The organism is Amycolatopsis sp. WAC 04169, from assembly GCF_003947535.1.
Lineage (GTDB): Bacteria > Actinomycetota > Actinomycetes > Mycobacteriales > Pseudonocardiaceae > Amycolatopsis > Amycolatopsis keratiniphila.
Genome location: NZ_QHJI01000005.1, coordinates 510,883 through 624,638, shown reverse-complemented (window position 1 = coordinate 624,638; position 113,756 = coordinate 510,883). Strand labels below are relative to the sequence as shown.

The following is a 113,756-nucleotide window of genomic DNA, read 5'->3' as shown; positions in this document are numbered from 1 at the left end:
GGACCGGATCGTCCCGAGCCCGCTGGACCCGCGCGTCGCGCCCGAGGTGGCCGCCGCGGTCGCGAAGGCCGCGGAGGCCGACGGCGTGGTGTGACGGTCCCTTTCACGCGCTCTCGAGTGCTAGGAACGGTCCTTTCCTTGCAAATTTCGCAAGGAAAGGACCGTTCCTGGCATCTGGGGGTTGACACGCTCAGCCGGTCGGAACGGCCAGATCGGCGCCGGGGACGAGGACGGAACCGGTCAGCTTCGAATCCGGCGAGATGAGCGTGCAGAAGACGGTGCGCACACCCTGCTTCCAGGGCTCGCGCTCAGGCTTCAAGTAGCCCAGGTCGGTGTAGACACCTTCCGCGTCGAGCCGCGGACTGTCCACGTTCTTGGCCATGATCCGCTGACAGTGCTCCAAGGCCTCCGATTTCAGTTCTCCGCTGTCGGGCCAGGGGCCGTCCGTCGCGGTGAAGGCTCCGATCACCTCGGTGCTGTGCGGGCTCCCGCACGCGGCGAGTTCGACGCTCGTGGCGGAGCCCACGGGCTGTCGCAAGCAATCGCCCGGCTTCAGGGTGCAGATGTTGGCGTGCCCGGCCGGCGGGGTCGCGCAACTCGCGCTCGACGGGCTCGCGGTGTAGTTGTCCGGATTCCCCATGGTGTTCCCGAGCAGCGCGACCCAGCCGATGGTCCAGATTCCCGCCGCCGCGAGGCCGCCGATCGCCAGGCCCCGGCCCTGCTGCTTCCCCGGACCGGTCTGGGTGAGGGCGATGATGCCCAGGATGACCGCGGGGAGCAGCGGCAGCGCCAGGCAACCGGCCAAGCCCAGTACGAGCGTGGCGATCGCGAGGCCGCTGGTCTTGGGGCGTTGCGGCGGGTACCCGGGTGGGTGGACAAACCCGTACGGCTGGTTCATGGGACCGAATTTAGGAACGGCCCATGAAGTTCCGATGACACGCTCAGCCGAGCAGCTCCGCCAGCCGATGACGCGGCAGGTCGATCAGCCGCGCGTCCGTCAGCTCCGGCGGAACGTCCAGCGAGACGTTCGCCAGCCGCGCGTGCGCCCTGGTCAGCAGTTCTTCCTGGTGCTCGACGGCGTCCGCGACGACGATGGCGTGCCGGTTGTCCGGGGTGCTCCGCAGCAGCCGCAGCCGGTACTTCGCCCCGACCAGCCGGTTGAGCGCGCCCTGCGCCTCGGCGTTCGTCAGATCGGGATGCGAGTTCGGCACCAGCAGCGCCAGCCGTCGCGCGTTGGTGCCCAGCAGGGTCCGCAGCAGCCACGGGCCGGGGTCGGCCGAGAGGTCCATCGCGACCGCGTCGCCTTCCGGCCCGGAGACGGACCAGTCGACCGGCCGCGACTCCAGTGCCAGCCCGCCTTCGGTGGCGATCTCGTGCAGCTTGTCCAGCAGCGACGGCTTGGCCGCGCCGGCGGACTCCACCGACTGCGGGCCGTGCGTGTAGATCGCGGCCTTCCCCTTGCCACCACGGTTCTTCTTCGACTTCGCGGTCGGCTGGCAGACGTAGAGGTCCGCCGCGCTCCCGATCGCCTGCGCGCCGAAGTACCGGTTGAAGTCCGGAAGGATCGCTTCGAAGGTCAGCCCGAGCGTCGCGAGTGCCCGCTGCACCTGCGCCCCCAGCGCGGGGTGGCGCGGGCTGTAGCCGTAGGCGAGCAGCAGCCGCCCGTCCGAGGGTTCGGCGAGCGCCTGCACCCCGCGTGCCGCGAAGAGGCCCATTCCCTCGGGGGTGTAAGGCGGATCACTGAACACGAGGTCCATCCGCCCGGTCACCGACGGCGGCAGGCCGACCCGCAGATCCGTGTGCAGCGTGCGGATGGAGCGCTCGCTGAGTTCGTCGATGTAGGAGAGCACGCGGTCGTCGAGATCGACGACGGTGAGGTCCGCGTCCGGCCGCAACGCGCGCACGGCCAGTGAAGTGAGGTCGTGGTCGCCCAGGAACAACAGCTTCGCCGTGCCGAGGTCGTAGCGCTCGTCCAGCCACAGCGCCCGGTTCAGCACCGTCTCCGGCGTCGCCTGCACGTGATCGAGCGCGGCCAGCGGCGCGGGCACGTTCTCGACGTAGCTGGTGATGGTCTTCAGCAGGCCGGGATCGGATTTCCGGTCCGGCGCCCCGAAGCGCGCGTACTTCTCCCGGGTGGCGGGGGCCAGCCGGAAGCGGGACTCGTTCCGCTCCAAGTCGTCACCGAGCGCGTTCAGGACGTCTTCGACGCTCCGGCGTGGCGCGGTGCTGACGCGGACCAGTTCGCCGAGGTCACGCCAATCCGTCCGGAGCAGGGAAATCACCTGATGGAGCGGTCGCACGTGGACACCGTGCGCCGCGAGGACGTCATCGACGGAGGAACTCACAGGCAGCAGCCTAGTGACCCGCCTCCTGGGACACCGTGCCAACAGGCAGGATCTGGGCTACGGTTTTTCGACCAGACATGGGGAGAGACACGTGACTATCGAGTTCCGTGGCGTGACCAAGCGGTATCCGGACGGGACGGTCGCGGTCGACGACCTGAACCTCACCGTGGAGGACGGCACGATCACCGTCTTCGTCGGGCCCTCCGGCTGCGGCAAGACCACGTCGCTGCGGATGATCAACCGGATGGTCGAGCCGACTTCGGGCACGGTGCTGCTCGACGGCAAGGACGTCAGCGACGGCGACCCGGCACTCCTGCGCCGCGGCATCGGTTACGTCATCCAGCACGCCGGCCTCTTTCCACACAGGACGGTCCTGGACAACGTCGCCACCGTGCCGCTGCTGTCCGGCTGGGACAAGGGCAAGGCACGCAAGCGCGCGGCCGAACTGCTCGAGACCGTCGGCCTGCCCGCGGAACTCGGCAAGCGGTACCCCGCCCAGCTTTCCGGCGGCCAGCAGCAGCGTGTCGGCGTCGCGCGGGCGCTCGCGGCGGATTCGCCGGTGCTGCTGATGGACGAGCCGTTCTCCGCCGTCGACCCGATCGTCCGCGAGGAACTGCAGGACGAACTGCTGCGCCTGCAATCGCAGCTGGGCAAGACGATCGTGTTCGTCACCCACGACATCGACGAGGCCGTGCGGCTCGGCGACAAGATCGCGGTGCTCCGCGTCGGCGGGGTGCTCGCGCAGTACGGAACGCCGTCGGAGGTGCTGCGGCATCCCGTCGACGATTTCGTCGCGTCGTTCGTGGGCAAGGATCGTGGCTACCGCGGGCTTTCCTTCCTTTCGGCGGAAGGGATCGTCGTCGAAGAGGTCAAGCGGGTCGAGGTCGGCAAGCCCGCCCCCGGCCCGTCCGACGACTGGCAGGTCGCGGTCAACGCCGAAGGACAGCCGCGCGGCTGGCTGCGCCCGAGGTCCACTGTGGACGGAGAACTCGCGGAGACCGATCTCGTCGCCGGTGGTTCGCTGTACCTTCAGGGGTCGCCGATCCGGGGCGCGCTCGACGCGGCGCTTTCGTCGCCCGCGAGCCTCGGTGTGGTGGTGGACGCCGACCAGAAGGTCCTCGGCGTGGTCAGAGCCCAGCAGGTCCTCGAAGTGATCGAAGCGCCGTCGCCGAGTTCCTGATGGGCGACTTCTTCGCGGAGCTCGGCCGCTACCTGGGCAGCGCCAACAACAGGTCGCAGTTCTTCGGCGACCTGCTCGACCACATCTATCTCTCACTGGTCCCGCTGGTGCTGGGCCTGGTGATCGCGGTATTGGCGGGCTGGCTCGGCCACCGGTTCCGGTCCGTGTGCTCCGTACTGCTCGTCCTGTCGAATCTGCTGTACACGATCCCGTCGCTCGCCTTGTTCGTGGTGATCCCGGGCATCATCGGCTCGAAGATCCTCGACAGCGTCAACGTCATCGTGGCGCTCACCGTCTACACCGCCGCCCTCCTGGTGCGCCCGGTGCTGGACGCGCTCGACGCCGTCCCGCCGCATGTCGTCGCCGCGGCCACGGCGATCGGCTACAAACCCGCGCGCCGGTTCCTCACCGTGGAGCTGCCGCTTTCGGTGCCGGTGCTCGCGGCGGGTGTCCGGGTGGCCTCGGTCAGCAACATCAGCCTGGTAAGTGTCGGCGCGCTGATCGGCACCGGCGGGCTCGGCGTGCTGTTCACCGACGGCTTCCAGCGCGAGTACTTCTCGCCGATCGTCGTGGGGATCGTCGCGACCCTGCTGCTGGCGCTGGTCGTCGACCTGCTGCTGGTCCTCCTGCGTAATGTCCTCACACCCTGGGATCGGGTGGCGACCACGGCGGGGGCGAAATGATCGGCGACGTGCTGAACTGGTTCGGCGACCCGGCCCACTGGCAGGGTCCGGACGGCGTGCCGGCCCGGCTGCTGCAGCATCTCGGCTACACCGCGCTGGCGCTGGTCTTCGCGCTGATCATCGCGATCCCGCTCGGCCTCTACGTCGGGCACACCGGTCGCGGCGCGGTGCTGCTGGTGAGCGGCGGCAACGCGATCCGCGCGCTGCCGACGCTGGGCCTGGTGACCTTCCTGTTCCTGCTCTTCACCGAGAGCGAGCTCTCGACGATCATCGGCCTCGTGGTGCTCGCCGTCCCGCCGATCCTCGCCGGGACGTACGCGGGCCTGCAGGCGACCGATCACGGCGTCGTCGACGCGGCGCAGGGCATCGGAATGACCGGCTGGCAACGGTTGTGGAAGGTCGAGGTGCCGATCTCGCTGCCGCTGGTGCTCGGCGGTGTGCGGAACTCGGTGCTGCAACTGGTGGCGACCGCCGCTGTTGCCGCGTACGTCGGGCTCGGCGGTCTCGGCCGGTTCCTGCTCGACGGACTGGCCATTTTGGACTATCCGCAGGTGGTCGCGGGCGCGCTGCTGACGACGTTGCTCGCCGTGGTGCTGGACCTCGCGCTGGCGGGTGTCCAGCGAATGCTGGTGCCCAAGGGAGTTCGGCTGGCACAGGCCGCGAGCGGGAAGAAGGCGCGGGTATGAGGCGCAGGATGGCGGCACTGTTCGCCGGGATCGCTTTGCTGACGGCGAGCTGTGGCAACCCGCTCGCCGGCGGCGCTGAGGGCGGTGCGACCGGGGACATCATCATCGGCGCGTCCGATGTCGGGGAAAGCCTTCTGCTGGCCCAGATCTACGCGGGCGCGCTGCGCAACGCGGGCGCGGAGAACGTGACCGTGCGGCCGCCGGTCGGCAGCCGCGAGGTCGTCGTCAAGGCACTGCAGGACAAATCGCTTTCGGTGGTGCCGGACTACAGCGGGAACCTGTTGCGGTACTTCGACAAGGACACGCAGGCGACCACGCCGCAGGACGTCTACGCGCAGCTGAAGCAGAAGCTGCCGCCGGGATTCGAAGTCCTCGAACAGGCGCCCGCGGAGGACAAGGACCTGCTGGTGGTGCGCAAGGAGCTCGCCGATTCCGGGATCCGGACCTTCTCCGATCTCGGCAAGCGGTGCGGGGAATTCGTCTTCGGCGGTCCCGGCCAGTGGAGCAGCCGCTGGAAGGACAAGATCAAGTCGCTCTACGGCTGCGAGTTCGCCGAGATCCGCACCACCGACACCGGCGGCCCGGTCACGGTCGCGGCGCTGAAATCCGGCGACATCCAGGTCGCCGACCTGTTCAGCACGTCGTCGTCGATCGCCGCCAACGGGTTCGTGCCGTTGGTGGACGACAAGAACATGTTCCCCGCGCAGAACATCGTGCCGCTCGCGGCGAAGGGGACGTTGTCGCCGAAGGAGGTCGACGCGCTGAACCGGGTTTCGGCGGTGCTCACGACCGACCAGTTGACCGAACTGAACGTCCAGTTCAGCGAAGAGAAGCGCAACCCGCTCGATGTCGCCGAGGAGTTCCTGCGCCGGAACAACCTCCTCGCGCCGTCCTGACCCGCTCTATGCATTTCGTCCTCTGAATGCGGTAGTTGCACGCGCAAGGACCGCATTCAGAGGACGAAATGCGGGAGGGGCTAGAGGCGGTCGAAGGCGGCCGAGTAGCGGAACTCGCCCTGGAGTTCCGGCGTGTACGCGCGAAGGGTGCGGACCTGGAAGTGCGGAGCCCATTCCGCGACCGGCGGCGTGATCCCGTGCTGTGCGGCGAGCACGAAACCGAAGCGGGAGTAGTAGTTCGGGTCGCCCAGCAGGACCACCGCGCCGTAGCCGAGCGCGTCCGCCGCGCCGAGCACGGCGTGCACGAGCGCGGAGCCGACGCCGGAGGCGTGGTACTCGGGCAGGACGCCGAGCGGGCCGAGACCGACCGTCGACTTCTCGTCGTCGCCGAGCTTCGCCGGGCTGCAGCAGACGTGCCCGACGACCTTCCCGTCGCGTTCGGCCACGATGGACAGTGCGCCGATCAGGTCGCCGTCCTCCCGTAGCTCGTCGACGAGTTTCGCCTCGACCACCGGGACACTGAGTTTCGCGAACGCGGCCAGATGCACGGCGTGGATCGCCTCGCGATCGGCCGGGATTTCCTGTCGGAGCAGCATGCGCCCGAGTGTGCTCCATCCGAAGGTAGGATGGAAATCGTTTTCCGCCCGCCGACGTCACGACTTTAGTAGGCGGCCATCCGTGTGTACTTCCACGTGCGTGAAACGCGGGGAGGGCGGGAAAACGACCACCAGATGTGCGGATCCCCAATTCTTCGTGGGCCGTACGGGCGCAAAACGCGACTAAAGGCGGGGGCTGAACGGTGCCCGAGCTGCGCCGACGACATGCCCATTACTACCGGGATGTCCGTAATGCAAGGTCTTCCTTGGGGTGAAAACGCGACTTAGTCTCAGCCTGCGCTCCTAAGTGGAACGCGGTTCACCTCTGATTCACCCCAACGATCCGGCGGGCCTCTTCATGTCCGTGGGTCGACCCTGCCTGGGAGGAATATCTTGAACAATTCCCTGGGAACCTTGAAGAGACGACTGCCCGCCTTCGGTGTGGCCGCGGCCGTCGCCGTGCTGACGGCGCTGGGCGGCACCACCGTCGCGTCGGCGGCCGAGGGTTCGATCGTCAACGCGGGTAGCGACAAGGCGATCAAGGACAGCTACATCGTCGTGCTGAAGGACGGCTCGTCGGTCGAAGCCACCGCGAAGAGCGTGACCCAGCGCCACGGCGGCACGGTCGAGAAGACCTTCGCGTCTTCGGTCCGTGGCTTCTCCGGTGCGCTGACCGAAAAGCAGGCGAAGCGCGTCGCCGCCGACCCCGCCGTCGCCTACGTGGAGCAGAACCAGACCGTCTCGATCTCGGCGGACCAGCTGAACCCGCCGTCATGGGGTCTGGACCGGGTGGACCAGCAGAGCCTTCCGCTGGACCAGAAGTACAGCTACAGCACCACGGCGTCCAACGTCACCGCGTACGTCGTCGACACCGGCATCCTCACCACGCACCCGGACTTCGGCGGGCGCGCGACCCACGGCCGTGACACCGTCGACAACGACAACGACGCCACGGACTGCCAGGGCCACGGCACCCACGTCGCCGGCACCATCGGCGGTACCGCGCACGGTCTGGCCAAGGGCGTCAAGCTCGTCGCCGTCCGCGTGCTGAACTGCTCCGGTTCCGGTACGACCGCCGGCGTCATCGCCGGTGTCGACTGGGTGACCGCCAACGCCGTCAAGCCCGCCGTCGCGAACATGAGCCTCGGTGGCGGCGCCTCGACGACCCTCGACCAGGCCGTCCAGCGGTCGATCGCGGCAGGCATCACCTACGGTGTCGCGGCCGGTAACGACACCGGTGCCAACGCCTGCAACACCTCGCCCGCCCGTACGCCGGAAGCCATCACCGTCGGCTCGACGACGAACACCGACGCGCGGTCGAGCTTCTCCAACATCGGCACCTGCCTCGACATCTTCGCGCCGGGCAGCGGCATCACGTCGACGTGGCTGAACAACGGCACCAACACCATCAGCGGCACCTCGATGGCGACCCCGCACGTCGTGGGCGCGGCGGCCCTGTACGCCTCCGCCAACCCGTCGGCCACGCCGAAGCAGGTCCGTGACGCGCTGGTCGCCAACGGCACCAAGGACAAGGTGACCAACCCGGGCACCGGTTCGCCGAACGTGCTGCTCTACACCGGTACCGGCGGTGGCCCCGGCCCCGAGCCGACCCCGTGCGGCACGCAGACCAACAGCGGCGTCGTCGCCATCCCCGACGCCGGTGCCGCGGTGACCAGCACCATCACGGTCGCCAACTGCGCCCGCAACGCCTCGGCCACCACCAAGGTCGCGGTGAACATCACGCACACCTACGTCGGTGACCTGGTCATCGACCTGGTCGCGCCGGACGGCAGCTCGTACCGCCTGAAGAACTCGAGCAACGACTCGTCCGACAACATCAACACCACCTACACCGCCAACGTCTCGTCCGAGGCCGCGAACGGTGCCTGGAAGCTGAAGGTCCAGGACGTCTACCGGGTCGACACCGGCTCGCTCAACAGCTGGTCGCTGACCGTCTGATCCACCCCTGGAGTACGTGAAGGCCCCCTTCCTCCTGCTGGGAAGGGGGCCTTCCCGTATCCGGAGAGTGATTCGGCGCCCAGTTGCGCCGTTCGTCCACTAAGGACCTTCGCGAGGCTTTACCCTCTCCGCATGCAGCCCGGACCGCCCTATCAGCAGGGACCTCAGCAGCCGTATCCGCCGCAGGGATATCCGGGGTATCCGCCGCCCGGATACGGGCCGCCGCCCAAGAAATCGAACACCGGGCTCATCGTCGGGCTCATCCTCGGCGCGGTCGTGCTGCTCGGCGGTGGCGGGGTCGCGGCCTTCCTGCTGCTGTCCGACTCCGGCTCGTCGTCGACCGCTTCACCGACCTCGTCCAAGAAGAGCGGCCCGCCGGACAAGTACACCTCGATGCCCGCCTGCGAGAAGATCGGGACCAAGGTGCGGAATCTGCCGCCGCTCGAAACCCCGAAGGGCGAGGAGCCGGCGAGCACGTCGAACGACGAGATCACCTACACCCGTTCGTCCTGCTCCTGGCGGGAACCGAACGCGCCGTCGGCGACCGTCTCGATGTACCTGTCGAAGTCGAAGGAGCCGGGTTCGGGCGCGGGGGAGGCCTGGGCCAAGGCCGGGGTCGAGAACGCCGTGACCGATGGCGGGGTGCTCATCCCCAGCATGGCGAAGTCCACCAAAGCCGTGCACACCAAACTCGATTCACCGAGCCAGTGCCAGATCAAGTTCTACCAGGGCAACGTCGAGGGCGAGATCATCGTGACCGGCCCCGACCCGTCCGGGACGGTCAACCAGACCGTGTGCAAGGAGAACGCCCTGAAGATGGCCAGGGCGACCTCCGAGGCGATCGGCTAGCTTCCCGAACTACATGAAGGCCCCCTTCACTGCGTCTAGCGCAGTGAAGGGGGCCTTCACGTACTACTCAGGCGATCAGTCGAACGCCCGCGCGATCAGCGCCTTCTGCTCGACCTCGTGCACCTTGGACGAACCGGCCGACGGGGCGGCCATCGGACGACGCGACACGACGTCCAGGCTGGAGAACACCTCCGGGAGCTTCCGCGGCAGGTTCAGGCCGAAGAACGGCCACGCACCCTGGTTCTCCGGCTCCTCCTGGACCCAGACCGCGGGAGCGCCGTTGTAGCGCTCCAGCGCCGCCAGCAGCTTCTTCTTGGGCAGCGGGTAGTACTGCTCGACACGCACGATCGCGACGTCGTTCGCCTCGCGCTTCGTGCGCTCGGCCACCAGCTCCCAGTACAGCTTGCCCGAGGTCAGCAGGACCTTGCGGACCTTCGACGGGTCGACGACGGCGTCGTCGATGACCGACATGAACTTCGTCTGGCCGGTGAAGTCCTCGACCTGCGAAGTCGCGGCCTTGTTGCGCAGCATCGACTTGGGGGTGAAGACCACCAGCGGCCGGTTGACCCCGTCGAGGGCGTGGCGGCGGAGCAGGTGGAAGTAGTTCGCCGGGGTCGACGGGACCGCGACAGTCATCGAGCCTTCGGCGCACAGCGAGAGGAAACGCTCGATGCGGCCGGAGGTGTGGTCCGGGCCCTGGCCTTCGTGGCCGTGCGGCAGCAGCAGCACGACGTCGGAGAGCTGGCCCCACTTGGCCTCGCCGGAGGAGATGTACTCGTCGATGACGGTCTGCGCGCCGTTGACGAAGTCACCGAACTGCGCTTCCCACATGACCAGCGCTTCGGAGTTGGCCACGGAGTAGCCGTACTCGAAGCCGACCGCCGCGTACTCGGACAGCGCCGAGTCGTAGATCATTACGCGGCCCTGGTTCTCGGCGAGGCTGGCCAGCGGGGAGTACTCCTGGCCGGTCTTGCGGTCGATCAGCACCGAGTGGCGCTGGGTGAAGGTGCCGCGGCGGGAGTCCTGGCCGGACAGCCGCACGAGACGGCCTTCCATGGCCAGCGAACCGAAGGCGAGCAGCTCACCGAACGCCCAGTCGATGCCGCCTTCGCGGGACATCTTGTGGCGGCGCTCCATGACCGGCTTGACCCGCGGGTGCGGGGTGAAGCCCTCGGGCACGTTGAGGAACGCGTCGCCGATGTGCTCGATGACCTCGGTGGTGGTCGCCGTGGGCACCTTGGCCGGGACCTGCTGCTCCTCCTCGACCGAGGGGCTGGCCTTGGCCGGGTGCTTCTCCAGCTCGCGGACCTCGTTGAACACGTGCTCCAGCTGGCTGGAGAAGTCGCGCAACGCGGCTTCGGCCTCTTCGACGGAGATGTCGCCGCGGCCGATCAGCGATTCGGTGTAGGTCTTCCGGACCGAACGCTTCGTGTCGATGATGTCGTACATCGCCGGCTGCGTCATCGAGGGGTCGTCGCCCTCGTTGTGGCCGCGGCGGCGGTAGCAGATCAGGTCGATCACGACGTCCTTGTGGAACGCCTGGCGGTAGTCGACGGCCAGCTTGGCCACCCAGTGCGCGGCCTCGGGGTCGTCACCGTTCACGTGGAAGATCGGCGAGCCGATCATCTTCGCGACGTCGGTGGCGTACTGGCTCGACCGCGAGTGCTCGGGCGCGGTGGTGAAGCCGACCTGGTTGTTGACGATGACGTGCACGGTGCCGCCGGTGCGGTAGCCGCGCAGCAGCGCCAGGTTCAGGGTCTCGGCCACGACACCCTGGCCCGCGAAGGCCGCGTCGCCGTGCATCAGGACGGGGAGGACGGTGAAGCCCTCGCCACCCTTGTCGAGGATGTCCTGCTTCGCGCGGACGATGCCTTCGAGGACCGGGTCGACGGTCTCCAGGTGCGACGGGTTCGCGGTCAGCGACACCTTGGTCTCGCCGTCGCCGAACATGCGGAAGTACTTGCCCTCGGCGCCGAGGTGGTACTTCACGTCACCGGAACCGTGCGCCTGGCCCGGGTCGAGGTTGCCCTCGAACTCCTGGAAGATCTGCGCGATCGGCTTGCCGACGATGTTCGCGAGCACGTTCAGGCGGCCGCGGTGCGGCATGCCGATGACGACCTCGTCGAGCTCGTGCTCGGCGGCCTTGTCGAGGATGGTGTCGAGCAGCGGGATCGCCGTCTCGCCGCCTTCGAGCGAGAACCGCTTCTGGCCGACGTACTTGGTCTGCAGGAAGGTCTCGAACGCCTCGGCGGCGTTGAGCTTCGAGAGCACGTACTTCTGGACCGCGGGGTCCGGCTTCTCGTGCGGGATCTCGACGCGGTCCTGGATCCAGCGGCGCTCCTCGGGGTCGAGGATGTGCGTGTACTCGATGCCGACGGTGCGGCAGTAGGAGTTGCGCAGCACGCCGAGGATGTCGCGCAGCTTCATCCGCTCCTGGCCGGCGAAGCCGCCGACCGGGAACTCGCGGTCCAGGTCCCACAGGGTCAGGCCGTGGGAGAGGACGTCGAGGTCGGCGTGGCTGCGCTGCCGGTAGTTCAGCGGGTCGGTGTCGGCCATCAGGTGACCGCGCATGCGGAAGGCGTCGATCAGCTCGATGACGCGCGCGGTCTTGTCGACCGGGCCGTCCGGGATGTCGGCGACCCAGCGGATCGGCTCGTACGGCAGGCGCAGGCTGGTGAAGACGTCGTCGTAGAAGCCGTCCTCGCCGAGCAGCAGCTCGTGGATGCGCTTGAGGAACTCGCCCGACTCCGCGCCCTGGATGATGCGGTGGTCGTAGGTCGAGGTCAGCGTCATGATCTTCGAGACGCCGAGGTCGACCAGCGCCTTCTCGCTGGTGCCCTCGAAGTGCGCCGGGTACTGCATGGCGCCGACGCCGATGATCGCGCCCTGGCCCGCCTGCAGACGCGGCACCGAGTGGTTGGTGCCGATACCGCCGGGGTTGGTCAGCGAGATCGTGGTGCCGGAGAAGTCGTCGGCGGTCAGCTTGCCGTTGCGGGCCTTCTTGACGATCTCCTCGTAGGCCTGCCAGAACTGCATGAAGGTCATGTTCTCGGTGGCCTTGATGGAGGCCACGACGAGCGTGCGGGCGCCTTCCTTGCCCTTCATGTCGATCGCGAGACCGAAGTTCACGTGCTCCGGCGTGATCGCGAACGGCTTCCCGTCGATCAGCTGGTAGTGCCGGTTCATGTTCGGGAAGTTCTTCAGCGCCCGGACCATCGCGTAACCGATGAGGTGCGTGAAGGAGATCTTGCCGCCGCGCGTGCGCTTGAGGTGGTTGTTGATGACGATGCGGTTGTCGGCCATCAGCTTCGCCGGGACGGCGCGCACACTCGTGGCCGTCGGCACGGACAGCGAGGCGTCCATGTTCTTCGCGATCGCCGCCGCGGCCCCGCGGAGCTGCTTCGACTCCGCCTCGGCGTCCTTCTCGGCCGGCTTGGCGGGAGCCTTCTCCGCTGCCTTGGGGGCGGCCGCCTTCGGGGCGGGCTTCGCCTCGGTCTTCGGGGCGGCCTTCGCCGGGGCGGCCTGCTTCACGGTGGGCTCGGGCTTCGGGGCCGGCTTCGTGGCCTGGCCGTTGGAGGCCGCGCTGTCCTTGGCGGGAGCCGCGGGGGCCGGACGTGCCTCGTCAGCCTTGGCCTGCGCGTCCTGCGTTGGCTTGAAGTCCGCGAAGAAGTCGTGCCAGGCGGCATCGACTGAGCTGGGGTCGGCAAGGAACTGGTCGTACATTTCCTCGACGACCCACTCGTTGGGGCCGAATTGTGACGCAGGGCTGCTGCTGGACACGGCTTGGACTCGCCTCTATCCGTCTCGAGATCTTGAACACCGCTGATGCGCCTACCAGGCTAACCCCCTCGGTCGCAGCCGTGTGATGGAACTGGCCTGTGTGAGGCGTGGCGCACTAGGTGATGGGTCACTGTCTCGATCAAGAGACCGAAAATAGGCCACTCGCCGCCCCCGTCGGCCGCCACTCGGGGGAGCAAGGGACCTTTGCTACCACTTTCACTGTCCGTGCAGGTCAGGTCACTGTCCCGTCGGAAAAGGTTGGCTGGGTCGTCGTGCCCGGACAGCCTGGAGTTCACGTCGGCGCGGTTCGCTGGGTGAAGGATGCGGCCGGTGTCGTGCCGGCCGCCGGTCCCCGCGAGGTGGTGGCGGCCCATGTGGCTGGACGAGTGCCCGTCGTTCTGGGACGAGGGGCGCGTGCGCCCGCTGGTCACCGAGTCCGGCAAGGTCGTGCTGATGTGCGACTCGTGCTCGGCGGTCTGGCCGACGCTCGCCGACTTCGAGGAGATGGAGCACGTCGAGCCCGACGAGCCGGACTGGACGGTGGCGTCCGGGGTGCACGTCCGGCCGGGAACCGTCCGCTGGGCTTCGGCCCAGGACCTCGAGGTCGCCGGGATGGGCGGCCTCAAGTGGCGCGCCTAAGCGGGGTACGGACGCTCCGCGGGTAGCAGCGCTTCGGCGTCTTCGATGCGGTTCGCCGCGACGAGGGCACCGACTTCGCGCATGACCGGGGTGACGTCGGTGACCGCCGTGATCCATTTGTCGACATAGTGATCGACGGCCTCGCCGCTCAGCCCCATCTGGAGCGAACGGTGCTTCAGCGGGCCGAGCCGGATGCTGCGTTCCGGATCCCACTGGATGCGGACCGGGCTGGTCTTGACCTCGTGCTGCCACGTCTTCCGGTCGGGATGGACGCCGGGGTCGTAGTGGCTGAGCGCCGCGTGGTCGAGCGCCCAGGCGAAACCCTCGCGAGTGATGTCGAGGGCGAGTACGCGCTCCTGGCCGGGCTTCGCGGCCCAACCGCAGCGGTACGCCATCCAGAGGAAGGACGGCTTGATCCAGGTCATCCGTTCGCGTTTGAACGGCGGCACGAAGGTGCCCGCCTTCAGCGCGGCGTCGGCGATGGCCGGGGCGTACGCCTGATAGACGCGGATCGTGGTTTCGGTGTACAGGGCGCGGATCTGCCGCGCCGGGATCTCTTCTTTCATTTCCCGTTCAGGGTGACAGGTGCCGTGGGCGTGCGCGACCGAAATTCCCTTGCCCGCCGGTTCATGCTGGCTTCATGGCATTGCTGCGCAAGGGATCGCGACGAATCGTCGTCGATGACACCGCTTACCGGTGGATCGTCCGGCGGAAGCCCACCTACGCACAGGACGGCGGGTATTTCCTTTCGTACGGGGTGGAATTGGAGGACGCGCGGGGTGCGGTGCTGGTGGTCCGGACGGATCACGCGCACCCGTTGAACTACATGGGGGTGCCGTCGAAGGCCGTGCTGCCTTCGGATGTCGAACAGGCGATCCGGCTGGCGCTGGCGCGCGGGTGGGAGCCGGAGGCTCCGGGGACGCAGTTCCAGCTCGATCTCGCGGCTGGGTGAGGGCGCGACCGACGTGTCGTGAGTGGCGTTTCGACGTGATTGGAGGCGCGACTCGCGTGATTGGAGGCGCGACTCGCGTGATTGGAGGCGCGACACGGGGTCAGCCCAGGGACCAAAGGTGGGCGTAGTGGCCGCCCGCCGCGACGAGTTCCGCGTGCGTGCCCTGCTCGATGATCCGCCCGTGGTCCAGCACCACGATCCGGTCCGCCTTGGCGGCGGTGGCGAGGCGGTGCGCGACCACGAAGGTCGTGCGGCGGCGCGCGAGCTGTTCGGTCGCGCGCAGGACGGCGGCTTCGGTGGACGGGTCGAGGGCGGCGGTCGCCTCGTCGAGCAGGAGGACGTCCGGGTCCACGAGTTCGGCGCGGGCGAGGGCGACGAGTTGCCGTTGCCCGGCCGAAAGCGACCGTCCGCGTTCACCGACGGGCTGGTGGAAACCGGCCGGGAGGGCGGCGACACCGTCGAGCGCGCCGACGGACCGGACCGCTTCCTCGACCTCGGCGTCCGTCGCGGAAGGCCTGCCGTAGCGCACATTGTCCGCGACGGTTCCCGAGAACAGATGCGCTTCCTGCGGTACCACGCCCATTCGCGTGCGCAGGGCGGCCAGGTCGTACTCGCGGATGTCCGTCCCGTCGATCCGGACCACGCCGCCTGTCGCGTCGTAGAAGCGCGCGACGAGCTTCACCGCGGTCGACTTGCCGGCGCCCGTCGCGCCGACCAGTGCGACGGTCTCGCCGGGCGCCACCTCCAGTGAGAGCTGCGAAAGGGCGGGCTCGTCCGTTGCGGTGTAAGCGAAATCCACGTCCTTGAAGGAGACCTCGCCGCGCAGGCGTTCCGGCATGGCGACCGGGTGTTCCGCCTGCGGAACGGAAGTCGGCGTGCGCAGCAGATCGCCGATCCGCGTCAGGCCGACCCGTGCCTGCTGGTAGCCGTCGAACACCGAGGACAGCTGCTGGATCGGCGAGAAGAACTGGCCGAGGTACAACAGGAACGCCACCAGCACACCGGCCGACAGCGTGCCGGCCGCCACCCGGTTCGCGCCGACGATCAGCACGACTACCTCGGCCAGCCCGGAAAGCATTGCCGCGAAAGGGAAGTACGTCGCGACGTAGCGTTGGGCGCGCAGCCGCGAACGCCGGTACTCGTCGCTGCGGGAAGCGAACTTCTCCGCCGTCCGCTCCTCGCGCGTGTACGCCTGCGCGACCCGCAGCCCGCTCACGTTCTCCTGCATGTCCGCGTTGACGACACTGACCCGTTCCCGGGCTTCGGTGTACGCCTTGGACGACGCGCGCCGGAAGATCACCGTCGCCACGACGAGGATCGGCAGCACCGCGAGCGCGTACGCCGCGAGCCCGATGTCGGTGATCATCAACGCGGCCGCGATCCCGACCAGTGTCAGCGCGCTCACCACCGCCTGCGCGACACCGGTCTGCAGGAACGTCGAGAGCGCGTCGACGTCGGTGGTCATCCGGGTCATGATCTTCCCGGACAGTTCGCGTTCGTAGAAGTCGAGCCCGAGCCGTTGCAGATGGGCGTAACTGCGCACGCGCAGCGAGTACAGCACCGTCTCGCCGACCCTCGCCGTCATCTTCGTCTGGAGGTACACCACCAGCCAGTCGGTGAGGATCACCAGCGCGCCGATCCCGGCGGCCAGCCAGATCACCGCCTCCACGCCGGCGCGCACACCGTTGTCGATGCCGTGCTGATACAGCGCGGGCATCGCGATGGTGGCCAGCGCGTCGGCCGCGACCAGGCCGATCACCACGGCGAGCGGGCCGCGGACCGGTTTCAGCAGGCGGCCGAGGCGGAACTTCGGTTCGGGCGCGGTGACATCCGTGCCCGGCAGGCGCGGGACGTCCGTGGCGGGCGGCAGTTTCCGGACGCCCTCGATGAGTTCCTCGCTCGGCGGCAGGTCGACGTCCCATTCGCCGCCCGAGCCCTTCCGTTCGCCCGACAGCTCGTCGGCCTTGTCCTGCTCCGGCCACAGGGCGGGGGTGATCCCGGCGGGACCGCAGTCGAGCCCCTCGCAGCGATGCGGCTCCTCGACGCCGTCACCCGGGCCCGCGACGAGTTCGCGGAACAACGGGCAGCGCGCGAGCAGCTCATCCTCGGTGCCGACGTCGACGACGCGGCCCTTGTCGAGCACGGCGATACGGTCGGCGAGGGCGAGAGTGGAGCGGCGGTGCGCGATCAGCAGGGTCGTCCGGCTCGCGGTGACCGAGCGCAGCGTGTCGTGGATCGCCGCCTCGGTGACCGTGTCGATGGCGGAGGTCGCGTCGTCGAGGACCAGCACGCGCGGATCGGTCATCAGCGCCCTGGCGAGGCCGAGCCGCTGCCGCTGACCGCCCGACAACGTGAGACCGCGCTCGCCGACGAGCGTGTCGTAGCCGTCGGGGAGGCGCTGGATGAACTCGTCCGCCTCCGCCGCCCGCGCGGCCGCGCGGATCTCTTCGTCGCTCGCGTCCGGCCTGCCGTAGGCGATGTTGTCGCGTACCGACGAGGAGAAGAGGAACGCCTCTTCGAACACGACGCCGATCGCGCCGCGCAGATCGTGCTGCCGGACGTCGCGGACGTCGAGGTCGCCGACCTGGACCGAGCCGCTGTGCACGTCGTAGAACCGGGGCAGCAGTAAGGAGATCGTCGACTTGCCCGAACCGGCCGTGCCGACCAGCGCGAGTGTTTCGCCCGGGCGCGCCTCCAGGGTGAGCCCGTCGAGCACGGGATCCGACCGCGTGTAGCCGAAGGAGACGTCCTCCAGCCGGACACCGAGCGGGCCGTCGGGCAGGGGCCGCGCGTCCGGGCTGTCGACGACGTCGGGCTGCGCGTCGATGAGTTCGTTGACCCGTTCCGCGCCCGCCCTGGTCAGCTGCGCCTGGACGACCAGGCTGGAGATCATCCGCGCCGGGCCGATCAGGATGGACAGATAGGTCGCGAAGGCCAGGAAGGTGCCGAGGCTGACTTCGCCCTTCAGCGCGAGGATGCCGCCGACCGCCAGCACCGCGACCTGGCCCGCGGCGGGGAGCGCCGCCGTCGTGGCCGTCGGCAAGGACGAGAGCCTCGCCGCACGCATGCGCTCGGCGAAGAGCTTTCTCGCCGTCTTCTCCAGCTTCGCGACTTCGCGCGCTTCCTGGCCGAAGCCCTTCACGACGCGTACGCCGGTGACGGTCTCCTCGACCTGCTGCGCGACGTCGGCCGCACGCTGCTGTGCCGCCCACGTCGCCGGGAAGAGCCGCTTCCGGCTGACCGCCATGATGATCGCGATGGCCGGGGCGACCACCATCGCGATCAGGGTCAGCGTCGGCGACATCCACAGCATCGCGCCCAGCGACAGCAGCGCGAAGATCACCGAGCCCGCCGAGAGCGGCACCTGCATCAGGACCGATGTGACCAGCTGAAGATCCGAGATCGCGCGCGAGGCGACCTGGCCGGTGCGCAATGCGTCCTGTTTGCCGCCGTCGAGCCGCGAGACCGCGCCGAACACCTGGCGGCGCAGGTCGTGCTGGACGTCGAGGGCCAGCCGCCCGCCGACGTACCGGCGGGCGAAGGCGTTGCCGAACGTCAGCACCTGCAGCAGCGCCATCACGGCGGCGAGCAGGCCGAGCCGGGAGGTGTCGCCCGCGACGGCGTCGTCCAGCGCCTCGCGGATCAGCAGCGGGCCGGCGGCCTGGAGCCCGACGCCGATGATCGCCGCGCCCAGCGAGAGCACGACGAGCCAAGGATGTTTCCAGCACGAAGCGGCCAGGCGGCGGATCCAGCCTCCGGTGGGCACCGGGGCCGTCTCACGTGCCGGACTGGCTTGACGGGGACGAGGTGGAGCAGTGGTCACCCCGCAAGCCTATGCGTCCGCACCGACAGGACCGGCCGGTTCGCGCAGGGCCGAACGCCATGAAAGGTCCTTTCCTTGCAAAATTTGCAAGGAAAGGACCTTTTATGGCGCTTGGGTGGGGCAGGTGTGACCTACGTGATGTCCTTCTTCTGGTTCACGGCCCAGCCGGCGAGGAAGAAGATCATCGTCCAGCCGAAGAAGATGAGCGCCGACGCCCACCACGAGAACGCGCCGGGCGCACCGGCCGCGTACTGCAGCGCCCACGCCGTCTCGTCCTGCAGGCCGGGCACCTTCACACCGGCGGCGCCGAACGCCTCCGCGCCGATGGCGCCCACGATGCCGTTCACCGTGCCGTTCGGCAGGACGCCGCCCAGCCAGGTGATGTCCGCGGCGCCGAACATGACGAACACCAGTACGTTCTCGACCACCAGCATCCAGATGGTCAGCGTGATGATGCTGCCGACCACGCTGCGCCAGACCGCGCCGACGCCGATACCGAACAGGGTCGCCAGGATCGTCGCGAGGACACCCGCGCCCAGCACGCCGAGCCACTGACCGGCGGTCGGCAGGCGCTGGCTGTCGACCGTGATCACGGTGCCGAGGCTCGCCGCGGCCACGATGATGACGCCGTAGATCGCGCCCCAGACGATGTAGGTGATCATCTTCGCGCTCAACGCCGAAACCCGGTTCGGGGCGGTGAGGAACGTCGTCGTGATCGTCTTCTTCGTGTACTCGCCGGCGAGGGCGAAGACACCGAAGATGATCGGAATCATCGTGCCGATGTTGATGCCGTGCCCGAGGGCGAGCAGGCCGACGGGCAGCTCACCGGTCGAGATGCCGAGCGCCTCGGTCAGCTCACGGGTGTCCGAGCGGCCCAGGAAATCGCTGAAGTCGTTGGTGACCATGCCCCAGAACAGGGCGAACGCGAAAGCGAAGACCACCGCGGGGATCATCAGCGCCCACCACGCCTTGAGCGTGAGCGTCTTGCGGAACTCCGCCTTGATCAGGTTGCCCATCAGCCCTGGCCTCCCCAGCCCTCGTTCTGGCCCTGCTGCTGCGCCTGCTGAGGCGGCGCCTGCTGGTACTGCGGTTGCTGCGGCGGCTGACCCTGCTGCTGGAACTGCTGCGGCGGCGCGAAACCGGGCGGCGGCGTGTTCTGCGGCGCATAGCCGGGCGGCGGCCCCTGATACCCGGGCGGCGGGCCCTGATAACCCGGAGGCGGACCCTGGTAACCCGGCGGCGGGCCCTGCTGGAACCCGGGCGGCGGCGCGGCGTACTGGCCCTGCGTCAGCTGGAAGAACATGCGCTCCAGATCCGCCGTCTCCTCCTGCATGCCGTAGACCGCGATGCTCGCCTTCGCGGAGACGTCACCGATCTGCTGCACCGTCGCGCCGGAGACCGCGACCCGGCCGTCCGGCATCGGCGCGACCTGCGTGATCCCGGCCTCCTGCAACGCGGAGACGAGACCGCTCGCGTCGGCGGACTGCACCAGCACCCGCGACTGGTTGCTCTTGCGCAACTGGTCCAGTGAGCCGTTGTAGCGCGTCATGCCCTGGCTGATGATCACGACCTGGTCGATCGTCTGCTCCACCTCGTTCAGGAGGTGGCTCGAGACCAGCACCGTGCGCCCCTCACGCGCGTACGCGCGCAGGAAGTTCCGAAGCCACAGGATGCCCTCGGGGTCGAGCCCGTTCGTCGGCTCGTCCAGCACCAGCACCTGCGGATTCCCAAGCAACGCCGTCGCCAGCGCCAGCCGCTGCCGCATACCGAGCGAGAACCCGCCCGCCTTGCGGTCCGCCGCCGACGAAAGACCCACCAGCCCCAGGACCTCGTCCACCCGCTGATCCGGCATCCCGATCGCCGCCGAGTACACGCGCAGGTGATTCCGCGCCGTGCGTCCCGGGTGGAACCCCTCGTTCTCCAGCACCGAACCGACGACCCGCGCCGGATTCCCCAGCTGGTCGTGCGGGCGCCCGTTGATGGTCGCCGTGCCGTTCGTGGGCGTCACCAGCCCGAGCAGCATCCTCAGCGTCGTGGTCTTCCCGGCCCCGTTGGGCCCCAGGAAGCCGGTCACCGAACCGGGCTCCACCGTGAAGCTCAGATTCTGGACCGCGTTGACCGCACCGAACTGCTTGCTCAGGTTCTGCACCGCGATGCGGCCACTGCCGTCGTGCATACCGTCCCCTTTTGTTGACGAAGGCCGATCACGCGACATCCTGCCTCACGGGGTGAGTCCGCACCCGAGGAAGGGGTCAATCCACCGAAAGCGACCTTCGTCACGTTCGACCGGGTGGCGGATCCGCCCTCCAGGGCACCCGCCGCTGCGCCGAATGGCCGCTGACTACCGGATATACGACGCAGAGCGCGGAAAATCACCGACCGCGCCAGAGGTCTGTGAAGAAATAATTCGGAAGACATGGCGGCCCCATGCAGCGCGACGGCGACTTATTACCTACGATGTAGGAGGCGGCCCGCTCCCAGTGACCCCCAGGCTGGTCGAGCGGGCCGCCCTCAGCCCCTTTGCCCCACTTCGGTCGACGCTGGCGCGTCTTCCCGAAGGTGGGGCTTCGTCGTATCACCCGGGGGGCCGAGCCCCCCGGACCCCCACGGTGCGGTCGGCGCCGGTTCGCGAGGGGGGCCGACGGCGCAGAGCGCCGTGGCCGGAAAGGCGCAAAAAGGAGCGAGGGACCTTTGCACTGGGGTGGCAAAGGTCCCTCGCGTGGGAGTGTGGCGTGGGGGTCAGGCCAGGACGGCGGCCAGCTCCGTGGCGGGCAGGTCGTGCGCGGCCGCGACCGGGGCGTTGGTCAGCGCGCCCGCGTGCGTGTTGAGGCCCTTCGCCAGCGAAGCGTCGGCCTGCAGCGCCTTCTGCCAGCCGTGGTCCGCCAGCTGCACGGCGTACGGCAGCGTCACGTTGGTCAGGCCGTAGGTCGAGGTGCGGGGCACCGCGCCCGGCATGTTCGCGACGCAGTAGAACACCGACTCGTGGACCTTGTAGGTCGGCTCGTCGTGCGTGGTCGGCCGCGAGTCGGCGAAGCAGCCGCCCTGGTCGATCGCGATGTCCACCAGCACGCTGCCGGGACGCATCCGCGAAACGAGGTCGTTCGAGACCAGCTTCGGGGCCTTCGCGCCGGGCACGAGCACCGCGCCGATGACCATGTCGGCCTCCAGCACGGACTGCTCGACCGACAGCGCGTTCGAGGTCACCGTGCGGATGCGGCCGCCGAAGTCGTTGTCGATCTGGCGGAGGCGGTCGACGTTGGTGTCGAGGATCTCGACGTCCGAGCCGAGGCCGAGCGCGACCCGCGCCGCGTTGAGGCCGGCGACACCGCCGCCGATCACGACCACGCGCGCCGGGTGGACGCCGGGGATGCCACCGGGCAGCACACCGCGGCCACCGCTCGGCTTCATCAGGGAGAAAGCGCCCACCTGCGGCGCCAGCCGTCCGGCGACCTCGGACATCGGCGCGAGCAGCGGCAGCGCGCGGTTCGGGGTCTGCACCGTCTCGTAGGCGATCGCGGTGGTGCCGGCGGCCAGCAGCGCGTCGGTCAGCGGCCGGTCCGCGGCGATGTGCAGGTAGGTGAACAGCACCTGGTCGGCGCGCAGCCGCGGGTACTCCTCGGCGATCGGCTCCTTGACCTTGAGCACGAGTTCGCCCTCGGACCAGGTCTCCTCGGCGGTGGCGAGGATCTTCGCGCCCGCGGCGACGTACTCGTCGTCGGAGATGGACGAGCCGACGCCGGCGCCGGTCTCGACGAAGACGTCGTGGCCGCGCCCGGTCAGTTCGTGCACGCCCGCCGGGGTGAGCGCCACCCGGTATTCATGCTTCTTGATCTCACGGGGGACGGCGATACGCACGGAAAGCCTCCTGGCGACGGTTCTGCGAACAAAGGTGCTGCCACTCACGGTGAGCCACCCGGACGGCGGTGTCATCGTCCGCCGGTGACAGTGTTGAGAACCGATCATGGTTTTCCCGGCACAATCGCTTGACCTCCAGTCAACTGGAGCTTGCACCTTGGGTCACATGAGAGCCGTGTGGTTGAAAGAGTTCGGCGGGCCCGAAGTGCTCGTCGCGGGCGATGCCCCGGATCCGGTGCCCGCAGCGGGCCAGGTCCTGATCGAGGTGGCGTTCGCCAACATCACGTTCGTCGAGACGCAGTTCCGGGCGGGCGGGGGCGGGCCGTTCCGCGCCGAGCCGCCGATGATCCCCGGCAACGGTGTCGGTGGCGTGATCAGCGCGGTCGGTGAAGGGGCCGACCTCGGCCTGGTCGGCAAGCGCGTCGTGACCTCGACCGGCGGTTCCGGGGGCTACGCGGAACGGGTCGCGGTCGACGCCGGCGCCGTCTTCGAAGTGCCGGACGGCCTGGCCCTCGACGCCGCCGTGGCGATCCTGGCGGACGGCCGCACGGCGACCGCGCTCGTGACCGCCGCGCGGATCCGGCCGGGGGAGCGCGTGCTGGTCGAGGCGGCGGCTGGAGGGGTCGGCGGGCTGGCCGTCCAGCTCGCGAAGGCCGCGGGTGCCGAGGTCGTCGGCGCGGCGGGTGGTGCGGCGAAGGTCGAGCACGTCCGGGAGCACGGCGCCGATCTGGCTGTCGACTACCGGGAGCCCGGCTGGGCGGAGAAGGCGGGAGAGGTCGATGTCGTGTTCGACGGTGTCGGCGGCGAAATCGGGACGACGTCGTTCGGCTTGCTGAGGCAGGGCGGGCGGATGCTGATCTACGGCCTGTCGAGTGGTTCGTGGACGGAGGTGTCCGAAGAGGACGCCGCCGCGCGCGGGGTCACGGTGATCCGCGGCCTCGGCGGACCGGAGCAGATGCGGGCGTTCACCGAGTCCGCGCTCGCCGAGGCGGCCGCCGGACGGCTGGAACCCGTGATCGGCCAACGGTTCCCGCTCGAGCGGGCGGCGGACGCGCACGCGGTCATGCAGTCGCGGGGCGCGCTCGGCAAGACGTTGCTCGAAATCTGATGTCCGAGCCGGTCTCCCGGTCCCGGCGAGAGCAAATGGGATGCGCGTTTTCGTTCTTACCTGCACGATGATCCCGAGGTGAAAGGAACGGTCCGCACGGCCGCGTTCGCTGGGGGTGGGCGCGGTCGTGCAACCTGCGGATCGGTAAATGCAGCACGATCGAGTCAAGATGTTGATCTTACTGGCCGGTAAGCTGCCATTCTGTTCCGCATGACAAAACAGGACTGGCGGCGGGAGCGGCGTGTCCGCACCGTCGACACCGAAGGCAATCCGGCCGATGTCATCGTCGGCCTTGTCGAAACCCCCGGGCACGGATACGAAGCCGCGCTTCGGGTCGACGGTGGCCCCGGTGTTCTTTTGCCGCTTTACCCCGGTGCCGATCTGCTCGCCGCGGTACGGCAGACCATTGAGGACGGATATCGCGCCAGCGCGCACTGAACCGTCGAATGTCATGAAAGGGTCTTTCAAGACGTTTTCCGTCCTGAAAGACCCTTTCCTGACGTCCGGGCGCGGAATGTCGCGCTACAAAGTATTCGGCATCGAGCAGTTTGTAGTGGAATCAACTCCACCGCAGGGAAACGAGTTGCGTGATCAGCGCCAGCCGGACGTCGGGATCGTCGAGATCCAGCGGGACGAGGTCGAGCAGCCGTCGCATCCGGTACCGGAGGGTGTTGGGATGGATCCGGAGTTCCTTCGCGGCCGCGCGCGGGTCTCCCGGATGCCGCAGCCACTGGTAGAGCGTGTCGACGTAGCCGCTCTCGTGGGCTTCGTCGTGCGCGCGCAGCAGGCCGAGCGGTCCGAGCTCGGCGACCTTCGAGGTGCTCGCCGCCGTCGCGCCGCGGTGCAGCGAAAGGGCTGTCCACGCCTCGTCGAAGACCACGACACGGCCAGGGACGAGCTTCGCGCGAAGCAGGCCCAGCGCCTCGTCGGCCTGGAGCCGTGAAGTCGCGAGCTCGCCGATTTCGCAGGCCGAGCCGGCGGCCGCCCTCGGCGTCCCGCCCTTCCGCGACGACGGCAGGGCTTCGAGGGCCGCCCGGAGTTCGCCCCAGCCGTCGCCCTCCGGCACGACGGCATAGAGGACGCCGCCGAGTTCGGTGGCCACCGGCCGCCTGCCGACACCCTGCGAGATCCGTTCGAGCAGCGCGAGCCGCAAGCCCTCGTCGTCACGGCCGTCACCGCCGGAGACCTCGATGACGACCACGCGGTGCGGCTCCTCGGACAGGTCGAGTTCCGCGATCGCCTTGCGCGGGCTGGCCTTCCCTTCGAGGAGCGCGCGCAGGAGCTCGGCCGAGACCCGGCGTTGCGAATCGGTGTGCGCGCGGCGGCGCAGCAGGTGGAGTGCGACGACGGGGGCCGCGTCGGCGAACGCGGCCGCGCGTTCGTCGGAGACCGGGCCCGCGACGACCGCCCACATCGACCCCAGCAGTTCGCCGCCCATCCGGATCGGCACGATGAGCCGCGGCAGGGTGCCGTCGCGTTGCGCGGGCACGAAGATCGTCTGCCGCCCGCGGGAAAGCTCGCGGAACACCCCTCGCGACCGGAACCGCGCGAGCACGTCGTCCGGGATGCGGCGGCCCATGATCGTGGACACGCGCGCCGAGTCGGTCAGGTCCTGCCGGGCCGAGTAGGCGAGCACCCGCGAGTTGGTGTCCTCGATGGTCACGGGCGCGTCGACCACCGAGGCGACCGCGTCGGCGAGCCGGAACAGGTCACCGGAACCGGGGCCGCCACCGTCCTCCAGCGCGTCCGACTCGTCGGCCAGCGCGTCGAGGACCGTCCTGAGCAGCCAGACGAGCTGGGCCCACGACGTCGCGGACCGCACCTCGATCAACGCGATGTCCGCCGATTTCGCCGCCCGTTTCACCGAGGGCTTCGCCGCGAGCGGGGGTTTCAGCAGGACGGCGGCGGCGCCTTTGGCCGCGCTGAGCTTGACGAGTTCGGCGGCTTCCGGTGTTTCGGTGATCGCGACGCCGAGGACGAGGTCACCCGCGGCGAGGGTGTGGCCGGGTTCGGCGATGACGACGTCACCGACCGCGGGGGACTCCTCGGGGACCTGGAGGGCGTGCAGCAGCGTCGGCCCCACCCGGTCGACGACAGTGCGCACCGAAACCATGGGGCGATTGTCCAGCAGGCGGGACCGCCGCACACGTCAGACCTCGCGGGGCGTCCTCGCGTCGATGTCCTCGGGCGTGAACCGTTCGCGTTTCGTGGTCAATGCCCACCGGTGGCCGTCGGGGTCGGCGATCCGGCCGTAGCGCTCGCCGAAGAACATCTCCTCGACCGGCGCCTCCACCCGGGCGCCCGCGAACACCGCGCGCCGTACGAGGTCGTCGGGGTCCTCGGTCTCCAGTACCAAGAGCATCGGCGTGCCGCCCAGCGTCGACGGAGCGAGCGCGTCGAGCTGCGGGATCTCCTGGCTCACCAGCAGCCGCGCGTCGCCGACGGCGATCTCCACGAACAGCACGACGCCGTTCGGCAGGACGTTGCGGAACAATTCCACGGCGCCGAACGCCTTGCCGTAGAAGGAAAGCGACGCGTCGACATCCTTGACGAACAGATGCGGCGCCAAGCCGAGCGTCCGGCTCACGCCGACTCCGCGCGCTTCAGCAGCCCGGCCTGGTCGGCGACCGCGACGAGCCTGCTCAGGAACTCGGCTTCGCGGGCGGCGACTTCGCGGCCGGCGCGGGTCAGCCGGTAGTAACGACGGCGAGAGTCGTGCGGCTGGTCCTCGCTCGCGTCCGGGGCCTCCTCGACCAGGCCGTCGGCGACGAGCCGGGCGAGGGTCCGGTACAGGGTGCCCGGCCCGAGTTGTGCGGTGCCGCCGCTCACCTCGTCGACGAAACCCATGATCGCGTAGCCGTGCGCGCGCCCCTTCGCGAGCGCCAGCAGGGTCTGGAACGCCGCGGGGGTGAGCTGCGGGTTGCCGTCGGCCATTCGCGAAGCATACACTCCGATCTCGTTATATCCATGATGGATACAAAGGAGCGGGGACGTGGCGATTCGAGGTGTGCACAAGATCGTGGTCGGCGTGCGGGATCAGGAACGGGCGAAGCGGTTCTGGTCCGAGGTCGTCGGATTCGAGATCACCACCGATGTGCCGTACGACGACGAAGGGAACCGGTGGGTCGAGGTCACTTCAGCCGATGGGGTGACATCGCTCGTCCTGAGCACCGCGCCGGAGGACCTCAAGCGCTTCGAGGTGCGGGACGAACTCCCGACGGGCAATTTCTTCTTCTACGCCGACGACATCGAAAAGACGTATGAGGAGCTTTCGGCGAAAGGCGTCGAGTTCCCGGCCAGGCCGGAGAAGCAGCCGTGGGGCTGGTGGGCGATGTTCACCGATTCGGAGGGCAACAGGTTCGCTCTCCAGGAAAGGAATCCCACCTCCTGAGAGCAGTTGGGTGCCCCGTCCGGCGGAGCTAGCTTCGGTGCCAACAGCCGAAACCCTTGAGCCGCTAGGAGAATCGCGATGAGCGCGGACGGATGGTCGTTCGAGACCAAGCAGATCCACGCGGGTGCGGCGCCGGACACCGCCACCGGCGCGCGGGCGACCCCGATCTACCAGACCACCTCGTACGTGTTCCGCGACAGCCAGCACGGCGCCGATCTCTTCAGCCTCGCCGAGCCCGGCAACATCTACACCCGGATCAACAATCCCACGCAGGACGTGCTGGAGCAGCGGCTCGCCGCGCTCGAAGGCGGCGTCGCGGCGCTGGCGTTCGCCTCCGGGACCGCGGCCACGACGGCGGCCATCCTCAACCTCGCGAACTCGGGTGACCATTTCGTCTCCAGCCCGGCGCTTTACGGCGGCACCTACAACCTCTTCCACTACACGCTGCCGAAACTCGGCATCGAGGTCTCGTTCGTCGAGGACCAGGACGACATCGAGCAGTGGAAGGCGGCCGTCCGGCCCAACACCAAACTGTTCTTCGCCGAGACGCTGGCCAACCCGGGCAGCAACGTGCTCGACATCCGCAAGGTCGCCGACGCCGCGCACGAGTCGGGTGTCCCGCTGGTCGTGGACAACACCGTGCCGACGCCGTATCTCGTCCGGCCGATCGAGCACGGCGCCGACATCGTGGTCCACTCGGCGACCAAGTACCTCGGCGGGCACGGCACCACGGTCGCCGGGGTGCTGGTCGACGGCGGCACGTTCGACTTCGGCAAGGACCCGGCGCGTTTCCCCGGGTTCAACGAAGCCGACCCGAGCTACCACGGCCTCAAGTACTGGGAGGCGCTCGGCCCGGGCGCGTACGCGGCCAAGGCCCGCGTCCAGATCCTGCGCGACACCGGAGCCGCGATCGCGCCGCTGAACAGTTTCCTGATCCTGCAAGGGATCGAGACACTTTCGCTGCGTCTGGAGCGGCACGTGTCCAACGCGCAGGCACTGGCCGAATGGCTGGAGCAGCGCGACGAGGTCGAGAAGGTGTACTACGCCGGGCTGCCGTCGAGCCCGTATCACGAGGCCGCGAAGAAGTACCTGCCGAAGGGCGCCGGCGCGGTGCTTTCGTTCGACCTGCGCGGCGGTGTCGAAGCCGGACGGGCCTTTGTGGACGGTACGGAACTGCACAGCCAGCTGGTCAACATCGGCGACGTGCGCAGCCTGATCGTGCACCCGGCCTCGACGACGCACAGCCAGCTCACGCCGGAGGAGCAGCTGTCGAGCGGTGTCACGCCGGGCCTCGTGCGGCTCGCCGTCGGCCTGGAAGGGATCGAGGACCTCAAGGCCGACCTCGAAGCCGGATTCCGGGCGGCCAAGGCCGCTCTGTGACCGGTGCTTGGCGAGAGGGAGAGCCGCCTGGACGCCGCCGCTTCGTCGACGGCGTCCAGGCGCTCGAAACCGGCGGGACCTTGCCGTTCACGCTCGCCTATGAGACCTGGGGAACGCTGAATCCCAGTGCCTCCAACGCGATCCTCGTCGAGCACGCCCTGACCGGCGACAGCCACGCCGTCGGCCCCGCGGAGGAAGGTCACGTCAGCCCCGGCTGGTGGGACGGCCTGATCGGGCCGGGCAAGGCGATCGACACGGACGCGTTCTTCGTCGTGGTCCCGAACGTGCTCGGCGGCTGCCAGGGCTCGACCGGTCCGTCCTCCGCGCATCCGGACGGAAAGCCTTGGGGCAGCAGGTTTCCCGCTGTGACGGTCCGGGACCAGGTGGGCGCGGAGGTGGTCCTCGCCGACGCGCTCGGCATCGGCCGGTGGGCCGCGGTGATCGGCGGCTCCATGGGCGGGATGCGCGCGCTGGAATGGGCGGTGAGCGAGCCGGAGCGGGTCGCGGCGCTGCTCGTCCTCGCGTCGACCGCGCAGGCGTCGGCCGACCAGATCGCCTGGGCCGCACCGCAACTGCACGCCATCCGGTCGGATCCGGGCTGGCACAGCGGAGACTACTACGACCTTCCCGGCGGCGGCCCGGACGCCGGACTCGGCATCGCGCGCCGCATCGCGCACGCGACGTACCGCAGCGAAGCCGAACTGGCGCAACGCTTCGGCCACCGCCATCAGGACGGTGAAGACCCGCTGCGCGGCGGGCGGTTCGCCGTCGAGTCCTATTTGGACCATCACGCCGGGAAGCTGTCGCGCCGGTTCGACGCGGGCAGCTACGTGGTGCTCACCGAATCGATGAACACCCACGACGTCGGCCGCGGACGGGGCGGTGTCGCGAACGCGCTCGGCCGGATCACCGCGCGGACGGTCGCGGCCGGGGTGGACAGCGACCGGCTCTACCCGCTGTACCAGTCGCGGGCCATCGCGGACGGGGTCGCCGGGGCGGAATTCGCCGTCATCGCTTCGCCTTACGGGCACGACTCGTTCCTGATCGAGACCGAGCAGATCGGGCGGCTGGTGAAGCTGCTGCTGGGTTAGCCGCCTCGCGTGATCAGACGGACGACACACGTGACCAGACGGACGACTCTCGTGATCAGGCGGACGACACGTGCGACGTCCGGCTGATCACGCGTGTCGTCCATCCAGACACGGGTGTCGTCCATTCGGTCACGCGAGCTGTCCACGCGCGCGAGCGGCTAGTCCGCGACGGCGTCCGAGATCCAGGGCGCCACCGGCAGATCCCGGTCCAGGCATTCCGCCGACAGCCGGATCGTCCACCGCAGCGCCTGCAGCACAAGACTGTCGACCTCGTCCGGCGCGGCGTTGGCGAGCGCGATCTCGACCTGTTCCTGCGCGGCCTCGCTGTTGCCGTGCACCTCGGCCAGCAGGGTGCGGACGGCCGTCCGCACGGGCGGGTCCGCCTGGTCGATGGAGACCTCTTCACCGTCCTCGTCGAACACCTGCACCTTGACCGGCGCACTTCCTCCATCGCCCAGCGTCGACACCATGGCGCTGCATTCACCGAACAGCATCATCACGAGCTCTTTGGTCTCGTCGGAGCGGGCCTGCGGCTCGGCGGCGGTCGGCATGAGCTCGTCGAGCGCCTCGGCGTCCTCCCCGAGGCTGATCGCCACGAGCGCACGCTGCGCCTTTTCGACGAGCCTCCGCTCGTACTCGCTCCTGTCCGGCTCCACGTGCCTATCAAACACCAGAGGACGGAAAAGTGGGGATAGGCCGAAACCCGGTCGTGGTCACTTGGCGGAGTGCAGTGCACCCAGCGCGAGACGGCAGAGCATCTCGGCCAGTTCGCTGTCACCGAGATGGCGGTTGTACGGCGTCGAGTTGATCAACCCGAAGACCGCGTGCGCCGCCGAGCGCGCCTGCCGTTCGCCGATCCCGGGGACGGCGTCGCTGATCGCGCGCACCCAGACCTCGACGTACTGGCGCTGGAGGGCGCGGACCTGCTTGCGGTCACTGTCGGTGAGATTGGCGAGGTTGCGTTCCTGCACGGTGATCAGCGCGGGATGCGTGAGCGCGAAATCGACGTGAAAATCCACCAGTGCTTCGAGAACCTCGCCCGGCTCGTCCCGCTGGCTCGCCCTGGCCGTCCCGCCGTCGAGGAGGTAGCGGCTGATCGAGTTCAGCATCTCGCCGAGAATGGCGTCCTTGCTGCGGAAATGCCGGTACAGCGCCGGGCCGGAGATGCCGACGGCCGCGCCGATGTCGTCGATGCCGACGCCGTGGAAACCGTGGTGGGCGAAGAGCTCGGCGGCGGCGGCCATGATCTGTTCGCGCCTGTTCGCCTTCTCGCCGTTCACGAGTGGGGTGGGGTTCGCCGGCATCTGGCCATATTAAGGCCGCGTGTTAGCGAGCGCTAACACGCGGCCGTACTTCCAGCCTGAGCCAAGTGGGCTACCTGGGGAAATGACCCTTTTGTGTGGGGTTACCACCTGGTAATGCTGTCTCTCGTCAACTTGTCACGAAGGAGTGACCATGGCCGTCCCTGCTCGGATCAAAGCTCTTTCCTTCACTCGTTTAGGTGCGGCCCTGGGGGTCGCTGTCCTTGCCACCCTCGGTCTCGCGGGCACCGCCCAAGCGGCGACCAACTACGTGGCGCTCGGCGACTCGTACTCGTCCGGCGTCGGTGCCGGCAGTTACGGGAACTCGGGCGACTGCATGCGCAGTGCCAACGCCTATCCCCAGCTGTGGGCCAACGCCCACGCCGGGACCACCTTCAAGTTCGTCGCGTGCTCGGGGGCGCGCACCGGCGACGTCCTCAACCAGATCGCGAACGTCACCTCCAGCACCACGCTGGTGACGGTCTCGGTCGGCGGCAACGACGCCGGTTTCGCCGACGTCATGACCACCTGCACCACTGGCAGCGACCAGACCTGCATCAACCGGGTCAACACCGCGAAGACCTACGTGAACAACACGCTTCCCGGGCTGCTGAACAACGTCTACAGCAAGATCAAGGCGAAGGCGCCCAGCGCGAAGCTGGTCGTCCTCGGGTACCCGCGCTTCTACACGGTGCCGGGTTCGTGCTCGGTCGGGCTGAGCGACACGAAGCGCACCGCGATCAACTCGGGTTCCGACGCGCTGGCGTCGGTGCTCTCGGCCCGCGCCGCGGCCAACGGCGCGAAGTTCGTCGACGTGCGGCCCGCGTTCACCGGGCACAACATCTGCTCGTCGGCCGACGACTACCTGCACAGCCTCACCTGGCCGATCGTGAACTCGTACCACCCGACGGCCGCCGGCCAGCGGGGCGGCTACTACAACCCGCTGGTCTCCGCGATCGGCTGACCGTTTCGCGCGTGAAGGCCCCCTTCCCTCGGCTCAGTCGAGGGAAGGGGGCCTTCACGCGCTTAGGGGAGGTGGACAGAGTGGGTTAGTGGACGTTAACCTGACGGCACGAGTTAACGACGGCTAACTTGGCGACGAGGAGCCATGGACACACCCGTACTGAGCACTTCGGCCGATCCGGGCAGCGACGAGTACGCCCGCAGCGTCACCTCCCATGCCGAGCTGGTCGAAGACCTGCGCAAGCTGCTCGCCGCCGCCCGGCTCGGGGGCCCGGAGAAATCCCGCACCCGCCACGTCGAGCGGGGCAAACTCCTGCCACGCGACCGGGTCGACACCCTCCTCGACCCGGGTTCGCCGTTCCTGGAGCTGTCCCCGCTGGCCGCCACCGGACTGTACGACGACGAGGCGCCTTCGGCCGGGATCATCACCGGGATCGGGCGGGTCTCGGGCCGCGAATGCGTGATCGTCGCCAACGACGCGACGGTCAAGGGCGGCACGTACTACCCGATGACGGTCAAGAAGCACCTGCGCGCGCAAGAGGTCGCGCTGCACAACAACCTGCCGTGCATCTACCTGGTGGACTCCGGCGGCGCGTTCCTGCCGAGGCAGGACGAGGTCTTCCCGGATCGTGAGCACTTCGGCCGGATCTTCTACAACCAGGCCACGATGTCCGCGCGGGGCATCCCGCAGATCGCCGCGGTGCTCGGCTCCTGCACCGCGGGCGGCGCGTACGTCCCGGCGATGAGCGACGAAGCGGTCATCGTGCGGAACCAGGGCACCATCTTCCTCGGCGGCCCGCCGCTGGTGAAGGCCGCGACGGGCGAGGTCGTCACGGCCGAGGAACTCGGCGGCGGCGACGTCCACTCGCGCCAGTCCGGCGTCACCGACCACCTGGCCGAAGACGACGCCGACGCCTTGCGCATCGTTCGCTCGATCGTGTCGACCTTGGGCCCGCGTACGCCGCGCCCGTGGGACGTCCTGCCGACGGAGGCCCCGGTCGCCGACCCGAACGAGCTGTACGGCGTCGTCTCGACCGACCCGCGCGTGCCCTACGACGTCCGCGAGGTCATCGCGCGGATCGTCGACGGCAGCCGGTTCGGCGAGTTCAAGAAGGAGTACGGCTCGACGCTGGTCACCGGGTTCGCCCGGATCCACGGCCACCCCGTCGGCATCATCGCGAACAACGGCGTGCTGTTCGCCGAGTCCGCGATGAAGGGCGCGCATTTCATCGAGCTGTGCGACAAACGCTCGATCCCGCTGCTGTTCCTGCAGAACATCACCGGATTCATGGTCGGCCGCGCCTACGAGGCGGGCGGCATCGCCAAGCACGGCGCGAAGATGGTCACCGCGGTGGCCTGCGCGCGGGTGCCGAAGCTGACCGTCGTCATCGGCGGCTCGTTCGGCGCGGGCAACTATTCGATGTGCGGCCGCGCGTACTCGCCGCGGTTCCTGTGGATGTGGCCGAACGCGCGGATCTCGGTGATGGGCGGCGAGCAGGCGGCGTCGGTGCTGTCCACGGTCCGCCGCGACGCCATCGAGGCACGCGGCGGCGAATGGTCCGCTGAGGACGAAGAGGCCTTCAAGGAGCCGATCCGCGACCAGTACGAGGCGCAGGGGAGCCCGTACTACTCGACGGCGCGGCTGTGGGACGACGGCGTGATCGACCCGGCGGACACCCGCACGGTGCTCGGCCTCGCGCTGTCGGCGACGGCCAACGCGCCCTTGTCCGATGTCAACTACGGCGTCTTCAGGATGTGAGCATGTTCGACACGGTTCTGGTCGCCAACCGCGGGGAGATCGCGGTCCGCGTGATCCGCTCGCTGCAGGGGCTCGGCATCCGTTCGGTCGCGGTGTACAGCGACGCGGACGCGGACGCCCGGCACGTCCGGGAGGCGCACACGGCTGTCCGCATCGGCCCGGCCGAAGCGGCGAAGAGCTATCTGTCCATTCCCGCGATCGTCCAGGCGGCGCTCGACACGGGCGCGCAGGCGGTCCATCCCGGTTACGGCTTCCTCGCGGAGAACGCGGAATTCGCCCGCGCCTGCGCCGAAGCCGGCCTGGTCTTCATCGGCCCGCCGGTCGAGGCCATCGACGCCATGGGCGACAAGATCCGCGCCAAGGCGACGGTGTCCAAGGCCGGGGTCCCTGTCGTACCCGGGGCGTCCGATGTGGACATTCCCGAATGCGGTTTCGCCGCCGCCGCGGAGAAGGTCGGCTTTCCGCTGCTGCTCAAACCGTCCGCCGGTGGCGGCGGCAAGGGAATGCGGCTGGTCACCGAACTGTCCGAATTGGACGCGGCCGTGGAATCCGCGCGCCGCGAGGCCAAGGGTTCCTTCGGCGACGACACGCTGCTCATGGAGCGGTTCGTCACCACGCCGCGCCATATCGAGATCCAGGTGCTCGCCGACAAGCACGGCAACGTGATCCACCTCGGTGAGCGCGAGTGCAGCCTGCAGCGGCGGCACCAGAAGATCATCGAAGAGGCGCCGTCGGTGCTCCTCGACGAAGCCACGCGCGCGAAGATGGGCGCGTCCGCCGTCGAGGCCGCGCGTTCGGTCGGGTACGTCGGCGCGGGGACGGTCGAGTTCATCGTGTCGGCCACCGCGCCCGACGAGTTCTTCTTCATGGAGATGAACACCCGGCTGCAGGTCGAGCATCCGGTGACCGAGCTGGTGACCGGGCTCGATCTCGTCGAGTGGCAGGTCAAGATCGCCGCCGGTGACGTGCTCACCGTGGCGCAGGACGACGTCCGGCTGGACGGACACGCCGTCGAAGCCCGTGTCTACGCCGAAGATCCCGCTCGCGGTTTCATCCCGACGGGTGGCACCGTGCTCGCGGTCCACGAGCCGTCCGGCGAGGGCGTGCGCGTCGACTCGTGGATGAGCGAGGGCGCGGTCATCGGCTCGAACTACGACCCGATGCTGGCCAAGGTCATCGCCTGGGGACCGGACCGGGCGGCCGCGTTGCACCGGCTCGATCTGGCGCTCGCGGACACCGCGCTGCTCGGCCTCGGCACCAACGTCGCCTTCCTGCGCGCGCTGCTCGCCGACGGCGACGTCCGTGACGGCAAGCTCGACACCGGTCTCGTCGACCGGCGACTGTCCACTTTGGTCTCCGAGGAGGTGCCGCCGGAGTTCTTCGTGGCGGCGGCGCTCGACCGGCTGCTTTCCCTGCAACCCCAAGGAGACGTCGTCGATCCGTGGGACGTCCCGGACGGCTGGCGGCTCGGCGGTTCGGGCGGGATCGACTTCGCGTTGAAGTCGGGAAGTTCCGAAGCCGTCGTGCGGGTTCAGGGCACGCCCGCGAACGCGCTCGTCAGTGTCGACGGCGCCGAGCCGGTGAAGGTGTCCGCGCGACGCCTCGGCGATCTGCTGGAAGTGCGGCATCCCACCGGTTTCCACCGCTACCGGCACGCGGCCGGGACCGGCCGGACGGTGTGGCTCGCGCGCGACGGGCACAGCTTCGCGATCGGCGAGCGTGAACGGCTGCGTTCGGCCGCCGGTGCCGCGGGCGGCGCCGGACCGGTCACCAGCCCGATGCCGGGGACCGTGCTCGTGGTCAAGGCCGCGGCCGGTGACGTGGTGACCGCCGGGACCCCGCTCGTGGTCGTCGAGGCGATGAAGATGGAGCACACGATCACCGCGCCGATCGACGGCGTGGTCAGCGAACTCCCCGTCCGGGCAGGCCAACAGGTCGCGCTGGACGAGACGGTAGCCGTCGTGACACCCCAAAAGGATGAGCAATGATCGACTTTCGGCTGGATGACGAGTACGAGGCGCTGCGCAAGACGGTCGAGGAATTCGCGCGCTCCGAGGTCGCCCCGGTCATCGGCGACCTCTACGAGCGGGAGGAATTCCCGTACGAGATCGTCGCGAAGATGGCCGACATGGGCCTGTTCGGGCTGCCGTTCCCCGAGGAGTACGGCGGCATGGGCGGCGACTACTTCGCGCTCTGCCTGACCCTGGAGGAGTTGGCGCGCGTCGATTCCTCGGTCGCGATCACCGTCGAGGCGGGCGTTTCCCTGGGAGCCATGCCGATCTACCGGTTCGGCACCGAGGAGCAGAAGGAGAAGTGGCTCCCGGAGCTGTGCGCCGGCACCGCGCTCGGCGCCTTCGGGCTCACCGAACCCGGAGGCGGCTCGGACGCCGGCGCCACCCGCACGCGCGCGAAACTCGACGGCGACACCTGGGTGATCAACGGCAGCAAGTCGTTCATCACCAACTCCGGCACCGACATCACGAAACTGGTCACGGTCACCGCCGTCACCGACGTGAAGGAGAACGGGCGCAAGGAGATCTCGGCGATCATCGTCCCGTCCGGCACCCCGGGCTTCGCCGTCGCGCCGAAGTACTCCAAGGTCGGCTGGAACTGCTCGGACACGCACGAGCTTTCGTTCGACGACGTCCGTGTCCCAGCCGAGAACCTGGTCGGCGAGCGCGGCCGCGGGTACGCACAGTTCCTGTCCATTTTGGACGAAGGCCGGGTCGCGATCGCCGCGCTGAGCGTCGGGCTCGCGCAGGGCTGTGTCGACGAATGCCTGCGGTACGTCAAGGAACGCGAGGCGTTCGGGCACAAGATCGGCGAATACCAGGCGATCCAGTTCAAGATCGCCGACATGGAGGTGCGCACGCACACCGCGCGGCTGGCGTACTACGCGGCGGCGTCGAAGATGCTGCGCGGTGAGCCGTTCAAGAAGGAGGCCTCGATCGCGAAGCTCGTCGCGTCGAACGCAGCCATGGACAACTCGCGCGACGCGACGCAGATCTTCGGCGGGTACGGCTTCATGAACGAGTTCCCGGTGAGCCGCTTCTACCGCGACGCGAAGATCCTGGAGATCGGCGAGGGGACCTCGGAGGTGCAGCGCATGCTGATCGCGCGGCACCTCGGCGTGGCCTGACACCCTTGACCATGCCGATAACTATACCGGTATAGTTATCGGCATGGTCGAGTTGAAATCCGCCGCCGAGCTGGACGCCATGCGCGAATCCGGCCGTGTCGTGGCGCAGACGTTGCAAGCGGCGAAAGAGGCGTCGGCGATCGGCGTGAGCCTGAAAGAGCTGGACGAGATCGCCGCGCAGGTGATCAGGGACGCCGGCGCGAAACCGTCGTTCCTCCACTATCGCCCGCACTCCGCGCCGACCCCGTTCCCCGCCGTGATCTGCGCGAGCGTCAACGACGCCGTGGTCCACGGCATCCCGTCGGACTACCGGCTGCGCGACGGCGACCTGGTCAGCATCGACGCCGGCGCCTACATCGACGGCTGGCACGGCGACGCGGCGATCAGCTACGTCGTCGGCGAGGCCGATCCCGCCGACCTCGAACTCATCGCGACCACCGAGCGCGCTCTGGCCGCGGGGATCGCCGCCGCGCAGGCGGGCGGCAGGATGGGCGACATTTCCCACGCTGTCGGCACTGTCGGTCGCGAAGCGGGCTACGGCCTCCTCGCTCACCATGGCGGCCACGGGATCGGCCGCAGCATGCACGAGGACCCGCATCTGCCGAACGAGGGCAAGCCGGGTCGCGGCATGCGTCTCCAACCGGGGCTGGTGCTGGCGATCGAGCCGATGCTCATCGCCGACGGCCGCGACGCCTACCGGACCGACGATGACGGCTGGACGCTGCGCACCGTCCGCGGTGCCAGGGCCGCGCACGTCGAGCACACGGTCGCGATCACCACAGAAGGTCCGCGCGTCCTCACGATGTTGTAGAACGGAAGGATGAGCGACTTCATCATCCGCCAGGGTGGTTCTGGGGATTTCCAAACGTTGCTGGACATGTTCGACGAGGTCGTCGCGTGGCTCGCCTCGCGCGGCAGCGAAGGGCAGTGGGGAAGCGAGCCGTGGTCCACGATCCCGAAACGGGTCGAGCGGGTCCGCGGGATGGCCGACGGACCGGGGCTGTACCTCGCCGAGATCGACGGCGAGGTGGCCGGCGCGATCATCCTCGGCGACCGTTTCCCGCATGTCTCGCCGGTCGACGAGCCGGAGATCTACATCGGCCTGCTGCTGACCTCGCGCCGGTTCACCGGGCACCGGGTCGGCTCGCGGCTCATCGAGTTCGCGCTGGCCGAGGCGCGGGAACGCGGCATCGGGCTGGTGCGGGTCGACTGCTGGGCCGGTGGTGACGGCGACCTGCAGCGTTATTACGAGAGCCAGGGCTTCAAACCGACGGAACGCTTCGACGTCAAGGGCTGGATCGGGCAGGTGTTCGAGCAGCGGCCGCTGATTTAGGCTTGGGAGCGCAGCTCCTCCGTTGAGGGTGGTGGCGGGGGCATCGATGGATGGCGTGGATGCGGCTTCGGGTGCACCATAGTTGACACATCGCCAACAGTGCCCCGGACAATGAAGTCGCAGAGGAGACCGGCATGGCCAAGCGTGAACGTTCCCTGGCGGGCAAGGTCGTCGTGATCACCGGAGCGGCGCAGGGCATCGGGGCCAGTACCGCGACGGCGCTGTCCCGGCTCGGCGCCAAGGTGGTCATCGGAGACCTGGACCAGGTTCTCGCCGAGAAGACCGCGGCCGAACTGGGCGCGGAGGCGCTGCCGCTCGACGTCACCGACACGAAGGGTTTCACCGAGTTCCTCGACGAGGTCGAGCGGCGCGTCGGCCCGATCGACGTGCTGATCAACAACGCGGGCATCATGCCGCTCGCGCCGCTCGACGAAGAGGACGACGCGGCGACCCGCAGGCTGCTCGAGATCAACCTGCACGCGGTCATCCACGGCACCAGGGAAGCCGTGAAACGGATGCGCCCGCGTGGCACCGGCCACATCGTCAACATCGCCTCGATGGCGGGGAAGGCCGGATTCCCCGGCGCCGCGACCTACTGCGCGACGAAACACGCCGTCGTCGGCCTGTCGGAATCGGTGCATCTGGAATTGCACGGGACCGGCGTGCTGGTGTCGTGCGTGATGCCCGCGGTGGTGCGCACGGAGCTGGCCAGCGGGCTCGGCGAGGCGAAGTTCTTCAAATCGGTGCAGCCCGAAGATGTGGCGCAGGCCATTGTCGATGCGTTGCGCCGTCCCAAGTTCGACGTCTTCGTTCCCGCATCGCTGGACGCCATGGGCAGGATCACACGACTGCTTCCGCGTCGTCTCGGCGAAGGCCTGCTCAGGGCCCTCGGCGGCGACAAGATTCTTTCCTCCGCAACGCATTCCTCCGCCCGGGCGGAGTACGAATCGCGGGCCGCGCGGAGTGCCCCGGCGGCGGAAAAGGGCGCCGATTCTTAACTCGGACGGCCTAGCGACTGTCCGAAAAGGACGGCCTGTGACGGCGGCGGTGTTGAGTCGTGCGCTCCCAAGCGGCAAGATTACGTCTTACCGCGTTGATTCCCCAGGAGGCACACCATGGCCACACCCCCGGCACGGCTCGCCGCCGCCGCGTCGAACGTCGTCGGGAAGGTGCTGCACGGTGGTGTCGCGGATCTTCGCCCGGTGCCGCGCGTCCTGATCGACCAGGGCCCGAATCGTTCCCTATACCGGCTGACCAACGGCAAGGGAGCCCAGGAGGGCCCGCCGGTGCTGCTGGTGCCGCCGCTGGCCGCGCCCGCGCTGTGCTTCGACCTGCGCCGCGGATGCAGCCTGGCCGAGCACCTGGTCGAGGGCGGCCGCAACACCTACCTGGTCGACTACGGGAACGTCGCCTTCTCGGACCGGCGCCTCGGCATCGAGCACTGGATCGAAGAGGTCCTCCCGCGCGCGATCCGCAAGGTCAGCGAGGACTCGGGCGGCCAGGGCGTGCACGTCGTGGCCTGGTGCCTCGGCGGGATCTTCTCCCTGCTGACCACCGCCGATCAGCCCGACCTTCCGATCGAATCGATCGCCACCATCGCGTCGCCGTTCGATTTCACCGCGATCCCGCTGATCGCCCCGTTCCGCCCGCTGGTGGACCTCACCGGCGGCCACCTGCTGACCCCGTTCTACCGGGCGCTCGGCGGCGCACCGTCCTATTTGGTCAGCCGCGTCTTCCGGGCGACCGGGATCAGCAAGGAGATCACCAAACCCCTTGCCATCCTGAAGAATCTCGACGACCGGGACTACCTGGCGCAGATCGAGGCCGTCGACCACTTCATGGACAACATGATCGCCTACCCCGGGCGGACGTTCGGCCAGATCTACCACCGGTTCTTCCGCGCCAACGACCTCGCCGAGGGCACGGTCGACCTCAACGGCCGCATCATCGCGCTGTCCGGGGTGAAGGTGCCGACGCTGGTCATCGCCGGGCAGAACGACACGATCGCCCCGCGCGCCGCGGTCGAACGGCTCACCGAACTGCTGGACAACTCGCCGTCGGTGACCTTCGAGACCGCGCCCGGCGGGCACCTGGGCGTCCTCACCGGCCGGAAGGCCCGCGGGACGACCTGGCGCTACCTCGACCGTTTCCTCGACGAACAGGCCGCCTGAGCCTCGTCGTCGTGCTGGGTGATGGCGCTGCGCAAGGACTGGCGCGGCGCGATCAGGTCCACCATCTCGGTGATCTGGCGCCAGGCGTCGGCGATCTCGGCCGTCGCGCGGTCGCGTTGCAGGACGATCGTGGACAACGTCAGCGCGGTGAGCCCGACGGTGGCGTCGTAGGCCTGGACGTGCAGCATCCTGGTCGTCAGCTCGTAGGAACCGTAGGGGCCGAGTCCTCGGATCGCGGCGAAGATCGTGACCGTGCAGACGCACAAGGAGCACAGCAGCGCTCCGGCTTGCCGGAAGCGCAGCGCCGCCCAGATGAGCACGGGGAAGACCACGAACAGCTTCGGCGTCGTCGTGGACGCGAGGGCGGCCGTGCCGAGGCCGAAGAGCGCGAGCGCCGCCGCCTCGCCCCAACGCACGAGCGGAACCCGCCTGGGCAAACGGAACCTCGGCGCCAGGAGCAGCAGCGGCGTGATCGTCAGGACGCCCATCGCGTCGCCCGTCCACCACACGAGCGCGGTCGCCCAGAACTCGCCGGGGCTCAGCGCGCCGCCGGAGACCAGCACGCCGGTGCCCAGGACGGCGCTGACGGCCGTGCCCCCGATCGCCCCGACCGCCACCAGGAGGACGGCGTCGGGAAGCCGGTCGAGTTCGGTGCGGAAACCCAGCCGCCGCATCACCGCGTATGCCAGCATCGGGCCGGCCGTGTTCCCCAGGGAGATCACCAGCACCGTGCCCACTGAGGGGCCGAGCGCGATGTTCGTCAGAAGCGCGCCGAGGAAGATCCCCGGCCAGAACCGCGGGCCCAGCAGCATCGGCGTGGCCAGCGCGACCCCCGCGGCGGGCCACAGCGGCGAGATCTGCTCCCGCACGATCGCCCACTGGATCCCGATCTGGGCGGTGGCGAAATAGCAGACCGTGACCCCGAGGACGATGAGACACCAGCGTGAGGCAGGGGGAAGCGGTCTCATCGCGACTCCTGCCTTCGCGGGCAAAGGAAAGTCCGAGAGTACCTCTGCTCGGTCACCACGAAGGTGTTGTCGAAATGGTGGAAATAAACGGGCTCGTGGGTGGCAAGGACGGTTGCCACCCAAGGGTGTCTTGGCTACCTACTGGCTTCCGGGTGCTGCCGGTCTCAGGCTCACGGTTTGTGGTGGTGTGCCGCGAAAGCCACTTTCGCGACGTCTGATGTCCCGAAAGTGGCTTTCGCAACCCCCGGGCGCAGTCGGCACCCGGTCATGCGAGCCTCGGTTCTTACTTGAGCTCCGCGCTCGTCTTGCCCAGGATCCGGCGCGCCACGATCAGCTGCTGGATCTGTTGCGTGCCTTCGAAGATGTCCAGGATCTTCGCGTCCCGGCTCCACTTCTCCAGCAGCGATTCCTCGGTGTAGCCCAGGGTTCCGGCCAGCTCGACGCATTTCAGCGTGATCTCGACGACCGACCGGCCCGCCTTCGCCTTGGCCATCGAGGCCTGCAGCGAGTTCGGCTTGCGGTTGTCCGCCATCCAGGCCGACTCCATGGTCAGCAGGTACGCCGACTCGTAGTCCGCCTCCAGCTGCAGGAACGTGGCGGCCGCCGCGTGCTGGCTGTGGACGGGCTTGTCGTAGTCGATGGTCACCCCGGCGTCGGTGAGGATCTTCCGGGTCTCTTCCAGCGCCGCGCGGGCGACACCGATGGCCATCGCGGCGACCAGCGGACGGGTGTTGTCGAAGGTCTGCATGACCCCGGCGAAACCCTTGGCGGTGTCGATCTCCGGCGTGCCGAGGAGATTCTCTTTCGGCACGCGGACGTTCTCGAAGCGCAGCACGGCGGTGTCGGAGGCGCGGATGCCGAGCTTGTGCTCGACGCGCACCACCTCGAAGCCGGGCGTGCCCTTCTCGACGACGAACGACTTGATCGCCGCGCGGCCCTTCGTCTTGTCCAGGGTGGCCCAGACGACTACGGCGTCGGCGCGCTCGCCCGCGGTCACGAAGATCTTCTCGCCGTTGATCACGTACTCGTCGCCGTCGAGGCGCGCGGTCGCGGTGATCGCGGCGGAGTCCGAGCCGCAGTCCGGTTCGGTGATCGCCATCGCGGCCCACAGCCCGGAGAACTTCTTGAGCTGCTCGTCGGTGGCGACCGAACCGATGGCGGCGTTGCCGAGCCCTTGGCGCGGCATGGACAGCAGCAGACCGACGTCGCCCCAGCACATCTCGATCGTGCCGAGCACGATGTTGAGGTTGGAACCGTTGCGGTTGCCCGGTTTCTCGTTCTTCTCGGACCGGCGGACCCCCGCCGCGCCCGCGCCGCCCTCGCCGGAGGAGTTCAGCCCGTCCAGCAGCGCGGCGAACATGTCCAGTTCGGCCGGGTAGGTGTGCTCGGCGCGGTCGTATTTGCGCGAGATCGGCCGGAACACCTCGGCCGCGGCCTGGTACGCCTGGTTGATCAGGGTGCCGGCCTTCTTCGGAACCTCAAGGTTGATCATGATTGCCTTTCGAAAGTCCTAGAGAAGGACGGCGCCTTCCATGACGCCGATCGCACGGAGGTCGCGGTACCAGCGCTCGACCGGGTGCTCCTTGACGAAGCCGTGCCCGCCGAGCAGCTGCACCCCGGCGCTGCCGATCTGCATTCCCTTGTCGGCGGCCAGTTTCCGGGCCAGCGCGACCTCGCGGGCGTACGGCTTGCCCTGTTCGGCGCGAGAAGCGGCGCGCAACGTCACCAGCCGCAGCCCTTCCAGCTCGATCGCGATGTCGGCCACCGAGAACGCGACGGCTTGGCGGTGGCTCACCGGTTCGCCGAACGCCTTGCGCTCGTTGACATACGGCACCACGTAGTCGAGGACGGCCTTCGCGGTACCGGCGGCCAGCGCGGCCCAGCCGAGCCGCGAGAGCCGGACGACCTCGGTGAAGACCTCGGCCTTGCCGCCGCCGAGCAACGCTCCGGCGGGCAGCGCGACCTTCTCCAGGTGCAGTTTCCCGGTCGCCGCGCCGCGCAGGCCCATCGCCGGTTCGGACTCGATGGTGACACCGGAGTTCGAAGACTCGACGAGGAACAGCGCCGGGCCGCGGCCTTCGAGGTCGGCCGACACGATGAACAGTTCGGCGTCCGCCGCCCGGGGGACCAGCGACTTCACGCCGTCGAGCTGGTAGCCCTTCGGCGTGCGGCGGGCCTTGGTGGCCGGCTTGAACGGGTCGAACAGCGCGGTGCGCTCCTGCAGCGCGAGCGCCGCGGCCGGGACGTTCTCGCCGACGAACGCGGGCAGGTAGTCCGCCTGCTGCTGCTCGTCGCCGTAGGACACCAGCGCGGTGCTGACCGCGGACGGCGCGAGCACCGCGACCGCGAGCCCCAGGTCGCCGTGCGCGAGGGCCTCGGCGACCAGCGCGTTCGTGACCACCGACCGCTCGGTGCCGACGCCGCCCAGCTCCTCGGGGATGCCGACGAGCGTGATGCCGAGTTCGGCGGCGCGGCTCAGCAGACCCTCGGGGGCCTGGAGCTTCGCGTCGGCGTCGGCCGCGGCGGGCCGCAGCTGCTCGGCCGCGAACTCCGTCACGGTCTCGACGATGAGCTGCTGGTCCTCACTCGGGGTGAGGTCGAACAGTCCTGTGTCCTCGGCAGGCGCGAGCCGCGCGGGCTTGCCGAGCTTCTTGGCGGATTTGAAGGTCCGTCCCGCCGCGCCCGCGACCCGGAAGCCGTTGCGCGTCCCGGCACTGACCAGGTTCTGCACGGGCTTCCGAAGTCCGGCCCGTTCAATGACCTTGCTCCCGGCCAGCCGGGTGAGCGCGGACAGGCCAAGGCCCATCGCGTCTCGTTTCCTAGGCGCACCCACGGTGAGTCTCCCTGCCTCGCTTACCTACTCGTGAGTAGGTTAACTCTCCTCGGGCGGATGCGCCACCACGGGGGAGGCGAACGTCACGCCGATGAGTGATTCCGGGGGTGGAGAAGTCCCGGATTACTCACAAGCTTGCGCCTCTCGAACAGCACCAGCGCCACCGCCGCCAGTGCCACCGCGCCGACCAGCACGATCGCCGGCACGAGCTCCAGCAACGGCGTCGCCGCCAGCAGGAGCACCGCGAGCACCAGCCGCTGCACGTTCCACGAGCCCAGATTCCGCCGCCGAAGCCCGCTCAACGCGATCAGGTACAGCGCGAGCCCGCCGGTGAGCGCCCAGATCGGCGTCCCGTGCAGACCGTCGGAAAGGCTGTGGTGCTCGGTGTCGGACACGTACAGCAGCGACTTCTTCAGCCCCAGTGCCACGAGCACGATCCCGGCGATGAGCGGGAGGTGCAGGAACGTGTACGTGTCCGTCCCGATCCGCACCCGCTCGACGCCCTCGGCGCGCTTCAGGTTGTGCTCGGAAACGTGCGAGACGACGGCGAAGTACATCCACCACATCGCCGAAGCGAGCGTTAGCCCGAAGACGGCGGCCAGCGTGATCGGCCACGACATCGGGTACGAGCTGATCCCGATGCCGATCGCCACGATCGACTCGCCGAGCGCGATGATCACGATCAGCCCGAACCGCTCGGCGAAGTGGCCGAGCTGGTGCAGCCGCCAGTCCGAGGAGCGGGTCCGGAAGACGTTGACGTAGTCGGCGAGCAGCGCGACCGCCCAGATGCCGAGCTGCACCCAGCCCGAGAAGAAGGCCGCGACGGTCAGCAGCGCGACGCTCGGCAGCAGTCCGACGAACATCTTCAGGACGACCTTGCGCAGCTCCGGATCGGTCCGCGCGGCGCCGAAGTACGCGGTGAGATGCAGCAGCCGAACCAGGAAGTAGCAGCCGACGAACATCAGTGGCGCGTACAGGCCGCCGGGCAGATCGGTGAACGCCTCCGGGATGGTCAGCGAGACCAGGAACATCGTCCCCATCGCGGCGAACATCGCGAGCTGGGCGATGCCGCGGTCGACGTGCAGGGTGTTGGCCAGCCAGGCGTAGGCGCACCAGCACCACCACAGCACGGCGATCATCGCCACGCCCTGTCCGATGCCGAGCGGGCTGAGGCGGTCGGCCATCAGCTGCGTGGTCTGGGTGATGGCGTAGACGAAGACCAGGTCGAAGAAGAGCTCCAGCGTGGTGACCTTGTGGTCTTCGTCCCGGGTCACCAGATGCAGGCCGCGTTTCGTGGGCACGCGCATATCGTGCCCGGCGGGCCTTTGCGGAACACGCGAGTTTGCTAAGAGCTGACTTTCAGGACGGCGTGCGTCAGCGCGGTCAGCTCGGCCTCGAAGTTCGGGCGGCCGTTGACCCGCCGGGTGCGCGCGAGGTCGTTCGCGATGGTCAGCGCCGCGTGCACGGTGATCTTCACTTCACGCAGGCTCAGTTCCGGATGGACTTCCGATGTCAGCGCGATCCAGCGCGCGACGTAGTCACGCTGGACCCGGATCAGATCCGCCTTGTCGCGTTCCGGCAGCTCCATGGGGCTGCCGGAGAACGACACCAGCAGCTCGGGCGTGCGCAGCAGGGTGTGCACATAGGACGCCGCGAGCCTGCGGAGCGCGTCGCGTTCGTCGTCGGTCCGCAACGCGCGTTCCGCGGCGAGCGCCAGCCGGTCGGCCGCTCGATGCCCGATCGCCACCATCAGCGCGGCCTTGCTGGGGAAGTGCCGGTACACGCTGGGCCCGGCGATCCCGGCCGCCGCGCCGATCTCCTCCATGCTCACCGAGCGGAAGCCGCGTTGCCCGAACAGCTCGGTCGCGGCGGCGAGGATCTGCTCGCGGCGGGACGGCTCGCCGAGCGCCATCGACGGCGTCTCCTCCGGCGTCTCCTCGGGTTCGGGGAGTGTGACATGCAGCACCGACTCCGCCAGCTGTACCAGGATCTGCGCGAAGCGTTTCTTCGCCACCGACGTGTGATGCACGGAGACACTGCCGAACACGCTCAGCCCCGCCCAGCACAGCAACTCGGCGTCGTCGGCGGTCAGTTCCGGCCGCAACGCGCGCAGCGCCTTGGACCACGCTTCGAGTACCGCGCCGGACCGGCGGCGGATCTCACGCCGTTCCTCCCGGGGCAGATGCCTGCCCTCCCAGCGCCACAGCGCGGCGACCTCGCGCCGCTCCACCGCCTGCGCCGCGAGGGTGCCCAACAGGGCGTTGACCTGGGCGGGAATGGGAAGACCGTCGGCGAGCGTCTCGGTGGTGGCCGCCTCCATGTCGTCGATGCCGGACAGCACGACGTAGGACAGCACGGCCTGCTTGTCCGCGAAATGCCGGTACAGCGCGGGCCCGGTGATCCCGGCCGCGGCGGCGATGTCGTTGATGCCGACGCCGTGGAACCCGCGGGCGCGAAAGAGCTCCGCGGCGAGGCCGGCCAGCTGGGCCTTGCGGTCGCGCGGTCGCGGGGAACGCTCGGTCGGGTGATCCATAGGTGAACCCACGATAGCGCCGGTTGCGTGCATCGCAACCCATTGACACCATGGGGTTATCGCGGTTTATGTTAATCGGCATTAGCATGACTACTGGCCGGTACGTTTCATCTTGATACAGCGCCGTACGCGGAGGAGTTTTTCTGTGAGTAGCGAGGCCTACATCTACGAGGCGATCCGTACGCCTCGCGGCAAGAACAAGGGTGGTGCCCTCCACGGCACCAAGCCGGTCGATCTCGTGGTCGGCCTCATCGAAGAACTGAAGGTCCGGCACCCGAACCTCGACCCCGCCGTGATCGACGACATCGTCCTCGGCGTCGTGTCCCCGGTCGGCGAGCAGGGCGCCGTGATCGCGCGCACCGCCGCGCTGAACGCGGGCCTTCCCGAGACCGTCGCCGGTGTACAGCTGAACCGCTTCTGCGCCTCCGGCCTCGAAGCCACCAACACCGCCGCGCAGAAGGTGCGCTCCGGCTGGGACCAGCTGATCATCGCCGGCGGTGTCGAGTCGATGTCGCGGGTGCCGATGGGCTCCGACGGCGGCGCGCTGTTCATGGACCCCGCCACCGCGTACGACAACTACATCGTCCCGCAGGGCACCGGCGCCGACCTGATCGCGACCATCGAGGGCTTCTCCCGCGAGGACGTCGACGCGTGGGCCGTGCGTTCGCAGGAGAAGGCCGAAGCGGCCTGGTCCGGCGGCTACTTCGCGAAGTCCGTCGTCCCGGTGAAGGACATCAACGGCGTCACGATCCTCGACCACGACGAGCACCGTCGCCCGGGCAGCACCATCGAGGGCCTCGGCAAGCTCAAGCCCGCCTTCGCCGGTATCGGCGAGCTGGGCGGCTTCGACGCCGTCGCGCTGCAGAAGTACCACTCAGTCGAGAAGATCGACCACGTCCACACCGGCGGCAACTCGTCCGGCATCGTCGACGGCGCCGCGCTGGTCCTGGTCGGCAACGAGCAGATCGGCAAGGACTTCGGCCTGACCCCGCGCGCCCGCATCGTGGCGACCGCGACCGTCGGCTCCGAGCCCACGATCATGCTCACCGGTCCGACCCCGGCCACCGAGAAGGTCCTCAAGATCGCCGGCCTCACCCCGGACGACATCGACCTGTGGGAGCTGAACGAGGCCTTCGCCTCGGTCGTCCTCAAGTGGATCAAGGACCTGCACCTCGACGAGGAGAAGGTCAACGTCAACGGCGGCGCCATCGCGATGGGGCATCCGCTGGGCGCCACCGGCGCGATGCTGGTCGGCACCGTCGTCGACGAGCTGGAGCGTCGTCAGGCGCGCCGCGCCCTGGTCACCCTGTGCATCGGCGGCGGCATGGGCGTCGCGACCATCATCGAGCGGGTCTGAGGAAGAGACAATGACTGAAGCGAAGACCATCCGCTGGGAGCAGGACGCCGACGGCATCGTCGTGCTCACCCTGGACGACCCGAAGCAGTCCGCCAACACGATGAACGCCGACTTCCGCGAGTCGCTCGGCGTCGTCGTCGATCGCCTGGAGGCGGAGAAGGACAACATCACCGGTGTCGTCCTGACCTCGGCCAAGAAGACCTTCTTCGCCGGTGGCGACCTCAACGACCTGATCCAGGCCAAGCCGGAGCACGCCGCCGAGATCACCCAGAGCAGCTCCCTGATGAAGGGCCAGATGCGCCGGCTCGAGCAGCTGGGCAAGCCGGTCGTGGCCGCCATCAACGGCGCCGCGCTCGGCGGCGGCCTCGAACTCGCGCTCGCGACGCACCACCGCATCGCGGCCGACGTCAAGGGCAGCCAGATCGGCCTCCCTGAGGTCACCCTCGGCCTGCTCCCCGGCGGCGGTGGCGTGGTCCGCACCGTACGCCTGCTGGGCATCCAGAGCGCGCTGCTGAACGTGCTGCTGCAGGGCCAGCGGCACCGCCCGGCCAAGGCCAAGGAACTCGGCCTCGTGCACGAGCTCGTCGGCACCGTCGAGGAGCTGGTCCCGGCCGCGAAGGCGTGGATCAAGGCCAACCCCGAGGGCGGCGTACAGCCGTGGGACGTCAAGGGTTACAAGATCCCGGGCGGCACCCCGTCGAACCCGAGCTTCGCGGCGAACCTGCCCGCGTTCCCGGCGAACCTGCGCAAGCAGATCAAGGGCGCCAACATGCCGGCCCCGCGGGCGATCCTGGCCGCGGCCATCGAGGGTTCGCAGGTCGACTTCGACACCGCGATCACCGTCGAGACCCGCTACTTCATCAGCCTCGCCACCGGCCAGGTCTCGAAGAACATGACGAAGGCGTTCTTCTTCGACCTGCAGAGCATCAACTCGGGCGGCTCGCGCCCGGAGGGCTTCGAGAAGTACACCGCCAAGAAGGTCGGCGTCGTCGGCGCGGGCATGATGGGTGCCGCGATCGCGTACGTCTCGGCGAAGGCCGGCATCGACGTCGTGCTCAAGGACGTCACCCTCGAAGGCGCCGAAAAGGGCAAGGGCTACGCGGTCAAGCTGGAGGAGAAGGCGCTCTCCCGTGGCAAGACCACGCAGGAGAAGTCCGACGCGCTGCTCGCCAGGATCAAGCCGACCGACAAGGCGGAGGACTTCGCCGGCGTCGACTTCGTGATCGAGGCCGTCTTCGAGAGCGTCGAGCTGAAGCACAAGGTGTTCCAGGAGATCGAGGGCATCGTCAACCCCGACGCCGTGCTCGGCTCCAACACCTCCACGCTGCCGATCACCGCGCTCGCCGAGGGTGTCCAGCGGACCGAGGACTTCATCGGGATCCACTTCTTCTCGCCGGTGGACAAGATGCCGCTGGTCGAGATCATCTGCGGTGAGAAGACCTCGCCCGCCACGCTGGCGAAGGTCTTCGACTACACGCTGCAGATCAAGAAGACCCCGATCGTCGTCAACGACAGCCGCGGCTTCTTCACCTCGCGCGTCATCGGCACCTTCCTCAACGAGGCCGTGGCCGCGCTGGGCGAGGGTGTCGAGCCGGCGTCGATCGAGCAGGCCGGTTCGCAGGCCGGGTACCCGGCCCCGCCGCTGCAGCTGATGGACGAGCTGACCCTGACGCTGCCGCGCAAGATCCGCAAGGAGACCCGCGAAGCGATCGAGGCCGCCGGCGGCACCTGGAACGCGCACGCGTCCGAGGGCGTCATCGACCGGATGGTGGAGGAGTTCGACCGCAAGGGCCGCTCCACCGGCTCGGGCTTCTACGACTACGACGAGTCGGGCAAGCGGACCGGTCTTTGGCCGGGCCTGCGCGACGCGTTCAAGTCGGGCAGCGCCGAGGTTCCCTTCGAGGACCTCAAGGAGCGCATGCTGTTCGCCGAGGCGCTCGAGACCGTGAAGTGCTTCGACGAAGGTGTGCTCACCACCGTCGCGGACGCCAACATCGGCTCGATCTTCGGTATCGGCTTCCCGGCGTGGACCGGTGGTGTCATCCAGTACATCAACCAGTACGAGGGTGGCCTGCAGGGCTTCGTCGACCGCGCGCGTGAGCTCGCGGAGCGCTACGGCGACCACTTCACCCCGCCCGCTTCGCTGGTCGAGAAGGCCGCGAAGGGCGAGATCTACGAGTAAGCCGCTTCGCCCGCTTTAACATGCTAGGAACGGTCCTTTCCTTGCGAAATTTGCAAGGAAAGGACCGTTCCTGGCATCCGGGGGCTAACGCGACGCCGGTTCCAGCGCCACGTGCGGCAACCGCCGGTCCAGCCACCGCGGCAGCCACCAGGCGCGTTCCCCGAGCAGCCGCATCACCGCGGGCACCACGAGGCACCGGATCACGAACGCGTCCACCAGCACCGCCACCGCCAGCCCGAGCCCGAACTGCGCCAGCATCCGGTCGGGATTCAGCAGGAACGCCCCGAACACCACGATCATGATCGCCGCCGCGGCCGTGATCACCCCACCGGTGGAAGCGAGCCCCTCGCGGACGGCATGACGCGCGTCGCCGGTGCGCCGCCACTCCTCGTGCATCCGGGACACCAGGAACACCTCGTAGTCCATGGAAAGCCCGAACACGATCGCGAAGATCAGCACCGGCACGAAAGCCTCGATCGGTCCCGCCTGCGCCCCGAACAGGCCGTCGCCGAACACCGCCGTCATCACGCCGAGCGCGGCGCCGATGCTCAGCAGGTTCAGCACGGCCGCCTTGAGCGGGATCAGGATCGAGCGGAAGACGACCATCAGCAGCAACGCCGACAGGCCGACGACCACCAGCACGAACAGCGGCAACCGGTCGCCGACGGCGTCCGCGAAGTCCACCGCCGCCGCGACACTCCCGCCGACCAGATACTTGCCCGGCAGTCCCGGCAGAACCTCGGTCCGCAGCCGTTCCACCAGATCGGCGGTCGCCGCGTCCTGCGGTGAAGACGTGGGGAAGGCGAGAACCGTCGTGACGCCCTGGCCCATCGGTGGCGTCACCTTGACGATGCCCGGTGTGGTCTCGAGTTTCCGTTGCAGCGCGGCGCCATCGCCGTTCTCGGTGACCACGATCAACGGCTCGCTGAACCCCGGGCCGAAACCCTCCGCCATCAGGTCGTAGGCCTGCCGGGTGGTCGACGTCTCCGGATCCGTGCCCGAGTCGGCGAACCCGAGGCGCATGCCGAGCGCCGGCAACGAAAGTCCGATGAGGACGAGCAGCCCGATCGCGAGCGGCACCATCGGCCGCCGCTGCACCGCGTCCCCGAGCTTGCCCCACGACTTGCCGTGTTCGCGTTTCGCGGCGTGCTTGCGGATGCCCTTTTCCAGGCGGCGCCCGAAAAGCGAGAGCAGCGCGGGAAGCAGGGTGATCGAGGCCAGCATCGTCACGAGCACGGTCAGCGCGACCGCGAGCGCGACCCCGCGCAGCGAACCGAGGCCGAGCGCGAGCAGGCCGAGCAACGCGATGATCACCGTGCCACCGGCGAACAGCACCGACCGGCCCGCGGTGTCCAGCGCCCGCCTCGCCGCCTGATCGCGGTCGAGGCCACCGAGGATTTCACCACGATAGCGGGAAAAGATCAGCAGCGCGTAGTCCACGCCGACGCCGAACCCGACGAGCATCATCAACGGCGCCGTGTAACTCGCGATGTCGACGAACCTGCTGACGAGCACGATGACGCCGAGTGTGCTGCCGACGGCGAAGATCGCCGTGATCACCGGGAGCCCGGCAGCGAGGATCGAGCGGAACAGGAAGACGAGGATCACCAGCGCGGCGAGCAGCCCGACGCCCTCCGACGGGCCGCCGCCCCCGCTGGTCCGCTTGATCGGGTCGCCACCGAGTTCGACCTGGAGCGCGGCCGTCTCCGCCTTCTTCGCGGTGTCGACGACACGCACGATGTCGTCGTACGGCAGATCTTTCGACTCCAGGTCGAAAGCGACCGCCGCGTAACCGATCGTGCCCTCACGCGAGATGGCCGACGGGGTGTCGAAAGGGCTCGTCACCGACTTCACGTGCGGCTGGTTCCGCACTTCGGCGAGCATCGTGTCGATCGGTCCGCGTGCGGTCGCGAGTCCGCTCTCGGTCTTGAAGACGATTTCGGCCGTCGCGCCGGTCTGTGCGGGAGCCTGTGCTTTGAACAGGTCCATGATCTGCTGGGATTCGGTACCCGGCAGGGAATGGTCGTCGTGGTAGGCGCTGCCCGCCAGCTGCGAGCCCAGCGTGACACCGACGAGGGTGAGCAGCCAGAGCGAAACGGCGAGCCAGCGGTGGCGCTGAGACCAGCCCGCCAGCTTCGAGAGACCGCCCCCAGGCCGCCTCTCGGAGAGAGTGTTGGTGTCCATGCGGGACAGCATCGGCTTTCCCCGGCCGCATATCGTCGGGCTCGGGCGGGCACCCGGGCCGCAACTTTCGGCTACCCCTAAGGCGCTTCCCGTACTACCGGGGTTGTGGTCACGGGGTCAACCAGCGCGGGGTGACCATGCCCGATTCGTAGGCCAGCACGACCAGCTGCGCGCGATCACGGACGTCCACCTTGGTCATGATCCGGCTGACGTGCGTCTTCGCCGTCGCCGGGCTGAGCACGAGTTCCTTCGCGATCTCGTCGTTGGACAGTCCGGCCGCGACGAGGCTCATCACCTCGCGTTCCCGCTCGGTGAGCCGGTTCAGGGTGGGCGAGGGGACTTGGCCGGTCCACTCGCCCGGCGAACTCGGAGATCAGGCGGCGGGTGATCGACGGCGCGAGCAACGCGTCGCCCCTCGCGACCACCCGGACGGCGTGGATCAGTTCCTCCGGTTCGGTGTCCTTGACCAGGAATCCGCTGGCGCCCGCGCGCAAGGCGCCGTAGACGTCCTCGTCGAGGTCGAAGGTGGTGAGGATGACGACCTTGGTCCCGGCCCGCGCCGGATCTCCGAGCAGATGCCGGGTCGCGGTGAGCCCGTCCATCACCGGCATCCGGATGTCCATCAGGACGACGTCGGGTTCGTGTTCGCGCGCGGCTTCGAGGGATTCACGTCCGTCGGCCGCTTCGGCGACCACGCTGATGTCGTCTTCACCGTCCAAAATGGATTTGAAGCCGGCACGGACCAGCCGTTGATCGTCGACCAGCAGGACCCGGATCACTTCTTCACCCGCAAGGGAAGCCGGGCGCGTACCCGGAAGCCGCCGTCCTCGCGCGCGGCCGCGGTGAGCTCGCCACCGAGTGCCTCCGCCCGTTCGGTCATGCCGCGGATCCCGTTTCCGGGTACAGCCGCGCCTCCTCGGCCGTCGTCGTCGATCTGCACGGACACATCATGGGGCGTGTAGCCGATCCGCACCACGACGGTGTTCGCGGCGGCGTGGCGCGCGACGTTCGTCAGCGCCTCCTGGACCACGCGGAAGGCGGCGTGTTCGACATCGGGTGGCAGCTCCGTCGCCGTGCCGTCGATCTCGGTCCGGACGGTGAGCCCGTGCGTGCCCGCCGACTCGGCCAGTTCGGCGACCCTGGCCAGGCTCGGGGTGTCCGCCTGCCGCAGCATGCCCAGGGTGGCGCGGAGTTCGCGCAACGCCTCCTTGCTGGTCTGTTTGATCGTGGTCAGCGCCTCCTCGGATTTCGCCGGATCCTTGCCGTGCAGCGCCGCGCCGGCCTGGACGTTGATGAGCGCCAGGTTGTGGCCGAGGACGTCGTGCAGTTCGCGCGCGATCCGAAGACGCTCTTCGGTGGCCCTTCGCTGCGCCTCGGCCTCCTTGGTGCGCTCGGCTTCCCGGCGGTAGTACGTCACGGCGCCGACCGCGACCAGCGCGATGAACCAGCCCGCCATCAGCAGGAACGCGAAGTTGTCCACCTGCCGTGCCGCGCCGGCCCCGGCTTCGCCGATCGCGACGCCGCCCATCGAGGCCGCCGCGACGACCGCCGCGCTCCGTATCCGCCCGGTCGAGGCGTTGTTGTACAGCGCGAAGGCGAACGCGAGCAGGACGAACCCGTCCGGATCGGTCTGCGGGTAGTAGACCGCGCAACACGCCGCGGTGAAGATCGCTACGGGGAGCGGGTACCGGCGGCGCAGGAACAACGACGCGCAGGCGAGTGCCACGCAGGCCCAGCCGACGGCCGCGTTGCGCGGTGTCTCCGCGTCGTCCCCGAGCGAGACCACGACGGAACCCGCGATCACCGCCACGGTGACCGCGATTTCCGCCGCGTACCGCCGCAGGATCGCCACACGACGAGAGTAGCGCGATCCGGGCCGATTGACAAAATGGATTTTTACGTTCAAACTGATTTTTGTGATCAAGGGTGTGGCGTCGTGAAGGATGTGGAGTACCTCGATCGGCTGGACCAGGCGGAGGCGTTGCTGAAACCGCAGCGGGTGGACGTCCTGCGGCAGCTGGCGGAGCCGCGGTCGTGCACCGAGGTGGCGACGGTGCTGGATCAGACGCCGCAGCGGGTCTATTACCACGTGAAACGACTGGTGGAAGCCGGTCTCGTGAAGCAGGTGTCGGAGCGGAAGGTGCGCGCCGTCAGTGAGGGCGTGTACCAGGCGACCGCTCGTTCGTACTGGCTGTCACCCGGGCTGGTCGGGCGGCTCGGCCCTCGGGTGGCGCGGGACGAGCTGAGCCTGGGCTACCTGGTGGACCTCATGGAGGAGGTCCAGGCGGACGTCGCCGCGCTCGACCGGACCGCGCCGGAGCTGCCGTCGATCGGTGTTTCCGGCGAGATCCGGGTGGCGCCCGAGCGGCGCCAGGAGTTCCTCGACGAACTGAAGACGACTTTGCAGGATCTGTTCACCCGCTACGGCGGAGCGGAAGGCGACGCCTTCAAGCTCGCCGTGGCCTGTTACCCGAAGGGAGATGCCCGTGACTGAACCGACGAGGTTCCAGTTGCGCCTGCGCGCGCCGATCGACGAGGTCTGGCACGCGCTGACCGATCCCGGGGCACTGCGCGAGTGGCTTTCCGAATACGCGGAAGTCGATCTGCCGTCCCGCTACGAGTTCTGGGGCCGCTACACGCCGGACGGCGATCGTCCGCGCCAGCGACTGTTGCTGGCCGAGGACAACGTCCTGCGGTTCGCGTGGACCGTCGGCGGGAAGGAGACCGTCGTCGAGATCGCGCTGACGGAAGACGGGGACGGGACGTCCTTGTCGTTCAGCCAGAGCGGTCTGCCGGACTACACCGCGATGCTGGCCGACCCGGATTCGTCACTCGGCCTGATGTACACGTTCTGGGCGCTTTCCGTCTCGAATCTCGCCGATCACGTCGAAGGACGCCCGCTCACCGCCCGCTGCGACCTCACCTCCCCGCTGATGAGCAAAGAAGTGCGGATCGACGCGCCACGCGGTGAGGTCTACTCCTCGATCGCCGATCCCGCCGTGTTCACGCGCTGGTTCGGCGCCCGGATCGAAGCGGAGACCGAGGTCGGCGGCAGCTGGGCGATGGGGTCGCTGGAAAGCGACCCGGCGCCGGCGAAGATCGTCGATCTGGTGCCCGGCTCGAAGATGTCGCTCGCCTACCAGGACGGTGTCGTCGCCACTTGGGAACTCGAGGACTCCGGCGGCGGGACGAAGCTGACCTTCGTCCAAAGTGGATTCTCCGACGGGAAACCGCCGTACGGCGCGTGGATGGGCTGGCTCAGCGGGCTGGCCGAACTGCGCAGATTCCACGAGGTCCGCCCGTGGCGCCCGTTGTGGGTCGATGTCCAGCTGGAGGGCGCGCCTGAAGGACTCATCACCTTGGACGGCAAATAGGAGGAAGCGATGTTGCTCGAAGGCAGGAACGCGATCATCTACGGTGCGGCGGGCGGGATCGGGAGCGCGGTGGCCCGCGGATTCGCCAGGGAGGGCGCGACCGTCCACCTCACCGGCCGCACCCTGAAGAAGCTCGACGCGCTGGCCGACGAAATCCGGGCGGCGGGCGGGAAAGCGGAAACGGCGGAATTCGACGCGCTGGACGAAGCCGCCATCGTCGAGCATGCCGCTTCGGTGGCTTCCACGGCGGGCAGTGTCGACATCTCGATGAACGTGATCACGCACAATGACGTCCAAGGCACGCCGCTGGTCGAAATGTCGCTGGAGGACTTGGAAAGCCCGGTCCGGACGGCGGTGCGGACGAACTTCCTGACCGCACGGGCGGCCGCCCGGCACATGATCGAGCAGGGGTCCGGGGTGATCCTGATGTTCGGCGGCGACGGTGATCCGCTGCCGGGATATCACCTTGGTGGGCTCCAGGTCGCGTTCAGCGCGATGGAGGCGTTGCGGCGAGGGCTGGCGTGCGAGCTCGGACCGCGGGGAATCCGCGTCGTGACCCTGCGCACCGGCGGCATCCCGGAGACGATCCCGGCGGGCGCCGGGCTCGAAGACGCCATCCGTGACATGGTCGACGCGACGATGCTCAAGCGGACGGCGTCGCTCGAAGACGTCGCCAGGGTGGCCGCCTTCGCCGCATCGGACCACGCGCGCAGCATGACGGCGACTGCGCTGAATATCAGTTGCGGCACGATGGTCGACTGACCGCACAACCGCCGTTAACACCGGCGAACGATCTCCCGACTACGCGGCACTACCAGGTGCTGGGGAGGTCGTTATGCCGAAGAGCGCAACGAAGCTGGGCATGGCACTGGCGATCGGACTTTTGGTCGCCGGAGCCTGCGGTGTTGAGACCGTGCCCACCGGGCGGGTCACTCCGCCGAGCAGCCAGAGGCCGACGCCGGCGATCAGCACGTGGGCACCGCCGACGAGCCTGACCACGCCTACGCCGACACCTCAGCAGTTCGTGCCACCGGCCACGACTGCTGTCGAGGTGCCGAAACAGGTCGAACCGAAGCCGACGAAGGCACGCCCGAAGACCACACAGGCGACGGCGCCGGACCCGGTGGAATGCGGAAGCGACTACTACCGCAACACCGACGGCGTGTGCGTCCATCGGCCGGCGAGCGGACCCGGTGCGGCCGACGGCGCGACCGCCCTCTGCCGGGACGGTTCGTATAGCTACAGCCAGAATCGCCGCGGCACCTGCTCCGGGCACGGCGGGGTCCGCACCTGGCTGTGATCCCGTCCGTCAGTGCCTGTCGGTGAGCCCGCGGCCGCGATCGACGTCGGCAGGGCGCTGCCTGGCCATTAGCGGGCCTTCGGCGGAGCGGGTCGTACAGCGTGACGCCCGGCTCTCCGGCATTCACTGGGAAGGGTGGTGCTGTGTAAGGTCGGATCATGGGATGCGCATGGTGAAACCGGCCGGACGGGCACCTTCGCCCCGGATCTTCGTGGTCGTGCTCGCCACCTGCGGGCTGGTGGCCTCGTTCATGCAGACGCTCGTCGTCCCGCTCATCCCGGCGTTTCCGCGGCTGCTCGACACGACCCCGTCGGACGCGTCGTGGGTGGTGACGGCAACCCTGATCGCCGGAGCCGTGGTGATGCCGGTGAGCGGCAGGCTCGGCGACCTCTACGGCAAGCGCCGGTTGCTGCTGATCAGTCTGGGGTTCCTGGTCGCCGGTTCGGTGGTGTCGGCGCTGACGAGTTCGCTCGCGCTGATGGTCGTCGGCCGAGGGCTTCAGGGCTGCGCGATGGGCGCGATCCCACTGGGCATCAGCATCATGCGCGACGAACTCGCCCCGGAACGGGTCGGCGCCGCGATCTCGGTGATGAGTTCGACGCTCGGTGTCGGCGGTGCCATCGGGCTCCCGGTGTCGGCGCTGGTCGCGCAGAACGCCGACTGGCACGTCCTCTTCTGGGCGTCGGCGGGGCTCGGGCTCGTTTGCGGGCTGCTGATCCTCTTCGTGGTGCCGGAGTCGCCGGTGAAGACACCGGCGCCGTTCGACTACCTCGGTGCCGTGGGGCTGACCGTCGGCCTGGTCTGCCTGCTGTTGCCGATCGTCAAGGGCGGCGAATGGGGCTGGGGTAGCGGCCGCACGCTGGCCTTCGGCGGGAGCGCGGTGGTGATCCTGCTGATCTGGGGCGCCTACCAGCTGCGGCGCCGGGATCCGCTCGTGGACCTGCGGGTCTCCGCGCGGCGGCCGGTGCTGCTCACCAACCTCGCGTCGATCATGATCGGCTTCGCGCTGTACTCGATGGCGTTGTCGTTCCCGCAGCTACTGCAGGCACCGGCGTCGACCGGCTACGGCCTCGGCCTGACGATGGTGGAAGCCGGGCTCTGCCTCGCGCCGAACGGTCTGGTCATGTTCATGCTGTCGCCGGTTTCGGCCCGGCTCATCGAGCGCTACGGACCGCGTACGACACTGATGGTCGGCGCCACGACCATCGCGGCCGGGTATGCCTTCGCGACCGTGTTGATGGACAACGCCTTCGAGCTGATCACGGCGTCGGTCATCATCGGCGGTGGAGTGGGCGTCGCTTACGCGGCCATGCCCGCGCTGATCATGGGCTCGGTCCCGGTCACCGAAACCGCGTCCGCGAACGGGCTGAACTCGCTGATGCGCTCCGTCGGCACGTCGACGTCCAGCGCGGTGATGGCGTCCATGCTCGCGTCGCTGGCGATCACCGTCGGCGGGGTTTCCGTCCCGTCCGCGGCCGGATTCCGGCTGAGCTTCGTGGTCGCCGCCGGTGCGGCGCTGCTGGGGCTCGTCTTGACCGTTTTCGTGCCGAAGCAACGTCAGCCCGAGCCGCTGGTCGCGTCGGTCCACTAGCGCGCCTTGCGTTGCGATGAAAGGGTTTCATCGCAACGCAAGGACACCTCGCTCAGAACAGGGTCGGGACGATCGCGTCGATCAGGTGCGGTCCCGGCTCGGCGAGCGCGCGCTGGAACTGTTCGGCCAGCTCCTCCGCGGTCGTCGCCCTGGTCGCCGGGACGCCCATGCCTTCGGCGATCTTGACGAAGTCCATGTCGGGCCGGGAAAGGTCGAGCAGTTCGTTCGCCTTGGGGCCGTTGGCGTCCGCGCCGACCCGCTGCAACTCCAGCCGCAGGATCGCGTACGCGCGGTTGTTCAGCAGGACCGTGGTGACGTTGAGATTCTCCCGGGCCTGCGTCCACAACGCCGAAATCGTGTACAGCGCGCTGCCGTCGGACTGCAGGTTGATCACCGGCCGGTCCGGCGCGGCGACGGCGGCGCCGGTCGCGACGGGCATGCCGTAGCCGATCGCGCCGCCGGTCAGGGTCAGCACATCGTGCCGGGGCGCACCCGCGGTCGCGGCGGGCAGCAACAGCCCGGAGGTGTTCGCTTCGTCGGCGATGATCGCGCGTTCCGGCAGCAGCGCGCCGATCACCTCGACCCAGTTCTGCGGGGTCAACGGCCCGGACGGCAGGGCGGGCCGGGCGGCCTCCTGCAGTACGGGCTCGGTCTCGGCCGCGACCAGTTCCGCCACGTCGGTCAGAGCCCGCGGCACGTCCTGCGCGACATCGGCGAGCACATGGACCTGTGCGCCTTCGGGCACCAGGTTGCTCGCCTTGCCGGGGTAGGCGAAGAACGAAACAGGTGCCTTCGTGCCGGCGACGATCACGTGCTTGATCCCGTCGAGCTGGTAGGCGACCTGCTCGGCGAGATAGCCCAGCCGCTCGATCGTCGGCAGGCCTTCACCGCGTTCGAGCCGGGCGGGGAAGGTCTCGACGAACGTCTTCACCCCGGTCGCGGCCGCGATCCGGCTGGTCGCGCGCAGTCCGGCCTCGCGACAACCGCTGCCACCGACGAGCAGGGCGACCGGTTCACCACTGGCCAGCACTTCGGCGATGTTCTTCACCGTCGTCGCGTCGACGACCTGCGGGATCCGGGGCGGGATGGGCGCGCAGGTTTCACCGCCCTCGCCCCAGGACGCGTCGGCGGGGAGGATCAGGGTCGCCACCTGCCCGGGGGCGTCCTGGGAGGCCGCGACCGCCGCGGCGGCGTCGGCGCCGACGTCCTTCGTGTGCTCCGAGCGGCGGACCCAGCCTTCGAGCGAACCGGCGACGGCCTCGATATCCGATTCGAGCGGGGCGTCGTACTGCTTGTGGTAGGTCGCGTGGTCGCCGATCACGTTGACGATCGGAGTGTGGGCGCGGCGCGCGTTGTGCAGGTTCGCCAGCCCGTTCCCGAGCCCGGGGCCGAGGTGCAGCAGTGTCGCGGCCGGCTTGTCGGCGATGCGCGCGTACCCGTCCGCGGCGCCGGTGACGACGCCTTCGAACAGGCCGAGCACGCCGCGCATCTCGGGCACGGAGTCGAGCGCGGCCACGAAGTGCATCTCCGAGGTGCCCGGGTTCGAGAAGCACACGTCGACGCCCGCGTCGACGAGGGTGCGGATCAGGGACTGGGCGCCGTTCATCTCACTCACTTTTCAAGCCCTCTCAGCGAAAAGAACGCCGGGGTTGAGGATCCCGGCCGGGTCGAAGCTTTCCTTGATCCGGCGCATCAGCGCGATCTTCGCCGGGTCCTCCAGGTCGAGGAAGTAGCCGGCCTTGGCCCTTCCGAGGCCGTGTTCGCCGGAGATCGCGCCGCCGAGTTCCATGCCGAGCGCGAAGATGTCGGTCAGCAACTGTTTCCGTTTGTCCGCGTCCTTGCAGAAGATGGCGAGGTGGACGTTGCCGTCGCCGGCATGGCCACAGCCGAGCGCGCCCGCCTCGCGCGACAACGCCATTTCCCTCGCTTTGCGCAGGAACTCGGGCATGGCGGATCGCGGGACCACCACGTCGATCACGTCGTCCGCGCCGGCCGCCTTGGCCGTCCAGAACGCCTTTTCGCGAGCTTCGATGAGCTTGCGTGCCGAAGGGCCTTCGAGCACGTACACGTCCATCGCGCCGAGGTCTCCCAGCAGCCCGCCGAGTTCCTCGATGTCGGAGTGCAGCCGGTCGCTGTCGCGGTTTTCCAGCGCCACCACCAGATAGGCCTGCGCCGTGTCCCGGATGGAGTCCGGTACGCCGAGGCTGAGTTTCTCGTTGTAGCTGATCGCGGCGAGCGTCAGGTTGTCGATGTACTCGAGGATGTGCGGCGCGAGCCCGCTGGAGATGATCTTCGGGACGACGGTCATCACCTCGTCGAAGGTCTCGAACGGGGCGAACACCGTGGCACCGTGCGGCAGGCGCGGGTACAGCTTCACGATGACCTCGGTGGCGATCGCGAGGGTGCCTTCGGAGCCGATGATCAGCTGGGTCAGGTCGTAGCCCGTCGACACCTTCGAGGTCTTGCCGCCGGTCCGGATGATCTCACCGGTCGGCAGCACGGCCTGCAGGCCGACGACGTTGTGCCGCGTGACGCCGTACTTGACCGCACGCATGCCGCCCGCGTTGGTGCCGACGTTGCCGCCGACACTCGCGCTCAGTTCCCCGGGATAGACGGTGTAGCCGAGTCCGGCTTCCGTGGTCTTTTCGTCCAAATCGGACAGTGTGACGCCCGGCTGGACGACGGCGACGTGGTTGTCGGTGTCGATCTCCAGCACCGCGTTCATTCGTTCGAAAGAGATCACCAGGCCGTCTTCGCGAGGCCGCGCGGCACCGGAAAGGCCGGTGCCCGAACCGCGCGCGGTGACCGGCACGCCGTGTTCGCCTGCCGCCTTCAGCAGTTCCGCGACCTCTTCGGTGCTTCCCGGCTTCGCCAGGTAGGCGGGCCTCTGCGCCGAGGTGGTCAAAGCCTCGTCGTGTGCGTAGTCCTCGGGAATCGCCTCGCCTGACAGCAAGTTCGCGTCCCCGACGATCTCGGCGAACCGTGCCGCAACATCGCCCATCGACTGCCCTTCCTCACGCTTCTTTGCCTGGTTACCGAAGCGTAGTACGTCGTGGACGAGGATGGCCATGAATCATTTTCATGTTTGCTCCCGCTGGTCACAACCTCACGACAACCTCACTCGGTTACCCATGTCGCAGCGGGCCGCGGCGGTCCGCCGGAAGGGGAGGACGCTCGATGGGATCAACGATGAGGCGGATCGCGGCGCTGGGGGCGTCGTTCGCGATCGCGTTCGGGCTCGCGGTACCGGCGGCCGAAGGCGGGGAAACGGCCTGCACCGTGCCCGTGGTGAACGTCGGCGGCGTCAGCCAGGCCGAGGGGACAAGCGCCGGGTACACCACCCTTCTCTTCACCGTTTCACTCGCCGACGGCGGTTGCGCACCGCAGGGCTCGGTCGAATACCGGACGATCGAGGGCAACGGCTCGCCGGTCGATCCGGCGTTCGTCGCGAAGGAGAGCGTCGACTACCTGCCGCGCGCGGGCACACTGACCTGGTCCGGGCGGGCGGACACGCAGACGGTCGCGGTCGAGGTCCGCGCAGATTCCTTCGTCGAGAACGACGAGATGTTCTCACTGCATCTCTACGGCGGGAAAGGCCTCCGGATCGGGCACAGCGTCGGCGTCGCCTGGGTGGCCGACGACGACAAGGTCAAGACCGTGCCGCTGGCCACCACCCAGGAAGGCGAGATCTGCTGGTCGATCCCGCCCAACTTCGCGCAGGCCGCCACCTGCAAGGTGCCGCTCGTGCTCTCCCGGCCGTGGCTCGCGGGACCGCTCACGATCCGCTATCGCACCGAAGGCTCCGCCCACGAGCCGGTGAAGGACGGTGTGGTCACCTTCCAGCGTGGTGAGACCAGGGGATACGCCGAGCTCACGGTCGTGCCCGGGCAAACGGGGAAGGCTCGGGTCGAGTTCTTCGCGCCGTCGCAGGGCAGGCTCGTGTACGCGACCTCGACCGTGGTGATCAGCCCCGCCGGGTGACGAGGTCGGCGTCGGCCGTCGCGTTCGCCCGCCGGTACAGCTCGATCGCTCGAGCCCAGTGGGCGGCCGCGGCGGCCGTGTCCCCGCACCGTGTCTCCAGGTCACCGAGGTCGCGGTGCAGATGAGCCTCCTCGTATGGATCGGGGACGCCCGCCCGGACCGCGACGCCGCGTTCGAGGCTCTCCCGCGCCGCCGTCAGATCGCCGAGCCCCAGATGGGCACGGCCGAGCCGGTCGAGCGCGGCCGCCTCGCTGTGCCGGTTCCCGACGTCCCGGCTGATCAGCAGCGCCTGGTCGAAGTCGTCCCGCGCGGCCCGGAAGTCCTTGCGGGCGAGGTGGACCTGGCCGGCGTGCAGCAGCGACTCCCACTCCTGCCAGCGGTCGCCGATCGCCCTGGACGCGGCCAGCGCCTTGCCGAGGTGGTCCAGCGCGACGTCGTGATCGCCGAGTTCCTCGTAGGCCTCGCCGAGCGTGTCCAGGGTGGCCGCTTCCAGCCGGGCGTTGCCGAGCTCGCGGAACGTCTCCAGCGCGGCCGTCAGCGGGCTGAGTCCGTCCATCGGCTGGCCGCGGCGAATGCAGGCGTGGCCGAGGTTGCGCTGGGACAGGGCACGCCCGAGCCGGTTGCCCGCCGAGGTGCATCGCTCCACGGCCAGCTGGTACGCGGTGATCGCCTCGTCGAACCGGCGAAGCGCGGCGTAGGCGTTGGCGGTGTTGTTGTAGATGTGCCCTTCGCCTTCGAGATCACCCGCCGCTCGGGCGGCCTTCAACGCGCGGGCGTTGGTTTCGAGCGCGTCCGTCAGCCTGCGGGTCATGAAGTAGGCCGCGCCCAGCGCACGCAGCATTTCCGCCTCCGCCAACGGATCGTCGAGCTCGACGGCCGCCGCGGCCCCCTCGCGGCAAAGCCCGATCCGCTCGTTCCAGCCGCCGGTGGTGTCGTAGAAACTGGTGAGCAGGTAGGTGAGCTGCCAAGCGGCGGTGTTGCGGCCGTGTTCGCGGGCGAACCGCACCACGGGCAGCAGATTCGCCCGCTCGGCCCCCAGGAACGCCAGCGCCGCGCGTCTTTCCGCCGGGAACGGCAGCCCGGGTGCCGGATGCCGCAACGCCGGGGTGACCAGATCGCGGTTCGGGTCGATGATCCGGTTCGCCTCGGCGGCGACGTGCAGGTACCAGTCGATCAGCCGGTCCGCCGCCTCGGCGCGGCTCGACGTCGTTTCGTCGGTGCGGGCGCACGCGACGGCGAACTCGCGGATCAGATCGTGGAGGCGGTAGCGGTCCGGGCCGGCAGGGGTGATCAGGTGCGCCGCGGACAGCTCGGCGGCCGCGGTCCGGCCCGCTTCGGCGGGCACTCCGCACAGCGCGCCGCCGAGCGCCGCGCTGAACGATGTTCCGGGGATCAGCCCGGACAGCCGGAACAGCCGGGCCGGAGCACGCTCCAGCGGCAGGTAGGCACTCGCGAGGACGGTTTTGACGGTCCGGGAATCCCCTTGTACCGCAAGGGTTTCCAACCGCCCAGCGCCGGTCAGCTCATGGGTGAGCTCCGCGATCGGACGATTCGGCTCGCCGGTCAGGCGCGCGGCGGCGATCCGCAACGCCAACGGCATCCCGTCGCACAGCCTGGCCAGCCGCGCGGCCTGCCCGGGTTCGCGGGCGACGCGATCAGTACCCAGCACCCGGGTGAGCAGGGTCATCGAGTCCGGGTCGGCCAGCGCGTCGAGGGCGAACACCCGCACGGCGTGCCTGCTGCCGAGCGCCGCCAGCGTCTGCCTGCTCGTGACGATCAGCATCGTCTTCGCCGTACCAGGAACGAGAGGAAGGATCTGCTCGACGCCGCCCGCGTTGTCGGCGACGATCACGCAACGCCTGCCGTGCAGCAGTGAGCGGTAGAGCGCCGCGCGTTCGGCCGTCGCGTCGGGCAGCCGGTCGTCAGGGAGGCCGAGCCCGCGCGACAGATGCGCGAGCGCGTCGCCCGGCGAGACCGCCTCGTGCGGATCGTGCCCGGCCAGATCGAGGAAGAGCTGACCGTCGGGGAAGCGGTCCGCGATGCGATGCGCCCACTGCACGGCGAGCGCGGACTTCCCCATCCCCGCCGCCCCGGAGATCACCACGACCGGCGGCTCGGCTTCGTCGAGAAGCGCGTCGAGTGAAGCGAGCTCCTGCTGCCGTCCGGTGAAGTGCCCGACACGGGCGGGAAGCTGTGCGGGCGCGGTGCCCCGGGCGGGTGCGTCGAGTTCGGGCGCGCGTCGAAGGATCGACGTGTGCAGTTCGACCAGTTCCGGTCCGGGGTCCACGCCGAACTCGTCCGCCAGTCCTCGGCGCACGGCCTGGAACGTCTCCAGCGCCTCGGCATGCCTTCCACAGCGATGCAGGGCGAGCATGTGCAGTGCGGCGAGCCGTTCGCGGTACGGCTGTTCGGCCCGGAGCCGCGGAAGTTCTCGGAGGACTTCCTCGTGTTCACCGAGCCGGAGCTCCGCGTCCCAAAGTTCTTCCCAGGCGGACAGCCGTAGCTCTTGCAGCCGCTCGACCTCGCGCAGCCCCCAGCCGTCGAGTTCGGCGTCCGCGAAGGCATCGCCGCGCCAGAGCCGCAACGCCTCACGCAGCGCCGTCACCGCCTGACCGGGATTACTCCGCTTGGCGGCACGAAGTTCTTCTTCGAAGCGAAGAGCGTCGACAGAGGACGATGCGACCGTCAGGACGTACCCGGGTTTGCGCGTCTGCAGGACCAGCGGGAATCCGCAGTCCTCCAGTGCCTGCCGGATCCGGGCGACATGGCTGTGCAGGGTCTTCACCGCGGTGCGCGGCGGATCCTCACCCCAGAGCACGTCGACCAGCCGGGGGATCGGGACGACCGAGCCCGCGTGCAGGGCGAGAACGCCGAGCACGGCTCGCTGGCGGGCGCCGTGCAACTCCGCCCGCCCGGTGGGGCCGATCGCTTCGACCGGGCCCAGCACCCGCAGTTCCCCTGGCCCGGGCACCCTGCTCCCTCCGGCATGTGACCTCGGTGAGCGTATCCGGGCGAAGACCCACCGAAATCGGCCGATTAGGGCACACGATCTCGACAACCGCGCCACAACCGGTGTGGCCGACGGTCAACGGGTCGAACGTTTCGCCCAAGGAGGGGAACATGATCAGCAGGAATCCGCGGCGCAGGCGAACACTGCTCGCCTCGGCCGTCTTGGCCGCCGCGACGCTGTTCGCGGGGGTCGCGCCGGCGGTGCAGGCCGCGCCGGGGGACCGGAGCGACGTCTTCATCCGCGACAACGCGTCCGATGTCGGGTTCGAACCCTCGACCGGTTCGCTCTACTCCAGCCCCGACATCCGGGTGTGCCTCACGGAGATTCGGTGCCTGACCGATGACCCGGTCGCCCAGGGAGACAACGCCTTCATCCATGTCACGTTGAACAACCCGGGCCCGTACGGGGACAAGCTCGAGAAGGGGACGCTGCAGGTCTACTACACGAAACAAGGCACCGTGGCCCAATGGGCGAGCCAGTGGACCTACATCGGCTCGAAGACCGGCGTGTCCGTACCGTACGGCGCCAAGACGGTCGTCATCCCGTGGAAGGTCCCGCTCGGCTCGCACTTCTGCTTGCTGGCACGGTGGCTTTCGCCGACCGATCTGCCGACCGAAGGCCTGAGTACGTCGGCGAACGCACGGAACAACAACAACATCGGCTGGCACAACGTGAACGTCCTGCCGTTCCGGATCAAGATCCCCGAGTACCGGCCGATCGTGTTCGGCTGGGACGGTCCCGACCCCACCGCGGTCGGCGACATCGTCTTCACCCAGCCGGGCAGGCCGTTCACCGGCCCGGGACGGATCACCATCGATCTCGGCCCCGACCTCGCCGCGCGCTGGCGGGCCGCCGGCGCGAAGGGTGAAGGTGTCGCACGGATCGGCGAGACCGAGCTGGCCATCGTCGATCCGCAGAGAGCCCGGATCAGCGGTTTGACGTTCAAGTCCGGCGAACAGGTGGGCGCCAGACTGAGTTTCACCGCGGGAGCGGAGGCGGCAGGGGGACAGCAGTACACCGTCAACGTGACCCAGGTCGACCAGCGCGGCGAAGAGGTCGGTGGCGTCGAGTACCGGCTCTCCGAAGCGCGACAGTAAGCCAGGGAGGGGTGCCGGCCCGTGGGCGGTGAGGGTGGAAACCCGCACCGCCCACGGGTTTCAGGCGCGGGCGAACGAAAGCGTCTCGCCCTCGACACCGCGCAGCCAAAGGTCCTGCGCGGCTTCCGCCATCTCGGCCAGCCCCTCTTCGATCGTCGCGAACACGTTGCCTGGCACCCAGCCCGCGTCGCCGTTGATCAGCAGGTTGTTGCGGCCGTAGAAGATCGCGAGATCCGTCGCGCCCTGATCGCTGTGCGCCTCACTGCCTTCGTCGTAGCCGTACGCCGGGTTGCCGATCTCCCAAGCCTCGAAGCCGAAGTACACGACGTCCCCCGGAATCGGGGTCACCGTGGGGTTTTCGCGGCCCGGTTTCGGTTCGGCGAAGGGCGGCACGAGCGTGTAGACCTCGTTGCGCGCGTACTTCGCGTGGTAGGCCGAACCGCTCTGCGGCAACGCGTCCCACACCGCGCGGCAGGTTCGCGGGGCTTCGGCGTCGAGCAGCCGGGCACGGCAGGAGACCCCGCGCTTGTCCAGGGTGATCGTTATGTAGCGGGCCATCACTCGACCCCCGCCACGACGTCGCCCCAGATCCGCAGCGCCTCGTCGACCTGTCCGGAGTCGACGATCAGCGGCGGCACCATCCGGACGACGTTCATGTACGCCCCGCAGGTCAGCAGAAGCAACCCGTTGGAGGACGCGGCTTTCTGCGCCGCCTGGGCCTTCGCCGTGTCCGGCTCGCCGTCCGGCGTGGTGAATTCGGACCCGACCAGCAGCCCCAGCCCGCGCACATCGCCGATCGACGGCGACTTGTCCGCGATCACCCGCACGCCTTCCAGGAGCTGGCGTCCTCGTTCGGCGGCGTTCTCGACCAGACCTTCGCGCTGGATCACCTCGAGTGTGGCGATCGCCGCGGCGCAGGCCACCGCGTTGCCGCCGTAGGTCCCGCCCTGGGAACCGGGGAGCGCCTTCGCCATCAGCTCCTCCGACGCGGCGATGCCCGAGATCGGGAAGCCGCTCGCGAGCCCCTTCGCGATGAGCACGATGTCCGGGCGCACCCCGAAGTGCTCGTGCCCCCAGAACCGGCCCGTCCGGCCGAAGCCGGTCTGGATCTCGTCCATCACCAGCAGGATCCCGTGCTTGTCGGCGCGTTCCCGCAGCCCGGCGAGGAACTCGGGGTTCGCCGGGACGTACCCGCCCTCGCCAAGCACCGGCTCGATGAAGAACGCCGCCGTCTCGTTCGGCGCGCAGACCGTCGCGAACAGGTAGTCGAGCTCGCGCAAGGCGAACTTCGTCGCCGTCTCCTCGTCCCAGCCGTAGTGGAAGGCGTACGGGAAGGGCGCGACGTGCACGCCGGACATGAGCGGCGAGATCCCGGCGCTGAACCGGGTGCCCGACGTCGTCATCGTCGCCGCCGCGACGGTCCGGCCGTGGAACCCGCCCTGGAAGACGATGACGTTGGGCCGCTTGGTCGCCTGCCGTGACAGCCGGAGCGCCGCCTCGACCGCCTCGCTGCCGGAGTTCGCGTAGAAGAGTGAATCCAGGCCCTCCGGCAGGACACCGCCCAGCTTCTCGGTCAGCTCCAGCATCGGCTTGTGCATGACCGTCGTGTACTGCCCGTGGATGAGTTTGCCGATCTGCTCCTGCGCCGCGCTCACCACGTGCGGATGACAGTGGCCGGTGCTGGTCACGCCGATACCGGCGGTGAAATCCAGGTGACGTTTGCCATCGGTGCCGTAGAGGTAAACCCCTTCACCGTGGTCGACCACGACCGGCGTTGCCTGCTTGAGCAGCGGTGATAGCTGGGCCATGGGCTGCGCTCCTAGGTCGGCTGAGCTGTTGTCGATTGTTGACAATATCCATAGCATGGCGTTCGGGACAACATGGAGGAGCGTTGGGATGAGCTCGATCAGTGAGGCCGGCGTGGTCACGTCGGTCGACAAGGAACTGTTCATCGGCGGCAAGTGGGTGCCCGCCGCGGACGGGAAGACCTTCCCCGTTCTCGACCCCTCGACGGGTGAAGCCCTGTGCGAGGTGGCCGACGCGTCACCGGCGGACGGTGTCAGCGCACTCGACGCGGCCGTCGCCGCGCAGGCCGACTGGGCGAACGTCGCCCCGCGCGAACGCGGTGAGATCCTGCGCCGCGCCTACGAACTGCTGATCAAGCGCGCCGACGAACTCGCACTGCTGATGACCCTCGAGATGGGCAAGCCGCTCGCGGAGTCGAAGGGCGAGATCACCTACGCGGCCGAGTTCTTCCGCTGGTTCGCGGAGGAAGCCGTCCGGATCGACGGTGGTTACGCCGTCGCTCCCAACGGGACAGGCCGGTTCCTCGTGACCAAGCAGCCGGTCGGTCCGTGTCTGCTGATCACGCCGTGGAACTTCCCCATGGCGATGGGCACCCGCAAGATCGGGCCCGCGGTGGCGGCAGGCTGCACGATGGTCATCAAACCCGCTGCTCAAACCCCCCTTTCGATGTTGGCCCTCGCGGCCATCCTCGCCGAAGCGGGATTGCCGGAAGGCGTGCTGAACGTGCTGACGACGTCGGACTCCGGCGGCGTGATGGAGCCGTTGATCCGGGACGGCCGTGCCCGGAAGCTGTCCTTCACCGGCTCGACCGGCGTCGGTCGGAAGCTGCTGGAACAGTGTGCGGACAAGGTGCTCCGCACTTCGATGGAACTCGGCGGCAACGCCCCCTTCCTCGTCTTCGAAGACGCAGACCTCGACGCGGCGGTCGAAGGCGCGATGACCGCGAAGATGCGCAACATCGGCGAGGCCTGCACGGCCGCGAACCGTTTCTATGTCCAGCGGGGCATCGTCGACGAGTTCTCCCGGCGCCTCACCGAGCGCATGGAGGCCCTGCCCATGGGCCGTGGCACCGAGGAGGGTGTCGTCGTCGGCCCTCTCATCGACGAAGCCGCCGTCGAGAAGGTCAGCGGCCTGGTCTCCGACGCCACCGAGCGAGGAGCGCGCGTCCTCACCGGTGGATCCACTGTGGATGGTCCGGGCAACTTCTATCAGGCCACGGTGCTCACCGATGTTCCGAAGGACGCCAGGCTCGCTTCGGAAGAGATCTTCGGGCCGGTCGCCCCGATCACTCCGTTCGACAGCGAGGACGAGGCCATCGCGGCGGCGAACGACACCGAATTCGGTCTCGTGTCCTATGTGTACACCTCCGATCTCAAGCGGGCTCTGCGGGTTTCGGAACGGCTGGAAGCCGGCATGATCGGCCTCAACCAAGGGCTGGTCTCGAATCCGGCGGCGCCGTTCGGCGGGATCAAGCAATCCGGCCTCGGCCGCGAGGGCGGCACCGTCGGCATCGACGAGTTCCTCGAGACCAAGTACATCGCGGTGGCTCTGTGACTTCTTCGTATCGGATCGCGAGTATCCCCGGCGACGGGATCGGTGTCGACGTGACGGTCGAGGCCCGCAAGGTCCTCGACCGCGCGGCGGCATCACACGATTTCTCCTTGTCCTGGAAGGAGTTCGACTGGAGTTGTGAGCGGTACACCAAGACCGGCTCGATGATGCCGGACGACGGTATCGAGCAACTCTCCCGGTTCGACGGGATCTTTCTCGGTGCCGTGGGCTTTCCCGGTGTCCCGGATCATGTTTCGTTGTGGGGCCTCCTCATCCCCGTTCGGCGTGCGTTCGGTCAGTACGTCAACCTCCGGCCGGTCCGGCTGCTGCCGGGGACGACGTCGGCATTGGCCGGCCGGAGCGCCGACGAACTGGAGATGGTGATCGTCCGGGAGAACTCCGAGGGCGAGTACTCGGAGCTCGGTGGCAGGCACAATCGAGGTCTGGGCAACGAGTTCGTCTTACAGGAATCCGTGTTCACGCGGGTCGGGGTCGAGCGGATCATCCGCTATGCCTTCGACCTGGCGAAGACGCGGACGGGGCGGGTCTGCTCGGCGACCAAATCCAACGGGCTCATTCACTCGATGCCGTTCTGGGACGAGATCTTCGCCGAGATCTCTTCGGAGTATCCGGACGTGCACGCCGAACAATGCCATGTCGACGCGCTCGCCGCGCGGATGGTGCAGGCGCCGGACCGGCTCGACGTCGTGGTCGCTTCCAATCTGTTCGGCGACATCCTGAGCGACCTGGCGGCGGCCGTGACGGGTGGGCTCGGGATGGCGCCTTCGGGCAATATCAATCCGACCGGTGAGCTCCCTTCCATGTTCGAGGCGGTGCACGGCAGCGCTCCCGACATCGCCGGACAGGGCATCGCGAATCCGGTGGCGCAGATCCTGGCGGGAGCGATGCTGCTCGAACATCTCGGGGAAAGCGTTGCGGCACAAGACGTACGCGCGGCCGTCGAAAAGGTTCTCGAGGAGGGGACCGTGCAGACCCCTGACCTCGGAGGGAAGTCCACCACCGCCGAACTCGGGTCCGCGGTGGTCGCCGCTCTATCTTGAACCATCCGCCTGGAGGCGTGTCAAGTCCCGGATGTCATGAATGGTCCATTCACGATTTCGGGTAGTACGTGAAGCCCCCTTCGCTGCGGTTAACGCAAGGAAGGGGCCTTCACGGTCTGGATGTCGAGCGGGTTGGATTCACTTCGCAGGGCATGTAGTGCACGACAGGCCACTGAAGGTTGCGAAAGCCACTTTCCCAACCTTCAGTGTTGCGAAAGTGGCTTTCGCGACACGTCACGTTCGCCGTACCCCTCGATAGTGCCGACCCCCGCCGCGGCCCGGCCGTTGAACTCCGCAGGTTCTTCCTTCTCGGCAAGCAGTAGATTTTCTCAAGACGAAAAACGTTGCCACTAAAGGGAATCTCGGCGCGAAGTCCAGTATGAAAGCCCGTTCGCCGCCCGTGTGCCGATCCGGGGTGTGGGTTTTTGTCGGTGCCGCGGTGCACAGTGTCGATCATCGGATTCGACGACTGGAGGAGTGTCGATGTGCTGGCATTGCGACAACCCCGGAAAGACCCGCGACGACTACCTCGTCGAGGAGGTCCGTCCCCTGATCCGCAAGTACGGCTGGATGGTGCAGACGGTCGAGCGCGGAATCGTCCAACCGGGCTTCGCGTACACGGTCGGGCTCACCGACGCCGGGCTTCCGGAGCTCGTCGTCACCGGCCTGAGAGAACGAAGATCCGGCCAGCTGCTGAATTATTTCGCCCAGCAGGTGGTCCGGTCGGGGCCGCCGGAGCCGGGGGAGGTACTGCCCGCGGAGGTGGGTTGGCCGTCGTTGGAGGTCGTGCCGCTCAGTTCTCCGCCGGCGCACCTGCTCACCGCCGTCTTGCTGTACGGCGAGAACTTCCGGGCCCTGCAACTGGTCTACGAGGACGAGCACGGCAATTGGCCATGGGACAGGGAGTTCCGTGGCGGGACCGGTGGGCAGCCGGTGCTGGGGGCGCGGGGCCGTGGCTGAATCCCTAAGGCACAGCGGGAGCTTCGCCCTCCCGCAGGCTGGTTCCCGGGGCCAGCCGTTGGACGGCGTCCTCCATATGGGCCTCCAGCAGCGAAAGCGCGGTCTCTTCGTCGCCCGCCCGCAGGGCCTCGATGATGCTGGTGTGCTCGGTGACCCGTTCTTCGACCTGCTGATAGGTCCCCTGCAGCGCGGTGAGGCACATCCGGGTCTCGATCAACAGGGTCCGCGCCATGCGCACGAGCCGTTTGCTGCCGGAGGCGGCGATCAGCGCCTCGTGGAAACGGAGGTCCGCCCAGGAGAGCGCGGTCGGGTCGTCCTCGTCCGCGGCGGCGGCCATGGCGCGCACGGCCTCTTCGAGTTCGGTGGCGATCCGTTCCCGGTCCCCGCGCAAGGCGCGCAGCATCGCGGCTCGTTCGATGGCCGAGCGTGCCGAGTAGATGTCGTAGACGTCGCCGGGTTCGAGGTCGATCACGAACAGTCCGCGGTGCCGCTCGCTGCGCAGGAGCCCTTCGGACACGAGATGCTGCATCGCCTCGCGCAGCGGTCCCCGCGAAACCTGGAACCGGGAGGCCAGGTCCGTTTCACCGAGCTGGGTGCCGGGTGGGAGGGCGCCGGTCATGATCGCGTCCCGCAACTGGCGCGCGATGATCCCGGCGGTCGATTCCCGGCTGACCGGCTCGATATCCGGCAAGGACATGGCTCAGCTTCTCCTCTGTCCGAACAAGGCGCCCAAGGTGCGGACGAGCGGGGACTTCCCGGTGAGCCGCAGGCCCTCCCAGACGGTGACCTGGTTGGCGGTCAGCACCGGCTTGCGGATCCGGGTTTCGAGCGTGTTGATCTCGCCGAGCGTCCGCATGGCGGTGTCGGGGACGAGCAGGGCGTCGGCGGCCGGGTGGTCGCGGCTCACCGCGAGTTCGACGACGGCTTCCGGGCTGAGATCGCCGACCTCGGCGGCGGTGTCGATATCCGCGCTGCCCATCGAGACCACTTCGATCCCGCCCGCACCGAGGAACTCGACGAACAGCCGGGCGACGTCGTCGGGGTAGCTGGCGGCGACCGCGACCCGCCGGACGCCGAGCGCCCGTGCGGCGTTGACGAAGGCGAAGGACGTGCTCGACGCCGGGACACCGGCGACGGCCGCCAGCCGGTCGGCCTGGTCGCGGGCGCCTTCCCAGCCGTAGACGAAACTGCCGCTGGTGCACGCCCAGACCACCGCGTCCGGTTCGTGCTTGGCGACCAGCGGGGCGCCGTCGGCGAGCCGGCTTTCGCTGCCGAGGTCCAGTAGCTCGGGCACGGCGTGGAGATCGGTCCCGTAGATGTGCTCGACCGGCAGTTTGATCCCGGCCATGTCCCCGCCGAGGAGCTGTTCCGCGAGCGGGTAGTCGTCTTCGGCCGCGTGATCGGGGTAGATGAACCCGATGGTGGTCGTCTCGGACGGCGGCTCGGGTGGGGCGAACGGCGTGATGGGCACGGAACCTCCGGAGGGCAGATTGTCGACAATCGTAAGGGAAGAGGTCAGTCGACCTCCCGGAGCCACTTGCCGGGCCCGACGATCGGCAGGTTCATCCGCCGGAGGCAGGCCCACATCGTGAGCTGGTTCGCGGTGAGGACGGGTTTGCCGAGCGCGCTTTCGAGCGGCTCGATCAGATCGTAGGTGGGGAGGTTGGTACAGCTGACGAAGATGGCTTCCGCGTCGGCGTGGTCGGCGGCGAGGATGCGTTCGGCGATGGTCCGGTAGCTGACCTTCCAGATGCCACCGCCCAGGCCGAGGTGGTCGCTCGAAACGGTGCGGACGCCGAGTTCGGCCAGGAAGTCGTGCAGCTTCCCGGTCAGGTCGCCGTCGTAGGGCGTCAGTACCGAGACCCGGTGGAGGTCGAGCTGATGCAGGACCTCCGCCAGCGCTCCGGACGTGGTGACGGCGTCCGTCGCGCCCGCGTCGCAGATCGCCTTGGTCAGAGAACGTTCGTAGTCCACACCGTTGACGAAACTGCCGGAGGTGCACAGATAGGCGACGACTTCGGGCTCCACGTGGAGCACGTCCCTCGTGGCGGCGGCGAGATGCCTGCTGTCGCTGACGAGCTGGGCCATCTCCATGCTGACGGGCACCGGCTCGTACGGCGTGCGCGCCAGATGGAGGGAGACCTCCATGGGTACCCAGCGCCACAGCTCGCGTTCCAGGGCGAGGTCGAAGGGGGCGATCACGCCGATACCGCGCTGCGCCAACGGGCCTTCGAACTCCAGTAAGTCGAAATCCAAGTCTCAGCCTCCGGAAAGCTTCTGCTGTCACAGGTCCGGTGCTCCGGGGGTCGTTCCTCGGATTGTTGACAATCATACGAGCCACTTTTACGGTGTCAACGTGATCGCCTCGGAGACCCCTGTGCTGGCGGTGCTCTGCGGAGACACGCGCCCACCGGACATGCGCGCTATCGAAGCCGAAGCGGTGGTTCGTTACACCGACGCGGCCGGGTTGGCCGACGCGTTATCCGGCGCCGACGCGTTCTTCGTCTACGACTTCCTCTCCACCGCCGTCCCGGGCGCCTGGCATGCGGCCGACCGGCTGCGCTGGCTGCACATCGCCAGCGCGGGCGTCGACCCGGTGCTCTTCCCGGGGCTGCAGGAGAGCGACGTCGTGCTCACCAACTCGCGTGGGGTGTTCGACGGGGCGATAGCCGAGTACGTACTCGGTGTCGTCCTCACGTTCGCCAAGGATTTCGCCCGGTCGTGGGATCTGCAGAAGCAGCGGCAGTGGAAGCATCGGGAGAGTGAGCGGATCGCCGGCCGTCGCGTCCTGGTGGTCGGCACCGGCCCGATCGGCCGGTCGATCGCGCGGATGCTGCGGGCGGCCGGGATGTCGGTGGCGGGTGTCGGACGTCGTCCTCGTGCGGACGATCCCGACTTCGGTGACGTGTATGCCTCGGCGGAGCTGTCTCGGCATCTTCCCGGAGCGGACTACGTCGTCGCGGTCGCGCCACTGACCGAGCAGACCAAGGGCATGTTCGACGCCGAAGCCTTCGGCGTGATGAAACCCGGCTCGCGGTTCGTCAACGTCGGCCGCGGCGAACTGGTCGTCACCTCCGACCTGATCGGCGCGCTGCGGGACGGGCCGCTCGGCGGCGCGGCGGTCGACGTCTTCGACACCGAGCCACTGCCCGCCGAAAGTCCTTTGTGGACTATGGAGAACGTGCTGATCTCGCCGCATATGTCGGGCGACTTCGTCGGCTGGCGTAATACTCTGGTAGAGGTGTTCGCGGACAACTTCCGTCGCTGGCGCGCGGGGGAGCCACTGCGCAACGTCGTGGACAAGCAACTCGGATACGTGCCGTCGGAGACGCTTCGCCAAGGTTAGGGGCCGGATTGAACGACACCAAGTTGACCGCGAGTGAGCTCGTCGCCGCGTATGCCACCGGAGAGCTGTCACCGGTCGAGGCCACCCAGAACGCGTTGCGTGCCATCGAGGAACGCGACGGCGAGACCAACGCCTTCTGCCTGGTCGACGCCGATGGCGCGCTCGAACAGGCGAAGGCGTCCGAGGTCCGGTGGCGGGACGGTAATCCGATCGGCTGGCTCGACGGTGTCCCGGCCTCGATCAAGGACATGTTCCTGACGCAGGGCTGGCCGACGCTGCGCGGTTCGCGGTGCATCGACCCCGACCAGCCGTGGGACGTCGACAGCCCGGTCACCGCGCGACTGCGTGAGAACGGCTTGGTACTGCTGGGAAAGACCACGACACCGGAACTGGCGTGGAAGGGCGTCACCGACAACACGCTGACCGGGATCACCCGCAACCCGATCGACCCGTCGACGACGGCGGGCGGCTCCAGTGGAGGCAGCGCCGCGGCCGTCGCGGCGGGGATGGGCGAGCTTTCCGTCGGCACCGACGGTGGCGGCTCGATCAGGATCCCGGCTTCGTTCTGCGGAATCGTCGGTCTCAAACCGACACACGGCCGGATCCCGCTGTTCCCGGCGAGCCCGTTCGGGCCGCTTTCGCACGCCGGCCCGATGGCGCGTTCGGTGGACGACACGGCGCTGCTCCTCGACGTGCTCGCGATGCCCGACTACCGCGACCCGGCCGCGCTCGCCCCGCCGGTCTCGACCTACCGCGAGGCCGTCCGCCGGGACGTGCGCGGGCTGATCGCCGCGTACTCGCCGACGCTCGGCTATGTCGACGTCGACCCGGAGGTCGCGGAGATCGTCAAGTCGGCGGTGCAGTCGCTCGGGGACGCGGGCCTGCACATCGAAGAGGCCGATCCCGGCTTCGCGGATCCCAAGCCCGCCTTCGACATCCTGTGGTCGACGGGTGCGGCCAAGTGGCTGGACACCTTCCCCGCCGGTTCGGAGACCAAGGTCGACCCCGGGCTGCGGAAGGTCTGGGAGTTCGGCAAGACCTTCTCGGCGAGCGACTACCTCGGCGCCAACGCCGAGCGGGCCGCGCTGGGCATCCTGATGGGCGAGTTCCACACGCGCTACGACGTGCTGATCACGCCGACCCTGCCGATCCCCGCCTTCGAAGCCGGGCACGAGGTGCCGCCGGGCAGCGGGCTGAGCGGCTGGCCGGACTGGACGCCGTTCACCTACCCGTTCAACATGACCCAGCAGCCCGCCATCAGCGTGCCGGCGGGCCGCACCTCCAGTGGCCTCCCGGTCGGTCTGCAGATCGTCGGCCCGCGGCACTCCGACGACCTGGTGCTCGCGGTCGCGAAGCTCCTCGAAGAGGTCCGCCCCTGGCCGTGACCTGCGGAAAGGGAGCAAGGGACCTTTGCTACCACTTTCGCGGGCGGGGTCAGGGCTGGGCGGCGTGGGTCTTCCGGACCAGTCCGCGCACCTGGCCGCTGCACAGGGCGAGACAGGTGGCGGCCACGACCAGGGCGGCGCACGCGAGCAGGGTCGTGCTGACCCCGAAGTGGTGCGCGGCGGGTCCGGCCGCCATCTGGCCGAGCGGCAGGGCGATGAAGGAACCGAGCATGTCGTAGGAGTAGACGCGCGCGAGTTTGTCCTCGGGCACGTTCTCCTGCAGCGAGACGTCCCACGCGACCACGAACTGCTCGATCGCCAGGCCGGAGACGAACATGGCCGCGAGCAGCAGCGGGAGCAAGGGCGCCTGGCCGAGAAGGATCAGCGGCGGTGCTTCGAAGAGGATCACCGCGACACCGACGAACAGCGCGCGCCGCGGCTGCCATCGGGCCACGAGGATCCCGCCGACGAGCGAGCCGATCGTCTGCGCGGCGAGGGCGAAACCCCAGCCGGAGCGCCCGAAGGTGCTGTCGGCGACGACGGGACCGAGCACCGCGATCCCGCCGGCGATGACGGCGTTCACCACCATGAACTGCACGACCACGACCCACACCCAGGTCCGTGACCGGAATTCGCGCCAGCCTTCGGCGAGTTCCGCCAGCGGACGGCTGCCGGGGACGCGTTCCCGGCGGTTGAGGCGGATGCACCGGTACGACAGGGCCGAACCCAGGAACAGGAGCGCGTTCCCGGCGAGCGCCCAGCCGGGGCCGACCGCGGTGACCAGGATGCCGCCGAGTCCGGCACCGGCGATCCGGCCGGAGTTCGACAGCAGCCTGGCCAGCGCGTTCGCCTGCGCGAGCTGGGTGGCGGGCACCGTCAGCGGGGTGAGCGACGCCGACGCCGGGGCCGAGATCGCGGCCACCGCTCCATTGACCACGCTCAGGGCGACCAAGAGCGGGATCGACGCGAATCCACAAAGGACACTCGCGGCGATGACGGCCTGGGTCAGCGTGGCGGCGACCTCGGTGCCTTGCAGGATCACCGACCGCGGCAGCCGGTCCGCGAGCACCCCGCCGAACAGCAACAGCACCACGCTCGCCACCGAGCGGGCGCCGACGACGATGCCGATGTCGACGGCGGAACCGGTCAGGTCGATGACGGCGAACGCGAGCGCGAGCGGGGCGACGGCGTTGCCGAACTCCCCGAACGTGCGGCCGGCGATCAGCCAGCGGAAGTTGTGGTGGCGCAGTGGTTCGCGCAGGGTGGTCACGGTCGCCTCATCTCGAACATCGCCACCGTCGCGCTGACCGGGATCGTGCCGCGGGTGCGGGGTGGTTTCGCGGCCGAGTGCAGCAGAGCGCTCAGTTCGCGAGCGTGTTCGAGCGCCTTCTCCCAGGTCTCGCGGTCGACCCACATCTCCGCGTCGTTGATCGAGCCGCGTTCGCCCGGCAAATGGAATTCGCTGCGGCGCTTGAGTTCTTCGACCATCGCCGCGATGAGAAGCTGTTCCTCGTCCGGATGCTTCGAGGTGAACCGCATCCCGGACTCCGGATCGTGTCGGTAGCGTTTCGCCAGCCCGCCCCGGATCCGGACCTCCTCGGCGACGTCGAGCAGCCCTGCCTCGTGCAGCCGTCGCACGTGATAGCTGACATTCGCTTGTGTCTCACCGAGTTCGCGCGCGGCTTCGGCCGCGCTCATCGCGACACCGGTCAAAAGCGACAGAATGCGCAGCCGCAAGGGATGGGCGAGGACGCGAAGCCCATCGAGGCCGGGGGACTCGGACATGCCACGAGTATCGACTGCCGGGACGGCAACCGTCAAACAGTTATTTGGGGGTTTCATTGGCCGGGAGAACCGGTGCGGTGATCCGATGTCTGTGCTCTGCTGGAGTCATGCGTACGACGACATTGGGCAGGAGCGGCCTCGAGGTGTCGAGGATCGCCTTCGGCACCTGGCAGCTCGGCGGGGACTGGGGTTCGTTCGACGAGGACACGGCGATCGCCGCGATCCACCACGCCCGCGAACTCGGGGTCAACCTCTTCGACACCGCGCAGGCCTACGGTTTCGGGAAGTCCGAAGCCATGCTGGGGAAGGCGCTGCGCGAGGAACTCAAGCGCGACCGCGACAATCTCGTCATCGCCACCAAGGGTGGCATCAAGCCGCGCTCCGAACGGCCACGCGACTCCCGGCGTGAGTGGCTGACGCAGGGAATCGAGGACAGCCTTCGTTTCCTCGACGTCGACCACATCGACCTCTACCAGATCCACTGGCCCGACCCCGGCGCCCCGGCCGAGGAAACGGCGGGGATCCTGCAGGAGTTCGTCGACGCCGGGAAGATCCGGCACGTCGGCGTCTCGAACTACGACGCCGCCGGGCTGGCCGCCTTCGACGAGACCCGTCCGGTGGAAACCCTGCAGCCGCCGTATCACCTGTTCCGCCGCGACATCGAGACCGATCCTCTGCCGTACGCGCGCGAGAACGACATCGGTGTGCTCGTGTACAGCCCGCTCGGCAGCGGCTTGCTGACCGGGGCCTTCACACCCGAGACGACGTTCGAGAAGACCGACTGGCGGTCCCGGTCGTCGGCGTTCACCGGAGACACCTTCCTGCGCAACCTCGCCGTGGTCGACAGGCTCAAGGAATTCGCCGCGGGCAAAGGGATCTCGGTCAGCCAACTCGCGATCGCGTGGACGCTCGCCCAGCCCGGGGTACACGTCGCGATCGTGGGCGCGCGCAAGGCGGCCAACATCGAGGCCGGCTTGGCCGCCGCCGACATCGACCTGTCCGCGGACGAACTCGCGGAGATCGATCGTCTCACCGCCGACGCCGTTCCCGTTTCGGGAGCGAGCCCCGAAGGCGTCGTCTAGAGCTTGAATTCCGTACCGTCCAACGGAAGGGAGCCGCCGCCGGCCAGTACGGCGGCGTGCTCCGGCGAGGCAGGGTCGATCACCGGGTTCGTGTTGTTGAGATGCGTGTACACCCACCGTGGGCCCGGCCGGAGTTTCGCGAGGCTGCCGGTGATCGGCAGATGCCCCATCGCCAGCTGGGCGCCGTCGCCGACCTCGGCCGCGGTGGCACCCGACATCTCGTCCGGCGCGTAGAAGGTTCCGTCCAGCAGCACCAGGCCCGCGTCGCGCGTGAAGTCGTCGAATCCGTCCGGCCAGCTCTTCAGGCAAGGCGCGTATACGAAGACGCCGCCGGTCTGGACGTCTTCGATCCGGTACGCCACGACCCATGGTCCGTCCTCAGTGGACGAACGGGCGTACTTCGGCTGTTTGTCGCTCACGGGAAGCATGCTCACGCGGAGACCGTCGATGGAGACATCCGATGACGGCAGCCACTCCCAGCCGCCGTAGCCGTCGATGATCGAACGTGCGGGGAACTGTTCGGACAAGGCACCCAGAACCGCCTCCGGTGCCCATATCGGAAGGCCGCCCGCCTCCCGCAACAGAAGCAGGCCGAGCGAATGGTCGAGTTCGGCGTCGGTCAGCAACACCCCGCGCAGCGGGATTTCCCGCGGCCCCGGCCCGGCGCGCAAGGGCGGCGTAGCGAGGATCTGCGCACGGATGTCGGGGGACACATTGAGCAGATACCAGCCCTCGCCGTCCGCGCTCACCGCGACACAGTCCTGGGTCCGCGGCGGCGCGTCCGACACGCAGAGCGCGCAGGCGCAGTTCCATTGCGGGAAACCGCCGCCCGCCGCGGTACCGAGCAGGATCACCCTCATCGCGGTGCCCGCATCACGAGTTCGTCCGTTTTCGTCGGCGTGGCGAGAATGAGGTCGACCACGCCGCGATGCGGTGAACGCGAGCACACCGGGTCCGTCGCCGCGGCGTCACCGGTGAGCTGGAACGCCTGGCACCGGCAGCCGCCGAAGTCGATCGCGCGCCGCTCGCAGGTGCCGCAGGTGTCCGGCATCCAGTCCTCGCCGCGATAAGCGTTGAAGGAAGAGGATTCGTACCAGATCCAGGCCAGCGGCTTGTCCCGCACGTTGTCGAAGTCCAGGGTCTCGATCGCCGTCGACGCGGGACACGGCAGCACGTTCCCGTCGGGTGCCACCGTCAGTTGCCGCGCGCCCCAGCCGTACATACACGGCTTCGGGTACTGCTCGTAATAGTCGGCGACGACGTAGATGATCTCCATGCGGCCGCGCAGCCGTTCGGTGGCCGCGCGCACGATCGGCTCGGCCTCGTCGAGTTGCCGCCGGGTCGGCATCAGGGCGTCGCGGTTGCGCAGGGCCCAGCCGTAGTACTGCGTATTGGCCAGTTCGAGCCGGTCCGCGCCCATTTTCTGGGCCAGGTCGATGATTCCGGCGAGCTGGTCGTGGTTCTGCCGGTGCAGGACGACGTTGACCGAAAGCGGCAGCCCGGCCTTCGTGATCAGTTCGGCGGTGACCAGCTTCCGGTCATGGGCGCGCGCACCGGCGAGCCGGTCCGCGCGGTCGGCGGTCGCGCCCTGGACGGAGAGCTGGACATGCGCGAGGCCGCGTTCGACGAGGTCGTCCAATCTGGACTCCGTCAGCCCGAGCCCGGACGTCACCAGGTTGACGTAGCACCCCAGTTTCGTGGCGTGCTCGACCAGGATGGGCAGATCCGGTCTGGCGAGCGGCTCGCCGCCGGACATGTGCACCTGGAGCACGCCGAGTTCCCGTGCCTGCGAGAGCACGGAAATCCATTCCTCTGTGGACAGTTCGCCGTCACGGGCGATCAGCTCCACCGGGTTCGAGCAATACGGGCAATGCAGCGGGCAGCGATGGGTCAGCTCGGCCAGCATGCCCAGCGGTGCCGCGGTGTTCAGGTCCATTCGACGATCCGCCGATCTCCGAGCCGGGACAGGACGTCCAGGATTTCTTCCTCGCGAACACCGGCGTAGCGCTCGCGCAACGCCGAAGCGATCGCCGCGACGTCCCCGACGCCGTCGCAGAGGGAAAGCACGGCCGCCGCCGTGGGATTCGGGACGAGCACGCCTTCGGGGAACAGGAGGACGTGCGTTTCCCTGGTCTGGTCGTAGCTCAGCCGGACTCCGCGCCGCAGCCGCGGCACCGACCCCAGGTCGAGGGTGGTCATGGCTACTCCTTGGCCGCCGCGCGCTCGATGGCGTCGAGCATGGACCACAGCACGTCGGTCTTGAACGACAGCGCGGCTATCGCCTTCTCCTGCTGCTCACGGGTGACGGCGTGCCGCACCACGATGTCGAGCGTTCCCTTGCCCTCGCCGGAGACCTTGTCGATCCGGTTGGTGAAGTAGGCGAGGTCTTCCGGGGCGATCCACGAATAGTTCGCCAGCATGTCGGCGACCCGCCGCTGCATCAGATGGCCGGCGAACATTTCGGTCAGCCCCGAAGCGACCGCTTCGAGCCAAGGCTTCGTGCGGGCGAAGGTCACGTAGGCGTCGACGGCGAATCGCACGCCGGGGGCGACGTGCCGCTGATCGAGAACCTCTTCGCGGTCGAGCCCGACCGCGGTGCACAACCGGAGCCATCGCTCGATTCCGCCGTCCCCGGCCTTCGCGCCGTCGTGGTAGACGATGCGATCGAGCCATTCACGGCGGATCTCCGGCAGTGGGCAGTTGCTGATGATGGCCGCGTCCTTCTGCGGGAGCACACATTGGTAGTACCAGCGGTTCGCGGCCCAGATCTTCAGCTCGTACTCGGACAGCTCGCCGTCGTGCATCCGCACGTGGAACGGGTGGGTGCCCCAGTAACGGTGGGAAAGCCCGCGCAGAGCCGCGATGAACTCCGACGACGACATGACGGACACCGTGCTGCCTCCAACGGCTCGCTGATCGGGACGGCGGCGCGGTGGTGGGGGACGGCCCCCACCACCGGATGCGGTTTCAGTCCTCCATGCGGGCCGCGTAAGCGGTGACCTCCATGGGGGTTTCGTACTCGACGAAGTCGGGCGTGGTCCATACCTCGATGGTTTCGGTCATTTCCTGCTCCTAACGTCCACATGGGATCGAACGGGGCCGAGCCCCGCCACCCTAGAAGCGTGTCCCCGATTCTGACCAGACGTAAGGGGCGACTTCCGCTGGCATTTTGTAAAGTTTCCTACCTATGGCCGATCGGGCCGCCCGATTCGTCACGCTCGGCGCACACAACGGTTAACAGCCCGCGCCGCCGATAGCCCGTCCAGTGGTGTCCGTTTCGTTATGTTGTGTGTTTCTATCCAACTTCGCGGGGCTCCAGGGGTGTAGCTGAAGGAGGCGTCCCATGTCCTTACGTCGTATTCTCGCCGCCACGTTCGCCGCCGCGACGGCCGTGTCGATCGCGGCCGTCCCGGCGGCCGCCGAAGCGCCGCCGTCGGCCCAGGCGATCAGGCAGCTCGCGAGCGGCCTCAACCAGGCCTGGTCGATCGACTTCCTGCCCGACGGCACCGGCGTCTTCACGCAGAAGGACGCCAAGACGATCAGCAAGATCGACAAGGCGGGCAAGGTCACCACGGTCCAGACCATCCCCGGCGTGAGCGTCACCGCGGAGGCCGGACTGCTCGGCATCGCCGTCTCGCCGAAGTACGCCACCGACGAGACGGTCTTCATCTACTACACGACCAGTTCCGACAACCGCATCGCCAAGCTGAAGCTGGGCCAGCCGCCGACGCCGATCGTCACCGGCATCCCGCGTGGCTCGCAGTACCACCACGGCGGGCGGATCCGCTTCGGGCCGGACGGCTACCTCTACGCGGGAACCGGTGACGGCCAGAACGGTGCCAACGCGCAGAACAAGAACTCCCTCGGTGGCAAGGTCCTGCGCGTCACCACCGACGGCGCGGCCGCGCCCGGCAACCCGTTCAACAGCCGCGTCTACTCCTACGGCCACCGCAACGTCCAGGGGCTGACCTGGGCGAACGGGCAGCTGTACATCTCCGACATCGGCGCGAACAGGCTCGACGAGCTGAACAAGATCGAGCCGGGCAAGAACTACGGCTGGCCGACCTGCGAAGGCCCGTGCAACACGGCGGGGATGACCAACCCGGTCAAGTCCTGGCCGACGTCCTCGGCGACGCCGAGCGGGCTCGCCGCGTACAAGGGTTCGCTGTACATGGCGTCGCTCAAGGGCGGCACGTACAAGCTCGATCTGAACGGCAACGGCGGCAAGCTCTGGACCAACCTCGGCCGCACGCGTGACGCGACCGCCGGCCCGGACGGCCAGCTGTACACGATCACCCCGGGCGGCCTGTACGTCTCCGACGGCAGCTAGCCCCCCGGCGCGTTTAGTCCTCTGAATGCGGTGGGCTACCGCATTCAGAGGACTAAACGCGGGGTAGGGAGACCGCGTGTTCCAGTTCGACGAGCGCGGTGTCCAGGTGGGTCAGGATGCGCTGCAGATGCGGGACGCTCCGGCGGCAGCCGGTGACGCCGAAGTCGAGGTTGTCCCCATTGCTGGTCAGCGTGATGTTCAGCGCCTGCCCGTCGAGCAGCACCGACGCCGGGTAGATGCCGTCGAGCGCGGCGCCGTTCCAGTACATCTGCTTGCGCGGCCCTGGCACGTTGGAGATCACCAGGTTGAACGGCGGTTTCGTGTTGTTCACGAAACCGGGGATCGGTGAGATGCCGAGCTGCGCGACGTTGATCCCGGACAGCAGCAGCGTCTGCAGCGGGGTCAGCTCCGAGAAGAGCTTCTTGCCGTTCCGCATGGACGCGTTGATCGTCGCGAGCCGCGCGGCCGGATCGGTCAGATGGGTGGCGAGGTTGCACAGCAGCGCGCCGATGTTGTTGCCCGCCGCGTCCCCGCTGTCCTTACGTCGCAAGGAAACCGGGACCATCGCGGTGAGCGGCGCGTCGGGGAGCGCGTTCTGTTCGATCAGGTAGTCGCGCAGCGCGCCCGAGCACATCGCGAGGACGACGTCGTTGCGCGACACCCCGGCCGCGGTCGCCACCTTGCGCACCCGGTCCAGCGACCACGACTGCGCGGCGAACCGGCGGGCCCCGCCGATCGGCACGTTCAGCATCGTCTTCGGCGCTTGCGCCGGCAGCGTGAGCGTGTGCTCCTGGAACGCTTCCCGCGCCACCTTCATCGCGGCGGGCGCGATCCCGGCGAGCTGGTTGACCGTCTTGCCGAAGGTGCTGAGCACCGAGGGCGACGCCTTGCCGTTGCGGCCGCCGTCCGGTTTGGCGCGGCGTCCCCACGGCGGCGGGCAGTCGAGGTCGGCCGGGTCGTCCGACAGCGTGCCCTGCAGATGCCGCAGCGCCGAGACGCCGTCCATCAGCGCGTGGTGGATCTTGCTGTAGATCGCGAACCGGCCGTCCTGCAGGCCCTCGACCAGGTGGATCTCCCACAGGGGGCGATGCCGGTCGAGAAGGGTGCTGTGCCAGCGTCCGGTCAGCTCCAGCAGTTCGCGGATGCGGCCGGGCTGGGGCAGCGCCGAATGACGGAAGTGGTAGTCGAGTTCGAGGTCGGTGTCGGTCGACCAGGCGAGGTGGCCCGCGGTGTTGACCGGCCGGGCGGGACGGCGCCGGAACACCGAGCGCATGTTGTCGGAATCGAGCAGTTTCCGGCGGATGTCACGCAGGTACTCGGGCCCGGCGTCCTCGGGTTTCTTGAACAGTTGCAGTCCGCCGACGTGCATCGGATGTTCGCGGGTCTCCACGAGAAGGAACATCGAATCGGTCACGGGCATGAACGGCATCGTCGGGACCACCTTCCGCGCGGCGGCGTGCGGACACGCCGGGTGCCAGAGTCTACGCACACCGAAACCACCTTCTCACGCTTTAGGGTGGCTCACATGACGATCCCGACCGATCCGCAGACGGGTGAGTTCCGTCGGTCCGCCAACCATTTCGACGCGCGTGTCACCGCCGACGGCCGCGACGGCTGGCCGGTGGAGGCGGGGAGATACCGGCTGGTGGTCAGCCGGGCCTGTCCCTGGGCGAGCCGCGGACTGGTCGTCCGGCGGCTGCTCGGCCTCGAGTCCGCGTTGAGTGTGGCCGTGGCTGACCCGATCCAGGACGAGAAGAGCTGGCGGTTCACCCTCGATCCCGGTGACCGGGACCCGGTGCTCGGGATCAAGTACCTCGCCGAGGCCTATCACGCGGCCGATCCGCACTACATGGGCGGGATCAGCGTTCCGGCCATTGTGGACATTCCGAGCAAACGGCTGGTGAGTAACGACTATCCCCAGATCACCCTCGACCTGTCCACCGAATGGACGAGCCTCCACCGGCCCGGCGCGCCAGACCTCTACCCAGAGCGACTGCGCGGCGAGATCGACGACGTCAACGCGGGGGTCTACGCCGACGTCAACGCCGCCGTGTACCAAGCCGGTTTCGCGACCAAGCAGGCCGCGTACGAGGACGCCTACACCCGGCTTTTCACCATGCTGGACGTGCTTTCCGAACGGCTCGAAAAGCAGCGCTACCTCGTCGGTGACACGATCACCGAAGCGGACATCCGGTTGTTCACCACGCTCGTCCGCTTCGACGCCGTCTACCACGGGCATTTCAAGTGCAACCGGAACAAGCTGGCCGAGCTGCCGGTGCTGTGGGCCTACGCCCGCGACCTCTTCCAGACGCCGGGCTTCGGTGACACCGTCGACTTCGACCACATCAAGCGGCACTACTACGCGGTGCACGAGCAGGTGAACCCGACGCGGATCGTCCCCTTGGGACCGGACCTGTCCGGCTGGACGACGCCGCATCACCGGGAGCAGCTGGGCGGGCGCCCGTTCGGTGACGGCACGCCGCCGGGACCGCCGCCCGAGGACGAACGGATCGGGGACACGGATGGAGCCACTGCCTGAACGCACCGACGTCGTCGTGATCGGAGGCGGCATCATCGGGGTCGCCTGCGCGTACCGGCTCGCCGCCGCCGGGGTCTCGGTGCTGCTTCTCGAACGCGACGCGCTGGGGGCGGGGTCGACGGCGAAGGCGGCGGGCGGGATCCGGTCGTCGTTCACCACCCGGGTCAACATCGAGATCGGGTTGCGCGGGCTGGCCGAATACGCCTCCTTCGCCGAGACGTACGGGACCGAGATCGACTTCCGCCGCGACGGCTATCTGTATCTGGTCACCGACCCCGCGGACCTGCCCGAATTCGAGCGCTGCGCCGAACTGCAGAACTCCTACGGCGTCCGCAGCCGTCTCGTCGAGCCCGCCGAGGCACGGCGGTTTTCCCCGCTGATCGACACCGAAGGCGTGGTCGCGGCGCTGTGGTCGCCCGACGACGCCAAGGCGACTCCGGACTCCGCGGTGCAGGGCTACGCGCGGGCGGCCCGCGGGCACGGCGCGGTGCTGAAGACCGGCGTCGAGGTCGTCGGCATCGAACGCGACGGCGACGAGATCACCGGCGTCCGGACCTCGGCCGGTTCCGTGCGGACGGACGCGGTGGTCTGCGCCGCGGGCGCGTGGTCGGGGCGGATCGGCGAGCTGGCGGGCGTCGACCTCCCGGTGCGGCCGTACCGGCGGCAGGTCGTGTTCACCGGCCCGGTCGCGGACCTGCCCGGGCGAGTGCCGCTGACCATCGAGATGCCCTCGGCGTTCTACTTCCACCGCGAGGGCCTCGGCTTGGCGATGTCCTTCTGCGACGGTGACGGCGACCCCGGCTTCGACACCCGGTATCAGCCGGGCGAGTGGCTGCCGAAACTCGCCGAGATCGCCGCGCGCCGGGTGCCCGCCGTGCTCGGCGCCGGGATCCGCGGCGGCTGGGCCGGGCTGTACGAGGTGACTCCCGACCGCAACCAGATCGTGGGGGAAAGCGTCCACCTGTCGAGGTTCTTCTACGCGACCGGGTTTTCGGGACACGGGTTCCAGATGGGCCCGGCCGTGGGGGAGCTCGTGCGGGACCTGTATCTGGGGCGGGTCCCGGCCATCGACATCACCGGGCTCGACGTCCGCCGGTTCGCCGGCGACCGGGCCGTGACGAGGGAGCACAACATTGTCTGAGTTCGTCGAAGTCACCACCGAGGCGGAACTGCGCGAGATCCTGCCGCCGCCGCTGGAGCGGACCGCGAACAAGGCGCGCCCGAAACTGCACGAGCTGGACCGGCAGTGGCTCGCGGAGTCACCGTTCGTGCTGATCGCGACTTCGGCGGCCGACGGCACCTGCGACGTCTCGCCGAAGGGCGACCCGGCCGGGTTCACGCTGGTGCTGGACGACACGCGGATCGCCATTCCGGAGCGGCCGGGCAACCGGCGCGCCGACGGGTTCCACAACGTGCTGTCGAATCCGCACGTCGGGCTGATTTACCTCATCCCCGGCCGCGGCGACACGTTGCGGATCAACGGCCGCGCGCGGCTCGTGCGCGAGGCGCCGTTCTTCGACGACATGATCGTGAAGGGCAACCGGCCGAAGCTCGCGCTGGTGGTCGACATCGACGAGATCTTCCACCACTGCCAGAAGGCGTTCATGCGGTCGAAGCTGTGGTCGCCGGAGAGCTGGACGCCCGGTGCGCTGCCGTCGCGGGCGGCGATCTCCAAGACCTTCGAGCGGCCGGAGGACTCGCTGGCCCACCTCGAGGCGTACTACGCACCCGCGGCCTACTCGGCCGGTTTGTACTGAGGGGCGTGCTGCTGCCGTAGCGGGGCCGATATCGGCGAGTGGGGAGGATTTGGGACGTTCAACGTCCCAAATCCTCCCCACTCGGATGCGAGGTCGGAACAGCCTCCGACGATGTAGGAATCGGGACACTCAACGTCCTGATTCCTACATCGTCACCCTCCTGGCACACCGGGTAGCCGATCCTCGCGCCGGTCAGGTGATACGAGTGTGGAGGATTTGGGACGTTCAACGTCCCGAATCCTCCACACTCGACCGTGCCGGGGCGAGCTGGCGGAGCCTTCACACGCCGTGGCTGGTTGCTGGATCGTTGAACGATCTGGCACTATCGGCGGGGTGCCTGCACCCACCGGAGCCCAGCATCTCGCCGACGCGCTGACCGCTCTGGGGACCGAAGTCGTCTTCGGTCTCCCCGGGGTGCACAACCTGCCGTTATGGGAGGCGCTGGCCGATACGGACATCCGGCTCGTCGGGGTCCGGCACGAACAGACGGCCGGGTACGCGGCCGACGGGTACGCCCGCGCCACGGGCAAGCTCGGGGTCGCGCTGGTGACCACGGGGCCGGGCGCGGCGAACACCCTCGCGGCGGTCGGCGAGGCCATGGCGTCGGCGGCACCGGTGCTGATCATCGCCACCGACATCCCGTCCACGCTGCGGCGGCCCGGCGTGGTCCGCGGCGTCCTGCACGAGACGTCCGATCAGCAGGCGATGTTCGCGCCGGTCACCAAGGCCGGGTTCACCGTCACGAGCGCCGACCAGGTCGCCGCCACGCTCCACCGCGCGGCCCGGCTCGCGCTCCAGCCGCAGAGCGGGCCGGTCTACCTCGGCATCCCCACCGACTTCCTGTCCGAGCGGACGCCCGCGCGCCGTCCGCCGCGTTCGCACGCCCGGCCTGCCGAGATCCCGGATCTCACCGAGGCCGAGGCCCTGCTGGCCGCCGCGGACCGGCCGCTGATCTGGGCGGGCGGCGGCGCGTTGCGTGCCGAGGCGGGGGAGGCGATCGGGAAACTCGCCGAACGGCTGGCCGCGCCGGTGCTCACCACGTTCGGCGCCCGCGGGCTCCTGTCGGTCGATCATCCTTGTCTCGCCCCGAATCCGGTGCACGCGCCCGAGGTCGGCGCGCTGTGGGACGAGGCCGATGTCGTCCTCGCGATCGGCACCGACTTCGACGGGCTGATGACGCAGAACTGGCTGATGCCGCAGCCGAAGAAGCTCATCGCGATCAACGTCGACCCGGACGACGCGGCCAAGAACTACCAGCCGGACATCACGCTGGTCGGCGACGCCCGGGTGCTCGTCGAGGCGCTGAAGGTCGAGGAGCGGTCCGGGATCGCGGCGCTCGTCGGCAGGCTCGCCAAGGTCTCCGCCCGGGTCCGGCAGCGGATCAAGGAGGAGGAGCCGCAAGCCGCGGACCTTCTGTCCACTTTGGACGAGGTATTGCCGCCCGACGCGGTGGTGGTCGCGGACATGTGCGTGGCCGGGTACTGGATCGGCGGATTCCATCGGGTCCGTGCGCCGCGCAAGCTCGCGTATCCGATGGGCTGGGGCACGCTCGGCTACGGTTTCCCCGCGGCGCTCGGTGCCGGCGCCGCGGGCGGCGGCCGCGCGATCTGTGTCACCGGGGACGGCGGCTTCCTCTTCGGCTGCGGTGATCTCCACACGCTGGCGCAGGAACAGTTGCCGGTCACGACGATCGTCGTCGACGACGGCGGGTACGGGATGCTTCGCTACGACCAGGATCGCGCCGGGCTGCCGCGCCGGGGCGTCGATTGGGACAGTCCCGATTTCGTCGGACTGGCGAGGTCCTTCGGCGTGCACGCTGATCGCGTCTCCGGGTTCGGGCGGGCGTTCCGGCGGCTGCTCGGCGAGTTCGTCGAGTCCGACGAGCCGAACGTGCTGGTCGTCCGCGCGAAGATGGCGCCGCCGCTCAACACCTCGCCGCGCTGGTACCGCAAGGAATCCCCGTGACCGGGCTTCGGATCGGCGTGGACATCGGCGGTACTTTCACCGATCTCTGCGTACTCGACGAAACCGGGGTCGTTGCCGTCGGCAAGGTGCTGACCACACACGACGAGCCCGCCCGCGCGGTCGAGGAAAGTCTCAAAAGGACACTCGCCGACGCCGGGCTGGACGCGGGCGACGTCGAGCAGTTCGTGCACGGCACCACCCTGGTCACGAACGCGCTGATCGAACGCAAGGGCGCCCGCACCGCGCTGCTCGCGACCGCCGGTTTCCGTGACGTGCTGGAGATGCGGCGCGAGCACCGGTACGAACTCTACGACCTGCTCATCGAACTTCCCGCCCCGTTGGTCCCGCGTCACCTGCGGTTCGACGTGCCCGAGCGGATCCTCGCCGACGGTTCTGTCCACACCGGACTGGATGAGGAGTACGTCGCACGGCTGGGCCGCGAACTCGACGCCCGTGGGATCGACGCGGTGGCGATCTGTTTCCTGCACGCCTTCACGAATCCCGCGCACGAACGACGCGCCGCCGAGGTGCTCAAGGAGGTGGCGCCTCGGTTGCGGCTCGCGCTGTCGAGTGAGGTCGTTCCCGAGATCCGCGAATTCGAACGCGCGTCCACCACGGTCGCGAACGTCTACGTCCAGGACCTCACCGAGCGCTATCTGCGCGATCTGGAACGGCGTTTGCACGAGGCCGGAGTGCGGCCGTCGCCGCACATCATGCTGTCCAACGGCGGGATCGCGACCGTCGACACCGCCGCCCGCTATCCGATCCGGATCCTCGAATCCGGCCCGGCGGGCGGTGCGCTGGCCGCGTCCGCGATCGGGTCCGCGGCCGGTGTCGACGACCTGCTGGCCTTCGACATGGGTGGCACGACGGCGAAGCTGTGCATGATCTCCGGCGGCGCGCCGCTGGTGACGCACGAGTTCGAGGTGGACCGGAAGTACCGGCTGCTGCCGGGATCCGGGCTGCCGGTCAAGGTGCCGGTCACCGACATGATCGAGATCGGCGTCGGCGGCGGCTCGATCGCGCGTCTCGACGCGCTCGGGCTGCTCACCGTCGGCCCGGATTCGGCGGGGTCCGAGCCCGGGCCGGTCTGCTACGGACGAGGCGGCACCGAGCCGACCGTGACCGACGCCGACCTCGTGCTCGGCTACCTGGATCCAGGCTATTTCCTCGGCGGCGGAATGACTTTGGACGCCGAGGGCGCACGTGAGGCGATCCGTTCGAAGATCGCGGGCCCACTCGGCGTCAGCGTCGAAGAGGCAGCTTGGGGCATCCACACCAGCGTCAACGAGGACATGGCCAACGCCGCCCGCGTCCACGCCGTCGAGCGCGGCAAGGATCCGGCGAAGCTGCCGATGTTCACCTTCGGCGGCGCCGGGCCGGTGCACGGTGTCGGCGTGGCGCGGGCGCTCGGCGCGCCCGAGGTGGTCGCGCCGCCCGCCGCCGGGGTGCTGAGCGCGGCGGGATTCCTCACCGCGCCCCTGGCCTTCGACTTCGTCCGTTCGGCGCGTTCGGCGGTCCTCGATCTCTCCTGGGAGCAGGTCGACGCCTTGTTCGCCGAGATGGAGGCCGAGGGCGCGGAACTGCTGCGGAAGTCCGGTGTGGACGATGTGACGCATCGCCGGATCGCCGAGATGCGGTATTCCGGGCAGGGCTACGAGATCCGCGTGCCGGTCGAGCGGGGGAACTGGCCGGAGTCGCTGATCGGCGCGTTCACCGAGACCTATCGGACGCTGTACCGGCGGACCGGGCCGGACGTCGGGATCGAGGTGCTCAACTGGCGGGTCGTCTCCAGCGGGCCGGCGCCCGAGGTCACGCTGAAACTGGCGGGTGCCGAGGCCGAGGGCGACGCGCGCAAGGGGAGCCGCCCGGCCTACTTTCCCACTGAAGGTGGATTTGTCGACACGGCGGTGTTCGACCGGTACCGGCTCAAGCCGGGTGACCGCGTCGACGGGCCCGCCATCGTGGAGGAACGAGAGTCCACTGTGGTCGTTCCGCCGGGTGCGCGCTGCGTTGTCGGCGATGACGCCAGCCTGGTGGTGACGGTATGAGCGTCGACCCGATCCTGGTGGGTTTGCTGGGGAACCGGCTGCACTCGATCCTGGCGGAGCAGCAGAACGCGCTCGTCAACACGGCTTTCTCGTCCGTGGTGCGGGAATCGCTCGATCTGGCCTGCGCGGTGTTCGACTCGCGCGGTGAGATGATCGGCCAGTCCGTCGGCGGGACCCCCGGCCACATCAACGCGATGGCGACCGGGATGCACCACTTCGTCGCCGCGTATCCACCGGAGACCTTGGCGCCGGGCGACGTCCTGCTCACCAACGACCCGTGGCAGACCGCCGGGCAGATCAACGACATCACCGTCGCGACGCCGGTGTTCCTGCGGGGCAGGCTGGTCGCCTGGTTCGCTTCCTGTTGCCACGCCCCGGACATCGGCGGACGGCTGGTCTCCGCCGAGGCGCACGAGGTCTTCGAAGAGGGGCTGCGCCTGCCGATCGTGAAGTTCCTCCGCGCGGGCGAGGTCAACGCGGATCTCGAACTGCTGATCCGCGCGAACGTCCGCACCCCGGAGGAGACCATCGGCGACCTGTACGCCCAGGTCACCGGGAACGAGGTCGGCGCTGCCAGCCTGGTGCGGCTGCTGGAGGAATTCGGTCTCGATTCACTGGACGACGTCGCCGCGGAGATCATGAACCGCTCCGAACGGGCGCTGCGCGACGCGCTGGCGAAACTGCCGGACGGCACGTACACCAGCGAATTGGCGACAGACGGTTTCGACGACGAAGAGGTCGTCCTCAAGGTCGCGGTGACCATCGACGGCGAGGACATCCACCTCGACTTCGCGGGATCGTCGCCGCAGAGCCGCCGCGGGATCAACGTGGTTCTGAACTACACCAGGGCGTACGCGTCGTTCGCGGTCAAGGCGGCCATTTCGCCGGAAGTACCGCACAACGCGGGTTCGTTCCGGCCGGTGCATGTCACCGCGCCGGAGGGATCGGTGCTCAACTGCCTGCCGCCCGCGCCGGTCGCGTCGCGGCATCTGATCGGGCACTTCCTGCCGTCGCTGCTGATCAGCGCCCTGCCCGGCAAGGCCATGGCGCACAGCGCGGACGCGTTGTGGATGACGATCTGGCGCGGTACCGACGCCGACGGCCGCGAGTTCATGCTTAACGTCTTCCAAACCGGCGGTATCGGCGCTCGGTCCACAAAGGACGGACTCAATACTACCGGGTTCCCGAGCGGTCTGCGCTCGACGCCGACCGAGGTCATCGAGACGATGGCGCCGCTGATCCAGTGCGAACGCGTGTTGCGCACGGACTCGGGCGGCGCCGGAAAGTGGCGCGGCGGCCTCGGCCAGCGCACGACCATGGCCGCGCGCGGCGAGATCTCGTGGAGTGTCAACGGGAATGTCGACCGGTTGCACCGCCCGGCGTCCGGTGTGGACTCCGGGCGCGACGGGGCGGCCGGCCGCTTCGAGCTCACCCGTGGTGCCCTGCCGTCGAAGAGCCGGGTGAATCTGCGGCCGGACGACGTGGTGAACGTGGTCTTGCCCGGTGGCGGCGGTTACGGCGACCCGAGGGAGCGGGCCACGGAAGCCGTGCTCGCCGACGTCGTCGACGGATACATCTCGGTGGAGGCGGCGCGCGAACTGTACGGCGTCGAGGTCACCTATCACGGGGACCCCGGAGCGCTGGTGCGTCTTCCGGAGGACTACACGGCGGTTTCGTCGCGAGGGAGGAAATGAGCATGGGTCGGCTGGCAGGCAAGGTCGCGGTGGTCTTCGGGGGAGCGAGGGGTATCGGGCTCGCCACCGTGAAGGAGTTCGTCGCCGAGGGCGCGACCGTGTTCTCCAGTGACATCCGCGAACCCGCGGAGGCTGTCGAAGGGGCGCGACACTCCCTTGTGGACGCGACCGACGAAGGACAGGTCGACGAGTTCGTGCGCGGCGTGGTCGCCGAGACCGGCCGGGTCGACGTGCTGTTCAACAACGTCGGCATCCACCTCGGGAAACCGCTGGCGGACACCACGTTGGCGGAATTCGACAACATCTTCGCGCTGAACGTGCGGGCCGCCTTCCTCGGCACGCGGGCGGTGCTGCCGCACATGATCGCGAACAAGGCGGGCAGCATCGTCACGACTTCGTCCAACGGCGGCGTGATGGGCCGCCCCGGCGACCCGGTGTACAACGCCACCAAGCACGCGCTGGTCGGCATGATGAAGTCGATCGCCGTCGCGCACGCGCACCAGGGGATCCGGGCGAACACGGTCAACCCCGGCGCGATCGACACGGACATGCTGCGCGGCACGCTCGCGTCGCCGGAGGACTTCGAAGCCAAGCAACACCAGCTGGTCGCGAGCACGCCCGCCGGGCGGGTCGGCGAGGCGTGGGAGGTCGCGAAGGCCGTGGTCTTCCTGGCCAGCGACGAATCCCGGTTCGTCAACGGGGTCGCGCTCCCGATCGACGGCGCGAAGGCCGCCGGTGCCATGCCGGGCAACCGGTACAGTCTCGACTTCGAACTCGGCGTCAGGTAGCGCCGTGTCCACCTCTGCCGCCGAGGAGACGCTGGCCCGCGACAGACCCTTGCTCGAACGGAGCGGGACCGCGGAACGGGTCGCCGAGATCCTGCGTCAACGCATCACCGAAGGCGTTTTCCCGCCGGGGTCGAGGCTTTCCGAACCGTCGATCAGTGCCGCGCTCGGCGTTTCGCGCAACACCCTGCGCGAGTCCTTCCAGCTGCTGGCGCACGAACGGCTCGCGGTGCACGAACTCAACCGCGGCGTGTTCGTCCGCGAGCTGACCGCGCAGGACATCTCGGATCTGTACGTGATGCGGCGCGTCACCGAATGCGGTGCGCTGCGGCGCGCGTCGGAACTGTCCACTGTGGATCTTTCGGCCGTCGCGGCCGCGGTGCGGGACGGCCGTGCCGCGGCCGACGAAGGCGACTGGCAGGCCGTCGGGACCGCGAGCATCGCGTTCCACCAGGCGGTGGGCGACCTGGCGGGCAGCGAGCGGGTCAGCACGACGATGCGCCAGGTGCTCGCGGAGACGCGGCTCTTCTTCGTGCTGGCGGAGAACACGCGCGCGTTCTTCGAACCGTTCCTGGAACGGCACGAGCGGATCCTGCGGGACCTGGAGCGGGGACGATTCGGGCCCGCCGAGACCGCGCTGGAGAAGTACCTGCGGGAGGCCGAGAAGCAGCTTCTGGCCGCTTACGACCGCCGGGACTCGTGAGTCGGCGACTACAAGCCGGACAAGTCCGCGGCGCGAACTGTGCACGATGGAGTGGTCGCGTCCCGGGCGGATCCGGGTGAGGATGGGGGCACGAGCACGAGGAGGAAGATCATGGTTTCGTCGGCGTCCGCGCGCAATCCGCTGTGGCACCCCTTCGCGGACATGGGAGCGGTCGACGGCGACCGGCTCGTCATCACCCGCGGTGAGGGTTCCTACGTCTGGGACGACGAGGGCAAGCGGTATTTCGACGCGACGGCGTCACTCTGGTATGCGAATTTCGGGCACGGGCGCGAGGAGATCGCTCAGGCCGTCGCGGACCAGCTGCGGACGCTCGATTCGTACAACCTGTTCGGCTACAACGCCAACGAGCCCGCGCTGAAGCTCGCCGAGCGCGTTTCCGCGCTCGCGCCCGAACCGGGCTCGAAGGTCTTCTTCGGTTCGGGCGGCGGTGACGTCATCGACACCGCGGTCAAGATCGCCCGTTCGTATTTCGCGCACACCGGGCGCCCGGAGAAGGTGCACGTCATCGGCCGGGTGCAGGGTTACCACGGCACCCACGGTTTCGGCACGGCCGTCGGCGGCATCGCGGCCAACGCGGCGGGCTTCGGGCCGCTGCCCGGCGACATCTCGCACGTTCCCTATGACAGCGCCGAAGCACTCGAAGCGGAGATCCTGCGGGTCGGCCCGGAGCGGGTCGCGGCCTTCTTCTGCGAGCCGGTGATCGGCGCGGGCGGCGTCCTGCTTCCGCCGGACGGGTACATCGAGACGGTCGCCGGGATCTGCCGCAAACACGACGTGCTGTTCGTCGCGGACTGCGTGATCGCCGCTTTCGGGCGGCTCGGGACCTGGTTCGGGATCGACCGGTGGGCGGTGAAACCGGACATGATCACCACCGCTAAGGGAATCACCGGCGGGACGATCCCGCTGGGCGCGCTGATCGTCGCGCCACGGGTGGCCGAGCCGTTCTTCACCGGCGCGCCGGGTGCGCCGGTGCTGCGGCACGGCGCGACCTACGCCGGGCATCCGGTGGCCTGCGCCGCGGGGAACGCGACGCTGGACATCTACGAGCGCGACGGGCTCATCCCGCGCGGGCGGGAACTGGAGAAGCCGTTGGCGGACGCGCTGTCCGGGCTGGCTTCGCATCCGCTGGTCGAGGAGGTCCGGGCCGGGCTCGGCTTCCTCGGCGCGGTCGAACTGAAGGCGGACGTCGTCGCGGCGAACCCCGGCGCGGCGAACCGGCTGCAGCGGCTGGCGCGGGACGAAGGTGTCCTCGTGCGGAACCTGGCCAAGGGGATCGCGGTGTCGCCGCCGCTGATCGCCGGGGAGACCGAGCTCGACCTGCTCGCGACGGCGTTGCCGCGCGCGCTGGACAAACTCGCCTAGCCGAAAGCCTCGTGAGTGGTAAGGACGGCTCTCACCGTCCTTACCACTCACGAGCCGCGCACGAGGGCCGCGCGCTCGGTCATGAAGGGCACAGCCGACGGGACCAGGTCCCTTCATGACACCCCCAGTGACGGGCCCTCGTGGGCCCGCCTCAGGAGAGGCAGAGTTCGTTGCCTTCCGGGTCCGCGATCGTGATCCACTCGGCGGGACCCTGCTTGCCGCGGTGCAGGAACGTCGCACCGCGCGCGGTCAGCCGCTCGAGCTCGGCCTCGATCTTGTCCGCCCCCATCCGGATGTCGAGGTGCAGGCGGTTCTTGACCGTCTTCCCCTCCGGCACCAGCTGGAAGAGGAACCGCTGCTTCGTCTCCGGATGGACGATCGCCGCGCCGTCCTTCCACACCAGGACACCGTTGTGCGTGGTGGTCGCCTCTTCCGGGGCGTACCCCTTCGCGACCATCTCGCGGATGAACTCCTCGTTGCTCCCCTCGACCTGCCAGCCGAGCATCTCGGCCCACCAGTCGGCGAGGTCGTGCGGATGAGCGGAGTCCACGGTCACCTGGAAGTCATACGCCATACCGGCACATTAACGACCCGCCCCGACAATTCCGGGCGCTCATGCCCGCTGACCACGGTGAACCGCCATTTGTCGACCCCGCCGCCGATGATCTCGGCGTAGCGCCGGGCGCCGTCCGCGTTCGCGAAACGCACCTGCTGCCCGTTGGTGAGATGGGTGATCTTGACCGCCATCCGTGCCTCCCTGAAGTCCGGTGCCGGCCCGCGGAGCTTCCCCCTCCGGGACCGGCGCGGATAGTAGAACACATGTTCGATGGCCGTCGCCAACCCAGCCCCCCGCGCGGGTGGCTTCGCGTGATCGGAGCCGGAACTCGCGGCGTCTCAGCGGGTGGTCAGGCCGGTGATCAGGTCGTGAACCAGTGCCGCGGCCTGCGCTCGTGCCTCGTCGGGGTCGTCGGTCTCGGCGACGACCAGCGCCAGCTCGGTCAGTGCCCCGTAGAAGGCGGCCGCGACCAGCTTGGCCGGATGCGGCCGGATCCGCGAGGTGGCGAGCATCGCCTGGACCGTGTCGTCGACCAGGCCGCTCAGATGTTTTTGGTCGAGTTCGCGCCACCGGCGCCAGCCGAGCGCGATCGGCCCCTGCAAGAGCACGACGTGGCGGTACCGGGGTTCGGCGCAGACGGCCAGGAACTCCGTGGCTCCCCGTTCGGTGCGTTCGACGGGATCCTCCGATGAGGCGATCGCGGCCCGGATGCGGTCCGCCGCCTCATGTTCCAGCTCGTCCACGACAGCCTCGAACAGTCCGCGTTTACCGTCGAAGTGGTGGTACAGCGCCCCGCGCGTCAGGCCCGCGGCGCGGACGAGCTCCTCCGCGGAGAGGCTCGCGTACTCCCGTTCGGCGAACAGGCGCAGGCCGGTGTCGAACAAGGCCTGGCGGGTGTGCTCCGCGTACTTCACGCGCACCGATTCCATTCGCCATGACTATCACATACACTCCGTATGTCAGATACACGCTGTATGAAGGTGGGCGGCGATGGAACGATCGGTGGACGTCGTGGTGGTCGGAGCGGGGATCGCGGGCCTGGTCGCCGCCCGTGATCTGGTCCGGACCGGGGCCGAAGTGCTGGTGCTGGAGGCGCGTGACCGGGTGGGCGGCAGGCTGCTCAACGACGAGCTCCCCGGTGGCGGCCCCATCGAGGTGGGCGGCCAGTGGGTGGGGCCGGGGCAGCACGAGGTGCTCGCGCTGATCGAAGAGCTCGGGCTGAGCACGTATCCCACGTATGACACGGGCAGGCGTATCGCCGAGTTCGCCGGGCGCCGGGCCGAGTACGCGGGCCGGATCCCGCGGCTGGGTCCCGTGGCGCTGGCCGACATCGGCCAGACGCAGTTCCGGCTGGACCGGCTGGCGCGACGGGTGCCGACGGCCGAGCCGTGGCTGGCGAAGCGGGCCGCGGAACTGGACGGCCAGACCCTGGCGACCTGGTTGCGGCGGACCGCCCGCACCTCGGCGGGACGGTCGTTCTTCCGGGTGATCACCGAGGCGCTGTTCTCCGCCGAGCCCGAGGATCTTTCCGCGTTGTGGGTGGCCTGGTACCTCGGCGCCGGAGGCGGGCTGAACGCGATGATCGAGACGGCGGGCGGCGCGCAGCAGGACCGGGTCGCCGGCGGTACGCAGCGCATCGCGCTCGCGCTCGCCGGCGAACTCGGTGACCGTGTCGTCCTCGGCGCACCGGTGACCGGCATCGAATGGGAGACCTCGGGAGTCCGGGTACGGGCGGGCGCCATGACCGTCCGCGCCCGTCGCGCCGTGGTCGCGGTGCCACCGACGCTGGCCGCGCGCCTGCGGTTCACTCCCGGCCTGCCCGGCGACCGCGATCAGCTCGTCCAGCGCATGCCGATGGGGCGGGTGATCAAGGTCAACGTCGTCTACGACGAGCCTTTCTGGCGCGAGAAAGGGTTGAGCGGTCAGGCGAACAGCGACCGCCGCCCGCTGGGCACGGTGTTCGACAACACCCCGCACGGCGGATCACCCGCGGTGCTCGTCGGTTTCCTCGAAGGACGGCACGCCGACGAAGGCGCGCGGCTGGCCCCCGCCGACCGCCGTGCCCGCGTCCTCGACGACCTCACCGGGTATTTCGGGCCACGGGCCTGGAAGCCGATCGCGTACCTGGAACGTGACTGGGCGGAGGAGGAGTTCAGCCGCGGCTGCTACGGCGCGTTCACCACGCCCGGCACCCTCACCCGGTTCGGTCCGGCCCTGCGCACGCCGGTCGGGCCGCTGCACTGGGCGGGCACCGAAACCGCCACGCGCTGGGCGGGTTACATCGACGGCGCCGCCGAATCCGGGCATCGCGCCGCCCGCGAGATCGCCTCCGCGCTCGGGTGAGCCGCGCGGGTCATCGGCGCATGGTCACCCGAGGCCACGCGTCCAGGCCGCGGGCGATTTCGTGCTCGCGGACGGCCCGCAGGCCCTCCGTAAGGCTCTCCTCGTCGAGTGTCGCGAAGCCGAGCCGGGCATAGTACGGCGCGTTCCACGGCACTTCGGCGTACGTCGTCAGCGTCAGCCCGGCGAGACCTTCGCGCGAGGCCCACTCCGCGGCGTGCTCGATCAGCCGCCGCCCGAGGCCCCGCCGCGCGTGACCGGGATGGACGGACACCTGCTCGATGTGGCCGTGACCGTCGACGACCTCGGCGAGCAGGTACGCCACCGGGCCGTCGCCGGCGTCCCAGACCCACGCCCGGCCGTCGCGCTGGAAAACCGTGAGGTCCGCGATCGACGGCGGGTCGTCGTCGGCGATCGCGGCCATGCCGAGCGCGCGGAACGGTTCGCCCGCGGCGCGTTCGACGTCCTGGAGCGCGGGCAGGTCTTCGGGAGTGGCGAGTCGGATCACGGATCGAGTTCTACCCCGCCGCGGTGCGCGGCCGCCCGCGATTTACAGCGAGAACGACGAAACGGCGCGGTGGATCCTGCTCGCGTACGACTGGAGCGTGACGATGGCGGCCCGTTTCGCGTCGTCGCCGATCCGGGTCGCGGGGGCGGCCAGGGTGAGCACCGCGGGCCGGTGCCCGGTGCTCGGGATCGGCACCGAACACGACCAGACGCCGTCGTCCAGTTCGCCCCAGCTCACCGAATACCGGTTCGCGCCGGCGCGTTTGACCTCTTCCCGCACGCTCGGACCGCGGCGCTGGACGATCGACGAAAGCCGTCTCTCGCGTTCGGCCTCCGGCAGCATGGCGAGCAGCATCTTGCCCGACGCGCCGGTGCCGAGCGGGACGGAATGCCCCGGCTGGAAGGTGAAGCGCATCGCGCGTTCGCATTCGACCCGGTCCGCGCAGACCGCGGAATCGCCGAAATGCTGGAACAGCAGCACCGTCTCGCCGAGGTCGCGGGCGGCCTCCTCCATCGACGGCCGGGCGAGGCGGGCGAGATCGTTGGCCAGCTGCGCGGCCCGCGCGAGCGGCATCACCTGGCTCGTCACGTGATAGCGCCCCGTCTTGCCCTCCTCCAGGAGCTGGAGTTCCTTCAACAGCGCGACATAGCGGTACGTCGTGGCGACCGGGGTGCCGATCCTCGCGGCCAGTTCGGCGACGCTCGCGTCCCAGCGGCGTTCGGAAAAGGAGAGCAGCAGTTGCAGGACCTTGCGGGAGCTGCTGGCGCCGGGGGTGCGTTTCGGCGGGGCGGTGGTGTCCAGGGATCGTGCGGCAGGCGTCATCTCGACCTCTCGCCGGAGAATCACGAAGAGTCAAGAAAGTAGCACATTGTGTGAATTGCGGACCAGGGACTTTGGTCCACGAACAAGCGGACTTCTTGCTAGGTTCGGGCCATGGAAAAGCCATTGGCGGGCAAGATCGCGTTGGTCGCCGGGGCGACTCGCGGAGCAGGCCGGGGAATAGCGGTCCAGCTGGGTGCCGCCGGCGCGACCGTTTACGTGACCGGTCGCAGTACCGCCTCCCGGCGGTCGGAAATGAATCGCCCGGAGACGATCGAGGAGACGGCGGCGCTCGTCGACGAAGCGGGCGGGCGCGGGATCGCGATCGGTGTGGACCATTTGGCGGCGGACCAGGTCCGCGAACTGGTGGAACGGATCGACGCCGAACAGGGCGCGTTGCACGTGCTGGTCAACGACATCTACGGCGCGCCCATCGAATGGGACAAGACCGTCTGGGAGTCCACTTTGGACATCGGGCTGCGGACGCTGCGGCTCGCGATCGACACGCATGCGATCACCAGTCATTTCGCGCTGCCGCTCATGATCAGGAATCCGGGCGCGCTGGTCGTCGAGGTCAACGACGGCACCACCGAGTACAACTCGGAGAACTACCGCGTTTCGTTCTTCTACGATCTCGCCAAGACCGCGGTGAACCGGATGGCGTTCGCGCTCGGGCACGAATTGGCACCGCATGGCGGTACCGCGGTGGCCGTCACGCCGGGCTGGTTGCGTTCCGAAGCGATGCTCGACGCTTATCGGGTGACGGAAGAGAATTGGCGCGACGCGACGAAGGTGCAGCCGCACTTCGCCATTTCCGAAAGCCCCGCGTTCGTCGGCAGGGCGGTCGCGGCGCTGGCCGGCGACGCGGAAGTCGCCCGCTGGAACGGGAAATCGATGTCCAGTGGCGAATTGGCGAAGGAATACGGATTCACCGACCTCGACGGCAGCAGGCCCGACTGCTGGCGCTATCTCGTCGAAGTCCAGGACCCCGGCCTGCCCGCGGACGTCACCGGCTATCGCTGAGCATCCCGGCGAAGGAAGGGCGTGAGCAGACCGGGCGCGGCCCGCTCGGCCATCGCCAGCCCGGCCGATTCGCCGACGTCGACCACCTGATAGCCGCCCTTGCCCGCCGCGATCGGGGCCGTCACGGTGATCAACCCGGCGCGGCGCTGGAAGAACGAGCGGCTGACGACGACCCCGGTGAGGCCCTCCCGCCGGATCGCCACCGTCGCCCGCGCCAGCGAACCGGACCGGCTGACCAGGTAGCGCCCGACGATCGCGTGGCCGAGGTTGCGGTAGCGATCCCAGCCCACCAGCGCGGCGAACGGCACCAGACCGAGCGCGACCTGCCACATCCACGACGGCAGGAAATCGATCCAGGCCAACCCGAACAGCGCCGCCGCGAGCAGCAGCACGCCGCCGACAGCGCGGGTCAGCCGTCTTGTCAGCGCCCGTCGCGGATGCCGGTTCAGTGGCACGGTGGCCGGGTCGAAGTTCTCCCGCAGCACCTCGGCCGCGACCTCGTGGACCCGGCCGACGGGGGCGGGCGGCAGCAGGAGCCCGCCGCCCTTGTCCCCGCCCTTGCCCTCGCGCAGCCCGCCCGCGATCGCGGTGAGCCGTGCCCCGCCCGCGATCCGCAGCGGCAGCGGCTCCTTCACTTCGACACCACGAAGCCGTTCTTCTTCGATGGACACCGAACGCGTGGTGATCAGCCCGCGCCGGACGTGGAGGGTGCCCTCGGATTCCCTGGTGAGCTTGAAGTTCCAGAACGACAGCACGTAGCCGCCGACGGACAGCAGCGAGACGACCACGAGCAGGCCGAACGCCGCGACGACCACGATCAGCCACAGTGCCGTGTTCGCCAGATCGTCCAGGAGATCCCGCAGCGGTCCGACGTTCTCCGGGGCGATGTTCAGCTGGTGCGCGAAATGCCAGACCGCGGCGAACATCGCGCCCACCACGGCGAGCCCGGACAGTGTGAACGGCGCGTACCGCACCCACTTCCGGTCGACCTCCGCCACGACCTGTTCGGGAGGTTTCGTCTCGGCTTCCGGAGAGATTTCCTTGCGGTGCAACAGAACTGTGCGCAGGCGGTGTGCTTCGGTCTGGCTGACGGCGTCGAGCACCAGCTGGTCGTTGCCCGCGCCCTGGGCCAGTGAATGCCGTCCGGTGCCGATGCGCACGGCACTGAGGGAGAACAAGCGGTGCTTCGGTTCCGACGTGACGTCGACCGTGCGGATCCGGTCCAGCGGGATCGCGCGATGTTTGCGCAGCAGCAGGCCCGTGGTCCATTCCACCTGGCCGTCCGCGACGCGGTACCGCGATGTGAGGACATGGGAGACGCCGACGAGCACGGTCAGCGCGGTGACGCCCAGGCCGAACCACTCCCAGCCGTTGCCCTGGCCGAGGATCACCGTCCCGATCAGGACCGGCAGCGATTTGACGACGTCGAGGACGGGGCGGATCAGCAGCATCCGGCGGTCGAGCCGATGCCACCGGCCGACGTCGGTTTCCGGTGGTGCCTCGGTGCTCATGTCGCGTCACCCGGCGTGGCCTGCGTCGTCCTGGTGAGTTCCGCGACCAGCGCGAGCGCCTGGGCGTGGTCGAGACCGGAGATCTTGACCGGGCCCGCGGCCGACGCCGTCGTCACGGTGATCTTCGCCAGCCGGAACAGCTGCTCGACCGGGTCGCGTTCGATGTCGACGGTCTGGATCCGCGAGATCGGCGCGATCCGCCAGTCCTGTTTGAGCCAGCCCTCCTGGGTGTACACGGCCTCGCCGGTGACCTCCCAGCGGTGGATCCGGTAGCGCCACTGCGGCATGACCAGCAGATGCAGGGGTGCGAGCACGCACGAGATCGTCAACGTCACCGTCAGCCACGTCGGCGCGTCGTCGCTCGTGAACACGAACACCGCTTGCGCCGCGACGAAGATCACCCAGCCGACCGCGGCCCATACCGTCCAGTAGCCGATGGCGCGCCTGCTCACCCGATTGGCGGGCGGACGCAGGCTGAGGGTCTCTTCCGTCACCCCTCCACCCTGCACCACCTCGGTGCGGACCGCCCACGACACCTGTCACGGACCGATAGGATTTCGGCCACGGCCGGCGGAATGGATACCCCCTATCGGGGCGTTGCCACCCGTAGACGGTTGCACGCACGAAACCTGGAGGATCTGGTGGCGCTGGACCCGGAAGACCTGTACGAGGTGGACTCGGACGTCCCTGACCTCGGCGGGGCCGTGCTCCTGCACTACTTCGACGGCTTCATGGACGCGGGGTCCGCGGGCAAGCTCGTCGCCGAGCAGCTCCTGAACTCCTCCGAGCACCGCGTCATCGCGCGGTTCGACGTCGACCGGCTCATCGACTACCGCTCGCGGCGCCCGGCGATGACCTACTCCATCGACCACTGGGAGGCCTACGACGCCCCCGAGCTGGTCGTCCACCTGCTGCACGACGCCGACGGCGTGCCGTTCCTGCTGCTCACCGGGCCGGAACCGGACCACGACTGGGAGCGGTTCTGCGCGGCCGTGCGCGGGCTGGTCGAACGCTGGGACGTCCGGCTCACCACCGGTTTCCACGGCATCCCGATGGGCGCGCCGCACACCCGCCCGCTCGGCGTGACCGCGCACGCGACGCGGAACGAGCTGGTCGGCGAACACCGCCCGCTGCCCAACCGGATGCAGGTGCCGGGCAGCATCGCCGGGCTGCTGGAGTTCCGCTTCGGCGAGTGGGGGCACGACGCGTCCGGGTTCGCCGCGCACGTGCCGCACTACCTGGCGGACTCGACGTACCCGAGCGCCGCGCTGAACCTGCTCGGCGCCGTCGCCGCGGCGACCGGGCTGAACCTGCCGGACGGGGAGCTGCGGGAGGCCTCGCACGAGGCGGAGGCCGAGATCGCCCGCCAGGTCGCCGGCTCGGAGAAGGTCGCCGACGTCGTGCGCGCGCTGGAGCAGCAGTACGACACGTTCATGGAGGCGTCGGGCAAGGAAAGCCTGCTCGCGGAGTCGGTCGAGCACATGCCGACCGCCGAGGAGCTGGGCAACCAGTTCGAGCGGTTCCTGGCCGAGCAGAACGGCGGGGACTCGCCGGAGCGCTGAGTCACGCTCGCGTGGCGCCGCACCTGTGTGCCTAGTCCGTGAAGGCCTCCTTGAGGGACCCAGGGTCCCTCAAGGAGGCCTTCACGGACTTCAGACCGGTAGGTCCAGAGGACAGAGTTGGCTCTGACTCGAATCGCCACTCACGACCATCTGTACGGAAACGGTGGTTTCGCGTGGTTGAGCGGACGGCGCGTGTGATCCGACGGACGACACACGTGACTGGATGGACGACACGGCCATGGCGAAGCCTCCGCCGTGAGTCGTCCGTCCAGACACTCGTGTCGTCCGCCGGATCACGTGTGTCGTCCATCCAGTCACGCTAGACCGCCAGTAGGTATCAGTAGTCGACGGCGACCATCGACTTCGAGTGCGCCGGCCGCTCGATCTCGTCGACCAGCGCGACCGCGAGATCCGCGTAGGAGAACGGTTTCGTGTCCTCCGCGCGCGGCAGCACCCGGTGGTCCCCGCTGCGGTACTCGCCCGTGCGCCCGGCGTGTTCGTCGAGCATCACCGGCGGCGGCGCGACGATCACCCAGTCGAGCCCGCCGCCGGACGCACGGAAGACCTCCAGCTCCGCCGTGTGCCCGAGTGAGAACTCACGGTGTTCGGGCGGCCAGCCCGGCTGGTCGTGGAAGGCGACGCCCGGCTCGATCTCCAGCGCCGATCCGACGCCGACGACGACCAGCCTCCCGACACCGGCCCGCCCGAGGCCGTCGATCAGCGCGTGCGCGGCGGCAGGGTAGTACTCGCGTGACGGGAGGTCCGCGCGGTAGACGGAACTGATCGCGGCGTCGTGCCCGGCGGCGGCCTTCGCGACGTCGTCCGCGTCGGTGACGTCGGCGGCGACCAAGGTGACGTTGTCCCCGGCGAGATCCGCATGGCGGCCGGGATCCCGCACCGCGGCGGTGACCAGGTACCCGCGGCTCACGGCTTCGGCGACCGCACGGCGCCCGGCGCGTCCGCCCGCCCCGAAGATGACGATGCTGCTCATCGTGCTCCTTTTCTTCTTGCCGGTACCCGAGTACCGGCTGCGAACGCGATGCTAGGAGCGGACCCCTCGGTTACCGCAACGAAACCGGGTCCGGGACGTTCTGGTCCCGTTCACTCGAACGGTGCTGGTGTATCGTCCCGGAATGCGTCACCTGGTACCCCATTCAGCCCTGAAGACCTTGGGCCGTTCGGCCCGCGGAACGTTCGGCCGGGGCCTGCACCGGCTCGCCCGGCGATTCCACGATCCTTATCCGGCGGAACTGGAACGGGTCGCCGCGGAATTGCGGGCGGAGATCATCCGGCAGGGGGACCGCTGTTTCGATCGGATCGTCGAGTTCGAAATCCGGAGCCGTCGCGACATCATCTACGCGGGCGACCAGGACGCGGCCCGGGACAGCAACCGGTTCGCCCGTGAGCACCTCACCGGGACCAAACACTTCGCCCGTCCGCAAGAGACTCTCGCGTACGCGCTTTCCCTTGCCCCGTCAGGGGGAATGGCTCTCGAATTCGGTGTCGCGAGCGGGAACACGCTGCGCGTGATCGCCGAGGCCCGCGGTGGCGTCGAGACCTACGGGTTCGACTGGTTCCAGGGCCTGCCGGAGAATTGGCTCAACGGCATGCCCGCCGGTTCGTTCGCGCGCGACGACCTGCCGGACGTCCCCGGCGCCGAACTCGTCGTCGGGCTTTTCGCCGACACGCTTCCCGGCTTTCTCGAGCGGCACGAAGGCACCGTCGATTTCCTTCACGTGGACGGCGATCTGTACAGCTCGGCGAAAACCGTGATCGACCTGGCCGGGCCGCGGCTGCGATCCGGCAGCATCGTGCACTTCGACGAGTTCTTCAATTACCCCGGCTGGCAGCGGCACGAGCACCGGGCGTGGCTGGAATACGTCGAACGAACCGGTGTCGAATTCGAATACGTGGCTTACACGTATGCCGACAACCAGGTCACCGTGCGGATCTCCTAAAGCATCTCGCGGACTTCGATCGTCCCGACCGCGGCCCACGGGTGGGCCTTCGCCGCCTCGACGGCTTGTTCACGGCTCTCGCATTCGAGGATGGCGATGCCGCCGATCTGTTCCTTCGTCTCGGCGAACGGGCCGTCGGTCAGCAGTGCCTCGCCGCCCCGGACGCGGACGGTCGTCGCCGACTCGGGCGGGTGCAGGCCCATCCCGGTGACGCGCAGGCCGCGCCGCGTCAGCTCCCCGGCCCAGTCGCGGCAGGGTTCGGTGATGTCCGTGTCGAGAGCGTCCTCGCCGATGGTTCCGCCGAGCATGAGCAGGTAGCGCACCGGTCCTCCTAGTCCGTCAGTCCGTCTTCGTACGCGCGCAGGGTATCGATGTTGCACCTGCTGGAAGTCGATGCCGCCCGCGGCCGCGCGATCGCCGATCAGCTGCTCGGCCATTGCGTGACCTTCTGCAACGACCTGCGGATGCATCATCTGCGCGAGGACGGCGCGTACACCGCGATCCAGAAGACCCATCCCGGGCTCGCGCCGGCGCTGGACCGGCTCCGCCGGGAGCACGAGACCGTATCCCGCGCCCTGCTCGATCTCGACGCTTTGCTTCAAGGCGGGGGAGACCTCGACGCCGTGCGCGAGAAGTTCGAGCGGGTCGCCGCCGGGCTGGAGGAACATTTCGCCTACGAGGAGGCGAATCTGCTTCCGGAGCTTCGTGGGAGCGGGGTGCCGGCCGCCCCGGTTACTCCGAGCGGGTGAGGCCGGCGGCCCACTTGGCGGGAGACGCCGGTAACGAACGTCCGTCGCCGGGCGACTGATCGTTGTCCGCACCGATCGGCGCGACGCCCCCGACCGGAATAGTGAGAAACCGAATGAAGCTTCGAAGAGCCTCACTCCTGTCTCTGGTGGCCGCAGTGGCCACGATCATGCTCGTGGCACCCACCTCCGCCCTCGCCGCCCCGCCGACCAGCGCGGTGGAGGTCTCGCCGACAACCGTCCAACGTGGACAGACGTTCACCGTGACGCAGACCGTGTACAACGCCGACGCGACGTCGACGATCGAGGGCGGCAAGGCGACGCTCTACGGCAAGGAATCCCCGCTGCCGGGGATCGTCGACCTGGTGTCCTGCCCCGGCGCGTTCGCCTGCGACATGCTCGGCGGCAGTATCCGCGGCGGCGTCGGCACCGTGACCCCCGGGCAGAGCAAGACCGTGGTGTTCACCTTCCGCGTCAAGGACGACGCGCCGCTGGGCGATGTCACGCTGCAGCACCAGTTCGTCGGCGACAACTACAGCTTCGAGATCCTCGACGGCCCCGTGCTGACCATCACCGGCACGCCGAGCGCGGCCGACCTCGGGGTCACGCTGACCGCGTCCCCGCGCGGGATCCTGACGTCGTCGATCGACTACACGGTCAAGGTCACGAACGCGGGCCCGGCCGCGGCGTCCGGCATCCGGGTGGTGTCGACCCTCGGCAACGGGCTGCGCTTCACCGGCTCGTCCGTCTGCTCGAACCCGAGCGGCACGAAGGTCGTCAATTGCGACTTCTCCTCGCTCGCGTCCGGAGCCAGTGCGACGGCGAAGTTCTCGGTGGCCGCGGGGCTGCTGAGCGTCGGGCCGGTCAAGACGACCGCGAAGATCACGCAGAGTTCCGTCGCCGACCCGAACGCGGCCAACGACACCGCGTCGTCGACCTGCACGGCGATCACCGGTCTTCTGCTCACCTGCTGAGCCCTGCCGTCCGGCACCCGCTCGCGAGCGGGTGCCGGACGGCGTCAGCGCAGTCGTTCGGCGCGAGCCCGGAGATAGCGCTGGTGGGGCAGGCCGGTCGCCAGCCGGGCGGCGTCCACATAGGACTCGACGGCTTCGGTGGTGTCCCCGGCCAATTCGAGCAGATGCGCGCGGGCGGCGTGGAAGCGGTGGTCGCCGGAGATCCGGTCGCCGAGCTTTTCCAACGCCGTCAAGCCTTCTCGTGGCCCCTCGGCCATCCCGACGGCGACGGCGTGGTTCAGCGCCACCACGGGATTGTCGGAGAGCCGCAGCAGAAGTTCGTAGAGTGCCATGATCTGCGGCCAGTCGGTCTCCGCCGCGCTCGGCGCCTCGTCGTGCAGCGCCGCGATCGCCGCCTGGATCTGGAACTGCCCGGTCGGCCCGTTCGGCAGCGCTTCGGACAGCAGCGCGATGCCCTCGGCGACGTACCCGGCGTTCCACCGGCCCCGGTCCTGTTCGGACATCGGGATCGGCGCGCCGTCCGGCCCCGTCCTCGCCGGACGGCGCGCGTCTGTGAGCAGCATCAGCGCGAGCAGGCCGGTGGCCTCGCTGTCGTCCGGCACCAGCCGGTGGACGATCCTGGCCAGCCGGATGGCTTCGGCGGAGAGATCGCTCCGCACCAGATCGGGGCCGGACGTGCTGGCGTAACCCTCGTTGAAGATCAGGTACAGCACGTGGAGCACCGCGTCGAGCCGTCCCGGTTCCGCCGGCAGGGCGAACGGGACACCGCTGGCCTTGATACCCGCCTTCGCGCGGCTGATCCGCCGGGTCATCGTCGCCTCGGGGACCAGGAACGCGCGCGCGATCTCCGCCGTGGTGAGCCCGCCGACCGCCCGCAGTGTCAGCGCGATCTGCGACGCGGGCGAGAGCGACGGATGACAGCACAGGAAGAGCAGGACGAGCGTGTCGTCCGAGTCGGCCGCCCGCCGGTCCGCCGCGGGCGCGAGGTGCTCCTCCGGCAGCTTCCACTGGACGACGGTGTCCTCGCGGCGACGCCGTGCCTGCTCGGCGCGGAGCAGGTCGGTCAGCCGCCGTGAGGCGACGGTGATGAGCCACGCGCGCGGATTCTCGGGCCGCCCTTCGGCCGGCCATTGCGTCGCGGCCGCGAGAAGCGCCTCCTGCGTCGCGTCCTCCGCCAGGTCGAAATGACCGTAGCGGCGGACGACGGCGCCGAGGACCTGCGGCGAAAGCTCGCGCAGCAGGTCTTCGACGCCGCTTTCCGGCACTTAGAGCTCCAGCTCTTCGAAGCTGTCGGCGCACGGCCGGATGTCGACGTACCAGTCGCGGCCGAGGTCGCTGCCCTCCGGATGCGGGGTGTTCGCCAGCTGGGCCGCGATCTCGGTCGCGCGGTCGTAGCTCGCGCAGTCGACGGTCGTGTACCCGACCAGGACCTCCTGCGTCTCGGCATACGGCCCGTCCGTGACCACAGGGGCGCCGTCACGCAGGGAGACGCGGCGGGCGTGCGCCGGCTGGGAAAGGCCCTGCGCGTCGACGAACTCGCCCGATTCGACCAGGTCGTTGTTCCACTTGGCCATGAACTCGTGCAGGGCCTTGACCTCGTCGACGCTCCAGGCGCCGCCGATGTCCGCGAGGTCCTTCTGCGACCCGAACATCATGATCATGTACTTCACGGTTCTCTCCTCTCGGCCGGCACCGTTTCGGCGCCTTCTGCCGGGGACGTCGGAGCCGCCGGACAGGACCGGACATCGTTCGCCGCGAATTCTCCCTCAGCTTCGGTCGGCCGCCGTGTTCATCGCGTCGGCCGGTGCCAAAGTGCGCCCGCCGGTGATCTTGGCGTAGAGGTGCGCACCGCCGAGGACGGGCGGATATTTCGGCGGGTTCCCGGCGGACTGGCAGGTCGGGAGGCATTCGAACCGCGCGTCGTGGTCGCCGTCGAAGAAGAACGCCACGCTGCGCCGTCGTGACGGCCCCGGCCCGGACGGCGGCACGACCCGGTGCAGGGTGGAGCGCCAGCGGTCGTTGGTCCACTGCGCGGTGAGATCGCCGAGGTTCACGACCAGCGCGTCTTCGGCGGGGATCACGTTGTGCCAGGCGCCGTCGGGGCCGTGGATCTGCAGGCCGGGGACGGGATCGGCGTAGAGGACGGTGACGATGCCGTAGTCCGTGTGCGCGCCGAGCCGCATCTGGCCGGGCAGGGGTTCGGGCGCTCCGGCCCGGCGCTCGAAGTGATTCACCCGCAAGGTGCGCGTCGGGTGCCGGGTGTACGCGCCGAGGTAGCCGTCGGGGAGCCCGAGCGCCTTCTCGAAGATCTCCAGCAGCACCCGCGCGACGCGGTGGGCTTCGTCGGCGTACTCGGTCAGCGCGGGCCGCAGGTGCTCCGGCCGGTCGGGCCAGATGTTCGGCACGAAGAAGCCGTACGGGTCTTCGCCGTCGATGTGCTCCGCGCCGATGACGAACGATTCCGACAGGTCGGGAGGTGTCGTCTCGCCGAGGCTGTACGCCAGCCCTTCGGTGCCTTCGGCGGCGTATCCGCGATCCGAAGCGCGGTCGGCGGGCGCGGAACGGAGCTTCTCCTCGACAGGGAGCGCGAAGAAGGCCGCGGTCGCTTCGCACAGGGCGTCGATCGTCGCCCGCGGGATGCCGTGCCCGACGACCTGCAGGAACCCCACGCGCGTCAACGCCTCGTCGACGGCGTGCGCGAGCTCCGCGCGGTCGCCGTTTTCCCAGGTGCTCAGATCGACCGTCGGTACGAGTGTCATGACGCGACGGTAGCCAGGGTGGCGCCGGTGATCACCGGGTCACGGTCATCCGATCGGGCGATCTGTCCTGCCCGATCGGCCCGCGCAGGCTCACCGCGCACACCACGCCGACGAGCAGCACGCCGGCGGGAAGAAGGAAGGCCACCTTGACGGCGTCCGTGAGGGCGGCACCGGTGACCTGGGCGACCAGCTCCCGTGCCTGGACGGGCAGATCCGCGGCCGCCTCGGGGACGCCGCCGAACTCGCCCGCCGCGACCGCCGAACCGGCCTCTCCGGCGAATCCGTCGATGAACCGCTGCCGGAACTCGGTGGGCAGCGCGGCGGCCGCTTCGTTCGCCCGGGCCACCATCGAGGCGCTGGTCCGCGCCTCCATCAGGACTCCGACGGCCGCCGCGCCGAGCACCCCGCCGACCTGGCGCGCGGTGTTGAAGATGCCCGACGCGCTGCCGACCAGCGACCGCTCGACGGAGTTGATGGTCACGTTGTTCATCGGGGAGAAGGTGAACCCGACGCCGAGCCCGCAGAGCAGCAGTCCGGGGAGCAGGGCCTGCGGCGAGCTCGCCGGGATGAGCACCTGCGAGACGACGCAGAGGCCGCCGCTCAGGGCGAGCATCCCCGACATCAGCAGGTACTTGGGGTTCACCCGGTCCGACAGTCTGCCCGCGAACGGCGCGACGCCGCCGGACACCACGGCGAGCGGCGCGATGAGCAGGCCGGCGTCGGCCGGGGACAGGCCGAGCACCGACTGGATGTAGACGACGAACACCAGGAGCATGCCGGTCATCGTGAAACCGACCGTCACCGCCGACGCGGTACCGAGGGAGAAGTCGCGGTGGCGGAAGATCCGCAACGGCAGCAGCGGTTCACGGCGGTTGGCCCGTTGCCACAGCACGAAAGCGCCCAGCAGCAGCACGCCGGCCCCGATGATGTCGAAGGCCGTCCCCCAGCCGTACGTCTGTCCATTTTGGATACCGAAGACGACGCAGACCAGACCGGCGCCGAAGAGCAGGATCCCGGGAACGTCGAAGCGGTGCGAGTTCCCCGGTCGCCAGTCGGGGACGAGGACGACGGTGAGCACCAGCGCGATCAACCCGACCGGGACGTTCGCGAAGAAGATCCACTCCCAGCCGAACTGATCGACGAGCAGGCCGCCCAGCACCGGGCCGGCGATCATGGCGAGGCCCGCGACACTGCCCCAGGCGCCCATGGCCGGGCCTCGTTCGTCCGGCGGGAACAGATGCGTGATGAAGGCCGTGGTCTGCGGGGTCATCAACGCGGCGCCGAAACCCTGCACCGCCCTGGCGACGATCAGCGTTTCCACGTCACCGGAAAGCCCGCACCACAGCGACGCCGCGGTGAACACCAGCAGCCCGGCGACGAAGACGCGCTTCGGCCCGAAGCGGTCGCCGAGCCTGCTGGCCGGCAGGATCGGGACGGCGTAGGCGAGCAGGTACACGCTGGTCACCCAGATCACCGCGGTCAGCTCGGTGCCGAGTTCGCGCACCATCGACGGCACCGCGATGTTCACGATGCTGATGTCCAGCATGACCATGAAGAAACCCAGGCACAGCGCGAAAAGCGCGGACCAGGGCCGGGTTCGCTTCGGCATCCGTCCTCCTGTTCCCGACGCCGGAAGGGTGGGACGACGAGCGGCTCCACCCGCCGTCCACCCCGGGAGTCACCCTGCTTGCGCGACCATGGCGACGGCGGGCGCGCGGGTGCTGCCCGGACGTCCGATGCCCTGGTAGGAGAGCCCCGTCCTGGCCACGGTGAGCGGGTCGAGCAGGTTCCGGGTGTCGATGACGGCCCGGCCGTGGAGCCGGTCGGCGATCCGCCCCCAGTCGAGGTCGCGGAACTCCGGCCATTCGGTCAGCAGCACGAGCGCCGCCGCGCCCTTCGCCGCGTGATAGGCGGTCCCGGCGATCCGCACGTCGTCGGTCACGCCCGGCACCGGCGCGTGGACGCTGGGGTCGTAGCCGGACAGCTCCGCGCCTTCGGCGGCCAGCCGGGCCGCGATCGCCAGCGAGGGGGAATCCCGCAGATCGTCCGTGCCGGCCTTGAACGTCAGGCCGAGCAGGCCGATCCGGACCCCGGCGAGGTCGCCGCCGACGGCCTTGCGCACCTTGGCGACCACCAGTTCCTGCTGTTTGACGTTGGTGTCGATCGCCGCACGCAGCAGGGCGAAATCGCTGCCCGCCGACTCCGCGGTGCGCAACAGCGCGAAAGTGTCCTTCGGCAGGCAGGAGCCGCCCCAGCCCGGCCCCGGCCGCAGGAACGCCTTGCCGATCCGGTCGTCGTAGCCCATCCCGGCCGTCACGTCGTCGATACTCGCGTCGAGGTACTCGCACAGTTCGGCGACCGTGTTCACAAAGGACAGACGCGTCGCGAGATAGCAGTTGGACGCGTACTTGATCAGCTCCGCGCTCGAGGAGTCGGTCACCAGGACGGCGGTGTCGAGGTGCTCGTACAGTGCCGCGACCCGCCTGGCGGGGACCGGGTCGCGATCCGCGGAGCCGACCACGATCCGG

The 113,756-nt window shown here is 68.9% G+C and carries 104 protein-coding genes and 1 pseudogene (2 of these 105 only partly in view); 53 read left to right on the top strand and 52 right to left on the bottom strand.

Annotated elements, in window-relative coordinates; genetic code table 11:
* Positions 1-94, top strand: the 3' portion of a protein-coding gene (locus DMC61_RS15660) for an NADP-dependent malic enzyme (protein WP_233594816.1). It extends 1,067 nt beyond the left edge of the window; only the last 94 of its 1,161 coding nucleotides appear in the window; the start codon falls outside the window, past its left edge; it ends in the stop codon at positions 92-94.
* A 96-nt stretch (positions 95-190) separates the two neighbouring features.
* Here the strand turns inward: DMC61_RS15660 and DMC61_RS15655 are convergent, their stop codons facing one another.
* Both DMC61_RS15655 and DMC61_RS15650 read right to left on the bottom strand, forming a co-directional pair.
* A complete protein-coding gene (locus tag DMC61_RS15655) occupies positions 191-898 on the bottom strand; it encodes a DUF4190 domain-containing protein (protein WP_125689872.1) in 708 nt (235 codons plus the stop codon).
* A gap of 43 nt (positions 899-941) precedes the next feature.
* Positions 942-2,345, bottom strand: coding sequence for a bis-aminopropyl spermidine synthase family protein (locus DMC61_RS15650; RefSeq protein ID WP_125689871.1), 1,404 nt, complete (start codon positions 2,343-2,345; stop codon positions 942-944).
* A gap of 91 nt (positions 2,346-2,436) precedes the next feature.
* Between DMC61_RS15650 and DMC61_RS15645 the strand changes: the two genes are divergently transcribed.
* Genes DMC61_RS15645 through DMC61_RS15630 form a run of 4 tightly spaced genes read left to right on the top strand, consistent with a single transcriptional unit; the run spans position 2,437 to position 5,790 of the window.
* The gene (locus DMC61_RS15645; protein ID WP_125689870.1) at positions 2,437-3,525 is read left to right on the top strand and encodes an ABC transporter ATP-binding protein; all 1,089 of its coding nucleotides are present in this window, start codon (positions 2,437-2,439) and stop codon (positions 3,523-3,525) included.
* Positions 3,525-4,208 carry an ABC transporter permease gene (locus DMC61_RS15640; RefSeq protein WP_125689869.1) on the top strand — a complete coding sequence of 228 codons (684 nt, stop codon included), beginning with the start codon at positions 3,525-3,527 and terminating at the stop codon, positions 4,206-4,208. Before DMC61_RS15645 ends, DMC61_RS15640 begins: the two co-directional genes overlap by 1 nt.
* Entirely contained in the window at positions 4,205-4,894 is a 690-nt protein-coding gene (locus DMC61_RS15635) for an ABC transporter permease (RefSeq protein ID WP_125689868.1), read from the top strand. Before DMC61_RS15640 ends, DMC61_RS15635 begins: the two co-directional genes overlap by 4 nt.
* A gap of 8 nt (positions 4,895-4,902) precedes the next feature.
* Positions 4,903-5,790 (top strand): ABC transporter substrate-binding protein, encoded by an 888-nt coding sequence (locus tag DMC61_RS15630; RefSeq protein WP_370456410.1) that lies wholly within the window; start codon positions 4,903-4,905, stop codon positions 5,788-5,790.
* Between the two features lie 80 nt (positions 5,791-5,870).
* Here DMC61_RS15630 and DMC61_RS15625 read toward each other — a convergent pair whose 3' ends face one another.
* Positions 5,871-6,386, bottom strand: coding sequence for a GNAT family N-acetyltransferase (locus DMC61_RS15625; RefSeq protein ID WP_125689866.1), 516 nt, complete (start codon positions 6,384-6,386; stop codon positions 5,871-5,873).
* A 393-nt stretch (positions 6,387-6,779) separates the two neighbouring features.
* Between DMC61_RS15625 and DMC61_RS15620 the strand changes: the two genes are divergently transcribed.
* On the top strand, positions 6,780-8,345 hold the full coding sequence (locus DMC61_RS15620; RefSeq protein WP_125689865.1) for a S8 family peptidase: 1,566 nt from the start codon (positions 6,780-6,782) through the stop codon (positions 8,343-8,345).
* A gap of 132 nt (positions 8,346-8,477) precedes the next feature.
* A complete protein-coding gene (locus tag DMC61_RS15615) occupies positions 8,478-9,194 on the top strand; it encodes a hypothetical protein (protein WP_016337050.1) in 717 nt (238 codons plus the stop codon).
* 75 nt (positions 9,195-9,269) lie between these two features.
* Here DMC61_RS15615 and DMC61_RS15610 read toward each other — a convergent pair whose 3' ends face one another.
* Positions 9,270-12,974 carry a multifunctional oxoglutarate decarboxylase/oxoglutarate dehydrogenase thiamine pyrophosphate-binding subunit/dihydrolipoyllysine-residue succinyltransferase subunit gene (locus DMC61_RS15610; protein ID WP_125689864.1) on the bottom strand — a complete coding sequence of 1,235 codons (3,705 nt, stop codon included), beginning with the start codon at positions 12,972-12,974 and terminating at the stop codon, positions 9,270-9,272.
* A gap of 372 nt (positions 12,975-13,346) precedes the next feature.
* Here DMC61_RS15610 and DMC61_RS15605 point away from each other — a divergent pair, with 372 nt between their 5' ends.
* On the top strand, positions 13,347-13,613 hold the full coding sequence (locus DMC61_RS15605; protein ID WP_125689863.1) for a hypothetical protein: 267 nt from the start codon (positions 13,347-13,349) through the stop codon (positions 13,611-13,613).
* Here the strand turns inward: DMC61_RS15605 and DMC61_RS15600 are convergent.
* Entirely contained in the window at positions 13,610-14,179 is a 570-nt protein-coding gene (locus DMC61_RS15600; protein WP_125689862.1) for a DUF4291 domain-containing protein, read from the bottom strand. The genes DMC61_RS15605 and DMC61_RS15600 overlap by 4 nt on opposite strands.
* A 74-nt stretch (positions 14,180-14,253) precedes the next feature.
* On the opposite strand from DMC61_RS15600, the gene DMC61_RS15595 reads away from it, so the two are divergent.
* On the top strand, positions 14,254-14,565 hold the full coding sequence (locus tag DMC61_RS15595; RefSeq protein WP_125689861.1) for a hypothetical protein: 312 nt from the start codon (positions 14,254-14,256) through the stop codon (positions 14,563-14,565).
* A 100-nt stretch (positions 14,566-14,665) separates the two neighbouring features.
* Here the strand turns inward: DMC61_RS15595 and DMC61_RS15590 are convergent, their stop codons facing one another.
* From DMC61_RS15590 to ald, 4 genes are all read right to left on the bottom strand, one after another.
* On the bottom strand, positions 14,666-18,331 hold the full coding sequence (locus DMC61_RS15590; RefSeq protein WP_199749999.1) for an ABC transporter ATP-binding protein: 3,666 nt from the start codon (positions 18,329-18,331) through the stop codon (positions 14,666-14,668).
* 188 nt (positions 18,332-18,519) lie between these two features.
* On the bottom strand, positions 18,520-19,404 hold the full coding sequence (locus tag DMC61_RS15585; protein WP_016337044.1) for an ABC transporter permease subunit: 885 nt from the start codon (positions 19,402-19,404) through the stop codon (positions 18,520-18,522).
* Positions 19,404-20,564, bottom strand: coding sequence for an ABC transporter ATP-binding protein (locus tag DMC61_RS15580; protein ID WP_125689859.1), 1,161 nt, complete (start codon positions 20,562-20,564; stop codon positions 19,404-19,406). The genes DMC61_RS15585 and DMC61_RS15580 overlap by 1 nt, the downstream gene beginning before the upstream one ends.
* A gap of 563 nt (positions 20,565-21,127) precedes the next feature.
* Complete coding sequence (ald, locus tag DMC61_RS15575; protein WP_016337037.1) at positions 21,128-22,243, bottom strand: alanine dehydrogenase; 1,116 nt, start codon at positions 22,241-22,243, stop codon at positions 21,128-21,130.
* Positions 22,244-22,409: 166 nt separating this feature from the next.
* Here ald and DMC61_RS15570 point away from each other — a divergent pair, with 166 nt between their 5' ends.
* Positions 22,410-23,351: a zinc-binding dehydrogenase gene (locus tag DMC61_RS15570; RefSeq protein ID WP_125689858.1), complete on the top strand. Its 942-nt coding sequence runs from the start codon at positions 22,410-22,412 to the stop codon at positions 23,349-23,351.
* A 210-nt stretch (positions 23,352-23,561) separates the two neighbouring features.
* Entirely contained in the window at positions 23,562-23,789 is a 228-nt protein-coding gene (locus tag DMC61_RS15560; RefSeq protein ID WP_016337034.1) for a hypothetical protein, read from the top strand.
* 121 nt (positions 23,790-23,910) lie between these two features.
* Here DMC61_RS15560 and DMC61_RS15555 read toward each other — a convergent pair whose 3' ends face one another.
* From DMC61_RS15555 to DMC61_RS15545, 3 genes are read right to left on the bottom strand one after another with little or no spacing between them, the layout of a single operon-like run.
* Positions 23,911-25,464 (bottom strand): CdaR family transcriptional regulator, encoded by a 1,554-nt coding sequence (locus DMC61_RS15555; RefSeq protein ID WP_125689857.1) that lies wholly within the window; start codon positions 25,462-25,464, stop codon positions 23,911-23,913.
* A gap of 36 nt (positions 25,465-25,500) precedes the next feature.
* The gene (locus DMC61_RS15550) at positions 25,501-25,938 is read right to left on the bottom strand and encodes a VOC family protein (protein ID WP_125689856.1); all 438 of its coding nucleotides are present in this window, start codon (positions 25,936-25,938) and stop codon (positions 25,501-25,503) included.
* Positions 25,935-26,285 carry a PadR family transcriptional regulator gene (locus DMC61_RS15545; RefSeq protein ID WP_037341136.1) on the bottom strand — a complete coding sequence of 117 codons (351 nt, stop codon included), beginning with the start codon at positions 26,283-26,285 and terminating at the stop codon, positions 25,935-25,937. Before DMC61_RS15545 ends, DMC61_RS15550 begins: the two co-directional genes overlap by 4 nt.
* Positions 26,286-26,343: 58 nt before the next feature.
* Here DMC61_RS15545 and DMC61_RS15540 point away from each other — a divergent pair, with 58 nt between their 5' ends.
* The 3 genes from DMC61_RS15540 (at position 26,344) to DMC61_RS15530 (ending at position 29,213) form a co-directional block, all read left to right on the top strand.
* The gene (locus DMC61_RS15540) at positions 26,344-26,742 is read left to right on the top strand and encodes a VOC family protein (protein WP_063272205.1); all 399 of its coding nucleotides are present in this window, start codon (positions 26,344-26,346) and stop codon (positions 26,740-26,742) included.
* 78 nt (positions 26,743-26,820) lie between these two features.
* On the top strand, positions 26,821-28,122 hold the full coding sequence (locus tag DMC61_RS15535) for a bifunctional o-acetylhomoserine/o-acetylserine sulfhydrylase (RefSeq protein ID WP_125689855.1): 1,302 nt from the start codon (positions 26,821-26,823) through the stop codon (positions 28,120-28,122).
* Positions 28,119-29,213 carry a homoserine O-acetyltransferase gene (locus DMC61_RS15530; protein ID WP_125689854.1) on the top strand — a complete coding sequence of 365 codons (1,095 nt, stop codon included), beginning with the start codon at positions 28,119-28,121 and terminating at the stop codon, positions 29,211-29,213. The genes DMC61_RS15535 and DMC61_RS15530 overlap by 4 nt, the downstream gene beginning before the upstream one ends.
* 158 nt (positions 29,214-29,371) lie before the next feature.
* On the opposite strand, the gene DMC61_RS15525 is transcribed toward DMC61_RS15530, so the two are convergent.
* Together DMC61_RS15525 and DMC61_RS15520 are read right to left on the bottom strand one after the other, a co-directional pair.
* Positions 29,372-29,869, bottom strand: coding sequence for a hypothetical protein (locus tag DMC61_RS15525; protein ID WP_016337027.1), 498 nt, complete (start codon positions 29,867-29,869; stop codon positions 29,372-29,374).
* Positions 29,870-29,926: 57 nt separating this feature from the next.
* Complete coding sequence (locus DMC61_RS15520; RefSeq protein WP_016337026.1) at positions 29,927-30,517, bottom strand: TetR/AcrR family transcriptional regulator; 591 nt, start codon at positions 30,515-30,517, stop codon at positions 29,927-29,929.
* A gap of 151 nt (positions 30,518-30,668) precedes the next feature.
* Here DMC61_RS15520 and DMC61_RS15515 point away from each other — a divergent pair, with 151 nt between their 5' ends.
* From DMC61_RS15515 to DMC61_RS15480, 8 genes are all read left to right on the top strand, one after another.
* Entirely contained in the window at positions 30,669-31,478 is an 810-nt protein-coding gene (locus tag DMC61_RS15515; RefSeq protein WP_125689853.1) for an SGNH/GDSL hydrolase family protein, read from the top strand.
* A 144-nt stretch (positions 31,479-31,622) separates the two neighbouring features.
* On the top strand, positions 31,623-33,236 hold the full coding sequence (locus DMC61_RS15510; RefSeq protein WP_125689852.1) for a carboxyl transferase domain-containing protein: 1,614 nt from the start codon (positions 31,623-31,625) through the stop codon (positions 33,234-33,236).
* A gap of 2 nt (positions 33,237-33,238) precedes the next feature.
* Positions 33,239-35,224, top strand: a complete 1,986-nt coding sequence (locus tag DMC61_RS15505; protein WP_125689851.1) for a biotin carboxylase N-terminal domain-containing protein — start codon at positions 33,239-33,241, stop codon at positions 35,222-35,224.
* A complete protein-coding gene (locus DMC61_RS15500) occupies positions 35,221-36,375 on the top strand; it encodes an acyl-CoA dehydrogenase family protein (RefSeq protein WP_016337022.1) in 1,155 nt (384 codons plus the stop codon). The genes DMC61_RS15505 and DMC61_RS15500 overlap by 4 nt, the downstream gene beginning before the upstream one ends.
* A 43-nt stretch (positions 36,376-36,418) precedes the next feature.
* The gene (gene map, locus DMC61_RS15495) at positions 36,419-37,186 is read left to right on the top strand and encodes a type I methionyl aminopeptidase (RefSeq protein WP_125689850.1); all 768 of its coding nucleotides are present in this window, start codon (positions 36,419-36,421) and stop codon (positions 37,184-37,186) included.
* A 9-nt stretch (positions 37,187-37,195) separates the two neighbouring features.
* Entirely contained in the window at positions 37,196-37,708 is a 513-nt protein-coding gene (locus DMC61_RS15490) for a GNAT family N-acetyltransferase (RefSeq protein ID WP_125689849.1), read from the top strand.
* Between the two features lie 134 nt (positions 37,709-37,842).
* Entirely contained in the window at positions 37,843-38,706 is an 864-nt protein-coding gene (locus DMC61_RS15485) for an SDR family oxidoreductase (RefSeq protein ID WP_038508730.1), read from the top strand.
* Between the two features lie 117 nt (positions 38,707-38,823).
* A complete protein-coding gene (locus DMC61_RS15480; protein ID WP_016337018.1) occupies positions 38,824-39,879 on the top strand; it encodes an alpha/beta fold hydrolase in 1,056 nt (351 codons plus the stop codon).
* Here the strand turns inward: DMC61_RS15480 and DMC61_RS15475 are convergent.
* The 5 genes from DMC61_RS15475 to DMC61_RS15455 all read right to left on the bottom strand — a co-directional run bounded on the left by DMC61_RS15475 (position 39,843) and on the right by DMC61_RS15455 (position 46,213).
* Entirely contained in the window at positions 39,843-40,847 is a 1,005-nt protein-coding gene (locus DMC61_RS15475) for an MASE1 domain-containing protein (RefSeq protein ID WP_125689848.1), read from the bottom strand. The two genes, DMC61_RS15480 and DMC61_RS15475, sit on opposite strands and share 37 nt — an antisense overlap.
* 283 nt (positions 40,848-41,130) lie before the next feature.
* Positions 41,131-42,339: an acyl-CoA dehydrogenase family protein gene (locus tag DMC61_RS15470; protein WP_016337016.1), complete on the bottom strand. Its 1,209-nt coding sequence runs from the start codon at positions 42,337-42,339 to the stop codon at positions 41,131-41,133.
* Positions 42,340-42,357: 18 nt separating this feature from the next.
* Complete coding sequence (locus DMC61_RS15465; RefSeq protein ID WP_037341167.1) at positions 42,358-43,653, bottom strand: acyl-CoA dehydrogenase family protein; 1,296 nt, start codon at positions 43,651-43,653, stop codon at positions 42,358-42,360.
* Between the two features lie 110 nt (positions 43,654-43,763).
* Positions 43,764-44,987 carry a low temperature requirement protein A gene (locus DMC61_RS15460; protein ID WP_125689847.1) on the bottom strand — a complete coding sequence of 408 codons (1,224 nt, stop codon included), beginning with the start codon at positions 44,985-44,987 and terminating at the stop codon, positions 43,764-43,766.
* Between the two features lie 38 nt (positions 44,988-45,025).
* Positions 45,026-46,213: a TetR/AcrR family transcriptional regulator gene (locus DMC61_RS15455; protein ID WP_125689846.1), complete on the bottom strand. Its 1,188-nt coding sequence runs from the start codon at positions 46,211-46,213 to the stop codon at positions 45,026-45,028.
* A gap of 145 nt (positions 46,214-46,358) precedes the next feature.
* Between DMC61_RS15455 and DMC61_RS15450 the strand changes: the two genes are divergently transcribed.
* Both DMC61_RS15450 and DMC61_RS15445 read left to right on the top strand, forming a co-directional pair.
* Positions 46,359-47,570 (top strand): acetyl-CoA C-acetyltransferase, encoded by a 1,212-nt coding sequence (locus DMC61_RS15450; RefSeq protein WP_125689845.1) that lies wholly within the window; start codon positions 46,359-46,361, stop codon positions 47,568-47,570.
* A gap of 10 nt (positions 47,571-47,580) precedes the next feature.
* Positions 47,581-49,752, top strand: a complete 2,172-nt coding sequence (locus DMC61_RS15445) for a 3-hydroxyacyl-CoA dehydrogenase NAD-binding domain-containing protein (RefSeq protein WP_125689844.1) — start codon at positions 47,581-47,583, stop codon at positions 49,750-49,752.
* 84 nt (positions 49,753-49,836) lie between these two features.
* On the opposite strand, the gene DMC61_RS15440 is transcribed toward DMC61_RS15445, so the two are convergent.
* The 3 genes and pseudogenes from DMC61_RS15440 to DMC61_RS15430 form a co-directional block, all read right to left on the bottom strand.
* Positions 49,837-51,936: an MMPL family transporter gene (locus DMC61_RS15440; RefSeq protein WP_125689843.1), complete on the bottom strand. Its 2,100-nt coding sequence runs from the start codon at positions 51,934-51,936 to the stop codon at positions 49,837-49,839.
* Positions 51,937-52,045: 109 nt separating this feature from the next.
* Positions 52,046-52,715 (bottom strand): annotated as a pseudogene (locus tag DMC61_RS15435) (response regulator).
* Positions 52,712-53,788 carry a sensor histidine kinase gene (locus tag DMC61_RS15430; protein WP_125689842.1) on the bottom strand — a complete coding sequence of 359 codons (1,077 nt, stop codon included), beginning with the start codon at positions 53,786-53,788 and terminating at the stop codon, positions 52,712-52,714. The pseudogene DMC61_RS15435 and the gene DMC61_RS15430 overlap by 4 nt, the downstream one beginning before the upstream one ends.
* Positions 53,789-53,872: 84 nt before the next feature.
* Here DMC61_RS15430 and DMC61_RS15425 point away from each other — a divergent pair, with 84 nt between their 5' ends.
* The 5 genes from DMC61_RS15425 to DMC61_RS15405 all read left to right on the top strand — a co-directional run bounded on the left by DMC61_RS15425 (position 53,873) and on the right by DMC61_RS15405 (position 58,201).
* The gene (locus tag DMC61_RS15425; protein WP_063271587.1) at positions 53,873-54,430 is read left to right on the top strand and encodes a transcriptional regulator; all 558 of its coding nucleotides are present in this window, start codon (positions 53,873-53,875) and stop codon (positions 54,428-54,430) included.
* Positions 54,423-55,310 carry an SRPBCC family protein gene (locus DMC61_RS15420; protein WP_233594815.1) on the top strand — a complete coding sequence of 296 codons (888 nt, stop codon included), beginning with the start codon at positions 54,423-54,425 and terminating at the stop codon, positions 55,308-55,310. The genes DMC61_RS15425 and DMC61_RS15420 overlap by 8 nt, the downstream gene beginning before the upstream one ends.
* 9 nt (positions 55,311-55,319) lie before the next feature.
* On the top strand, positions 55,320-56,072 hold the full coding sequence (locus DMC61_RS15415) for an SDR family NAD(P)-dependent oxidoreductase (protein WP_125689840.1): 753 nt from the start codon (positions 55,320-55,322) through the stop codon (positions 56,070-56,072).
* Between the two features lie 73 nt (positions 56,073-56,145).
* On the top strand, positions 56,146-56,610 hold the full coding sequence (locus DMC61_RS41420) for a DUF3761 domain-containing protein (RefSeq protein ID WP_233594814.1): 465 nt from the start codon (positions 56,146-56,148) through the stop codon (positions 56,608-56,610).
* Between the two features lie 163 nt (positions 56,611-56,773).
* A complete protein-coding gene (locus tag DMC61_RS15405) occupies positions 56,774-58,201 on the top strand; it encodes an MFS transporter (protein ID WP_125689839.1) in 1,428 nt (475 codons plus the stop codon).
* 52 nt (positions 58,202-58,253) lie between these two features.
* On the opposite strand, the gene DMC61_RS15400 is transcribed toward DMC61_RS15405, so the two are convergent.
* Together DMC61_RS15400 and DMC61_RS15395 are read right to left on the bottom strand one after the other, a co-directional pair.
* Positions 58,254-59,807: an acetolactate synthase large subunit gene (locus tag DMC61_RS15400; RefSeq protein WP_199749998.1), complete on the bottom strand. Its 1,554-nt coding sequence runs from the start codon at positions 59,805-59,807 to the stop codon at positions 58,254-58,256.
* 12 nt (positions 59,808-59,819) lie between these two features.
* The gene (locus DMC61_RS15395; protein WP_125689837.1) at positions 59,820-61,202 is read right to left on the bottom strand and encodes an FAD-binding oxidoreductase; all 1,383 of its coding nucleotides are present in this window, start codon (positions 61,200-61,202) and stop codon (positions 59,820-59,822) included.
* 188 nt (positions 61,203-61,390) lie between these two features.
* On the opposite strand from DMC61_RS15395, the gene DMC61_RS15390 reads away from it, so the two are divergent.
* Positions 61,391-62,182: a Calx-beta domain-containing protein gene (locus tag DMC61_RS15390; RefSeq protein ID WP_125689967.1), complete on the top strand. Its 792-nt coding sequence runs from the start codon at positions 61,391-61,393 to the stop codon at positions 62,180-62,182.
* Here the strand turns inward: DMC61_RS15390 and DMC61_RS15385 are convergent.
* Positions 62,166-65,129, bottom strand: coding sequence for a BTAD domain-containing putative transcriptional regulator (locus DMC61_RS15385; protein ID WP_125689966.1), 2,964 nt, complete (start codon positions 65,127-65,129; stop codon positions 62,166-62,168). The two genes, DMC61_RS15390 and DMC61_RS15385, sit on opposite strands and share 17 nt — an antisense overlap.
* Positions 65,130-65,302: 173 nt before the next feature.
* On the opposite strand from DMC61_RS15385, the gene DMC61_RS15380 reads away from it, so the two are divergent.
* Positions 65,303-66,289, top strand: coding sequence for a hypothetical protein (locus DMC61_RS15380; protein ID WP_125689836.1), 987 nt, complete (start codon positions 65,303-65,305; stop codon positions 66,287-66,289).
* 60 nt (positions 66,290-66,349) lie between these two features.
* Here the strand turns inward: DMC61_RS15380 and DMC61_RS15375 are convergent, their stop codons facing one another.
* Both DMC61_RS15375 and DMC61_RS15370 read right to left on the bottom strand, forming a co-directional pair.
* The gene (locus DMC61_RS15375) at positions 66,350-66,847 is read right to left on the bottom strand and encodes a DUF3830 family protein (RefSeq protein ID WP_007033814.1); all 498 of its coding nucleotides are present in this window, start codon (positions 66,845-66,847) and stop codon (positions 66,350-66,352) included.
* A complete protein-coding gene (locus DMC61_RS15370) occupies positions 66,847-68,097 on the bottom strand; it encodes an aspartate aminotransferase family protein (RefSeq protein WP_125689835.1) in 1,251 nt (416 codons plus the stop codon). Before DMC61_RS15370 ends, DMC61_RS15375 begins: the two co-directional genes overlap by 1 nt.
* Positions 68,098-68,185: 88 nt before the next feature.
* Between DMC61_RS15370 and DMC61_RS15365 the strand changes: the two genes are divergently transcribed.
* From DMC61_RS15365 to DMC61_RS15355, 3 genes are all read left to right on the top strand, one after another.
* Positions 68,186-69,649, top strand: coding sequence for an NAD-dependent succinate-semialdehyde dehydrogenase (locus DMC61_RS15365; protein WP_037341201.1), 1,464 nt, complete (start codon positions 68,186-68,188; stop codon positions 69,647-69,649).
* Positions 69,646-70,707 (top strand): tartrate dehydrogenase, encoded by a 1,062-nt coding sequence (locus DMC61_RS15360; RefSeq protein WP_125689834.1) that lies wholly within the window; start codon positions 69,646-69,648, stop codon positions 70,705-70,707. The genes DMC61_RS15365 and DMC61_RS15360 overlap by 4 nt, the downstream gene beginning before the upstream one ends.
* Positions 70,708-71,190: 483 nt before the next feature.
* Positions 71,191-71,667: a DUF4262 domain-containing protein gene (locus DMC61_RS15355; RefSeq protein WP_063271597.1), complete on the top strand. Its 477-nt coding sequence runs from the start codon at positions 71,191-71,193 to the stop codon at positions 71,665-71,667.
* A gap of 4 nt (positions 71,668-71,671) precedes the next feature.
* Here DMC61_RS15355 and DMC61_RS15350 read toward each other — a convergent pair whose 3' ends face one another.
* Genes DMC61_RS15350 through DMC61_RS15340 form a run of 3 tightly spaced genes read right to left on the bottom strand, consistent with a single transcriptional unit; the run spans position 71,672 to position 73,923 of the window.
* A complete protein-coding gene (locus DMC61_RS15350; protein WP_125689833.1) occupies positions 71,672-72,364 on the bottom strand; it encodes a GntR family transcriptional regulator in 693 nt (230 codons plus the stop codon).
* Between the two features lie 3 nt (positions 72,365-72,367).
* A complete protein-coding gene (locus tag DMC61_RS15345; protein WP_125689832.1) occupies positions 72,368-73,138 on the bottom strand; it encodes a maleate cis-trans isomerase in 771 nt (256 codons plus the stop codon).
* Positions 73,139-73,182: 44 nt separating this feature from the next.
* Positions 73,183-73,923 (bottom strand): maleate isomerase, encoded by a 741-nt coding sequence (locus DMC61_RS15340; protein ID WP_016336992.1) that lies wholly within the window; start codon positions 73,921-73,923, stop codon positions 73,183-73,185.
* 100 nt (positions 73,924-74,023) lie between these two features.
* Here DMC61_RS15340 and DMC61_RS15335 point away from each other — a divergent pair, with 100 nt between their 5' ends.
* Positions 74,024-75,013, top strand: a complete 990-nt coding sequence (locus DMC61_RS15335; protein WP_125689831.1) for a D-2-hydroxyacid dehydrogenase — start codon at positions 74,024-74,026, stop codon at positions 75,011-75,013.
* An 8-nt stretch (positions 75,014-75,021) separates the two neighbouring features.
* Entirely contained in the window at positions 75,022-76,398 is a 1,377-nt protein-coding gene (locus DMC61_RS15330; protein ID WP_125689830.1) for an amidase, read from the top strand.
* A gap of 49 nt (positions 76,399-76,447) precedes the next feature.
* Here the strand turns inward: DMC61_RS15330 and DMC61_RS15325 are convergent, their stop codons facing one another.
* On the bottom strand, positions 76,448-77,668 hold the full coding sequence (locus tag DMC61_RS15325; protein WP_125689829.1) for an MFS transporter: 1,221 nt from the start codon (positions 77,666-77,668) through the stop codon (positions 76,448-76,450).
* Positions 77,665-78,183 (bottom strand): transcriptional regulator, encoded by a 519-nt coding sequence (locus tag DMC61_RS15320; RefSeq protein WP_125689828.1) that lies wholly within the window; start codon positions 78,181-78,183, stop codon positions 77,665-77,667. Before DMC61_RS15320 ends, DMC61_RS15325 begins: the two co-directional genes overlap by 4 nt.
* A 107-nt stretch (positions 78,184-78,290) precedes the next feature.
* Between DMC61_RS15320 and DMC61_RS15315 the strand changes: the two genes are divergently transcribed.
* Positions 78,291-79,265: an aldo/keto reductase gene (locus tag DMC61_RS15315; RefSeq protein WP_199749997.1), complete on the top strand. Its 975-nt coding sequence runs from the start codon at positions 78,291-78,293 to the stop codon at positions 79,263-79,265.
* Here DMC61_RS15315 and pqqB read toward each other — a convergent pair.
* From pqqB to pqqA, 5 genes are all read right to left on the bottom strand, one after another.
* A complete protein-coding gene (gene pqqB, locus DMC61_RS15310) occupies positions 79,262-80,125 on the bottom strand; it encodes a pyrroloquinoline quinone biosynthesis protein PqqB (RefSeq protein ID WP_125689827.1) in 864 nt (287 codons plus the stop codon). The genes DMC61_RS15315 and pqqB overlap by 4 nt on opposite strands.
* Positions 80,122-81,201 (bottom strand): pyrroloquinoline quinone biosynthesis protein PqqE, encoded by a 1,080-nt coding sequence (pqqE, locus tag DMC61_RS15305; RefSeq protein WP_199749996.1) that lies wholly within the window; start codon positions 81,199-81,201, stop codon positions 80,122-80,124. Before pqqE ends, pqqB begins: the two co-directional genes overlap by 4 nt.
* Positions 81,192-81,464, bottom strand: a complete 273-nt coding sequence (pqqD, locus tag DMC61_RS15300) for a pyrroloquinoline quinone biosynthesis peptide chaperone PqqD (RefSeq protein WP_016336984.1) — start codon at positions 81,462-81,464, stop codon at positions 81,192-81,194. Before pqqD ends, pqqE begins: the two co-directional genes overlap by 10 nt.
* 2 nt (positions 81,465-81,466) lie before the next feature.
* Positions 81,467-82,147 carry a pyrroloquinoline-quinone synthase PqqC gene (gene pqqC / locus DMC61_RS15295; protein WP_125689826.1) on the bottom strand — a complete coding sequence of 227 codons (681 nt, stop codon included), beginning with the start codon at positions 82,145-82,147 and terminating at the stop codon, positions 81,467-81,469.
* Between the two features lie 85 nt (positions 82,148-82,232).
* Positions 82,233-82,328 carry a pyrroloquinoline quinone precursor peptide PqqA gene (gene pqqA, locus DMC61_RS15290; protein ID WP_043848360.1) on the bottom strand — a complete coding sequence of 32 codons (96 nt, stop codon included), beginning with the start codon at positions 82,326-82,328 and terminating at the stop codon, positions 82,233-82,235.
* Positions 82,329-82,608: 280 nt separating this feature from the next.
* On the opposite strand from pqqA, the gene DMC61_RS15285 reads away from it, so the two are divergent.
* A complete protein-coding gene (locus tag DMC61_RS15285) occupies positions 82,609-83,595 on the top strand; it encodes a sorbosone dehydrogenase family protein (protein WP_125689825.1) in 987 nt (328 codons plus the stop codon).
* 52 nt (positions 83,596-83,647) lie between these two features.
* On the opposite strand, the gene DMC61_RS15280 is transcribed toward DMC61_RS15285, so the two are convergent.
* A complete protein-coding gene (locus DMC61_RS15280; protein WP_063271617.1) occupies positions 83,648-85,024 on the bottom strand; it encodes a wax ester/triacylglycerol synthase family O-acyltransferase in 1,377 nt (458 codons plus the stop codon).
* A 96-nt stretch (positions 85,025-85,120) separates the two neighbouring features.
* Between DMC61_RS15280 and DMC61_RS15275 the strand changes: the two genes are divergently transcribed.
* The 9 genes from DMC61_RS15275 (at position 85,121) to DMC61_RS15235 (ending at position 96,472) form a co-directional block, all read left to right on the top strand.
* Positions 85,121-86,134, top strand: coding sequence for a glutathione S-transferase family protein (locus DMC61_RS15275; RefSeq protein ID WP_125689824.1), 1,014 nt, complete (start codon positions 85,121-85,123; stop codon positions 86,132-86,134).
* Positions 86,118-87,275 (top strand): FAD-binding oxidoreductase, encoded by a 1,158-nt coding sequence (locus DMC61_RS15270; protein ID WP_125689823.1) that lies wholly within the window; start codon positions 86,118-86,120, stop codon positions 87,273-87,275. Before DMC61_RS15275 ends, DMC61_RS15270 begins: the two co-directional genes overlap by 17 nt.
* Positions 87,268-87,891 (top strand): MSMEG_1061 family FMN-dependent PPOX-type flavoprotein, encoded by a 624-nt coding sequence (locus DMC61_RS15265; protein WP_125689822.1) that lies wholly within the window; start codon positions 87,268-87,270, stop codon positions 87,889-87,891. The genes DMC61_RS15270 and DMC61_RS15265 overlap by 8 nt, the downstream gene beginning before the upstream one ends.
* A 333-nt stretch (positions 87,892-88,224) precedes the next feature.
* On the top strand, positions 88,225-89,856 hold the full coding sequence (locus DMC61_RS15260) for a thiamine pyrophosphate-binding protein (protein ID WP_125689821.1): 1,632 nt from the start codon (positions 88,225-88,227) through the stop codon (positions 89,854-89,856).
* Positions 89,853-91,907: a hydantoinase/oxoprolinase family protein gene (locus DMC61_RS15255; RefSeq protein ID WP_125689820.1), complete on the top strand. Its 2,055-nt coding sequence runs from the start codon at positions 89,853-89,855 to the stop codon at positions 91,905-91,907. The genes DMC61_RS15260 and DMC61_RS15255 overlap by 4 nt, the downstream gene beginning before the upstream one ends.
* Positions 91,904-93,601: a hydantoinase B/oxoprolinase family protein gene (locus DMC61_RS15250; RefSeq protein ID WP_125689819.1), complete on the top strand. Its 1,698-nt coding sequence runs from the start codon at positions 91,904-91,906 to the stop codon at positions 93,599-93,601. Before DMC61_RS15255 ends, DMC61_RS15250 begins: the two co-directional genes overlap by 4 nt.
* 2 nt (positions 93,602-93,603) lie before the next feature.
* Positions 93,604-94,389, top strand: a complete 786-nt coding sequence (locus tag DMC61_RS15245; RefSeq protein ID WP_016336974.1) for an SDR family NAD(P)-dependent oxidoreductase — start codon at positions 93,604-93,606, stop codon at positions 94,387-94,389.
* A gap of 4 nt (positions 94,390-94,393) precedes the next feature.
* On the top strand, positions 94,394-95,089 hold the full coding sequence (locus tag DMC61_RS15240; protein ID WP_125689818.1) for a GntR family transcriptional regulator: 696 nt from the start codon (positions 94,394-94,396) through the stop codon (positions 95,087-95,089).
* Positions 95,090-95,200: 111 nt separating this feature from the next.
* Positions 95,201-96,472 carry an aspartate aminotransferase family protein gene (locus tag DMC61_RS15235; RefSeq protein WP_125689817.1) on the top strand — a complete coding sequence of 424 codons (1,272 nt, stop codon included), beginning with the start codon at positions 95,201-95,203 and terminating at the stop codon, positions 96,470-96,472.
* Between the two features lie 151 nt (positions 96,473-96,623).
* Here DMC61_RS15235 and DMC61_RS15230 read toward each other — a convergent pair whose 3' ends face one another.
* The 3 genes from DMC61_RS15230 to DMC61_RS15220 form a co-directional block, all read right to left on the bottom strand.
* Entirely contained in the window at positions 96,624-97,046 is a 423-nt protein-coding gene (locus DMC61_RS15230; RefSeq protein WP_016336971.1) for a VOC family protein, read from the bottom strand.
* Positions 97,025-97,219: a hypothetical protein gene (locus DMC61_RS15225; RefSeq protein ID WP_007028443.1), complete on the bottom strand. Its 195-nt coding sequence runs from the start codon at positions 97,217-97,219 to the stop codon at positions 97,025-97,027. Before DMC61_RS15225 ends, DMC61_RS15230 begins: the two co-directional genes overlap by 22 nt.
* 147 nt (positions 97,220-97,366) lie before the next feature.
* Positions 97,367-97,957 carry a TetR/AcrR family transcriptional regulator gene (locus tag DMC61_RS15220; protein WP_125689816.1) on the bottom strand — a complete coding sequence of 197 codons (591 nt, stop codon included), beginning with the start codon at positions 97,955-97,957 and terminating at the stop codon, positions 97,367-97,369.
* Positions 97,958-98,018: 61 nt separating this feature from the next.
* Here DMC61_RS15220 and DMC61_RS15215 point away from each other — a divergent pair, with 61 nt between their 5' ends.
* On the top strand, positions 98,019-99,371 hold the full coding sequence (locus tag DMC61_RS15215; RefSeq protein ID WP_125689815.1) for a flavin monoamine oxidase family protein: 1,353 nt from the start codon (positions 98,019-98,021) through the stop codon (positions 99,369-99,371).
* Positions 99,372-99,381: 10 nt separating this feature from the next.
* On the opposite strand, the gene DMC61_RS15210 is transcribed toward DMC61_RS15215, so the two are convergent.
* Positions 99,382-99,876 (bottom strand): GNAT family N-acetyltransferase, encoded by a 495-nt coding sequence (locus DMC61_RS15210; RefSeq protein WP_125689814.1) that lies wholly within the window; start codon positions 99,874-99,876, stop codon positions 99,382-99,384.
* Between the two features lie 42 nt (positions 99,877-99,918).
* Positions 99,919-100,698 carry an IclR family transcriptional regulator gene (locus tag DMC61_RS15205; protein WP_125689813.1) on the bottom strand — a complete coding sequence of 260 codons (780 nt, stop codon included), beginning with the start codon at positions 100,696-100,698 and terminating at the stop codon, positions 99,919-99,921.
* Positions 100,699-100,809: 111 nt separating this feature from the next.
* On the opposite strand from DMC61_RS15205, the gene DMC61_RS15200 reads away from it, so the two are divergent.
* Positions 100,810-101,718 carry an SDR family oxidoreductase gene (locus tag DMC61_RS15200; RefSeq protein WP_043848359.1) on the top strand — a complete coding sequence of 303 codons (909 nt, stop codon included), beginning with the start codon at positions 100,810-100,812 and terminating at the stop codon, positions 101,716-101,718.
* On the opposite strand, the gene DMC61_RS15195 is transcribed toward DMC61_RS15200, so the two are convergent.
* Both DMC61_RS15195 and DMC61_RS15190 read right to left on the bottom strand, forming a co-directional pair.
* Positions 101,709-103,229 carry a PH domain-containing protein gene (locus tag DMC61_RS15195; RefSeq protein ID WP_125689812.1) on the bottom strand — a complete coding sequence of 507 codons (1,521 nt, stop codon included), beginning with the start codon at positions 103,227-103,229 and terminating at the stop codon, positions 101,709-101,711. The genes DMC61_RS15200 and DMC61_RS15195 overlap by 10 nt on opposite strands.
* The gene (locus tag DMC61_RS15190) at positions 103,226-103,765 is read right to left on the bottom strand and encodes a PH domain-containing protein (protein ID WP_063272495.1); all 540 of its coding nucleotides are present in this window, start codon (positions 103,763-103,765) and stop codon (positions 103,226-103,228) included. Before DMC61_RS15190 ends, DMC61_RS15195 begins: the two co-directional genes overlap by 4 nt.
* Positions 103,766-103,870: 105 nt before the next feature.
* Here DMC61_RS15190 and DMC61_RS15185 point away from each other — a divergent pair, with 105 nt between their 5' ends.
* A complete protein-coding gene (locus DMC61_RS15185) occupies positions 103,871-104,791 on the top strand; it encodes a proteasome assembly chaperone family protein (RefSeq protein ID WP_037341262.1) in 921 nt (306 codons plus the stop codon).
* A gap of 337 nt (positions 104,792-105,128) precedes the next feature.
* Here DMC61_RS15185 and DMC61_RS15180 read toward each other — a convergent pair whose 3' ends face one another.
* Positions 105,129-105,782: an NAD(P)-dependent oxidoreductase gene (locus DMC61_RS15180; protein WP_083715474.1), complete on the bottom strand. Its 654-nt coding sequence runs from the start codon at positions 105,780-105,782 to the stop codon at positions 105,129-105,131.
* 142 nt (positions 105,783-105,924) lie between these two features.
* Here DMC61_RS15180 and DMC61_RS15175 point away from each other — a divergent pair, with 142 nt between their 5' ends.
* On the top strand, positions 105,925-106,749 hold the full coding sequence (locus DMC61_RS15175) for a class I SAM-dependent methyltransferase (protein ID WP_233594812.1): 825 nt from the start codon (positions 105,925-105,927) through the stop codon (positions 106,747-106,749).
* Here the strand turns inward: DMC61_RS15175 and DMC61_RS15170 are convergent.
* A complete protein-coding gene (locus DMC61_RS15170) occupies positions 106,746-107,072 on the bottom strand; it encodes a YciI family protein (RefSeq protein WP_125689811.1) in 327 nt (108 codons plus the stop codon). The genes DMC61_RS15175 and DMC61_RS15170 overlap by 4 nt on opposite strands.
* A gap of 48 nt (positions 107,073-107,120) precedes the next feature.
* On the opposite strand from DMC61_RS15170, the gene DMC61_RS15165 reads away from it, so the two are divergent.
* Positions 107,121-107,498 carry a hemerythrin domain-containing protein gene (locus DMC61_RS15165; protein ID WP_233594811.1) on the top strand — a complete coding sequence of 126 codons (378 nt, stop codon included), beginning with the start codon at positions 107,121-107,123 and terminating at the stop codon, positions 107,496-107,498.
* Between the two features lie 167 nt (positions 107,499-107,665).
* The gene (locus tag DMC61_RS15160) at positions 107,666-108,469 is read left to right on the top strand and encodes a hypothetical protein (protein ID WP_233594826.1); all 804 of its coding nucleotides are present in this window, start codon (positions 107,666-107,668) and stop codon (positions 108,467-108,469) included.
* Positions 108,470-108,513: 44 nt separating this feature from the next.
* Here DMC61_RS15160 and DMC61_RS15155 read toward each other — a convergent pair whose 3' ends face one another.
* The 5 genes from DMC61_RS15155 to DMC61_RS15135 form a co-directional block, all read right to left on the bottom strand.
* Positions 108,514-109,734 carry an RNA polymerase sigma factor gene (locus DMC61_RS15155; RefSeq protein ID WP_125689810.1) on the bottom strand — a complete coding sequence of 407 codons (1,221 nt, stop codon included), beginning with the start codon at positions 109,732-109,734 and terminating at the stop codon, positions 108,514-108,516.
* A complete protein-coding gene (locus tag DMC61_RS15150) occupies positions 109,735-110,130 on the bottom strand; it encodes a YciI family protein (protein WP_233594825.1) in 396 nt (131 codons plus the stop codon).
* Between the two features lie 105 nt (positions 110,131-110,235).
* Positions 110,236-111,228 (bottom strand): isopenicillin N synthase family oxygenase, encoded by a 993-nt coding sequence (locus DMC61_RS15145; RefSeq protein WP_125689808.1) that lies wholly within the window; start codon positions 111,226-111,228, stop codon positions 110,236-110,238.
* 31 nt (positions 111,229-111,259) lie between these two features.
* Complete coding sequence (locus DMC61_RS15140; protein ID WP_125689807.1) at positions 111,260-112,837, bottom strand: DHA2 family efflux MFS transporter permease subunit; 1,578 nt, start codon at positions 112,835-112,837, stop codon at positions 111,260-111,262.
* Positions 112,838-112,906: 69 nt separating this feature from the next.
* A protein-coding gene (locus DMC61_RS15135; RefSeq protein ID WP_125689806.1) for a UDP-glucose/GDP-mannose dehydrogenase family protein crosses the window boundary here: on the bottom strand, positions 112,907-113,756 show its 3' portion. It continues 500 nt past the right edge of the window; only the last 850 of its 1,350 coding nucleotides appear in the window; the start codon falls outside the window, past its right edge; its stop codon occupies positions 112,907-112,909.

Bases quoted from the DNA above. Each gene is read 5' to 3' on its own strand.
- DMC61_RS15655 (WP_125689872.1), bottom strand. From the start codon at position 898: ATGAACCAGCCGTACGGGTTTGTCCACCCACCCGGGTACCCGCCGCAA.
- DMC61_RS15640 (WP_125689869.1), top strand. From the start codon at position 3,525: ATGGGCGACTTCTTCGCGGAGCTCGGCCGCTACCTGGGCAGCGCCAAC.
- DMC61_RS15635 (WP_125689868.1), top strand. From the start codon at position 4,205: ATGATCGGCGACGTGCTGAACTGGTTCGGCGACCCGGCCCACTGGCAG.
- DMC61_RS15630 (WP_370456410.1), top strand. From the start codon at position 4,903: ATGGCGGCACTGTTCGCCGGGATCGCTTTGCTGACGGCGAGCTGTGGC.
- DMC61_RS15625 (WP_125689866.1), bottom strand. From the start codon at position 6,386: ATGCTGCTCCGACAGGAAATCCCGGCCGATCGCGAGGCGATCCACGCC.
- DMC61_RS15615 (WP_016337050.1), top strand. From the start codon at position 8,478: ATGCAGCCCGGACCGCCCTATCAGCAGGGACCTCAGCAGCCGTATCCG.
- DMC61_RS15605 (WP_125689863.1), top strand. From the start codon at position 13,347: ATGTGGCTGGACGAGTGCCCGTCGTTCTGGGACGAGGGGCGCGTGCGC.
- DMC61_RS15600 (WP_125689862.1), bottom strand. From the start codon at position 14,179: ATGAAAGAAGAGATCCCGGCGCGGCAGATCCGCGCCCTGTACACCGAA.
- DMC61_RS15595 (WP_125689861.1), top strand. From the start codon at position 14,254: ATGGCATTGCTGCGCAAGGGATCGCGACGAATCGTCGTCGATGACACC.
- DMC61_RS15585 (WP_016337044.1), bottom strand. From the start codon at position 19,404: ATGGGCAACCTGATCAAGGCGGAGTTCCGCAAGACGCTCACGCTCAAG.
- DMC61_RS15580 (WP_125689859.1), bottom strand. From the start codon at position 20,564: ATGCACGACGGCAGTGGCCGCATCGCGGTGCAGAACCTGAGCAAGCAG.
- DMC61_RS15570 (WP_125689858.1), top strand. From the start codon at position 22,410: ATGAGAGCCGTGTGGTTGAAAGAGTTCGGCGGGCCCGAAGTGCTCGTC.
- DMC61_RS15560 (WP_016337034.1), top strand. From the start codon at position 23,562: ATGACAAAACAGGACTGGCGGCGGGAGCGGCGTGTCCGCACCGTCGAC.
- DMC61_RS15555 (WP_125689857.1), bottom strand. From the start codon at position 25,464: ATGGTTTCGGTGCGCACTGTCGTCGACCGGGTGGGGCCGACGCTGCTG.
- DMC61_RS15545 (WP_037341136.1), bottom strand. From the start codon at position 26,285: ATGGCCGACGGCAACCCGCAGCTCACCCCCGCGGCGTTCCAGACCCTG.
- DMC61_RS15535 (WP_125689855.1), top strand. From the start codon at position 26,821: ATGAGCGCGGACGGATGGTCGTTCGAGACCAAGCAGATCCACGCGGGT.
- DMC61_RS15520 (WP_016337026.1), bottom strand. From the start codon at position 30,517: ATGCCGGCGAACCCCACCCCACTCGTGAACGGCGAGAAGGCGAACAGG.
- DMC61_RS15515 (WP_125689853.1), top strand. From the start codon at position 30,669: ATGGCCGTCCCTGCTCGGATCAAAGCTCTTTCCTTCACTCGTTTAGGT.
- DMC61_RS15510 (WP_125689852.1), top strand. From the start codon at position 31,623: ATGGACACACCCGTACTGAGCACTTCGGCCGATCCGGGCAGCGACGAG.
- DMC61_RS15505 (WP_125689851.1), top strand. From the start codon at position 33,239: ATGTTCGACACGGTTCTGGTCGCCAACCGCGGGGAGATCGCGGTCCGC.
- DMC61_RS15500 (WP_016337022.1), top strand. From the start codon at position 35,221: ATGATCGACTTTCGGCTGGATGACGAGTACGAGGCGCTGCGCAAGACG.
- map (WP_125689850.1), top strand. From the start codon at position 36,419: ATGGTCGAGTTGAAATCCGCCGCCGAGCTGGACGCCATGCGCGAATCC.
- DMC61_RS15490 (WP_125689849.1), top strand. From the start codon at position 37,196: ATGAGCGACTTCATCATCCGCCAGGGTGGTTCTGGGGATTTCCAAACG.
- DMC61_RS15485 (WP_038508730.1), top strand. From the start codon at position 37,843: ATGGCCAAGCGTGAACGTTCCCTGGCGGGCAAGGTCGTCGTGATCACC.
- DMC61_RS15480 (WP_016337018.1), top strand. From the start codon at position 38,824: ATGGCCACACCCCCGGCACGGCTCGCCGCCGCCGCGTCGAACGTCGTC.
- DMC61_RS15475 (WP_125689848.1), bottom strand. From the start codon at position 40,847: ATGAGACCGCTTCCCCCTGCCTCACGCTGGTGTCTCATCGTCCTCGGG.
- DMC61_RS15470 (WP_016337016.1), bottom strand. From the start codon at position 42,339: ATGATCAACCTTGAGGTTCCGAAGAAGGCCGGCACCCTGATCAACCAG.
- DMC61_RS15465 (WP_037341167.1), bottom strand. From the start codon at position 43,653: ATGGGCCTTGGCCTGTCCGCGCTCACCCGGCTGGCCGGGAGCAAGGTC.
- DMC61_RS15460 (WP_125689847.1), bottom strand. From the start codon at position 44,987: ATGCGCGTGCCCACGAAACGCGGCCTGCATCTGGTGACCCGGGACGAA.
- DMC61_RS15455 (WP_125689846.1), bottom strand. From the start codon at position 46,213: ATGGATCACCCGACCGAGCGTTCCCCGCGACCGCGCGACCGCAAGGCC.
- DMC61_RS15445 (WP_125689844.1), top strand. From the start codon at position 47,581: ATGACTGAAGCGAAGACCATCCGCTGGGAGCAGGACGCCGACGGCATC.
- DMC61_RS15440 (WP_125689843.1), bottom strand. From the start codon at position 51,936: ATGGACACCAACACTCTCTCCGAGAGGCGGCCTGGGGGCGGTCTCTCG.
- DMC61_RS15415 (WP_125689840.1), top strand. From the start codon at position 55,320: ATGTTGCTCGAAGGCAGGAACGCGATCATCTACGGTGCGGCGGGCGGG.
- DMC61_RS41420 (WP_233594814.1), top strand. From the start codon at position 56,146: ATGCCGAAGAGCGCAACGAAGCTGGGCATGGCACTGGCGATCGGACTT.
- DMC61_RS15405 (WP_125689839.1), top strand. From the start codon at position 56,774: ATGCGCATGGTGAAACCGGCCGGACGGGCACCTTCGCCCCGGATCTTC.
- DMC61_RS15400 (WP_199749998.1), bottom strand. From the start codon at position 59,807: ATGAACGGCGCCCAGTCCCTGATCCGCACCCTCGTCGACGCGGGCGTC.
- DMC61_RS15395 (WP_125689837.1), bottom strand. From the start codon at position 61,202: ATGGGCGATGTTGCGGCACGGTTCGCCGAGATCGTCGGGGACGCGAAC.
- DMC61_RS15390 (WP_125689967.1), top strand. From the start codon at position 61,391: ATGAGGCGGATCGCGGCGCTGGGGGCGTCGTTCGCGATCGCGTTCGGG.
- DMC61_RS15380 (WP_125689836.1), top strand. From the start codon at position 65,303: ATGATCAGCAGGAATCCGCGGCGCAGGCGAACACTGCTCGCCTCGGCC.
- DMC61_RS15375 (WP_007033814.1), bottom strand. From the start codon at position 66,847: ATGGCCCGCTACATAACGATCACCCTGGACAAGCGCGGGGTCTCCTGC.
- DMC61_RS15370 (WP_125689835.1), bottom strand. From the start codon at position 68,097: ATGGCCCAGCTATCACCGCTGCTCAAGCAGGCAACGCCGGTCGTGGTC.
- DMC61_RS15365 (WP_037341201.1), top strand. From the start codon at position 68,186: ATGAGCTCGATCAGTGAGGCCGGCGTGGTCACGTCGGTCGACAAGGAA.
- DMC61_RS15355 (WP_063271597.1), top strand. From the start codon at position 71,191: ATGTGCTGGCATTGCGACAACCCCGGAAAGACCCGCGACGACTACCTC.
- DMC61_RS15350 (WP_125689833.1), bottom strand. From the start codon at position 72,364: ATGTCCTTGCCGGATATCGAGCCGGTCAGCCGGGAATCGACCGCCGGG.
- DMC61_RS15320 (WP_125689828.1), bottom strand. From the start codon at position 78,183: ATGTCCGAGTCCCCCGGCCTCGATGGGCTTCGCGTCCTCGCCCATCCC.
- DMC61_RS15315 (WP_199749997.1), top strand. From the start codon at position 78,291: ATGCGTACGACGACATTGGGCAGGAGCGGCCTCGAGGTGTCGAGGATC.
- pqqB (WP_125689827.1), bottom strand. From the start codon at position 80,125: ATGAGGGTGATCCTGCTCGGTACCGCGGCGGGCGGCGGTTTCCCGCAA.
- pqqE (WP_199749996.1), bottom strand. From the start codon at position 81,201: ATGGACCTGAACACCGCGGCACCGCTGGGCATGCTGGCCGAGCTGACC.
- pqqD (WP_016336984.1), bottom strand. From the start codon at position 81,464: ATGACCACCCTCGACCTGGGGTCGGTGCCGCGGCTGCGGCGCGGAGTC.
- pqqC (WP_125689826.1), bottom strand. From the start codon at position 82,147: ATGTCGTCGTCGGAGTTCATCGCGGCTCTGCGCGGGCTTTCCCACCGT.
- pqqA (WP_043848360.1), bottom strand. From the start codon at position 82,328: ATGACCGAAACCATCGAGGTATGGACCACGCCCGACTTCGTCGAGTAC.
- DMC61_RS15285 (WP_125689825.1), top strand. From the start codon at position 82,609: ATGTCCTTACGTCGTATTCTCGCCGCCACGTTCGCCGCCGCGACGGCC.
- DMC61_RS15280 (WP_063271617.1), bottom strand. From the start codon at position 85,024: ATGCCGTTCATGCCCGTGACCGATTCGATGTTCCTTCTCGTGGAGACC.
- DMC61_RS15275 (WP_125689824.1), top strand. From the start codon at position 85,121: ATGACGATCCCGACCGATCCGCAGACGGGTGAGTTCCGTCGGTCCGCC.
- DMC61_RS15270 (WP_125689823.1), top strand. From the start codon at position 86,118: ATGGAGCCACTGCCTGAACGCACCGACGTCGTCGTGATCGGAGGCGGC.
- DMC61_RS15250 (WP_125689819.1), top strand. From the start codon at position 91,904: ATGAGCGTCGACCCGATCCTGGTGGGTTTGCTGGGGAACCGGCTGCAC.
- DMC61_RS15245 (WP_016336974.1), top strand. From the start codon at position 93,604: ATGGGTCGGCTGGCAGGCAAGGTCGCGGTGGTCTTCGGGGGAGCGAGG.
- DMC61_RS15235 (WP_125689817.1), top strand. From the start codon at position 95,201: ATGGTTTCGTCGGCGTCCGCGCGCAATCCGCTGTGGCACCCCTTCGCG.
- DMC61_RS15230 (WP_016336971.1), bottom strand. From the start codon at position 97,046: ATGGCGTATGACTTCCAGGTGACCGTGGACTCCGCTCATCCGCACGAC.
- DMC61_RS15225 (WP_007028443.1), bottom strand. From the start codon at position 97,219: ATGGCGGTCAAGATCACCCATCTCACCAACGGGCAGCAGGTGCGTTTC.
- DMC61_RS15220 (WP_125689816.1), bottom strand. From the start codon at position 97,957: ATGGAATCGGTGCGCGTGAAGTACGCGGAGCACACCCGCCAGGCCTTG.
- DMC61_RS15215 (WP_125689815.1), top strand. From the start codon at position 98,019: ATGGAACGATCGGTGGACGTCGTGGTGGTCGGAGCGGGGATCGCGGGC.
- DMC61_RS15205 (WP_125689813.1), bottom strand. From the start codon at position 100,698: ATGACGCCTGCCGCACGATCCCTGGACACCACCGCCCCGCCGAAACGC.
- DMC61_RS15200 (WP_043848359.1), top strand. From the start codon at position 100,810: ATGGAAAAGCCATTGGCGGGCAAGATCGCGTTGGTCGCCGGGGCGACT.
- DMC61_RS15195 (WP_125689812.1), bottom strand. From the start codon at position 103,229: ATGAGCACCGAGGCACCACCGGAAACCGACGTCGGCCGGTGGCATCGG.
- DMC61_RS15180 (WP_083715474.1), bottom strand. From the start codon at position 105,782: ATGAGCAGCATCGTCATCTTCGGGGCGGGCGGACGCGCCGGGCGCCGT.
- DMC61_RS15175 (WP_233594812.1), top strand. From the start codon at position 105,925: ATGCGTCACCTGGTACCCCATTCAGCCCTGAAGACCTTGGGCCGTTCG.
- DMC61_RS15165 (WP_233594811.1), top strand. From the start codon at position 107,121: ATGTTGCACCTGCTGGAAGTCGATGCCGCCCGCGGCCGCGCGATCGCC.
- DMC61_RS15160 (WP_233594826.1), top strand. From the start codon at position 107,666: ATGCTCGTGGCACCCACCTCCGCCCTCGCCGCCCCGCCGACCAGCGCG.
- DMC61_RS15150 (WP_233594825.1), bottom strand. From the start codon at position 110,130: ATGATCATGATGTTCGGGTCGCAGAAGGACCTCGCGGACATCGGCGGC.
- DMC61_RS15145 (WP_125689808.1), bottom strand. From the start codon at position 111,228: ATGACACTCGTACCGACGGTCGATCTGAGCACCTGGGAAAACGGCGAC.
- DMC61_RS15140 (WP_125689807.1), bottom strand. From the start codon at position 112,837: ATGCCGAAGCGAACCCGGCCCTGGTCCGCGCTTTTCGCGCTGTGCCTG.